The 109,910-nt window shown below is 70.6% G+C and carries 105 protein-coding genes, 2 tRNA genes and 2 pseudogenes (2 of these 109 running past the window's edge); 61 read left to right on the plus strand and 48 right to left on the minus strand.

Annotated features, from left to right (window positions below; translation table 11 throughout):
- Together ACFKCF_RS31000 and ACFKCF_RS31005 are read left to right on the plus strand one after the other, a co-directional pair.
- Positions 1 to 1,205: the 3' portion of a CynX/NimT family MFS transporter gene (locus tag ACFKCF_RS31000; RefSeq protein WP_394498797.1), read on the plus strand. Its footprint begins 25 nt before the window's first position; 1,205 of the gene's 1,230 nt are visible here — the last part of the coding sequence; the start codon falls outside the window, past its left edge; its stop codon occupies positions 1,203 to 1,205.
- Positions 1,202 to 2,032 carry a metal-dependent hydrolase gene (locus ACFKCF_RS31005; RefSeq protein ID WP_394498798.1) on the plus strand — a complete coding sequence of 277 codons (831 nt, stop codon included), beginning with the start codon at positions 1,202 to 1,204 and terminating at the stop codon, positions 2,030 to 2,032. Before ACFKCF_RS31000 ends, ACFKCF_RS31005 begins: the two co-directional genes overlap by 4 nt.
- 4 nt (positions 2,033 to 2,036) lie before the next feature.
- Here ACFKCF_RS31005 and ACFKCF_RS31010 read toward each other — a convergent pair whose 3' ends face one another.
- Positions 2,037 to 2,195: a hypothetical protein gene (locus ACFKCF_RS31010; RefSeq protein ID WP_394498799.1), complete on the minus strand. Its 159-nt coding sequence runs from the start codon at positions 2,193 to 2,195 to the stop codon at positions 2,037 to 2,039.
- A 95-nt stretch (positions 2,196 to 2,290) separates the two neighbouring features.
- On the opposite strand from ACFKCF_RS31010, the gene ACFKCF_RS31015 reads away from it, so the two are divergent.
- Positions 2,291 to 2,506 (plus strand): helix-turn-helix domain-containing protein, encoded by a 216-nt coding sequence (locus tag ACFKCF_RS31015; RefSeq protein WP_192786846.1) that lies wholly within the window; start codon positions 2,291 to 2,293, stop codon positions 2,504 to 2,506.
- A gap of 4 nt (positions 2,507 to 2,510) precedes the next feature.
- Entirely contained in the window at positions 2,511 to 3,041 is a 531-nt protein-coding gene (locus tag ACFKCF_RS31020; RefSeq protein WP_394498800.1) for a Clp protease N-terminal domain-containing protein, read from the plus strand.
- Between the two features lie 11 nt (positions 3,042 to 3,052).
- On the opposite strand, the gene sigJ is transcribed toward ACFKCF_RS31020, so the two are convergent.
- Entirely contained in the window at positions 3,053 to 3,943 is an 891-nt protein-coding gene (gene sigJ / locus ACFKCF_RS31025) for an RNA polymerase sigma factor SigJ (RefSeq protein ID WP_394498801.1), read from the minus strand.
- Positions 3,944 to 4,018: 75 nt separating this feature from the next.
- Between sigJ and ACFKCF_RS31030 the strand changes: the two genes are divergently transcribed.
- Positions 4,019 to 4,091 (plus strand) — tRNA-Ala (locus ACFKCF_RS31030).
- Between the two features lie 74 nt (positions 4,092 to 4,165).
- On the opposite strand, the gene ACFKCF_RS31035 is transcribed toward ACFKCF_RS31030, so the two are convergent.
- The gene (locus ACFKCF_RS31035; protein ID WP_394498802.1) at positions 4,166 to 5,239 is read right to left on the minus strand and encodes a pentapeptide repeat-containing protein; all 1,074 of its coding nucleotides are present in this window, start codon (positions 5,237 to 5,239) and stop codon (positions 4,166 to 4,168) included.
- 123 nt (positions 5,240 to 5,362) lie between these two features.
- A complete protein-coding gene (locus tag ACFKCF_RS31040) occupies positions 5,363 to 6,295 on the minus strand; it encodes a hypothetical protein (protein ID WP_394498803.1) in 933 nt (310 codons plus the stop codon).
- A gap of 130 nt (positions 6,296 to 6,425) precedes the next feature.
- Here ACFKCF_RS31040 and ACFKCF_RS31045 point away from each other — a divergent pair, with 130 nt between their 5' ends.
- Both ACFKCF_RS31045 and ACFKCF_RS31050 read left to right on the plus strand, forming a co-directional pair.
- Positions 6,426 to 6,938, plus strand: a complete 513-nt coding sequence (locus ACFKCF_RS31045; protein WP_394498804.1) for a SigE family RNA polymerase sigma factor — start codon at positions 6,426 to 6,428, stop codon at positions 6,936 to 6,938.
- Entirely contained in the window at positions 6,925 to 7,647 is a 723-nt protein-coding gene (locus ACFKCF_RS31050; RefSeq protein WP_394498805.1) for a hypothetical protein, read from the plus strand. The genes ACFKCF_RS31045 and ACFKCF_RS31050 overlap by 14 nt, the downstream gene beginning before the upstream one ends.
- 9 nt (positions 7,648 to 7,656) lie before the next feature.
- On the opposite strand, the gene ACFKCF_RS31055 is transcribed toward ACFKCF_RS31050, so the two are convergent.
- Positions 7,657 to 8,757 (minus strand): SGNH/GDSL hydrolase family protein, encoded by a 1,101-nt coding sequence (locus tag ACFKCF_RS31055; protein WP_394498806.1) that lies wholly within the window; start codon positions 8,755 to 8,757, stop codon positions 7,657 to 7,659.
- 172 nt (positions 8,758 to 8,929) lie between these two features.
- On the opposite strand from ACFKCF_RS31055, the gene ACFKCF_RS31060 reads away from it, so the two are divergent.
- Positions 8,930 to 9,361, plus strand: a complete 432-nt coding sequence (locus ACFKCF_RS31060; RefSeq protein WP_394498807.1) for a GNAT family N-acetyltransferase — start codon at positions 8,930 to 8,932, stop codon at positions 9,359 to 9,361.
- A 16-nt stretch (positions 9,362 to 9,377) separates the two neighbouring features.
- Here the strand turns inward: ACFKCF_RS31060 and ACFKCF_RS31065 are convergent, their stop codons facing one another.
- Complete coding sequence (locus ACFKCF_RS31065) at positions 9,378 to 9,767, minus strand: VOC family protein (protein WP_394498808.1); 390 nt, start codon at positions 9,765 to 9,767, stop codon at positions 9,378 to 9,380.
- A gap of 90 nt (positions 9,768 to 9,857) precedes the next feature.
- On the opposite strand from ACFKCF_RS31065, the gene ACFKCF_RS31070 reads away from it, so the two are divergent.
- Positions 9,858 to 10,802 (plus strand): helix-turn-helix transcriptional regulator, encoded by a 945-nt coding sequence (locus ACFKCF_RS31070; RefSeq protein ID WP_394498809.1) that lies wholly within the window; start codon positions 9,858 to 9,860, stop codon positions 10,800 to 10,802.
- Positions 10,803 to 10,877: 75 nt separating this feature from the next.
- Here ACFKCF_RS31070 and ACFKCF_RS31075 read toward each other — a convergent pair.
- From ACFKCF_RS31075 to ACFKCF_RS31085, 3 genes and pseudogenes are all read right to left on the minus strand, one after another.
- Positions 10,878 to 11,066, minus strand: a pseudogene (locus ACFKCF_RS31075) (pyridoxal-dependent decarboxylase); the annotation flags it as partial.
- A gap of 91 nt (positions 11,067 to 11,157) precedes the next feature.
- Positions 11,158 to 11,361 (minus strand): DUF4236 domain-containing protein, encoded by a 204-nt coding sequence (locus tag ACFKCF_RS31080; protein ID WP_394498810.1) that lies wholly within the window; start codon positions 11,359 to 11,361, stop codon positions 11,158 to 11,160.
- A gap of 51 nt (positions 11,362 to 11,412) precedes the next feature.
- Positions 11,413 to 12,870 (minus strand): PLP-dependent aminotransferase family protein, encoded by a 1,458-nt coding sequence (locus ACFKCF_RS31085; protein WP_394498811.1) that lies wholly within the window; start codon positions 12,868 to 12,870, stop codon positions 11,413 to 11,415.
- A 78-nt stretch (positions 12,871 to 12,948) separates the two neighbouring features.
- Between ACFKCF_RS31085 and ACFKCF_RS31090 the strand changes: the two genes are divergently transcribed.
- Positions 12,949 to 13,698 carry a metallophosphoesterase gene (locus tag ACFKCF_RS31090; RefSeq protein WP_394498812.1) on the plus strand — a complete coding sequence of 250 codons (750 nt, stop codon included), beginning with the start codon at positions 12,949 to 12,951 and terminating at the stop codon, positions 13,696 to 13,698.
- A gap of 34 nt (positions 13,699 to 13,732) precedes the next feature.
- Here the strand turns inward: ACFKCF_RS31090 and ACFKCF_RS31095 are convergent, their stop codons facing one another.
- Positions 13,733 to 17,140, minus strand: a complete 3,408-nt coding sequence (locus tag ACFKCF_RS31095; protein WP_394498813.1) for an alpha-L-arabinofuranosidase C-terminal domain-containing protein — start codon at positions 17,138 to 17,140, stop codon at positions 13,733 to 13,735.
- Between the two features lie 344 nt (positions 17,141 to 17,484).
- On the opposite strand from ACFKCF_RS31095, the gene ACFKCF_RS31100 reads away from it, so the two are divergent.
- From ACFKCF_RS31100 to araA, 11 genes are all read left to right on the plus strand, one after another.
- On the plus strand, positions 17,485 to 18,459 hold the full coding sequence (locus tag ACFKCF_RS31100) for an ABC transporter substrate-binding protein (RefSeq protein ID WP_394498814.1): 975 nt from the start codon (positions 17,485 to 17,487) through the stop codon (positions 18,457 to 18,459).
- A gap of 319 nt (positions 18,460 to 18,778) precedes the next feature.
- Positions 18,779 to 20,290, plus strand: coding sequence for a sugar ABC transporter ATP-binding protein (locus ACFKCF_RS31105; protein WP_394498815.1), 1,512 nt, complete (start codon positions 18,779 to 18,781; stop codon positions 20,288 to 20,290).
- Positions 20,287 to 21,300: an ABC transporter permease gene (locus ACFKCF_RS31110; protein ID WP_394498816.1), complete on the plus strand. Its 1,014-nt coding sequence runs from the start codon at positions 20,287 to 20,289 to the stop codon at positions 21,298 to 21,300. Before ACFKCF_RS31105 ends, ACFKCF_RS31110 begins: the two co-directional genes overlap by 4 nt.
- Positions 21,297 to 22,280, plus strand: a complete 984-nt coding sequence (gene yjfF / locus ACFKCF_RS31115) for a galactofuranose ABC transporter, permease protein YjfF (protein ID WP_394498817.1) — start codon at positions 21,297 to 21,299, stop codon at positions 22,278 to 22,280. Before ACFKCF_RS31110 ends, yjfF begins: the two co-directional genes overlap by 4 nt.
- Positions 22,281 to 22,473: 193 nt before the next feature.
- Complete coding sequence (chvE, locus tag ACFKCF_RS31120; RefSeq protein ID WP_394498818.1) at positions 22,474 to 23,589, plus strand: multiple monosaccharide ABC transporter substrate-binding protein; 1,116 nt, start codon at positions 22,474 to 22,476, stop codon at positions 23,587 to 23,589.
- Positions 23,590 to 23,648: 59 nt separating this feature from the next.
- A complete protein-coding gene (mmsA, locus tag ACFKCF_RS31125) occupies positions 23,649 to 25,181 on the plus strand; it encodes a multiple monosaccharide ABC transporter ATP-binding protein (protein ID WP_394498819.1) in 1,533 nt (510 codons plus the stop codon).
- The gene (gene mmsB, locus ACFKCF_RS31130; protein WP_394498820.1) at positions 25,178 to 26,437 is read left to right on the plus strand and encodes a multiple monosaccharide ABC transporter permease; all 1,260 of its coding nucleotides are present in this window, start codon (positions 25,178 to 25,180) and stop codon (positions 26,435 to 26,437) included. Before mmsA ends, mmsB begins: the two co-directional genes overlap by 4 nt.
- A gap of 128 nt (positions 26,438 to 26,565) precedes the next feature.
- Positions 26,566 to 27,582 (plus strand): LacI family DNA-binding transcriptional regulator, encoded by a 1,017-nt coding sequence (locus ACFKCF_RS31135; RefSeq protein ID WP_378526857.1) that lies wholly within the window; start codon positions 26,566 to 26,568, stop codon positions 27,580 to 27,582.
- Between the two features lie 58 nt (positions 27,583 to 27,640).
- Positions 27,641 to 29,263, plus strand: a complete 1,623-nt coding sequence (gene araB, locus ACFKCF_RS31140; protein WP_394498926.1) for a ribulokinase — start codon at positions 27,641 to 27,643, stop codon at positions 29,261 to 29,263.
- A gap of 2 nt (positions 29,264 to 29,265) precedes the next feature.
- Entirely contained in the window at positions 29,266 to 29,913 is a 648-nt protein-coding gene (locus ACFKCF_RS31145; RefSeq protein ID WP_394498927.1) for an L-ribulose-5-phosphate 4-epimerase, read from the plus strand.
- Positions 29,910 to 31,364 (plus strand): L-arabinose isomerase, encoded by a 1,455-nt coding sequence (araA, locus tag ACFKCF_RS31150; RefSeq protein ID WP_394498821.1) that lies wholly within the window; start codon positions 29,910 to 29,912, stop codon positions 31,362 to 31,364. The genes ACFKCF_RS31145 and araA overlap by 4 nt, the downstream gene beginning before the upstream one ends.
- Here the strand turns inward: araA and ACFKCF_RS31155 are convergent.
- Complete coding sequence (locus ACFKCF_RS31155) at positions 31,361 to 31,705, minus strand: PLD nuclease N-terminal domain-containing protein (protein ID WP_394498822.1); 345 nt, start codon at positions 31,703 to 31,705, stop codon at positions 31,361 to 31,363. The two genes, araA and ACFKCF_RS31155, sit on opposite strands and share 4 nt — an antisense overlap.
- 79 nt (positions 31,706 to 31,784) lie before the next feature.
- Between ACFKCF_RS31155 and ACFKCF_RS31160 the strand changes: the two genes are divergently transcribed.
- From ACFKCF_RS31160 to ACFKCF_RS31170, 3 genes are all read left to right on the plus strand, one after another.
- Positions 31,785 to 32,993 carry an FAD-binding protein gene (locus ACFKCF_RS31160; protein ID WP_394498823.1) on the plus strand — a complete coding sequence of 403 codons (1,209 nt, stop codon included), beginning with the start codon at positions 31,785 to 31,787 and terminating at the stop codon, positions 32,991 to 32,993.
- Between the two features lie 91 nt (positions 32,994 to 33,084).
- On the plus strand, positions 33,085 to 33,861 hold the full coding sequence (locus ACFKCF_RS31165) for an LLM class flavin-dependent oxidoreductase (RefSeq protein ID WP_394498824.1): 777 nt from the start codon (positions 33,085 to 33,087) through the stop codon (positions 33,859 to 33,861).
- 35 nt (positions 33,862 to 33,896) lie between these two features.
- Positions 33,897 to 34,289 (plus strand): DUF3224 domain-containing protein, encoded by a 393-nt coding sequence (locus ACFKCF_RS31170; protein ID WP_394498825.1) that lies wholly within the window; start codon positions 33,897 to 33,899, stop codon positions 34,287 to 34,289.
- Here the strand turns inward: ACFKCF_RS31170 and ACFKCF_RS31175 are convergent.
- Together ACFKCF_RS31175 and ACFKCF_RS31180 are read right to left on the minus strand one after the other, a co-directional pair.
- Positions 34,265 to 35,215, minus strand: a complete 951-nt coding sequence (locus ACFKCF_RS31175) for a hypothetical protein (protein WP_394498826.1) — start codon at positions 35,213 to 35,215, stop codon at positions 34,265 to 34,267. The genes ACFKCF_RS31170 and ACFKCF_RS31175 overlap by 25 nt on opposite strands.
- Before the next feature lie 70 nt (positions 35,216 to 35,285).
- Positions 35,286 to 35,756, minus strand: a complete 471-nt coding sequence (locus ACFKCF_RS31180) for a MarR family winged helix-turn-helix transcriptional regulator (RefSeq protein WP_394498827.1) — start codon at positions 35,754 to 35,756, stop codon at positions 35,286 to 35,288.
- Positions 35,757 to 35,807: 51 nt separating this feature from the next.
- Between ACFKCF_RS31180 and ACFKCF_RS31185 the strand changes: the two genes are divergently transcribed.
- Together ACFKCF_RS31185 and ACFKCF_RS31190 are read left to right on the plus strand one after the other, a co-directional pair.
- Positions 35,808 to 37,946, plus strand: a complete 2,139-nt coding sequence (locus tag ACFKCF_RS31185; protein ID WP_394498828.1) for an LLM class flavin-dependent oxidoreductase — start codon at positions 35,808 to 35,810, stop codon at positions 37,944 to 37,946.
- Positions 37,947 to 38,837: pseudogene (locus ACFKCF_RS31190) on the plus strand (LLM class flavin-dependent oxidoreductase); the annotation flags it as partial.
- A 20-nt stretch (positions 38,838 to 38,857) separates the two neighbouring features.
- Here the strand turns inward: ACFKCF_RS31190 and ACFKCF_RS31195 are convergent.
- Together ACFKCF_RS31195 and ACFKCF_RS31200 are read right to left on the minus strand one after the other, a co-directional pair.
- A complete protein-coding gene (locus ACFKCF_RS31195) occupies positions 38,858 to 39,019 on the minus strand; it encodes a hypothetical protein (RefSeq protein WP_394498829.1) in 162 nt (53 codons plus the stop codon).
- A gap of 36 nt (positions 39,020 to 39,055) precedes the next feature.
- Positions 39,056 to 39,484, minus strand: a complete 429-nt coding sequence (locus ACFKCF_RS31200) for a hemerythrin domain-containing protein (RefSeq protein WP_394498830.1) — start codon at positions 39,482 to 39,484, stop codon at positions 39,056 to 39,058.
- A gap of 22 nt (positions 39,485 to 39,506) precedes the next feature.
- On the opposite strand from ACFKCF_RS31200, the gene ACFKCF_RS31205 reads away from it, so the two are divergent.
- Complete coding sequence (locus ACFKCF_RS31205; protein ID WP_394498831.1) at positions 39,507 to 40,145, plus strand: TetR/AcrR family transcriptional regulator; 639 nt, start codon at positions 39,507 to 39,509, stop codon at positions 40,143 to 40,145.
- A 44-nt stretch (positions 40,146 to 40,189) separates the two neighbouring features.
- On the plus strand, positions 40,190 to 41,278 hold the full coding sequence (locus ACFKCF_RS31210; RefSeq protein WP_394498832.1) for a methyltransferase: 1,089 nt from the start codon (positions 40,190 to 40,192) through the stop codon (positions 41,276 to 41,278).
- A 19-nt stretch (positions 41,279 to 41,297) separates the two neighbouring features.
- Here ACFKCF_RS31210 and ACFKCF_RS31215 read toward each other — a convergent pair whose 3' ends face one another.
- Positions 41,298 to 42,269 (minus strand): helix-turn-helix domain-containing protein, encoded by a 972-nt coding sequence (locus ACFKCF_RS31215; protein ID WP_394498833.1) that lies wholly within the window; start codon positions 42,267 to 42,269, stop codon positions 41,298 to 41,300.
- Positions 42,270 to 42,276: 7 nt separating this feature from the next.
- Here ACFKCF_RS31215 and ACFKCF_RS31220 point away from each other — a divergent pair, with 7 nt between their 5' ends.
- The 3 genes from ACFKCF_RS31220 to ACFKCF_RS31230 all read left to right on the plus strand — a co-directional run bounded on the left by ACFKCF_RS31220 (position 42,277) and on the right by ACFKCF_RS31230 (position 45,462).
- Complete coding sequence (locus tag ACFKCF_RS31220) at positions 42,277 to 43,332, plus strand: type III polyketide synthase (RefSeq protein ID WP_394498928.1); 1,056 nt, start codon at positions 42,277 to 42,279, stop codon at positions 43,330 to 43,332.
- Positions 43,329 to 43,832 (plus strand): isoprenylcysteine carboxyl methyltransferase family protein, encoded by a 504-nt coding sequence (locus ACFKCF_RS31225; protein WP_394498834.1) that lies wholly within the window; start codon positions 43,329 to 43,331, stop codon positions 43,830 to 43,832. Before ACFKCF_RS31220 ends, ACFKCF_RS31225 begins: the two co-directional genes overlap by 4 nt.
- A 154-nt stretch (positions 43,833 to 43,986) precedes the next feature.
- Entirely contained in the window at positions 43,987 to 45,462 is a 1,476-nt protein-coding gene (locus ACFKCF_RS31230) for a von Willebrand factor type A domain-containing protein (RefSeq protein ID WP_394498835.1), read from the plus strand.
- Between the two features lie 5 nt (positions 45,463 to 45,467).
- Here ACFKCF_RS31230 and ACFKCF_RS31235 read toward each other — a convergent pair whose 3' ends face one another.
- On the minus strand, positions 45,468 to 45,941 hold the full coding sequence (locus ACFKCF_RS31235; RefSeq protein WP_394498836.1) for an EF-hand domain-containing protein: 474 nt from the start codon (positions 45,939 to 45,941) through the stop codon (positions 45,468 to 45,470).
- Between the two features lie 75 nt (positions 45,942 to 46,016).
- Positions 46,017 to 46,727: a tRNA-dependent cyclodipeptide synthase gene (locus ACFKCF_RS31240; protein ID WP_394498837.1), complete on the minus strand. Its 711-nt coding sequence runs from the start codon at positions 46,725 to 46,727 to the stop codon at positions 46,017 to 46,019.
- A gap of 78 nt (positions 46,728 to 46,805) precedes the next feature.
- Here ACFKCF_RS31240 and ACFKCF_RS31245 point away from each other — a divergent pair.
- A tRNA-Ala gene (locus tag ACFKCF_RS31245) sits at positions 46,806 to 46,878 on the plus strand.
- A gap of 21 nt (positions 46,879 to 46,899) precedes the next feature.
- Here the strand turns inward: ACFKCF_RS31245 and ACFKCF_RS31250 are convergent.
- Positions 46,900 to 47,403 carry a DUF6653 family protein gene (locus ACFKCF_RS31250; RefSeq protein WP_394498839.1) on the minus strand — a complete coding sequence of 168 codons (504 nt, stop codon included), beginning with the start codon at positions 47,401 to 47,403 and terminating at the stop codon, positions 46,900 to 46,902.
- The gene (locus ACFKCF_RS31255) at positions 47,400 to 47,996 is read right to left on the minus strand and encodes a TetR/AcrR family transcriptional regulator (RefSeq protein WP_394498840.1); all 597 of its coding nucleotides are present in this window, start codon (positions 47,994 to 47,996) and stop codon (positions 47,400 to 47,402) included. The genes ACFKCF_RS31250 and ACFKCF_RS31255 overlap by 4 nt, the downstream gene beginning before the upstream one ends.
- Positions 47,997 to 48,080: 84 nt before the next feature.
- Here ACFKCF_RS31255 and ACFKCF_RS31260 point away from each other — a divergent pair, with 84 nt between their 5' ends.
- Positions 48,081 to 48,314: a hypothetical protein gene (locus ACFKCF_RS31260; protein ID WP_364840653.1), complete on the plus strand. Its 234-nt coding sequence runs from the start codon at positions 48,081 to 48,083 to the stop codon at positions 48,312 to 48,314.
- A 38-nt stretch (positions 48,315 to 48,352) separates the two neighbouring features.
- Positions 48,353 to 49,252 (plus strand): GNAT family N-acetyltransferase, encoded by a 900-nt coding sequence (locus ACFKCF_RS31265; RefSeq protein WP_394498842.1) that lies wholly within the window; start codon positions 48,353 to 48,355, stop codon positions 49,250 to 49,252.
- On the opposite strand, the gene ACFKCF_RS31270 is transcribed toward ACFKCF_RS31265, so the two are convergent.
- The 3 genes from ACFKCF_RS31270 to ACFKCF_RS31280 all read right to left on the minus strand — a co-directional run bounded on the left by ACFKCF_RS31270 (position 49,191) and on the right by ACFKCF_RS31280 (position 51,176).
- Positions 49,191 to 50,093: a pyridoxamine 5'-phosphate oxidase family protein gene (locus tag ACFKCF_RS31270; RefSeq protein ID WP_394498844.1), complete on the minus strand. Its 903-nt coding sequence runs from the start codon at positions 50,091 to 50,093 to the stop codon at positions 49,191 to 49,193. The two genes, ACFKCF_RS31265 and ACFKCF_RS31270, sit on opposite strands and share 62 nt — an antisense overlap.
- The gene (locus tag ACFKCF_RS31275; protein WP_394498845.1) at positions 50,093 to 50,536 is read right to left on the minus strand and encodes a VOC family protein; all 444 of its coding nucleotides are present in this window, start codon (positions 50,534 to 50,536) and stop codon (positions 50,093 to 50,095) included. The genes ACFKCF_RS31270 and ACFKCF_RS31275 overlap by 1 nt, the downstream gene beginning before the upstream one ends.
- Before the next feature lie 76 nt (positions 50,537 to 50,612).
- Complete coding sequence (locus ACFKCF_RS31280; RefSeq protein WP_394498846.1) at positions 50,613 to 51,176, minus strand: CGNR zinc finger domain-containing protein; 564 nt, start codon at positions 51,174 to 51,176, stop codon at positions 50,613 to 50,615.
- Between the two features lie 98 nt (positions 51,177 to 51,274).
- Here ACFKCF_RS31280 and ACFKCF_RS31285 point away from each other — a divergent pair, with 98 nt between their 5' ends.
- Together ACFKCF_RS31285 and ACFKCF_RS31290 are read left to right on the plus strand one after the other, a co-directional pair.
- A complete protein-coding gene (locus ACFKCF_RS31285) occupies positions 51,275 to 51,880 on the plus strand; it encodes a TetR family transcriptional regulator (protein WP_394498847.1) in 606 nt (201 codons plus the stop codon).
- Positions 51,881 to 51,889: 9 nt separating this feature from the next.
- Positions 51,890 to 53,341 carry an FAD-dependent monooxygenase gene (locus tag ACFKCF_RS31290; RefSeq protein ID WP_394498848.1) on the plus strand — a complete coding sequence of 484 codons (1,452 nt, stop codon included), beginning with the start codon at positions 51,890 to 51,892 and terminating at the stop codon, positions 53,339 to 53,341.
- Here ACFKCF_RS31290 and ACFKCF_RS31295 read toward each other — a convergent pair.
- Together ACFKCF_RS31295 and ACFKCF_RS31300 are read right to left on the minus strand one after the other, a co-directional pair.
- A complete protein-coding gene (locus tag ACFKCF_RS31295) occupies positions 53,338 to 54,168 on the minus strand; it encodes an SAM-dependent methyltransferase (RefSeq protein WP_394498849.1) in 831 nt (276 codons plus the stop codon). The two genes, ACFKCF_RS31290 and ACFKCF_RS31295, sit on opposite strands and share 4 nt — an antisense overlap.
- 71 nt (positions 54,169 to 54,239) lie before the next feature.
- Complete coding sequence (locus ACFKCF_RS31300) at positions 54,240 to 55,187, minus strand: GlxA family transcriptional regulator (RefSeq protein ID WP_394498850.1); 948 nt, start codon at positions 55,185 to 55,187, stop codon at positions 54,240 to 54,242.
- 71 nt (positions 55,188 to 55,258) lie between these two features.
- On the opposite strand from ACFKCF_RS31300, the gene ACFKCF_RS31305 reads away from it, so the two are divergent.
- Both ACFKCF_RS31305 and ACFKCF_RS31310 read left to right on the plus strand, forming a co-directional pair.
- Positions 55,259 to 56,524 (plus strand): MFS transporter, encoded by a 1,266-nt coding sequence (locus ACFKCF_RS31305; RefSeq protein ID WP_394498851.1) that lies wholly within the window; start codon positions 55,259 to 55,261, stop codon positions 56,522 to 56,524.
- Complete coding sequence (locus tag ACFKCF_RS31310) at positions 56,521 to 57,180, plus strand: peptidyl-tRNA hydrolase (RefSeq protein ID WP_394498852.1); 660 nt, start codon at positions 56,521 to 56,523, stop codon at positions 57,178 to 57,180. Before ACFKCF_RS31305 ends, ACFKCF_RS31310 begins: the two co-directional genes overlap by 4 nt.
- A 109-nt stretch (positions 57,181 to 57,289) precedes the next feature.
- Here the strand turns inward: ACFKCF_RS31310 and ACFKCF_RS31315 are convergent, their stop codons facing one another.
- Positions 57,290 to 58,258 (minus strand): DUF3616 domain-containing protein, encoded by a 969-nt coding sequence (locus ACFKCF_RS31315; protein WP_394498853.1) that lies wholly within the window; start codon positions 58,256 to 58,258, stop codon positions 57,290 to 57,292.
- A 162-nt stretch (positions 58,259 to 58,420) separates the two neighbouring features.
- On the opposite strand from ACFKCF_RS31315, the gene ACFKCF_RS31320 reads away from it, so the two are divergent.
- From ACFKCF_RS31320 to ACFKCF_RS31345, 6 genes are all read left to right on the plus strand, one after another.
- Positions 58,421 to 59,227, plus strand: a complete 807-nt coding sequence (locus tag ACFKCF_RS31320; protein ID WP_394498854.1) for a hypothetical protein — start codon at positions 58,421 to 58,423, stop codon at positions 59,225 to 59,227.
- 36 nt (positions 59,228 to 59,263) lie between these two features.
- Positions 59,264 to 61,195 (plus strand): ATP-dependent zinc metalloprotease FtsH, encoded by a 1,932-nt coding sequence (gene ftsH / locus ACFKCF_RS31325; RefSeq protein ID WP_394498855.1) that lies wholly within the window; start codon positions 59,264 to 59,266, stop codon positions 61,193 to 61,195.
- 67 nt (positions 61,196 to 61,262) lie between these two features.
- Positions 61,263 to 62,138, plus strand: a complete 876-nt coding sequence (locus ACFKCF_RS31330) for a DUF937 domain-containing protein (protein ID WP_394498856.1) — start codon at positions 61,263 to 61,265, stop codon at positions 62,136 to 62,138.
- Between the two features lie 34 nt (positions 62,139 to 62,172).
- Positions 62,173 to 62,754, plus strand: coding sequence for a Maf family protein (locus tag ACFKCF_RS31335; protein ID WP_394498857.1), 582 nt, complete (start codon positions 62,173 to 62,175; stop codon positions 62,752 to 62,754).
- Between the two features lie 10 nt (positions 62,755 to 62,764).
- A complete protein-coding gene (locus tag ACFKCF_RS31340; RefSeq protein WP_394498858.1) occupies positions 62,765 to 63,499 on the plus strand; it encodes an EI24 domain-containing protein in 735 nt (244 codons plus the stop codon).
- A gap of 624 nt (positions 63,500 to 64,123) precedes the next feature.
- A complete protein-coding gene (locus ACFKCF_RS31345; RefSeq protein ID WP_394498859.1) occupies positions 64,124 to 65,329 on the plus strand; it encodes a DUF4192 domain-containing protein in 1,206 nt (401 codons plus the stop codon).
- Between the two features lie 785 nt (positions 65,330 to 66,114).
- Here ACFKCF_RS31345 and ACFKCF_RS31350 read toward each other — a convergent pair.
- Entirely contained in the window at positions 66,115 to 66,462 is a 348-nt protein-coding gene (locus ACFKCF_RS31350) for a hypothetical protein (protein WP_394498860.1), read from the minus strand.
- 135 nt (positions 66,463 to 66,597) lie between these two features.
- Here ACFKCF_RS31350 and ACFKCF_RS31355 point away from each other — a divergent pair, with 135 nt between their 5' ends.
- On the plus strand, positions 66,598 to 67,191 hold the full coding sequence (locus ACFKCF_RS31355) for a DUF1707 and DUF4870 domain-containing protein (protein ID WP_394498861.1): 594 nt from the start codon (positions 66,598 to 66,600) through the stop codon (positions 67,189 to 67,191).
- A gap of 806 nt (positions 67,192 to 67,997) precedes the next feature.
- Here ACFKCF_RS31355 and ACFKCF_RS31360 read toward each other — a convergent pair.
- The 3 genes from ACFKCF_RS31360 to ACFKCF_RS31370 all read right to left on the minus strand — a co-directional run bounded on the left by ACFKCF_RS31360 (position 67,998) and on the right by ACFKCF_RS31370 (position 71,186).
- Positions 67,998 to 68,720, minus strand: coding sequence for a septal ring lytic transglycosylase RlpA family protein (locus tag ACFKCF_RS31360; RefSeq protein WP_394498862.1), 723 nt, complete (start codon positions 68,718 to 68,720; stop codon positions 67,998 to 68,000).
- A gap of 375 nt (positions 68,721 to 69,095) precedes the next feature.
- Positions 69,096 to 70,619, minus strand: coding sequence for an ATP-dependent DNA ligase (locus ACFKCF_RS31365; RefSeq protein ID WP_394498863.1), 1,524 nt, complete (start codon positions 70,617 to 70,619; stop codon positions 69,096 to 69,098).
- Between the two features lie 192 nt (positions 70,620 to 70,811).
- The gene (locus ACFKCF_RS31370; protein WP_394498864.1) at positions 70,812 to 71,186 is read right to left on the minus strand and encodes an FKBP-type peptidyl-prolyl cis-trans isomerase; all 375 of its coding nucleotides are present in this window, start codon (positions 71,184 to 71,186) and stop codon (positions 70,812 to 70,814) included.
- Between the two features lie 72 nt (positions 71,187 to 71,258).
- On the opposite strand from ACFKCF_RS31370, the gene ACFKCF_RS31375 reads away from it, so the two are divergent.
- Positions 71,259 to 72,014 carry an SDR family NAD(P)-dependent oxidoreductase gene (locus ACFKCF_RS31375; protein WP_394498865.1) on the plus strand — a complete coding sequence of 252 codons (756 nt, stop codon included), beginning with the start codon at positions 71,259 to 71,261 and terminating at the stop codon, positions 72,012 to 72,014.
- A 10-nt stretch (positions 72,015 to 72,024) separates the two neighbouring features.
- On the opposite strand, the gene ACFKCF_RS31380 is transcribed toward ACFKCF_RS31375, so the two are convergent.
- Complete coding sequence (locus ACFKCF_RS31380; protein ID WP_394498866.1) at positions 72,025 to 73,464, minus strand: GuaB1 family IMP dehydrogenase-related protein; 1,440 nt, start codon at positions 73,462 to 73,464, stop codon at positions 72,025 to 72,027.
- 97 nt (positions 73,465 to 73,561) lie between these two features.
- Here ACFKCF_RS31380 and ACFKCF_RS31385 point away from each other — a divergent pair, with 97 nt between their 5' ends.
- Positions 73,562 to 74,014, plus strand: a complete 453-nt coding sequence (locus ACFKCF_RS31385; RefSeq protein WP_394498867.1) for a GyrI-like domain-containing protein — start codon at positions 73,562 to 73,564, stop codon at positions 74,012 to 74,014.
- On the opposite strand, the gene ACFKCF_RS31390 is transcribed toward ACFKCF_RS31385, so the two are convergent.
- Positions 74,011 to 74,529, minus strand: coding sequence for a TetR/AcrR family transcriptional regulator (locus tag ACFKCF_RS31390; RefSeq protein WP_394498868.1), 519 nt, complete (start codon positions 74,527 to 74,529; stop codon positions 74,011 to 74,013). The genes ACFKCF_RS31385 and ACFKCF_RS31390 overlap by 4 nt on opposite strands.
- Positions 74,530 to 74,607: 78 nt before the next feature.
- On the opposite strand from ACFKCF_RS31390, the gene ACFKCF_RS31395 reads away from it, so the two are divergent.
- On the plus strand, positions 74,608 to 75,837 hold the full coding sequence (locus tag ACFKCF_RS31395; protein WP_394498869.1) for an FAD-dependent monooxygenase: 1,230 nt from the start codon (positions 74,608 to 74,610) through the stop codon (positions 75,835 to 75,837).
- Here the strand turns inward: ACFKCF_RS31395 and ACFKCF_RS31400 are convergent.
- Positions 75,792 to 76,913 carry a CaiB/BaiF CoA transferase family protein gene (locus tag ACFKCF_RS31400; RefSeq protein WP_394498870.1) on the minus strand — a complete coding sequence of 374 codons (1,122 nt, stop codon included), beginning with the start codon at positions 76,911 to 76,913 and terminating at the stop codon, positions 75,792 to 75,794. The two genes, ACFKCF_RS31395 and ACFKCF_RS31400, sit on opposite strands and share 46 nt — an antisense overlap.
- A gap of 119 nt (positions 76,914 to 77,032) precedes the next feature.
- Here ACFKCF_RS31400 and ACFKCF_RS31405 point away from each other — a divergent pair, with 119 nt between their 5' ends.
- The 5 genes from ACFKCF_RS31405 to ACFKCF_RS31425 all read left to right on the plus strand — a co-directional run bounded on the left by ACFKCF_RS31405 (position 77,033) and on the right by ACFKCF_RS31425 (position 82,900).
- Positions 77,033 to 78,571: a serine/threonine-protein kinase gene (locus tag ACFKCF_RS31405; protein WP_394498871.1), complete on the plus strand. Its 1,539-nt coding sequence runs from the start codon at positions 77,033 to 77,035 to the stop codon at positions 78,569 to 78,571.
- Positions 78,568 to 79,551 (plus strand): NAD(P)-dependent oxidoreductase, encoded by a 984-nt coding sequence (locus ACFKCF_RS31410; RefSeq protein WP_394498872.1) that lies wholly within the window; start codon positions 78,568 to 78,570, stop codon positions 79,549 to 79,551. The genes ACFKCF_RS31405 and ACFKCF_RS31410 overlap by 4 nt, the downstream gene beginning before the upstream one ends.
- A 131-nt stretch (positions 79,552 to 79,682) precedes the next feature.
- Positions 79,683 to 81,032, plus strand: coding sequence for an FAD-binding oxidoreductase (locus ACFKCF_RS31415; protein WP_394498929.1), 1,350 nt, complete (start codon positions 79,683 to 79,685; stop codon positions 81,030 to 81,032).
- A 3-nt stretch (positions 81,033 to 81,035) separates the two neighbouring features.
- The gene (locus ACFKCF_RS31420) at positions 81,036 to 82,295 is read left to right on the plus strand and encodes a class I SAM-dependent methyltransferase (RefSeq protein WP_394498873.1); all 1,260 of its coding nucleotides are present in this window, start codon (positions 81,036 to 81,038) and stop codon (positions 82,293 to 82,295) included.
- 128 nt (positions 82,296 to 82,423) lie between these two features.
- Positions 82,424 to 82,900: a cyclase gene (locus ACFKCF_RS31425; protein ID WP_394498874.1), complete on the plus strand. Its 477-nt coding sequence runs from the start codon at positions 82,424 to 82,426 to the stop codon at positions 82,898 to 82,900.
- Between the two features lie 54 nt (positions 82,901 to 82,954).
- Here the strand turns inward: ACFKCF_RS31425 and ACFKCF_RS31430 are convergent, their stop codons facing one another.
- Positions 82,955 to 84,178 (minus strand): SGNH/GDSL hydrolase family protein, encoded by a 1,224-nt coding sequence (locus ACFKCF_RS31430; RefSeq protein ID WP_394498875.1) that lies wholly within the window; start codon positions 84,176 to 84,178, stop codon positions 82,955 to 82,957.
- A 39-nt stretch (positions 84,179 to 84,217) separates the two neighbouring features.
- The gene (locus tag ACFKCF_RS31435; protein ID WP_394498876.1) at positions 84,218 to 84,763 is read right to left on the minus strand and encodes a YceI family protein; all 546 of its coding nucleotides are present in this window, start codon (positions 84,761 to 84,763) and stop codon (positions 84,218 to 84,220) included.
- Between the two features lie 179 nt (positions 84,764 to 84,942).
- Here ACFKCF_RS31435 and ACFKCF_RS31440 point away from each other — a divergent pair, with 179 nt between their 5' ends.
- Positions 84,943 to 85,704 carry an alpha/beta fold hydrolase gene (locus ACFKCF_RS31440; RefSeq protein WP_394498877.1) on the plus strand — a complete coding sequence of 254 codons (762 nt, stop codon included), beginning with the start codon at positions 84,943 to 84,945 and terminating at the stop codon, positions 85,702 to 85,704.
- 15 nt (positions 85,705 to 85,719) lie between these two features.
- Here the strand turns inward: ACFKCF_RS31440 and ACFKCF_RS31445 are convergent, their stop codons facing one another.
- The 5 genes from ACFKCF_RS31445 to ACFKCF_RS31465 all read right to left on the minus strand — a co-directional run bounded on the left by ACFKCF_RS31445 (position 85,720) and on the right by ACFKCF_RS31465 (position 88,799).
- The gene (locus ACFKCF_RS31445) at positions 85,720 to 85,857 is read right to left on the minus strand and encodes a hypothetical protein (protein WP_394498878.1); all 138 of its coding nucleotides are present in this window, start codon (positions 85,855 to 85,857) and stop codon (positions 85,720 to 85,722) included.
- Positions 85,854 to 86,450 carry a MarR family transcriptional regulator gene (locus ACFKCF_RS31450; RefSeq protein ID WP_394498879.1) on the minus strand — a complete coding sequence of 199 codons (597 nt, stop codon included), beginning with the start codon at positions 86,448 to 86,450 and terminating at the stop codon, positions 85,854 to 85,856. The genes ACFKCF_RS31445 and ACFKCF_RS31450 overlap by 4 nt, the downstream gene beginning before the upstream one ends.
- 299 nt (positions 86,451 to 86,749) lie before the next feature.
- The gene (locus ACFKCF_RS31455; RefSeq protein WP_394498880.1) at positions 86,750 to 87,682 is read right to left on the minus strand and encodes a phosphotransferase; all 933 of its coding nucleotides are present in this window, start codon (positions 87,680 to 87,682) and stop codon (positions 86,750 to 86,752) included.
- A gap of 26 nt (positions 87,683 to 87,708) precedes the next feature.
- Positions 87,709 to 88,356 (minus strand): HAD family hydrolase, encoded by a 648-nt coding sequence (locus ACFKCF_RS31460; protein WP_394498881.1) that lies wholly within the window; start codon positions 88,354 to 88,356, stop codon positions 87,709 to 87,711.
- A complete protein-coding gene (locus ACFKCF_RS31465) occupies positions 88,353 to 88,799 on the minus strand; it encodes a MarR family winged helix-turn-helix transcriptional regulator (protein ID WP_394498882.1) in 447 nt (148 codons plus the stop codon). The genes ACFKCF_RS31460 and ACFKCF_RS31465 overlap by 4 nt, the downstream gene beginning before the upstream one ends.
- 80 nt (positions 88,800 to 88,879) lie before the next feature.
- Between ACFKCF_RS31465 and ACFKCF_RS31470 the strand changes: the two genes are divergently transcribed.
- Positions 88,880 to 89,308 (plus strand): SgcJ/EcaC family oxidoreductase, encoded by a 429-nt coding sequence (locus ACFKCF_RS31470; protein WP_394498883.1) that lies wholly within the window; start codon positions 88,880 to 88,882, stop codon positions 89,306 to 89,308.
- Here the strand turns inward: ACFKCF_RS31470 and ACFKCF_RS31475 are convergent.
- Together ACFKCF_RS31475 and ACFKCF_RS31480 are read right to left on the minus strand one after the other, a co-directional pair.
- Positions 89,274 to 89,825 carry an AAA family ATPase gene (locus tag ACFKCF_RS31475; RefSeq protein WP_394498884.1) on the minus strand — a complete coding sequence of 184 codons (552 nt, stop codon included), beginning with the start codon at positions 89,823 to 89,825 and terminating at the stop codon, positions 89,274 to 89,276. The genes ACFKCF_RS31470 and ACFKCF_RS31475 overlap by 35 nt on opposite strands.
- 63 nt (positions 89,826 to 89,888) lie before the next feature.
- A complete protein-coding gene (locus tag ACFKCF_RS31480) occupies positions 89,889 to 91,424 on the minus strand; it encodes a long-chain fatty acid--CoA ligase (protein ID WP_394498885.1) in 1,536 nt (511 codons plus the stop codon).
- A 141-nt stretch (positions 91,425 to 91,565) separates the two neighbouring features.
- On the opposite strand from ACFKCF_RS31480, the gene ACFKCF_RS31485 reads away from it, so the two are divergent.
- Entirely contained in the window at positions 91,566 to 93,110 is a 1,545-nt protein-coding gene (locus ACFKCF_RS31485) for a GMC family oxidoreductase (protein ID WP_394498886.1), read from the plus strand.
- A gap of 44 nt (positions 93,111 to 93,154) precedes the next feature.
- Positions 93,155 to 94,408, plus strand: a complete 1,254-nt coding sequence (locus ACFKCF_RS31490; protein ID WP_394498887.1) for a cytochrome P450 — start codon at positions 93,155 to 93,157, stop codon at positions 94,406 to 94,408.
- Here ACFKCF_RS31490 and ACFKCF_RS31495 read toward each other — a convergent pair.
- Positions 94,396 to 95,688, minus strand: a complete 1,293-nt coding sequence (locus tag ACFKCF_RS31495; protein WP_394498888.1) for an MFS transporter — start codon at positions 95,686 to 95,688, stop codon at positions 94,396 to 94,398. The two genes, ACFKCF_RS31490 and ACFKCF_RS31495, sit on opposite strands and share 13 nt — an antisense overlap.
- Before the next feature lie 75 nt (positions 95,689 to 95,763).
- Between ACFKCF_RS31495 and ACFKCF_RS31500 the strand changes: the two genes are divergently transcribed.
- Complete coding sequence (locus tag ACFKCF_RS31500) at positions 95,764 to 96,645, plus strand: alpha/beta fold hydrolase (protein ID WP_394498889.1); 882 nt, start codon at positions 95,764 to 95,766, stop codon at positions 96,643 to 96,645.
- Here the strand turns inward: ACFKCF_RS31500 and ACFKCF_RS31505 are convergent.
- Positions 96,635 to 97,675 (minus strand): methyltransferase domain-containing protein, encoded by a 1,041-nt coding sequence (locus ACFKCF_RS31505; protein ID WP_394498890.1) that lies wholly within the window; start codon positions 97,673 to 97,675, stop codon positions 96,635 to 96,637. The genes ACFKCF_RS31500 and ACFKCF_RS31505 overlap by 11 nt on opposite strands.
- Before the next feature lie 205 nt (positions 97,676 to 97,880).
- On the opposite strand from ACFKCF_RS31505, the gene ACFKCF_RS31510 reads away from it, so the two are divergent.
- A complete protein-coding gene (locus tag ACFKCF_RS31510) occupies positions 97,881 to 99,122 on the plus strand; it encodes a cytochrome P450 (RefSeq protein ID WP_394498891.1) in 1,242 nt (413 codons plus the stop codon).
- Here ACFKCF_RS31510 and ACFKCF_RS31515 read toward each other — a convergent pair whose 3' ends face one another.
- Positions 99,123 to 101,084 (minus strand): hypothetical protein, encoded by a 1,962-nt coding sequence (locus ACFKCF_RS31515; RefSeq protein ID WP_394498892.1) that lies wholly within the window; start codon positions 101,082 to 101,084, stop codon positions 99,123 to 99,125.
- 562 nt (positions 101,085 to 101,646) lie between these two features.
- Here ACFKCF_RS31515 and leuS point away from each other — a divergent pair.
- Positions 101,647 to 104,097, plus strand: coding sequence for a leucine--tRNA ligase (gene leuS / locus ACFKCF_RS31520; protein WP_394498893.1), 2,451 nt, complete (start codon positions 101,647 to 101,649; stop codon positions 104,095 to 104,097).
- Positions 104,098 to 104,103: 6 nt separating this feature from the next.
- Here leuS and ACFKCF_RS31525 read toward each other — a convergent pair whose 3' ends face one another.
- Positions 104,104 to 105,072, minus strand: a complete 969-nt coding sequence (locus ACFKCF_RS31525; RefSeq protein ID WP_394498894.1) for a TIGR03557 family F420-dependent LLM class oxidoreductase — start codon at positions 105,070 to 105,072, stop codon at positions 104,104 to 104,106.
- A gap of 29 nt (positions 105,073 to 105,101) precedes the next feature.
- The gene (locus ACFKCF_RS31530) at positions 105,102 to 105,524 is read right to left on the minus strand and encodes a hypothetical protein (protein WP_394498895.1); all 423 of its coding nucleotides are present in this window, start codon (positions 105,522 to 105,524) and stop codon (positions 105,102 to 105,104) included.
- Positions 105,525 to 105,689: 165 nt separating this feature from the next.
- On the opposite strand from ACFKCF_RS31530, the gene ACFKCF_RS31535 reads away from it, so the two are divergent.
- Entirely contained in the window at positions 105,690 to 108,791 is a 3,102-nt protein-coding gene (locus ACFKCF_RS31535; protein WP_394498896.1) for a PDZ domain-containing protein, read from the plus strand.
- 455 nt (positions 108,792 to 109,246) lie between these two features.
- Here ACFKCF_RS31535 and ACFKCF_RS31540 read toward each other — a convergent pair whose 3' ends face one another.
- On the minus strand, positions 109,247 to 109,910 hold the 3' portion of the coding sequence (locus ACFKCF_RS31540; protein ID WP_394498897.1) for a MalY/PatB family protein. Its footprint extends 446 nt past the window's final position; 664 of the gene's 1,110 nt are visible here — the last part of the coding sequence; the start codon falls outside the window, past its right edge; the stop codon is at positions 109,247 to 109,249.

A 109,910-nucleotide genomic window follows, 5' to 3' on the forward strand; every position in this document is an offset into this window, starting at 1 on the left:
GAGGCCGTACCACCGGACCCCTCGCCTGGCTCCTCGTGCTGGGAATCGTCCTCGCCGCCCTCAACCTCCGCACCGCCGTCACCAGCGTCGGCCCCCTCCTCGACCACCTGACCGGCGCGCTGGGCATGTCGAGCGTCGGCACCGGCCTGCTCACCACCCTCCCCGTGCTCGCCTTCGCCAGCGTGGGCGCGATCACGCCCACCCTGGCCAGGCGCGTCGGCGAGCACCGCCTGCTCCTGCTCGCCCTCGTCACGCTGGGCGTCGGCATGCTGGTCAGGTCGCTCGTCGGCTCGGCGCCGGTGTTCCTGCTGAGCAGCGCCGTGGCGCTCTCCGGTGGCGCGGTCGGCAACGTGCTCATCCCCACGCTGATCAAGCGCCACTTCCCGGCCCGCACCGGGATCATGACCACCGTCTACACCACGGCGCTGGCGGTCGGCACCATGCTGGCCGCCGCCGCGACCGTGCCGATCGAGCGCGCGTCAGGTGACTGGCACATCGCGCTCGGCGTGTGGGCGGCCCTGGCCGCCGTCGCCGCCATTCCGTGGCTTGCGCTCCTGCGCAGTGAGCCGGAGCGGGACGCGGGCAGCCGGGACGCGGGCATCCGCCGCCTCCTCGGGAGCAAGCTGGCGTGGATGATCGCGATCTACTTCGGCACCCAGTCGATGATCGCGTACATGATGTTCGGCTGGCTCGCCACCATCCTCACCGACAGCGGTTTCACCACGTCGGAGGCCGGGGTGATCCTCGGCGTGTTCACCGCGCTGAACATCCCGGTCTCGATCGTCGTCCCCATCGTCGCCTCCCGCTTCCGTGACCAGCGTCCCGCCGTGGTCGGGCTCGTCGCGTTCTACGCGGCCGGGTTCCTGGGGCTGTGGGCCGGGCCGGCCGACCTGGCGCTGCTCTGGGTGACGCTGGTGGCGGTGGGCATGGGGTCGTTCCCGCTGGCGCTGATGATGCTGGCCCTGCGCACCCGTACGCCGGAGACCACGGCCGCGCTGTCGGCGTTCGGGCAGAGCGCGGGATATCTCATCGCCGGCGCCGGCCCGCTGCTGGTCGGCGTGCTGCGCGAGGTGACCGGCGGGTGGACGCTGCCGTACATGCTGATCTTCGTGGTGCTCGTCGCGCAGCTGATCACCGGCCTGTACGCGGGCCGCAACCGCTACCTGGAGGACGAGCAGGCGGCCCCTGCGAGAATGACCGGATGAGATCCACCGTCGTCACCTTTCCCGACGGCCGGACCAGCGGCCGTTCCGAGATCGTCGGGGCCGTGCCGGTGGGGGACCGGCACGGTCTCGTCGCGGCCGAGACGCCGTTCCACCCCCTTGACCACACCTGGCCCGACCAGCCCGCAGACCGGGGCACGATCGGGGGCCTGCCGGTCGTCGACTGCGTGACAGGGGCCCAGTCGAACACCGGCGAGGTCTTCGTCGGCGACGCCGTCCCGGTACGGCGCGGCACGGAGGGCTGGGAATGGCTGGTCGTCCACGTCACCGAGACGCCGCTGCCCGTCGGGGCGGAGGTCGAGCTCGAGGTGGACGCCGGTTTCCGGGCGGCGCTCTCGGCCGGCCACACCGCCTGCCACCTGGCCGCGCTCGCCGTGAACGCGACCCTGGCCGGCCACTGGCGCAAGGAGGCCGCGACCGACCCGCTCGGGCACCCCGACTTCGACCAGGCGGCGATCGTCTCGTCGCGGATCGAGCCGTACGGCAGCGTGGACGTCTACCGCCTGGGCAAGTCGTTGCGCAAGAAGGGGTTCTCCGCCGAGGGCCTGGACTTCGGGAAGGTCGCCCAGCAGGCGAACGAGCGGCTCGCGGCCTGGGTGGCGGCCGGCGCCCCGGTCCGGCTGGACGTCCCCGGGCCGGGGCTGACCGCCCGCCGTACGTGGCACTGCTCGCTGCCGGAGGGCGAGGCGTCCATCCCGTGCGGCGGCACCCACGTGGGGAGCACGGCCGACCTGGGACGGGTCGAGGTCGCGTTCGAGCTGGAAGAGGCCGCCCTGACCATGCGCACCACCTGCGGCGACCCGAGCTAGGCGGTCAGCGGCCGGCCAGGAAGGCGAGCACCCGCTTCCAGGCGTCCTCGCAGGCGGCGGCGTGCTCGGCCGGGATCCCCAGACGTGCGCCATGATCGGGAACGACTCGCCCCAGGTCGTCGTCGGAGCGGGCCTCGTACGCGGCGTCGTCGGCGTAACACATGGTGCCGTGAAAGTACCGAAGCCGCACACCTCAGCTCAGATCATGCGTGTCAGCAAGTGTTGACAAGCGGGTGCTTGTCAGCACATGCTGACACCATGGAAGTCACCGAGCTGGCCGAGGCGGCCGGCGATCGCGATCCCGGAGTGGGGCTGGCGGCCGTGGCCGCGCTCAGGGCCCTGCTGGAGGAGCTGGAGGCGACGCACGTGTCGAACGCCCGCGCCCAGGGCTGGTCGTGGGAGCAGATCGCCGACGCGCTGGGGGTTCGGCGGCAGTCGGCTCATCGCAAGCATGCTCGCAGGACGGGGAGGTAGCCGCGTGTTCGCCAGGTTCACCGAGGGGGCCCGCAGGGCCGTGGTCAAGGCCGGGATACTCGCGCTCGACGCGGGCCGGCCCGCGCTCGACGCCGATGTGCTGCTGCTGGGGGTGGCCGAGGTCCGGCCGTTCTCGCTGGCGGCGTTCACCGCCTCCGAGGCCGACGTGCGGGCGCGGGTGGACGTGGGCGACGCGCGGTCGCTGCTGGCCACGTTGGGGATCGACCTCGACGCCGTGCACCGGCGCACCAGGGCGGGCCTGGACGCGCCCGGGCTGTGGAGCCTGCGGCGGTCCCGGGTGAGGCCGCTGCGGGTGACCCTGTACGGGCCGCTGGGGGAGATCCCGCTGGCCATGCACGCCAGGAAGGCGATCGAGGTGGCCATGTGGCGTCCCGGGCCGGTCGCGGGCGAGGACCTGCTGTGGGGCCTGCTCGCCGACCACGCCAACGGCACCGCCGCGATCCTCCGGGACGCCGGGGTGGACCTGACCGCGCTGATCCGCGAGGCCCGGGTCCCCACCCGGCGCACGGCCTGACCGCGGGAGCGTCAGACGGGCTCCAGGTGAGCGATCTTCTCGGGATTCGCGATGAGGTAGATCGTTTCGATCTTGCCGTCCGAGATCAGCAGCGAGGCGACCGTGATCACCCGTCCACCCGCGGAGATGACCATCGCGGGGGCGTTGTTCATGGTCGCCAGCCCGAAGGACAGGTCGGAGATGCCCGCCATGCCGATCGAGGTCATGAAGGCCGCGATGTTGGCGGGGGTATTGATCGACATCAGCCAGCGGCTGACGTTGTCGGCGCCGGTGATGACCCGCAGCGCGGCCCTGGCCTTGCCGCCGCCATCGCTGACCATCGTGACCCCGCTCGCGAACAGCTCGATCAGCCCGTCGAGATCGCCCTCGGCGGAGGCGTTGATGAACCGCTCGGTGATCCGCCGCCGCTCCTCCCTGTCCACGTCGAACCGGGGGCGCCGCTCCTGCACGTGGTCCCGAGCCCGCCGCGCGAGCTGCCTGGTCGCCGGCTCCGCCCGCCCGATGATCTCCGCGATCTCGGAGAACGGCAGGTCGAACGCCTCCCGCAGCACGAACACGGCCCGTTCGAGCGGCGACAGCGTCTCCAGCACCAGCAGCAGCGCCAGCTCCACCGACTCGGCCAGTTCGGCGTGCTCGGCGACGTCGGGCGCCGTGCTGATCGGCTCGGGCAGCCACGGTCCCACGTACGACTCCCGCCGCGACTTCGCCCACCGCAGCCGATCGATGGCCAGCCGCGAGGTCACCGTGACCAGGTACGCCTTGGGGTCGCCGACATCCGCCTCGTCCACCCCCGACCAGCGCAACCACGCCTCCTGCACGACGTCCTCGGCGTCGGCGGCACTGCCCAGGATCCGGTACGCGACCCCGGTCAGCAGGCTTCGGTGGTCTTCAAAAGTCGGCATGAATCCATAGACGTATCACAGGGCCCTCGGTGTGACACAGGGGCTTCCGATCTCCGATACACTTGGTGATCGCAAGGGGCTATGGCGCAGTTGGTAGCGCGCCTCCATGGCATGGAGGAGGTCTGGGGTTCGAATCCCCATAGCTCCACCCGATCAGACCGCCTCTGACCCGCCGAAACGGCTCAAGGTCAGGGGCGGTTCCGCGTCTGCGGACAATGCCGGTCAGAGCCGGGTCTTGTCGTCCATCAGCGCGATCTTCTTCAGGACGTCGTGCGACGGGACGCCCTTGGCGCCGCTGAGGTCGGCGCCGCGCAGGTCGATCTTCCCCTGGTCACTGCGCCATCTCGCACCGGTGAGGTCGGCCCCGCGGAAGTCGGTGCCCGTGAAATCGACGCCGGCCAGGTCGACGCCGGTGAGGTCGGCACCGTCCAGGTTCGCGTACCGGATCTTCGTGTTGACGATGTTCGCGCCGGAAAGCCGTGCCCCGCTGAGGTCGATGTTCGTCAGGTCGGATCCGCCGAAGCTCGCCCCGGTGAGGTTCGCCCCGGACAGCGACACCCGGATCCAGGTCGAATCGCCTATGTCCGCGTAGGAGAGGTTCGCGTGGTCGAGGAAACTGCGAACCCACCTGATGGAGCCGTCCGCCTGCTCGATGTATTCGCGGTTGCCGAAGTCGGTGCCGGTGAGGTCCGCGCCGGACAGGTCGGCGTTGACCAGCGTCAGGCCCGTGGCGCGGATGCCCGACAAGTTCACCCAGTGCTGCGCGGACCACGGCGGACCTGTCGGCGGCGGCGTGCCGGCGGGCTTGTTCCTGGCGATCACCGCCAGCGCCGCTTGGATGTCCGCCGGGGTGCGCTGGTCCTTTCCCTTGGCCTTCTTCTGGGAGCGTTCGCGTACGTACGTGGCGAGCACGTCCACGACGGTCCGCTGATCGCGCGCCGAGTCGCGGGAGATCCTCTCCAGGGCGTAAATCGCGCCGACCCTCCCCTCCAGCGTGTTCGAGCCGATCTGCTCGATGGCCCGCGTGTAACGCTCGGTGATCTGGCCTTCCTGCGTGGCGTCGAGCGAGCGCGCGGTGTAGAACAGCCCCGCCGCCGTGAACAGCAGCCCAAGCAGCACCCCGGACGTGGAGAGTAACTGCATCCTGTTCTGCGTGGCGAGCGCCCTGACCTCGATGCGCTCCTTCACGGGCAGCGCGTCGAACTCCGCGCGGGAAACCCCCTTGATCGACGGGTATCGGCCGTCGGGGAAGGCATGCTCAAGACCTGCGACGAGCCGGCTCGCGAGTGTGCGCATGCGCTGCATGAAGCAAGTAAAGCCGACAAAGGCCCGCACGGGGATGGACCGGCGAAAGCGCGTTCCGCTCGGAGGCGAGGCCCGTCCGGAGTCGCCCGGACGGGCCTCGCGCTGTCGTCCGCCCTACGGCAGGGCGGGCACGGCCGGTTCGGCCTGGGTCCAGCCGGCCTGGAGCACGGTCTGGGTCATGGTCTTGTTCGGGAACACCTTGTCGTTCATCAAGGTCGTCTGGCTCTCGGACAGCAGGAGCATCGTGCCGGTGTCCACGACCAGGTCGGTCGTGACCTTTATCGTCTCCTCCTTCTGGCTGGCCGGCTGATACTCGATCGAGAGGGCCGCGCCGGTTCTGCCGGTGCGGTCCACGGCCTTTCCGCGAGAGCTGACGCCGGGCATCGTCAGCAGGGCCTGGTAGGCCGCGGCGCGGACCTCCTTCGGTGCCGGGAGCTGGTGGAGCAGCGTGGGCAGCGCCCCGGTGACGTACCTGTCCACGCCCTTCTCCGGAACCCTTGAGACCCGCGCGGCCTGCCCGAGCCAGGACTTCAACGCGTTCGGGTCCGCGGGCAGCCGCTGCACCTCGTCGTACGTCAGCCGCTGCCCGGCCAGGAAGAACGTGTTCTCACCCCGTACGGGGGTGACGTGGCCCTTCGCGGGCTTGGTGGACAGCGAGACGGTCTGGCCGTCGGCCGTGCGGGTCCACTTGGTGGGGGAGCCGTCGCGGCGCCAGGCCTCGCGGTCCGCCCCGCTCTTCGGGTACGTGCCCAGCTCCCGGGACCCGACCCAGCGGCTGCCGTCGGGCGCGGTCCATTCCTCGGTGAGCGACTGCTGGACCACCCAGTAGCGGTTCGCGCCGCTGCCGACCTGCCGGGGATTGGTGCGCTGCAACAGCACTCTCGTATGCCAGTACTTGCCCTCCGGCGGAGCGGACGCGGCGGCCGTGAGCCGTGCCTCCGGTGCCTTCGCGAGGCTCGGCAGGCCCAGCAGCGCAGCGGTGCCAAGGGCGGCCAGGCCGGCCCCGAGGGCGATCAGCGGCCGGGCCGGTGCGGTCGCGCGCTTCATGTGCTTCCTCCAGAAATCCGATTTGATGTCCACCAATACGCCTGGGCGCCGGGCAAGGTTGCCCGCGGTGCCTGGCAACTGTTTGGCGCGGCCGAGGCGTATTAGGGGGCGTGAAACTGGACAGACAGCCGTGAGCGGCGCGGACCATGACTTCAGCGCGTTCGTGGCCGCAAGGGCCACGACCCTGTTGCGGGTCGCCTACCTCGCCTGCGGAGACGAGGCGGAGGCGGAGGACCTGCTGCAGACGGCGCTGGAGCGTACGTACAGAAACTGGGACCGGGTGCGGCGCGACACCGTCGAGGCTTATGTGCGCCGCGTCATCATCAACACCGCCATCAGCCGGGCCCGGCGCCGGGCGATCCTGAGCATCATCCCGATGCGCGTGCCGCCGGAGAGAGCGGCGCGCGCGACCGACGTCGACCTGCGTCACGTGCTCATGGACGCGCTGCGCAGCCTGCCTCCCCGGCAGCGCGCGGTGGTCGTCCTGCGGTACTGGGAGGACCTCAGCGAGACGCAGACCGCGCAGGTGCTCGGCTGCACGCTCGGCACGGTGAAGAGCCAGGCGTCGAAGGCGATGGCCAAGCTGCGTACGGCACTCGGCGAGGAAGCCATGGAAGGAGTGATCGGGAATGCCCATGCTTGAGGACCAGCTCCGCCAGATCATGGCGGAGGAGACCGCGCGGCTGCACGCCGCGCCCGACCTTGTGGACCGGGTCGTCCGGTCCTCGCGGCGGAAGAGGATCCGCGGCCGGATCGCGACGGTGGCCACGTCGCTGGCCGTGGCCGCGGCGGCCCCCCTCTACCTGGTGGCGGCCCCGGGCGCCGTGCAGACGCCCGTCGTCTCCGAGACGCCGGAGCCGCCCGCCATCGACGACACCCCGCCTGCGCGGTCCGAGCCGCCGAGCCTCGGGGACCTGGGTGACGGAAAGGCGTTCAAGCACGTCAAGGTGGGTTACCTGCCCGACGGCCTGCGGTGGTCCCACTGGTCGCTGGACTTCGGCGAGAGCTACACGACCTCGTGGAACTACGACGGCGACAAGAACGGCTTCTACTGCGTCCAGATCTACGTGTACGAGGGTCAGAGCGTCCGGCGAATCGACGACAGCGTGCAGGCGCACCGCGACGAGGGGGAGGGCGAGGAGGTGACCATCGGCGACCGGACCGGGTACCTGATCGTCGAAGGGGTCGGCGAGGACGGCATGAAGGGCACCCCCACGCTCTTCCTGAACATGGGCGAGCAGCGGAGGGCCATGATCATGTTCAGCCCGGTGTACGCGAAGAAGTTCCGCGACGCCAAGGCCGTCGACCGCGAGCTGATCAAGATCGCCGAAGGGCTCACCGCCGACGACTAGAGGATCCGGCTACCAGCGCAGCGGGAGGGCGGCGATGAACTCGCCGAGCCGGTCGGCGATGATCCGGTGGTCGTGGACGGACGGGTGCCAGTGGCAGCCGAGGTAGTCCAGGCCGGATTCGCTGTAGTACCAGTAACGGATGCGATCGTCACCCCTGCTGTTGCGCTCCTGGACGATCTGCCGCGCCGTCTCGGCGAACACGGTGGTGTTGGACATGTAGGTGGCGCTGACCACGATGGTGGTGCGGGGGCCGTACCGGGCTCGGAGCTTGTCGAGGAAGCCCTGGTAAGCGGTGCGATAGGCGGCCACCAGCGTCTCCGGCGTCCATGGCTCGCCCGGGTTGATGGCGGTGGAGAAGTCGTTGATGCCCAGGCCGATCACGACCAGCTGGGGACGCCAGGTGCCCGGGTTCTGCCAGACGTCGCCGTCGACGTTCAGCAGGGCCCGGTCGTAGTAGGTGCGGTAGTCGGTCCCGGGGGCGCTGCCGTTGTAGTTGCGCACCATGCCGCGACCGGAGAAGGCGTTGATCTGGTAGTCGGCGTTCAGACGGCGTGCGGTGAGGGCGCCGAAGCTGAGGTTCGCGTCGGTGGTGCGGGCGACTTTGTCGGTGGTGCAGTCGCGGCTGTCGGAGCGGTTGCCGTAGCCGACGGTGTAGGAGTCGCCGATGAACTCGATCTGCCGGTGCCGCGCGGCGGGCCTGCCGAGGATCGCGCCGCCGGGGGCGGCGACGAAGCCGCCGAAGGCGCTGGTGGCCCACGGGCTCTCGGTGCGTTTGACCAGCCGTACGCGGTGCACGCCGCGGGTCAGGCCGTTGACCCAGTACGTGGTCCGGCCCGGCGTCACCAGGGTGGCGACGGTCGCGCCGTCGACCTCGACGTCGTAGTCGTTGTCGGAGTCGTCGAGGACGATCCCGACGCCGGTGCCGCGGAAGCGGCCCTCGAAGTAGACGCCGGGCCAGCTGTACTGCAAGGAGTCCCCGCCGGCCTTGACGCGGCCGGCGGTGTGCACTTTGGAGAGAGCGCCGGACAAGGGGGTCGCGCTAGCGACGCCGGGCAGCACCAGGGCGCCCGTCAACGCGGCCAGTACCACGGTCACACGCACAGTTCGCACAGCTTCTCCTTCGCGGCTGGGCGATTGTAACGAGCGCCTGCCCGGACGCCGCAAGATCTGATTCCGCTCTTACGCGCCGACCTGGGCTTTCACCGTCGGCTCGATGAACGGAGCCTGAAACTAAGCTGGAAACCGTCTACTTCACGCAGAAATATCGGGAGTCCCATAAGTGGTGAGCATCGCTCAGGAGACGTCGTTCGACGAGGCCGAGATCTTCGCCCTGTACGACTCGGTGGGCTGGCAGCCCTGGACCCGCGACATCGCCAAGGTGTGCCGCAGCCTGGCGAACTCGCACCTCGTCCTCGTCGCCAGGGGCGCGGACGGCCGGCTGCTCGGCCTGGCCCGGACGGTCTCCGACGACGAGATGGTCTGCTACGTGCAGGAGATTCTCGTCGACAAGAGGTTCCACGGCCGGGGGATCGGACGGCAGTTGCTGGAGCGCCTGAAGGAGCGCTATGCGCACTGTCGCTACTTCGTGCTGACCACCGACCACGAGTCGACCCCCGAAGGGGTCGCCAACCACGCCTTCTACCGGCGGATGGGTCTGATCGAGCACCACGAGCAGGGGCTGTCAGCCTTCGGGCTGAGGGTCGGCCACTCCTGAGCGACCCGCCGGCCCGTCACCTGGCCAGCACGTCCAGGTAGTGCTGGTTGTACATGACGCCGAGGACGTTGCCGAACGGGTCGACCACCGACGCGGTGACGAACCCCTCGCCGTGCTGCCTGATCGGCTGGTGCTCCTTGGCCCCCAGGGCGAGGAGCCGGTCGAGGGCAGCCTCCAGGTCGTCCACGTGCCAGTACGTGATCGAGCCGGCGGGCCCGTCGGTCGCGCCCGCCGGGGCGAAGCGGGCGTCGATGATGCCCAGCTCGTGCTGGTAGTCGCCGACGCGGAACTCGATGTAGCCCGGCACCTGGTAGTAGGGCTCGAGACCGAGCAGTTCGGTGTACCAGGTCTTGGCCGCGTCGAGGTCGGCTGCGTAGAAGCTCATGGTGGCGAATCCGCGGAGCATCTGAGTGGTCCTTCCTTCCGGGTGATGTCTACGATTCTTCCGGCTAAAGTGCTCATCCACTGAGCACTTTGCCGAGGAGAATTTCCTGCCATGCGAGCCGATCGACTGGTGGCCGTCCTGCTGCTCATGCAGTCGCGCGGCCGGGTGACCGCAGCCGAGCTGGCCGCGGAGCTGGAAGTGTCCGTGGCCACCGCGCGCCGGGACCTCGAAGCGCTGTCCGCGGCGGGCGTGCCGGTCTATCCGCAGGCCGGACGCGGAGGCGGCTGGTCCCTGCTGGGCGGCGCCAGGACCGACCTCAGCGGCCTGACCGCCAACGAGGCCGAGGCGCTGTTCCTGCTGGCCGGTCCGGCCGCGGCCGCCACGCCCGAGGTCAAGTCCGCGCTGCGCAAGCTGGTGCGGGCCCTGCCCCGGACGTTCAGGGACGACGCCGAGGCCGCCGCCGACGCCGTGGTGATCGACCCCACCGGCTGGGGCGAGCGCGACCCCGACCGTCCCGAGCTGGTGCGGGTCCTGCAGAGCGCCACCGTACGGCGCCACAAGGTCAGGCTCGGGTACGAGGGCCGCTCCGGCGAACGTACGCACCGGCTCGTCGACCCCTGGGGCCTGGTGGACAAGGACGACCTCTGGTATCTGATCGCCGGCACCGAGGCCGGGCAGCGCACGTTCCGGGTGGACCGGATCGCCGAGGCCGAGGTGACGGAGCTGACCTTCGAGCGGCCGGAGGGGTTCGTGCTGTCGGAGGCGTGGGGCAAGGTCGTGGACGAGATGGAGCGGCGGCGCTCGCTGCTGTCCGCGACCGTGCTCATCGCCGAGCGGTTCCTGCCGGTGCTGCGCCACCAGTTCGGGCGCCACTGCGAGGTCGAACGCGTCGAGGAGGACGGGCGGGTCAGGGCCCGCGTGGCGGCGCCGATGGCGCTGTCGATCGCCGAGCAGCTGGCCGGATGGGGGGCGAGGGTGGAGGTCGTGGAGCCGGAGGCGGTCAGGGCCCAGCTGGCCAGGATCGGGTCGGAGCTCGTGGAGCGCTACCGCGCCTGACGGCGTTGAGCAGCTCCAGCGTGGCGCGGTCCGCCTCGTCCGCCGCCAGCCCTGCCACGCGGGGCGGAAGCACACGAGCCCGAGCGGATGCGGCTTGTGCACCTCGAAGCCGGGGTCCGCGGAGATCCACAACGCCAGCTCCTGCGCCAGCGCCACGCCCTTGCGAATGTGCGCGCGCAGTCCTTCGACCCCGTACCAGCGGATCACCGACCACAGCTTCAACGCCCTGAACCGCCTGCCCAGCGGCACCTGCCAGTCCCGGTAGTCGACGACGGAGCCGGTCGCGGTGGCGGACGGGCCGGAGGCTTTCCGCCTCCGGCCCGTCTATGTCGAGCGGTCGAGCGACCGCCTTGGGTCAGTAATGTCTGTGGTGGCGCCGGCCGCCGAACGACTTGCCGATGTGAAAGCCGCCGGGCAGGTGCACGGAGACGTGGCGGCGGCCGTCGGGAGTGGTCGTGACGTGGAAGCGGCGGTTGCCGTAGCTGTGACCGACGCCGTGACGTGACAGGTTGATCCGGAACGGGCCCACCTTGATGGTCTTCCGGTAGTGCCAGCCCATGTCCCTCCTTAGCCGTTCGTGCGCTCACCTTGACAACGGACGGGGCCGCTGTCAGGTTCCGGCGAGTGCTCGGGCCAGGGCTTCGAGGGCGTGCGGGTAGGCGCGTTCGGACGGGGCGGCGTACCCGATGAGCAGGCCGCCGGGGCCGTCGCCGCGCCAGAGCGGGGAGGCGGCGCGCAGCGCGATGCCCCTGCGCTCGCACTCGGCCAGCAGCTCCCCTTCCGTGGGGCCCGCCTCCGGGAGCAGGAGGAGCGCGCGCAGCCCCGCGGCCACCCCGGGCAGGGCGACGCCGGGCAGCGGCTGGCCGGGGCCGGGGCCGAGCCGGGCGAGCAGCAGGTCGCGGCGGCGGCGGTAGCGCAGGCGGGCGGCGCGGATGTGGCGGTCGTAGTCGTGGGTCTCGATCAGCCTGGCGAGCACGAGCTGGCCGAGCACCTCGGTGTGGGCGTCGGCGTGCAGCTTGGCCTCGGCCACGGGGCCGATCAGGGAAGGCGGCACCGCCATCCAGCCCAGGCGCAGGGCCGGGGCGAGGGACTCGGAGGTGGTGCCGACGTACACGACCCGGTCGGGCGCGGTCCCCTGGAATGCGCCGACCGGCTGCCGGTCGTAGCGGAACTCCCCGTCGTAGTCGTCCTCCACGACGAGCCCGCCCCACTCGCGCAGCGCGCAGCGGCGGGCGGGGTGCAGGGGCACGCCCATGGGGTACTGGTGCGCGGGCGTGACGACGGCCGCCGCGACTGCGCCGGTGAGCGCGTCCACCTGGGCGCCCAGCCCGTCCACGGGCAGCGGCACGCTCTCGCGCCCGGCACGGCGCAGCACCTCGCGGTAGAAGTCGTGGCCCGGCTCCTCCGTGGCGATGGGGCCCTCGATCACCTGGACGAGCAGGTTGAGCATCTGGACGAACCCCGTCGTGACCACGATCAGGTCCGGTGTGGTGATCACCCCGCGCGTCCTGCCGAGGTAGTCGGCCAGCGCCGTCCGCAGCTCGATCCGGCCGCGCGGGTCGCATGGGCCGAAGATCTCGGCAGGCGCGGTGGAGAGCACGTGCCGGGTGGCCCGCAACCAGGCCCGCGCAGGGAACGCCGACACGTCGGGCTGCCCGGGCCGCAGGTCATGGAGCGGCGCCCCAGAAGGGCCGGACGGCGGCCGCAGGTCGTGGCCCGGGGTCGGGAAGGGCCCGGACGGCAGCCTCAGGTCGTCGCTCAGCGCCGGGGAGGGCCGGGACGGCGGGGGCGGCGTGGTGGGGGACACGTCCGCCACCTCGGTGGCGGAGCCCGGCCGGGTGGCCAGGTAGCCCTCGGCGACGAGCTGGTCGTAGGCCGCGATCACCGTGCCGCGCGACAGCCCCAGCTCCGCCGCCAGCGACCGCGTCGACGGCAGCCGCGTGCCGCGCGGCAGCCGCCCGTCCCTGACCGCCTGCCGCAGCGCCTCCTCCAGCCCGCGCCGCCGCCCGCCGCCGGTGGGGATCTCCAGATGCAGGTCCACCCCGAAACCGGCCCAATCTTTCCGCACGGAACCGGATCTTACGTGTGGTCCGGTACCTGGGCCTACGGTAGGTGAGCAGGCAGAACCCGGAAGGACGACCTGACCATGATCGTGATCGCTCACCTGAGCGACATCCACATCGGCGCGACGCCCCAGAGCGTCGACCGCGCCGCCGCCGTCATGCGCTACCTCGACGCGCTCCCCGCCGACCTCGACGCCGTGCTCGTCACCGGCGACATCGCCGACCACGGACTCCCCGAGGAGTACGAGGAGGCGCGCAAGCTGCTCTCCTCGCGCCACCCCGTGCTGGTCGGCCCGGGCAACCACGACGTGCGGGAGCAGTTCAGGCGCGTCCTGCTGGGCGACCCGAGCGGTGGCGCGGGCCCGGTCAACCAGGTCCTGCGCACGGAGGGAGCCGTCTACGCCATGTGCGACTCCTCCATCCCCGGCGAAGACGCGGGCCACCTGGACGACGAGACGCTGGCCTGGCTGGACGACGTGCTGGCGGGCGCGGACCGGCCGGTGTTCGTGGCCTTCCACCACCCGCCGGCCCTGCTGCACAGCCCGGTGGTCGACGGCATCAGGCTGCACCGGCCCGAACCCCTGGAGGAGCTGCTCGGGCGCCACCCGGACGTGCCCGCCGTGCTGGTCGGCCACGCCCACACGGGCGCCGCCACCACCTTCGCCGGCCGCCCGCTGCTGGCCGCCCCCGGCGTCGTGTCCACGCTGAAGCTGCCATGGGAGGGCGGCACGACGTTCGCCAACTGCGCCGACTACGACCTCCCGCCGGCGATCGCGTTCCACGTGCTCGACGACACGGGCCGGATGACCACGCACTACCGGGTCGTCGCGTGAAGGCGGGCCTCCAGGTGGAGGCCCGCCCGCGCCGTCACCGCTCGGTCAGCCGTACGAACGTCACCGAGTGCGCGGGGAAGTCGTAGGTGAAGGCCGAGGAGAAGCCGTGCACCTGCCGCTCCACCGGCGCCACCCGCTCCGGCTCGGAGAGCGAGTTCGTGTCGGACGGCGAGCCCGTCAGCGTGGTCACCGTGGCGACCGGCCGGAACCGCGCCGGGCCGAGGTCCACGCTGCCGCGCACGGACGTGTCCTGCACGTTGACGACCTTGAGCGTCACTGACTTCCCGTCCCTGGACACCACCTGGTAGAGCGGCTCCACGACGGCGTTGTCCACGAAGTCGTTGATCTTCTGCCCGTCCAGCCAGGTCGTGATCCGCCGCCCGCTCACCTGGATCTTGATCCGGTAGTCGCGGCCGGTCTCGATCGTGGTGGCGGAGGTGGCGATCGAGGACTTGGCGCCGTTGACGGCCTTCTCGACGGCGGACTGGGTGTTGCCCCAGCCACCGAGGTTCCACCAGTAGAAGTCGCCGGTGTCCTTGACCCCGAACATGATCAGGAAGCCCTCGGCGCCGGCGGTCTTCCTGGCGGTGACCTCCATCGTGTAGTTCGACCAGCCGGCCGAGCCCGCCGTGGACCTGGCGTCCGTCACCTGGGCGGTCTGCGCGTAGGCGCCGTCCTGCACGGCCCAGGTCCCCAGGCCGGGGGTCCACTTGCCGGCTCCGGCCGAGAAGTCGTCCGCCAGCAGCGTGGTCCCGTCGGCGGCAGTGACCTTCACGTCGTCGTAGCGGACGGCGGTGCTCCACGCGCCGAGCCCTACCGCGCCGCCGATGTCCTCGACCGGCCTGCCCTCGCCTGCGAAGGTGCTGGGCAGCACCCGGTCGCCGACGTTGGTGGCGAACAGCCGCTGTACGTAGTAGTTCGGCGAGCCGTAGACCTGGTCGTTGTCGAACCAGATGAGGTCCGGCGTCCAGTCCACGTAGTCCACGTTGGCCAGCAGCGGCGCGTACGAGGCCAGCCGCACGACGTCGGAGTTGCGCTCCAGGCCCGTCATGTACGACGCCTCCGCCAGCGCGTTGTGGAACGCGTTGCCGCGCGAGGCGTACTCGCCCACGAACACCTTCGGCCCGGTGCGGTCATAGGTGTCGTAACGGTGGTTGTTGGTCAGGAACCACTCCGGGCTGTTGTAGTAGTGCTCGTCGACGAGGTCGGCCTTCTGGTCGCGCGCGAACTGCCACATCCGGTCGAACCAGGCGCCCTGCGACGTCTGCCCCGAGTTGCTGATGATCTTGATGTTCGGATATTTGGCCCTGATGGCGTCCGCGAACTTCGGGTAGTTCGCGAAGAACTCGGGATAGATCTCCTCGTTCCCGAGCCCGATGTACTCCAGCCCGAACGGCCTCGGATGCCCGAGCTGGGCCCGCTTCCTGCCCCACTCCGAGGTGACCGGCCCGTTGGCGAACTCGATCAGGTCGAGCGTGTCCTGCACCCACCGGGCCAGCTTGGCCTCGTCGGTCAGCGGCCGGTTCTCGTCGCACCCGTTCACGCCCACGGACAGCACCGGCAGCGCCCGCGCCCCGATGTCCTCGGCGAACTGGAAGTACTCGTAGTAGCCGAGGCCGTAGGACTGGTTGTAGCCCCAGAAGTTGAAGTTGGTCGGCCGCTCCTCGACCGGGCCGATCGTCTCCTTCCACTGGTAGATGCGCCGCCGGTCCTGGTTGTCCGAGTACGGGTCGTACGTGCCGACGTTCGTCACACATCCGCCGGGGAAGCGCAGGAACCTGGGCTTCAGTTCGGCGATCATCCTGGCCAGGTCCGTCCGCATGCCGTGCCCCTTGAACGTGTCACGCGGGAACAGCGACACCATGTCCAGGTCGGTCCGGCCGCCCGGCGCCAGCACCACCAGCCGGCCCGCGTCCGTCGTCCCTGAGGCCGTGAACGACGCGGTGTACTTCGCCCAGCCGCCGGCCTTCACCCGCAGCGTGGCCGTGCCGAGGACGGTGGAGCCGTTCTCCACCGAGACCGTCAGCGGCCCCGCAGAGTCACGCCTGGCCCAGAGCGACACGTCGTACCGCTTGCCCTGCCTCACCGGGATGCCGCGGTTGAATCCGGCGTTGCCCGCGCCCGCGGTGCCGTCGCCGGTCACGTCGAGCCGCAGGTAGTTGCGGTTGTTGGCGTTCAGCGGCTGGTCGGTGCCGATGGCGAGCGTGGCGGTGGCGCCGCGTTCGGCCTTGGACCACGCGGTCAGGCCCGTGTAGGAGCGCTCGTCCACGCTGTTGAACTCGAACGAGCGGTTCTGCACCAGCTCGGCGTAGAGCCCGCCGTCGGCGGCGTGGTTGATGTCCTCGTAGAAGACCCCGTAGAGGTCGGGGCTGACCTTGGTGCCCTTGGCCCTGGTGTCCACGGTCAGCTTGCCCGAGCTGTAGCCCTCGACCCGGAACTTCGTGACCGCCGTCCCCGTGACCAGGGTGCCGTCGGCGACGGAGACGTTCTGTCCGCCCGAGGAGAGCACCACCTTGCCGCCACCCGCGTCCTTGAGCCGGAAGACCGACGCGGTCCCGCCCAGCCGCACCTTCCCGGCGGCGACCCGCAGGTGTTCGCCGCTCGCCACGTCCTTGAGCGTCACGCCGTCGCCGGCGGCCGTGGCCGTGAGGGCCAGGCTGGTCATCCCCGCCTTCGCCGACGCCCGCACCACCCCCGACGGGCCGGCCGACAGGTACGGCAGCGAGCCGGAGCGCAGCGTGAACGCCCCGGACGGAACTACCGGCCTGCCCTCGCTCGCCTTGATCGCGATGTAGTCGAACGCCGCCGTCATCGAGGTGCCGTTCTGCGCCGACAGCGCGAACAGGCCGAGCTGCCTGACGTCCAGCTTCGCGGTCACCTTGGCCGCCTGCACCCAGGCCGAGCCGTCCCAGTACGACGAGACGAACTCGTCCCCGGTCCTGGCCAGCTTGACGATCTCGCCGGTCGAGCCGGGCCGGGCCGCGAAGCTCGCGTTGAACGACGCCCCGACCTCGGTGTCCGTCTCGATCACCGGCCCGCCCGCGGACCCGACGTGGGCGAGCCCGGCGCGTACGTAGTTGTCCCAGTCCTGCCAGGCCAGCAGGCCCGCGCTCTGGAAGTCCAGCGCGACCGGGGCGCTCAGCTTGGTGACCACCTCGAAATCGCCGGCGGGGACGTCCACGAGGAAGAGGTTCCTGGCGGTGTTGGTGCCCTGGTAGGTGTCGCCGGTCAGGCTCTCCACGCGCAGCGCGCCGTCCGACAGCGACCAGCGGGAGCTGTCCGGCGACAGGACCGTCCAGTCCTCACCGAGCGTGGTGCCGTCGAACTGGTCGACCACGGCGCCGTCCGGAACGGGCTCGGCCGGCGATGCCGCCGCGGTGGTCGGCGGTGGCGCCACCAGCGAGGCAACCAGGAGCAGGGCGGATAAGGCGATTCGCGGCATGAGTGGGGCTCCTCAAGGTTGTTAGCGTTAACAAATCAAGTGAGCGTTAACAACGGCGATTCGCGACAAGTTAAGGACTGGCCCCGGCCCTCGTCAAGGCCAAGCCCGTGTGATCCGACCGTAATCACGCGGCCCCTTGACGAGACCGGTTGTTAGCGTTCACAGTCGGGGCGAGCTCACAAGCACTTCAAGACGCTCGTCAGCATCCTCGGCCCATCGAAAAGGTGGGCTCGGCGACGCCCTCGGGGACCAGCGCGGCTGGTGCGTATGCCGTAGCGCAAGGCAGGAAGGCGCCGACGTCCCGCTCTGGGGTGTTAGCGCGAACATCAGAAGGGAAACCCCACGTGTTTAAGAGGATCTCGGCGCTAGTCCTCGCCGGTCTGACCGCGATGTCGATGACCGCGTGCGGCAGCGGTGGCGGCGGCGCTGGTGGCGGCGGCGACTCGATCACCATGGGCTTCTCCCAGGTGGGCGCGGAGAGCGGGTGGCGCACCGCGAACACCAAGTCCGTGCAGGACTCGGCCAAGACCGCGGGCATCACGCTCAAGTTCTCCGACGCCCAGCAGAAGCAGGAGAACCAGATCAAGGCCCTCCGCTCCTACATCCAGCAGAAGGTGGACGTCATCGCCTTCTCGCCGGTGGTGGAGTCGGGTTGGGACACGGTGCTCAAGGAGGCCAAGGACGCGAAGATCCCGGTCATCCTGACCGACCGCGCCGTGGACTCCAAGGACACCTCCCTCTACAAGACCTTCCTCGGCTCGGACTTCGTCGAAGAGGGCAAGAAGGCCGGCCAGTGGCTGGTGAACGAGTACAAGGACAACAAGGACCCGGTGAACATCGTCGAGCTGCAGGGCACGACGGGCTCTGCGCCGGCCAACGACCGCAAGTCCGGCTTCCAGGAGGTCATCGGGGCCGACCCCAAGTTCAAGATCATCGCCTCCCAGACCGGCGACTTCACCAGAGCCAAGGGCAAGGAGGTCATGGAGGCCTTCCTGAAGTCGAACCCGGACATCGACGTGCTGTACGCCCACAACGACGACATGGGCCTGGGCGCGATCGAGGCCATCGAGGGCGCGGGCAAGGTGCCCGGCAAGGACATCAAGATCATCACCGTGGACGCCGTCAAGGACGGCATGCAGGCGCTCGCCGACGGGAAGATCAACTACATCGTCGAGTGCTCGCCGCTGCTCGGCCCGCAGCTCATGGACCTGGCCAAGAAGGTCGTCAAGGGTGAGCAGGTGCCCGCCCGCGTGGTGACCGAGGAGACCACGTTCACGCAGGAGCAGGCCAAGCAGGTCCTGTCCTCCCGCCAGTACTGACCCGCCTTGCGGCCGCGCGCCTCCGCACTCCGGCTGAGGTCCCTGGGATGACGAAGGGGCGCAGGCGCCTCCGCACTCCGGCCGAGGCCGGGGCGCGGGGGCGCGGGGGCGCGGCCGTCCTTCTGAACGCCCCAGGGCCCTGGACCGGGGCGCCAGGGAGGCGTAGTGACGAGGCAAGGCGGTGGTTCCGCGAGGGAGCGCCGCCGTCCGGACTGAGGAGCGGAGGGAGCGCAGCGACCGGAGCGACGAGGGAAGACGGCGGCCGACCAGCGACCGAGCCGCCTCCACGGAGTGGAGGCCATAAGCACAGAGGAGAGACATGGTCACACCCGCGCCGGTCCTGACGATGAGCGGGATCGGCAAGCAGTTCCCTGGCGTGAAGGCCCTGGACGGCGTCGACCTGCGGCTGCTAGCGGGCGAGGTGCACGCGCTCATGGGAGAGAACGGCGCGGGCAAGTCCACCCTGATCAAGGTGCTCACCGGCGTCCATCCCGCCGACGCGGGCACCATCGAGCTGGGCGGCGCGCCCGTCGCGTTCGGCAGCCCCCTGGAGGCGCAGCAGGCCGGCATCAGCACGGTCTACCAGGAGGTCAACCTCTGCACGAACCTCTCGGTGGCCGAGAACATCTTCATCGGCCGCGAGCCCCGGAAAAGGGGTCGCATCGACTGGAAACGGATGCGTACCAGGGCCGCCGAGCTGCTGTCCCGGCTGGAGCTGAGCGTGGACGTGTCGGCGCCGCTGTCGACGTACTCGCTGGCCATCCAGCAGATGGTGGCCATCGCGCGGGCGATCGACATCGAGGCGAGGGTGCTCATCCTGGACGAGCCCACCTCCAGCCTCGACGCCGACGAGGTCGAGCAGCTCTTTAGGGTGATGAGGAGGTTGAAGGAGGAGGGCATCGCCATCCTCTTCGTCTCCCACTTCCTCGACCAGATCTACGAGATCTCGGACCGCATGACGATCCTGCGCAACGGCAGGCTCGTGGGTGAGTACCTCACCTCCCAGCTCCCGCAGGTGGAGCTGGTCGCCAAGATGATCGGCCAGGAGCTGGCCGCGCTGGAGCGGCTGCACGGCGAGGCCAAGGTCTTCGACCGGCCGCTGGTCGAGGCGCGCGAGCTGGGCCGGCCGGGGGCGATCGAGCCGTTCACGCTCACGATCCACGAGGGCGAGGTGGTGGGCCTGGCCGGGCTGCTCGGCTCCGGCCGTACGGAGATCGCGCGGCTGCTGTTCGGCGCCGACCACGCGGGCACGGGCGAGATCGCGATCGGCGGGAGCCCGGCGTCGTTGCGCACGCCCCGCGCGGCCATGAACCACAAGATCGCGTTCTGCTCCGAGAACCGCAAGGCCGACGGCCTCATCCCCGACCTCACCGTACGCGAGAACATCATCCTCGCCCTGCAGGCCACCAGGGGCTGGACCAGGCCGGTGCCGCGCGAGCAGCAGGACGAGCTGGTCGGCAGGTACATCAAGGCCCTCAAGATCAGCCCGCCCAACCCCGAGCACCTCGTACGCAACCTCAGCGGCGGCAACCAGCAGAAGGTCGTGCTGGCCAGATGGCTCATCCTCGAGCCGCGCCTGCTCATCCTGGACGAGCCCACCCGGGGCATCGACGTCGGGGCGAAGACCGAGATCCAGCGCCTGGTGGCCGAGCTGTCCGACGGCGGCATGGCGGTGCTGTTCATCTCGGCCGAGCTGGAGGAGGTGCTGCGGCTCAGCCACAAGGTGGGGGTGCTGCGCGACCGGCGGCTGGTGGCCGAACTGCCCAACGACGACGAGCTCACGACGGACGTGCTCATGGAAACGATCGCGAGCGGAGGCCGGACCTCATGAGGCGGCTGCTCTGGCCGGTGGTGGTCCTCGTACTGCTGCTGGCGCTGAACGTGCTCTTCACACCCAGCTTCTTCTCGATCCAGGTCAGGGAAGGCCACCTGTACGGGAGCCTGATCGACATCCTGCGCTTCGGCGCCCCCCTGATCCTGGTCTCGCTCGGGATGACGCTGGTCATCGCCACCGGCGGCATCGACCTGTCGGTGGGCTCGGTGGTGGCGATCTCGGGGGCGCTGGCCTGCCTGCAGATCAGCGAGGACGCGAGCGTGTTCACCGCCGTGGCGGCGGCGCTCGGGCTCTGCCTGGTGCTGGGGGCCTGGAACGGGTTCCTGGTCGCGACCGTCGGCATCCAGCCGATCATCGCCACGCTCATCCTCATGGTGGCCGGGCGCGGCCTGGCCCAGCTCATCACCGACGGGCAGATCATCACCGTCAACAGCCCGGCCTACAAGCTGATCGGCGGCGGCTACTGGCTGACCGTGCCGTTCGGCATCATCATCGTGATCGGCGTGCTGGCGATCACGGCGTTCCTCACCCGGCGGCTGGCGCTGGGCATGCTGATCGAGTCCGTCGGCGGCAACGCCGAGGCCAGCAGGCTCGCGGGCATCAGGGCGCGCGGGATCATCATCATGGTGTACGCCTTCGCCGCCCTGTGCGCGGGCGTGGCCGGGCTGATGATCAGCTCGAACGTCTCCAGCGCCGACGGCAACAACGCGGGCCTGTGGATCGAGCTGGACGCCATCCTGGCCGTCGTGATCGGCGGCACGTCGCTGTCCGGGGGCCGGTTCTCGCTCGGCGGCACCGTGCTGGGCGCGCTGATCATCCAGACCCTGACCACGACGATCTACTCGATCGGCGTGCCGCCGGAGACCACGCTGCTGTTCAAGGCGCTGGTCGTGACGGCGGTCTGCCTCATCCAGTCCCCGTCCTTCCGGGAGAAGGTGTTCCGCAGACGCGGCCGGACCGCGCCGCCCAGCCCGGCGGCCGAGGAGAAAGTGCGGGTGACAGCGTGACGACGTTGACGGTGGGGCGGGCCAGTGTGCCCGCCAAGTACCTGCCGGTCCTCGTGACCGGGTGCCTGTTCCTGGCCATGTTCCTGGTCGGCGGGATCCGCTACGAGGGGTTCGCCAGCGGGCAGGTGATACTCAACGTCTTCATCGACAACGCCTTCCTGCTGGTGGTGGCCGTCGGGATGACGTTCGTGATCCTGACCGGGGGCATCGACCTGTCGGTGGGCTCGGTGGTGGCGCTGTCCACGATGATCTCGGCCAGCCTCATGGCGGGGCCCGGGTGGCCGCCGTACCTGGTGATCCCGCTGGTGCTGGTCATCGGGTCGGGGCTGGGGCTGGTGATGGGGTACATCGTGCACGCCTTCGACATCCAGCCGTTCATCGTGACGCTGGCGGGCATGTTCCTGGCGCGGGGACTGTGTTACACGATCGGCACGGACTCCATCCCGATCAACGATCCCACCTTCACGGCGTTCGCGCAGGCGAGGATCGACCTGTTCGCCGACATGTGGATATCGCCCAGTGTGATCGTCGCCGTGGTGGTCGTGGTGGTGGCGGCGTACGTGCTGCACTACACGCGCCTCGGGCGCGCGGTGTACGCGACCGGCGGCAGCGAGCAGTCCGCGCTGCTGATGGGACTGCCCGTGGGCCGGACGAAGATCGCGGTCTACACGATCAGCGGGTTCTGCTCGGCGCTGGGCGGCGTGCTGCTGTCGTTCTACATGCTCTCCGGCTACGGGCTGCACGCCGTGGGCATGGAGCTGGACGCGATCGCGGCGGTCGTCATCGGCGGCACGCTGCTGACCGGCGGCAGCGGCTTCCTGCTGGGCACCGTCCTCGGGGTGCTCGTGCTGGGCCTGATCCAGACGATCATCAGTTTCGAGGGCACACTGTCCTCTTGGTGGACCAAGATCTTCATCGGAATGTTGCTCTTCGTCTTCATCTTGCTGCAGCGCCTGTTTTCGGCCCGGTCGAGGCGCTGACCTGCGGCGAAAGTTACCTGAAAGTTTCCGGTAGGTTATGCGCGCCCGTTGACACGAGCGTTGTTAGCGATAACAATCGGCGGAAGCGAACGAGAATTATGTTCTGATTCGTTACTTTCTGTAATCGAATCCCTCGCTCTACCGGCAGCCGCCGCGTCCAGCGCTGCCGCGACCCCCATCGCAAGGAGATGACATGAGGTTGGGACGAATCGGGGGAGTGGTGTCCGTCATCGCCCTCGCCGCGACGATGACGGCCTGCGGATCGAGCACGAAGACCGTCGACGCCCAGGCCTCCGCCTCGGCCTCGGCCGGTAACGGGGGCGCCCTGATCGGCGTCACCATGCCCACGAAGTCGTCGGAGCGCTGGATCCACGACGGCGACAACGTCAAGCAGCAGCTGGAGAAGCTGGGCTACAAGGTCGACCTCCAGTACGCGGAGAACGACATCCCGACGCAGGCCAACCAGATCGAGAACCAGATCACCAAGGGCGCCAAGCTCCTGATCATCGCCTCGATCGACGGCACCGCCATCACCTCCCAGCTCCAGCAGGCCGCCGACAACAAGATCCCGGTCATCGCCTATGACCGCCTGATCCGCAACAGCCCGAACGTCGACTACTACGCCACGTTCGACAACTTCAAGGTCGGCGTGCAGCAGGCGACCTCGCTGCTCAAGGGCCTCGGCGTCGAGGACGGCAAGAAGGGCCCGTTCAACGTCGAGCTGTTCGGCGGCTCGCCCGACGACAACAACGCCACGTTCTTCTGGAACGGCGCCATGTCGGTGCTCAAGCCGAAGATCGACGACGGCACCCTGAAGGTCCCGAGTGGCCAGACCGACTTCAAGCAGGCCGCCATCCTGCGGTGGGACCCCGCCACGGCGCAGAAGCGCATGGAGGACATCCTCACCAAGACCTACGGCGGCAAGAAGGTGGACGGCGTGCTGTCGCCGTACGACGGTCTGTCGATCGGCATCCTGTCGGCGCTCAAGAGCTCCGGCTACGGCACCAGCGGCCAGCCCTACCCGATCGTGACCGGCCAGGACGCCGAGCTCGCGTCGGTGAAGTCGATCATCGCCGGTGAGCAGTACTCCACGATCTTCAAGGACACCCGCAAGCTCGCCGAGCAGACCGTGAAGATGGCCGACTCCGTGCTCAAGGGTCAGAAGCCCGAGGTCAACAACGAGAAGGACTACGACAACGGCAACAAGGTCGTCCCGTCGTACCTGCTCGACCCGGTGATCGTCGACAAGAGCAACTACAAGGAAGTCATCATCGGCGGCAACTACTACACCGAGGACCAGCTCAAGTAAGGGCCAGAGCCCCGGGGACCCCAGGAGTCCCCGGGGCTTCCTCTCTGAGCGAGGGATATATGACCGAGCACATCTTGCGGATGAGCGGGATCACCAAGACGTTCCCCGGCGTCAAGGCGCTGCAGAACGTCAACCTGTCCGTCCGGCGGGGCGAGATCCACGCCATCTGCGGCGAGAACGGCGCCGGCAAGTCGACCCTGATGAAGGTGCTTTCCGGGGTCTACCCGCACGGCGAGTACGAGGGCGAGATCACCTTCGAGGGCAGGACGGTCGAGTTCGGCGGCATCCGCGACAGCGAGCACGCCGGCATCGTCATCATCCACCAGGAGCTGGCGCTCAGCCCGCAGCTGTCGATCGCCGAGAACATCTTCCTCGGCAACGAGCGCGCCAAGCGCGGCTTCATCGACTGGAACCGCACCAACTACGAGGCCGGCGAGCTGATGAAGCGGGTCGGCCTGCGTGAGAACCCGACGACGCCGATCTCCGACATCGGCGTGGGCAAGCAGCAGCTCGTCGAGATCGCCAAGGCGCTCTCGAAAGAGGTGAAGCTGCTCATCCTCGACGAGCCGACCGCCGCCCTCAACGACGACGACTCGGCCCACCTGCTCGACCTGCTGCGCGGCCTGCGGGACGAGGGCATCACCTGCGTGATCATCTCCCACAAGCTGAACGAGGTCACCGCCATCGCCGACTCCGTCACGATCATCCGCGACGGGCAGACGATCGAGACCCTGGACATGGCCACCGACCACGTCACCGAGGACCGCATCATCTCCGGCATGGTCGGCCGCGCGCTCGACAACCGCTTCCCGCCGCACGAGCCGACCATCGGCGACGAGGTGCTGCGCATCGAGGACTGGACGGTCTACAGCCCCAGCCAGCCCGGCCGGAAGGTGGTCGACGGCGCCGCCCTCACGCTGCGCCGGGGGGAGATCGTCGGCCTCGCGGGGCTGATGGGCGCCGGGCGCACCGAGCTGGCGATGAGCGTGTTCGGGCGCGCGTACGGGGTGCACATCTCCGGCAAGATCTTCAAGGACGGCAAGCCGATCGAGATCCGCAACGTGCAGGACGCGATCAAGCACGGCATCGCCTACGCCACCGAGGACCGCAAGAGGTACGGCCTCAACCTCATCGAGGACATCAAGCGCAACATCTCGGCGGCCGGGCTGACCGGGCTGTCCAAGCGCGGCTGGGTCAACGAGAACGAGGAGTACAAGGTCGCCGAGCAGTTCCACAAGAGCATGAACATCAAGGCGCCCAGCGTCAACAGCGTCGTCGGCAAGCTGAGCGGCGGCAACCAGCAGAAGGTCGTGCTCTCCAAGTGGATCCTGACCGAGCCTGACGTGCTCATCCTCGACGAGCCCACCAGAGGCATCGACGTCGGTGCCAAGTACGAGATCTACACGATCATCAACCGGCTGGCCGACCAGGGCAAGGCCGTGCTCGTGATCTCCTCCGAGCTGCCCGAGCTGCTCGGTCTGTGCGACCGCATCTACACCCTCTCCGAGGGCCGCATCACCGGCGAGGTGCCGCGCCAGGAGGCCACCCAGGAACACCTCATGTACCTGATGACCAAGGGACAGGAAAAATGAGTAGCATCACGCCCACCGACGTGGAGGTCGGCGCCAAGGGCGACGGGGGAGCTCCACGGCAGCCGGGCAGGGTGTCGCTCGGCGGAGTGTCGCTCAACCTGCGATCCAGCGGTATCTACATCGCCTTCGCGCTGATCGTCGTGCTGTTCTCGGTGCTGACCGACGGCGCGATGCTCACGCCGCAGAACATCTCCAACATCATCGTCCAGAACTCCTACGTCCTGATCCTCGCGATCGGCATGATCCTGATCATCATCGCCGGGCACATCGACCTGTCGGTCGGCTCGGTGGTGGCGGTCACGGGAGCGCTGGCGGCCGTGCTCATGGTGAACATGGGCTGGCCCTGGCCGCTCGCCCTGCTGGTCACGCTGGTGGCCGGGGCGCTCATCGGGGCCTGGCAGGGCTACTGGATCGCGTACTTCGGCATCCCCGCGTTCATCGTGACGCTGGCCGGCATGCTGCTGTTCAGGGCGCTGACGCTGACGGTGCTGGGCAACCAGGGCATCGGCCCGTTCCCCGACCAGGTCCGCACGCTGGCCAACGGCTTCACCAACGGCTACCTCGGCAACATCGGCCTCGGCCCCCTCGGCGGCGCCGACCTGTTCAGCCTCCTGATCGGCATCGTGGCCATCGCCGGCATGGCGGCCTCCCAGTGGCGCACCCGCAACGCGCGCCGCGGCTACGGGCAGGCCGTGGAGCCGATGGCGCTGTTCGTGCTGAAGCTGGCGGCCGGGGCCGCGCTGATCCTCTTCCTGGTCGTGCAGCTCGCCCGCTTCAAGAACCTCCCGTGGGTGCTGGTGCTGCTGGCGGTGCTCGTGCTCGGCTACTCGCTGATGGCCAACCGCACGGTCTTCGGCCGGCAGATCTACGCCATCGGCGGCAACCTCCAGGCGGCCGTCATGTCCGGCGTGAAGGTCAAGTCGGTGGTCTTCTGGATCTTCGTCAACATGGGCGTGCTGTCGGCCATCGCCGGCATCATCTTCGCCGGCCGGCTCAACCAGGCGGGCCCCACCGCCGGTAACAGCTTCGAGCTGGACGCCATCGCCGCGGCCTTCATCGGCGGCGCGGCCGTCCAGGGCGGTGTCGGCAAGGTGGTCGGCGCCATCACCGGTGGTCTGATCATGGCGGTCATCAACAACGGCATGTCCCTGATCGGCTCGCCCAGCGAGCGGGTCATGCTCGTCAAGGGCGCGGTCCTCCTGGCCGCCGTCGCGTTCGACGTGTGGACCAAGCGCCGGGCGGGTGCCTCGCGTTAGTTCTAACTAATAGGAAATCTGCGCCCCATCGCCGCTCCGGGCGTCGTCAGGCGCGGACAGTAGGGCGGCGATCTGGAGAGCAGGTTTCCTATTAGTAAGATCCCCTGAGCCCAGCGAAAGGAGAGACCGTGACGACCCCCAAGCGCCGCCTGCCGGTCATGGCCGATGTGGCCAAGGAGGCGGGCGTGTCGCACCAGACGGTCTCCCGGGTGCTCAACGACCACCCGAACGTCCGGGCGGACACTCGCGCCCGGGTGGAGGAGGCGATCACCCGGCTGGGCTACCGGCGCAACCTGGTCGCCCGCGCCCTGGTCACCAAGCGGTCGAGGACGCTCGGCGTGGTGAGCTTCGACACCACGCTGTACGGCCCGGCCAGCACGATCTACGGCATCGAGCAGGCGGCCAGGACCGCGGGCTACTTCGTGAGCATCGTCAGCCTGAAGTCGATCGACGCGGCCAGCGTGCGCGACGCCATCGACTACCTCGCCGAGCAGGGCGTGGACGGGGTCGTGGTGGTCGCGCCGCAGCGCTCGGCCGGGCGCGCCCTGGAGAACCTGCCGACCGGCATGCCGGCGGTCGCCGTCGAGGGCACCCACAGCGCCGACGTGTCGGTGGTCTGCATCGACCAGGTGCAAGGCGCCAGGCTCGCCACCCGCCACCTCCTGGAGCTGGGCCACGAGACCGTCTGGCACGTCAGCGGCGCTCCCGACTGGCTGGAGACCGAGGGCCGGATCGAGGGCTGGCGCGCGGCCCTGGAGGAGGCGGGGCGGCCGGTGCCCGAGCCGCTGGCCGGCGACTGGAGCCCGCGCGCCGGCTACGAGGCCGGCAAGAGCCTGGCGGCGATGGAAGGCGTCACGGCCGTGTTCGCCGGCAACGACCAGATGGCGCTCGGCGTGCTGCGCGCGCTCAGCGAGGCCGGCGTGCGGGTGCCCGACCAGATCAGCGTGGTGGGCTTCGACGACATCCCCGAGTCGGAGTTCTTCTCGCCGCCGCTCACCACGGTCAGGCAGGACTTCGACGTGGTGGGCAGGCACTGCATCGAGGTGCTGCTGCGCCAGATCGACGCCGGGCCCACCGCGTACGAGCGCCTGGTCGTCCCTCCCAGCTTCGTCGTGAGGTCGAGCACCTCGGCTCGGCGGCGGTAGATGATGTGCAGGCCACAGAAAGAATCCCCTGGAGTGCAATGTGAACGCTAACAGTTACGTGGTCGGAGTCGACTTCGGCACGCTCTCGGGGCGTGCCGTCGTCGTCCGCGTGAGCGACGGCGCCGAGCTGGGCAGCGCTGTCCACGAGTACGCCCACCGCGTCATCGAGCACAGCCTGCCGGGATCCGACGAGAAGCTGGGCCCGGACTGGGCGCTGCAGTCGCCGCAGGACTGGATCGACGTGCTGAAGATCGCCGTACCCCAGGCGATCGCCGCCGCGGGCGTCGCGCCCGAGCAGATCATCGGCATCGGCACCGACTTCACCGCCTGCACCGTGCTGCCCACGACGGCGGACGGCACGCCGCTGTGCTTCGAGACCCCCTTCGAGCCGCACGCGTGGCCGAAGCTGTGGAAGCACCACGCCGCACAGTCGCACGCCGACCGGATCAACGAGCTGGCCGCGCGCCGGGGGGAGAGCTGGCTGCCGCGCTACGGGGGCAAGATCTCCTCGGAGTGGGAGTTCGCCAAGGGTCTGCAGGTCCTGGAGGAGGCCCCCGAGGTGTACGCCAGGGCCGAGCGCTGGATCGAGGCCGCCGACTGGATCATCTGGCAGCTCACCGGCGTCGAGAGCCGCAACATCTGCACTGTGGGTTACAAGGGGATCTTCCAGGACGGCTCCTACCCGTCCGAGGAGTTCCTCGCCGAGCTCAACCCCGGCTTCGCCGGTTTCGTGAGCAAGCTCGCCACCGGTCAGGTCGGCGACCAGGTCGGCGGCACCACGCTGGCCCCGCTCGGCGGCCTCGCCGGGCGCCTGACCGCGCAGGCCGCGGAGTGGACCGGCCTGCCCGAGGGCGCGGCCGTGGCCGTGGGCAACGTGGACGCGCACGTCACCTCGGCCGCCGCGGACGCCGTCGGGCCCGGCCAGATGGTGGCCATCATGGGCACCTCCACCTGCCACATCATGCCCAGCGACCAGCTCGCCGAGGTGCCCGGCATGTGCGGCGTCGTACGCGACGGCATCGTGCCCGGCCTCTGGGGCTACGAGGCCGGCCAGTCCGCGGTCGGCGACATCTTCGCCTGGTTCGTGGACAACTTCGGGGGCGACCTCGACCACGAGAGCCTGACCGCGCTGGCGGAGAAGCAGGCGGTCGGCGAGCACGGCCTGGTCGCGCTCGACTGGTTCGGCGGCAACCGCTCGGTGCTCGTGGACCACAACCTCTCCGGAGTGATCATCGGCCAGACCCTGGCCACCAAGCCCGAGGACGTCTACCGCGCGCTCATCGAGTCCACCGCGTTCGGCGCCCGGATGATCGTGGAGACGTTCGAGAAGTCGGGCGTGCCGGTTGAGGAGTTCGTGGTCGCCGGCGGCCTGCTGAAGAACCGCTTCCTCATGCAGGTCTACGCCGACGTGCTGCGCCGCCCGCTGTCGGTCATCGGCTCCGACCAGGGCCCCGCGCTCGGCTCGGCCATCCACGCGGCCGTCGCCGCCGGCGCCTACCCGGGCATCCAGGAGGCCGCCGCGGCCATGGGCAAGCGCACCGAGGCCGCGTACGTGCCCGACGAGGCCAGCGCCGACGCCTACGACCGGCTCTACGCCGAGTACCGCAGGCTCCACGACTTCTTCGGAGACGGAAAGACGCTGCACACCCTCCGCGCGATCAGGAACGAGGCCCAGGCATGAGCATGAGGAAGATCGTCGCCGACCTCCATTCGGAGCTGGTCCGGTACAACCTGGTCGTCTGGACCGCGGGCAACGTCTCGGGCCGGATCCCGGGCGAGGACCTGTTCGTCATCAAGCCGTCCGGGGTCTCGTACGACGAGCTGACGCCGGAGAACATGGTCGTGTGCGACCTCGACGGCAACCTCGTGGAGGGCGAGCACTCGCCGTCCAGCGACACCGCCGCGCACGCGTACGTCTACCGCAACATGCCCGACGTCGGCGGTGTCGTGCACACGCACTCCACCTACGCCTCCGCCTGGGCGGCGCGCGGCGAGGCCATCCCCTGCGTGCTGACCGCGATGGCCGACGAGTTCGGCGGCGAGATCCCCCTCGGCCCGTTCGCTCTGATCGGCGACGACTCGATCGGCCAGGGCATCGTCGAGACGCTCAAGGGCCACCGCTCCAAGGCCGTCCTCATGCAGAACCACGGCGTGTTCAGCATCGGCAAGGACCCGAAGGCGGCCGTGAAGGCCGCCGTCATGTGCGAGGACGTGGCCCGCACCGTCCACGTGGCCCGGCAGCTCGGCGAGCCGCTGCCGATCCCGCAGGACGACATCGACCGCCTGTACGACCGCTATCAGAACGTCTACGGACAGAGGAGCCCGCGTTGAAGATCTGGTTTCTGACCGGCAGCCAGGGGCTGTACGGCGAGGACACGCTGCGCCAGGTGGCCGAGCAGTCTCAGCGGATCGCCGAGCAGCTGCCCATGCCCGTCGAGTGGAAGCCCGTGCTCACCGACGCGGCGGCGATCAGGCGCGTGATGCTGGAGGCCAACGCCGACGACTCGTGCGCCGGCGTGATCGCGTGGATGCACACGTTCTCCCCGGCCAAGATGTGGATCTCGGGGCTCGACGCGCTGCGCAAGCCGCTGCTGCACCTGCACACGCAGGCCAACGTGGAGCTCCCGTGGAGCACCATCGACATGGACTTCATGAACCTCAACCAGGCCGCGCACGGCGACCGCGAGTTCGGGTTCGTGCAGACGCGGCTGGGCGTGCCGCGCAAGACCGTGGCCGGGCACGTCAGCGACCCGGCCGTGGGCGAGCGCATCCTGACCTGGGTGCGGGCCGCCAAGGGCCTGGCCGAGGTGCGCACGCTGAAGCTGGCCCGCTTCGGCGACAACATGCGCGACGTGGCGGTCACCGAGGGCGACAAGGTCGAGGCGCAGCTCCGTTTCGGCGTCTCGGTCAACACCTATGGCGTGAACGACCTGGTGGAGGCCGTGGACGCGGCCTCGGACGCGGACGTGACGGCGCTGGTCAAGGAGTACGCCGAGCAGTACAAGGTCGCCCCCGAGCTGCTCGGCGAGCGCAACGAGTCGCTGCGGTACGCGGCCAGGATCGAGCTGGGCCTGCGCGGCTTCCTGGAGTCGGGCGGCTTCAAGGCGTTCACCACGAACTTCGAGGACCTCGGCGGCCTGCGCCAGCTCCCCGGACTGGCCGTGCAGCGGCTCATGGCCGACGGGTACGGCTTCGGCGGCGAGGGCGACTGGAAGACCTCGGTCCTGCTGCGCACGCTGAAGTCCATGGCGCCCGGCGGCACCTCGTTCATGGAGGACTACACCTACGACCTGTCGCCCGGCCAGGAGCTCATCCTGGGCGCGCACATGCTGGAGGTCTGCCCCTCGATCGCCTCCGGCACGCCGTCGTGCGAGATCCACCCGCTGGGCATCGGCAACCGGGAGGACCCGGTCCGGCTCGTGTTCGACGCCGAGCCCGGCCCCGGCATCGTGGTGGGCCTGGCCGACATGGGTGACCGGTTCCGGCTGGTGGCCAACGAGATCGACCTCGTGGCCCCGCCCCAGCCGCTGCCCAAGCTGCCCGTCGCCCGCGCGGTCTGGACCCCCCGCCCCAACCTGCGTACGTCCACGGAGTCGTGGCTCACGGCGGGCGCGCCGCACCACACGGTGCTCTCCACGGCGATCGGCCGCGCGGAGCTGACCGACCTGGCCGACATGCTCGGTGTGGAGCTGCTGATCATCGACGCCGACACGACGACCGAGCGGTTCACCAAGGAGATCCGCTGGAACCAGGCGTACTACCGCCTGGCCCAGGGCTTCTAGTCCTCGGACGGTTTCTCGGGGGCGTTCCTGCGCTGCTCCTCGGCGCGTTCGCGGCAGCGGCGCAGGAACTCCTCGTCGTCGTCGGGGTTGACGGCGGCGAAGCGGCCCGGGCGGTCGTACTCGGGGAACGCGTTCGGGCGCGTGACCGCCTGCGACCGGTCCGGGCGGCCGGCCACCAGCCAGGCGACGGAGCCGATCAGCGGGAACAGCAGCACGATGACCACCCAGAGGATCTTCGGCAGGTTTCTGCAGAGGACGTCGGGCGTGGTGATCGCGTCGAAGAGGCAGTAGAGCCAGAGCACAAGCGTGACCAGGCCAATGGCCTCGGACAAATAGAGCACGGCACACCTCCGTCAGCGGCTCATGAAGCTAGCGGCACCCGGGCCGGGCTGACAAGGTGGTTTGTGGGAAGGTAATGCCGTGACGCTGACCAATTGGGCGGGAAACACCGCATTTCGGGCGCAAGATGTCCATCACCCGACCTCGCTCGACGAGCTCCAGCGGCTCGTCTCGGCCGGCTCCCGCGTGCGGGCGCTGGGGAGCGGCCACTCGTTCAACGACGTCGCGGACACCGACGGCGACCTCGTCGTGCTCGACCGGATGCCGGACGCGGTGGAGATCGACAGCGCGGCGGCCACGGTGCGGGTGCCCGCGCGCATGACGTACGCGCGGCTCGCGCCGCAGGTGCACCGGGCCGGGTTCGCGCTGGCGAACATGGCCTCGCTGCCGCACATCTCCGTGGCCGGCTCGGTCGCGACCGGCACGCACGGCTCCGGCGACGCCGTCCCCGGCCTGGCCTCGGCCGTGTCCTCGCTCGACCTCGTCACTGCCGACGGCTCCGTGCTCACGCTCTCCCGCGGCGACGCCGACTTCCCCGGCGCGGTGGTGGCCCTCGGCGCGCTCGGCATCGTCACCTCGCTGACCCTCGACCTGGTGCCGGCCTTCGAGGTGCGCCAGTACGTACGCGAGGGCCTGACCGCGGCCGCCCTCGCCGACTTCGACCAGATCATGTCCGGCGCCTACAGCGTCAGCCTCTTCACCGACTGGCGCGACACCCGCGTCTGGCTGAAGAGCACCGAGGAGCTGACCGACGCCGACTGGTACGGCACCACCCCGGCCGACGGCCCCCGCCACCCCCTCCCCGCGATGTCGGCGGAGAACTGCACGATCCAGCTCGGCGTGCCCGGCCCGTGGTACGAGCGGCTGCCGCACTTCCGGCCGGACGCCGAGCCGAGCGGCGCGGGCAACGAGCTGCAGTCGGAGCTCATCCTGCCCAGGGAGCACGCGGTCAAGGCGCTGCGCGAGCTGTTCGCGATCGGCGACCGGATCCGGCCCGTCCTGCAGATCTCCGAGGTGCGCTCGATCGCGTCCGACGACCTGTGGCTGAGCCCCTTCCGCGGCCGTGAAAGCGTCGGCATCCACTTCACCTGGATCAGGGACGTGGCCGCGGTGCTGCCGGTGCTGGAGCTGGTGGAGGAGACGCTGGCGCCGTTCGCGCCGAGGCCGCACTGGGGCAAGCTGTTCACCCGCCGGCCCGCGTGCCCCGACGAGTTCCGCTCGCTGGCGCGGCGGCTCGACCCCGAGGGCAAGTTCGCCAACGACTTCACGCGGATACTGCTGCAGGAGTAGCACTCTCGCGCGGGCATGCTCCCCCGGATGTAGGAGACCACCGCCCCCGGGGACGATGTCGCGGGGGCGTGGATCCGCGATCGTTGGTGGCATGACCGATCACCTGTTCAGGTTCGGCGCGGTCGCCGGACATGCCACCGACGCCGGCGCGTGGACCGGCCTGGCCCGCAGGGCGGAGGGCCTCGGCTACTCGACGCTGCTGGTGCCCGACACGCTCGGCACGCTGTCGCCCTTCGTCGCAGCCGCCGTGGCCGCGACGGCCACGACGACCCTGCGCGTCGGCACGTTCGTGCTGAGCGCCGCCAACCGGACTCCCGAGGCCGTGGCATGGGAGAGCGCCACCCTGCACACGCTCACCGACGGGCGCTTCGAGCTGGGCCTGGGCGCCGGCCGCCCGGACGCGGAGCGGGACGCCGCGGCCCTCGGCGTCGGGTACGGCACGCCCGGTCAGCGCATCGAGCGCGTCGCCCAGACCATCGACGCGGTCAAGGACGTACGGGTCCTGGTCGCCGCGTCCGGGACCAGGCTCCTCAAGCTCGCCGCCGAGAAGGCCGACACCGTGGCGCTCGGCCTGCCGCCGCACTACACGGAGGATCAGGTGGCGGCCAAGCTGGACGAGCTGTACGAGCTGGCCGGCGACCGCTTCCACGACCTGGAGCTCAGCATGAACCTCGCGGCCGCCGGGGCCGAGCCGCCCTCCTGGCTGAGCGTCCCGGCCGGCGGCACCGGAGTCCTGCTGGGCACCCCGGACGAGATGGCGGAGACGCTGCGCAGGCGCCGCGACCGGCTCGGCGTCTCGTACGTGTCGGTCAACGCCCAGTATCTGGACGAGTTCGCGCCGGTCGTGGAGCGCCTCGCCGGTACCTGACGGGATCTGACAGGTATGACCGGCACGATGGAGCCATGACCGCCAAGGGAACCTTCGACACCGCAGGCTGGGACGCCAAGGCGCCGTTCGTGGAGCGTGACGGCGTCTCGATCGGGCTCGTGACCATGTCCAAGACCTTCCACGGGGACCTGACGGCCACCAGCGTCGTCCACCTGCTGACGGCCTCGACGCAGGTCGAGGAGTCGAGGTCGTACGTGGCGCTGGAGCGCATCGAGGGCACCCTCGACGGTCGCGCGGGGGCCTTCGTCGTGCAGCACAACGCGGTCAGCGACCGCGGCGAGCGGTCGCTGAGAATCTCGGTCGTCCCCGACTCGGCAACGGGGGAGCTGCGGGGGCTCAGGGGCGAGATGGACATCATCATCGCCCCTGACGGCTCGCACTCCTACACATTCGACTTCACCCTCTGAAGCGCCACGACCAGCAGCGCCACGGCGCCCAGCCCGAACACCAGGTGGCTGGCGAGGTCGAGCCCGGGTGACGACGGCACCAGCGGCCGGGAGAAGAACGCGTGCCAGGCGTAGGTCAGCAGCGCCCCGCCGCCCAGCGCCATCCGGTGCCTGCCGTCCCATCCCTCGCGTGCCGACCAGGTGAGGACCGGCCAGGCGATGCCCGCCTCGGCCGCGACGAGCGCGGCGATGGTCAGCCAGACGGGCAGCCCCTGGATCACCGTCTGCAGCTCGAACACCAGCCCGGCGGCCAGCGCCGCCCCGAACACCAGCCACGGCGACGGGGCCCGCCCCGCGGACCGGCCCGGCCGCGGCAGCCGGAAGGCCGCCACCACCAGCAGGACCACGATCACCACGATGGACACCAGCTGCGGCACGGACGCGAGGAAGTGCCCGTTCTGGTAGGAGAACAGCGTGGTCGACGCGGCTCCCAGCACGGCCAGCGCCGCCGCCACGCCCAGGCCGGCCCTGCCCAGCCACGGGGTGGTCCGCCGCTCGCCGGCCAGCTCCTCCATGACCGCGATGGGCACGCTCACGCTCCACACCGTGTGCAGGGCCAGCACGAACAGCGTCCAGGGGACCCCGATCCCGAGCGCGGACACGTAGCCGGGGTCGAGCAGCCGCTGCCCGGCATAGTTGGGGTTGAAGAGCGACATCGTCATGATGCCCTCCTCGAAGACGCCGTAGGCGAGGGCCATGAGCACGATGCCCGGCCACCCGAGCCCCTTCCTGCGGGCCACCTCCCGGATCACGACCGCGGCGCCGCCGTAGGTGGGGGCGAGCAGGAGCAGGAAGGACAGGTACGTCAGGGGGAAGTCGCCGAGCAGGAACTCCGCGACGAGCGGGGAGAGCAGGGCCAGCCCCAGGGCCAGGAGGATTCTTCTCATGTCTCGATGTTCCGGCGATTTCGCGGCGTTGACCGGTGTCATCGATCCTGACCTTGGTATGACAATCGTCCTATCCCGTCGCGGAGTGGTGCTCCTCGTCCAGGAGCCCGCCCAGCACGGTCTCGGCGATGTCGCCCAGCGCCTCCAGCTGGCTCGGGGTCAGCACGTCGACGACGTAGCGCCGTACGGCCCGCTCGTGGTGGAGCCTGGCCTCGGCGGCGAGCCGGCGGCCCTCCTCGGTGGCCCGGATGACCGACCCCCGGTTGTCCTCCTCGCACTCCGCTCGCGTGACCAGCCCTCGTTGCTCCATGCGCCGCAGCTGATGGGACAGGCGGCTCTTCTCCCATGCCAGCCCGCACCGCAGCGCCAGCGCCCGCATCGACTCGTCGGGCGACTCGGTGAGATGGGCGAGGATCTCGTAGTCGGCCTCCGACAGGCCGGTGGAGCCGGCGAGCTCCCGGTTGATCCGCCCGGTGAGCTGCACGCGCATGCGCTGATAGCTGGCCCAGTGGGCCGCCTGGCGGGTGGAGAGCGAGGACATGACGACAGTCTAGTATGGTTGATGCATCAACCTTTTCTGGAGAGGGCTCGGATGAACTACGGCCATCCACTGACGTTCGGCACGTTCCTCACCCCCGGAGCCGACGCCGTGTCGCTGGCGGTCCGGAGTGAGGAACTGGGGTACGACCTGGTCACCTTTCCGGATCATCCGGATACGTTCGACACGTGGACGCTTCTGTCGTGGGTGGCCGGACGGACCTCGCGGGTGGGCCTGTCGGCCAACGTCCTGAACCTCGCGCTGCGCCCGCCCACGGTGCTCGCCCGCGCGGCGGCCAGCCTCGACCTGCTGTCCGGCGGCCGGTTGTCGCTCGCGCTGGGCGCCGGCACAGGGCCCTCTGAGGGGCCCGCTGAGCGGGCCGGTGAGGCGCTCGAGGTGATCCGCGGCATGTGGGACGCGGACGGCGGGCCGCTGCGGTTCGACGGCGAGCACTACCGGACCGGTGGCGCGCAGCCGGGGCCGCCCGCCGCGCACGACGTGCCGATCTGGCTGGGCGCGGACGACGCGCGGGCGCTGCGGCTGGTGGGGGAGCAGGCGGACGGCTGGCTGGTCACCCTCGACGAGCGCGCGCCGGACCGGATCAGGACCGGGAACAAGCTCATCGACGAGGCCGCCGCGGCCGCCGGGCGCGATCCCCGGGAGATCCGCCGGCTGGTCAACGTCCCGGCGCGGTCCGGGCTGGAGGAGCTGCTCCCGCTGGCCGTCGAGGACGGGATCGGGACGTTCATCCTCATGTCGGACGACCCGGAGGAGATCGAGCGGTTCGCGCTGGAGGTGGTGCCCGCTCTGCGCGAGGCCGTGGGACCGACCGGCCGCCAGCTGCGCCGCGCCTCCGTGCGCGCCCTGCGGCGAGCCGGGATCGACTACGACCGGGTGCCCGCGGGCCTGCCGGTGATCGAGCCGGGCGATCCTGGGTATTCGCGGGTCAGGTCGACGTACGCGCGGGGCGGCGCGCCGGGGCTGGTCATCCGGCCGGGCGACGCCGGCCAGGTGGCCGAGGCTCTGGCGTTCGCGCGGGCCCACCCGCACCTGCCGCTGGGGGTGCGCAGCGGCGGCCACGGGATCAGCGGCCGCTCCACCAACGACGGCGGCATCGTCGTCGACGTGTCCGGGCTCGACTCCATCGAGGTGCTCGACCGGGAGAGCCGCCTGGTCAGGATCGGGCCGGGAGCGCGCTGGGCGGACGTCGCCGCGGCCCTGGAGCCGTACGGGTGGGCGCTCAGCTCCGGCGACTACGGCGGGGTCGGCGTCGGCGGCCTGGCCACCGCCGGCGGCCTCGGGTTCCTGGCCCGCGACCACGGCCTGACCATCGACCACCTGCGCGCCGTCGAGATGGTGCTCGCCGACGGCTCGGTGGTGCGGGCGAGCGAGACGGAGAACGCGGACCTGTTCTGGGCGGTACGCGGCGCGGGCGCGAACTTCGGCGTCGTCACGGCGTTCGAGTTCCAGGTGGACGAGGTCGGCGACGTCGGGTGGGCGCAGCTCGTCATGGACGCCCGGGACACGGCCACGTTCCTCGAGAGGTGGGGCGCGGTCCAGGAGTCGGCCCCCCGCGACCTCACGAGCTTCCTCATCGTGAGCCCGCCGCGCGCGGGACGTCCGGCGACCGGGCACGTGCTGGCCATGGTCAACGCGGGCGTGCCGGAGACCGTCATCGACCGGCTCCAGCCGCTGGCGGACATCGCCCCGCTGCTCGACCAGCAGGTCGTGATCACTTCGTACGCCGCCGTCATGGCCAACGCGGCCGGCGACGGCCACAACGGCCAGGGGGAGCCGGTCACCCGCTCCGGGCTGGTCGAGCACATCACCCCGGAGTTCGCCGCCGCCGCGGCGCGGCTGATCCACAGCGGCGCGGTGTACTTCTTCCAGATCCGCTCGGTCGGCGGCGCGGTGGCCGACGTCCCTCCGGACGCCACCGCCTACGCCCACCGCTCCGCCAATTTCTCGGTCATCGGCTTCGGCGCTAACCGGCAGCGGGTGGACAGGGAGTGGGCCCGGCTGGAGCCGTACGTCAACGGCCTCTACCTCAGCTTCGAGACCGACGGGCGCCCCGAGCGGCTGGGCGACGCGTTCCCGCCGAGCACCCTGCGGCGGTTGCGCGAGCTCAAGGCACGGTACGACCCGGACAACGTCTTCCGCGACAACTTCAACATCCGACCTGAGGAGTCATAGATGACCGACTACGGGCACGACCTGCTGTTCGGCGCGTTCGTCACCCCCACGGCGCAGCCCGCCGCGCACGCGGTGGAGCTGGCCGTGGCGGCCGACCGCGCCGGCCTGGACCTGGTGACCTTCCAGGACCACCCGTACCAGCCGAAATTCCTCGACACCTGGACCCTGCTGTCCTACGTCGCCGCCCGCACCGAGCGCGTCCGGCTCAGCGGCAACGTGCTCAACCTGCCGCTGCGGCACCCCGCCGTGCTGGCCCGCAGCGCCGCCAGCCTGGACCTGCTCAGCGGCGGCCGCTTCGAGCTGGGCATCGGCGCGGGCGGGTTCTGGGACGCCATCGAGGCCATGGGCGGCCGGCGGCTGTCTCCCGGCCAGGCCGTGGACGCGCTGGAGGAGGCGATCCGGATCTTCCGCGAGATCTGGGCGGCCGGCGAGCCGGGCGGCGTCCGGGTGGAAGGTGAGTACTACCAGGTCAAAGGCGTCAAACGCGGCCCCGCTCCGGCCCATGACATCGGGATCTGGCTCGGCGCCTACAAGCCGAAGATGCTCAAGCTGACCGGCCGCGCCGCCGACGGCTGGCTGCCGTCGCTGTCCTACCTGCAGGGCGGCCCCGCCGACCTCACGGAGGGCAACAAGCACATCGACGAGGCCGCGCTGTCCGCCGGCCGCTCGCCCGCCGACGTACGCCGGTTGCTGAACCTGTCGGGCCGCTTCGCGAGCTCCAGCCGCGGCCTGCTCGACGGGCCGCCGGACCAGTGGGCCGAAGAGCTCGCCGGCCTCGCCCTGGACCACGGCGTCAGCACGTTCATCCTGATGGCGGACGAGCCGTCGGTGGTGGAGCTGTTCGCGGCCGAGGTCGCTCCGGCCACCCGCGAGCTCGTCACGGCCGAGCGCGGGAACTGACCGCGGGGCGGTCAGAGGGCGCTGATCGCCGCTTTGACGGTGGCCAGGTCGCCGAGGACGACCTCGTGGAGGTCACGGGCCGTGTGGAGGCGCCAGTGGGTCTCGGCCACGGCTTCGGGGGAGGCCGGTGCGACGGCGGAGGCCGATCCCGAGCGGTGGCGTCGCCACTTCACGCTGAGCCTCGACGCCCTGCGCGCCAGATAGCCCGGTCAGACCTCGTCCGGGAGGGTGTCCATCGTGTTCAGGATGGGCACCAGCTGCTCCTCCTCGTAGTCCAGATGCGCCTCCAGCTCGCGGGCCAGGCGGTCGAGCTCGGCCGCCACCCCGTCGCCGTCGCCGTCATCGTCCGTGTCCAGCAGGAGGCGAATGCGCTCCATGAGCCGCGCCACCACCACGTGCTCCGCCCGCAGCCGTTCCAGCGCCTGCGCCAGCTCCGGGTGCTCGCCCGCGAGATGGGGGAAGAGCGCGCCGTCCTCTCCCTCGTGGTGGGCGTGGAGGGCGTCGCAGAAGGCCAGGCAGTGCGTACGCAGGTCCGTCCCGCGCGACGAACGCAGGTTCGCCAGGTCGCGCCGGAAACCGTCGTGCAGCTTGATCAGCTCGTCACCCCAGGCGACGAGCCTCGCCGAGTTTTCATACATGTATAGAAAGTAGCATGACAGGATGCCCGCACGTACAGGAAGGCCGCCCAGGATCTCCCGGGCGGAGATCGTGGCCGCCGCTCACCACGTCATCGAGGCGGACGGAGTCGGCGGCCTGACCATGCGCAGGCTTGCGAAGGAGGTGGGCAGCACGGCGATGGCGCTGTACCACCACGTACGCGACAAGGAGGAGCTGCTCCTGCTCCTCCTTGACGACTACGCCGCCGGGATGCCCAGGCCCGAGCTGCCGGACGACCCGCGCGAGTGCGTGGTGGCCGTGGCCACGGCCATGCGCGAGGGGCTGTCCGGCTGCCCGTGGATCGTGGACGTGCTCAGGGCCGACGACCTGCTCTCGGTCGGCGCCCTCTGGTACCCGGAGAAGATCATCGACGCCGCCGTACGCGCCGGGCTGACGATCGAGCGGGCCGTGGACGCGTACCGGATCATCTGGCACTACACGGCGGGGGAGATCGGCTCCAGGGCGGCGGCCGGGAGGAGGCGGGCGGAAGGGGGCCCGACGTATCGGGAGCGGGTGTTCGCCGGGCTGGATCCCGAGGAGTTCCCGCTGATCAGCGCGGTGGGCGTACGGTGGGAGGAGTTGACCGCGCAGGACACCTACGCCCGGGGGCTGCGCGCCCTGGTGGACGGTCTGCTGCCGTAAATGGGTGGCCGCGCGGGCGTGACGTGTGAAACGGTCGGGTTCTGATGATCCACTGGACCGAGGCAGGGCAGGAACGGTCGGCGATCTGGCGGTCGGCGCTGGGCGCGTCGCCACCCAGGCGGGTGGTCACGGCCGACGACCGGATGACGGCCGACACCGCTTACCGGCTGGCCTGCGAGGGCACCGCGCTGCTCTGGCAGGGCGACTTCCAGAACGCCCGCCAGCTGCTGACAGCCATGGGGCGCCGGTGCAAGCCCGCCGCGCCCGGCTCCGGGTTCCACCGCTACCGCCAGGCCCGGTCCCAGCGCGCCCGCACGCTGGGCATGCTGCTCATCCCGTTCGCGCAGGACCACGTGGTGGCGCTGCGCAGGGCGCCGGACGTGCGCGAGGCGTGCGCCGAGGTGTACGGCGCCGAGGCCCCGCCGGCGGTGGGCCAGCTGCGCGAGCTGCTCGGTCTGATCGGAGCCCACGAGTGGCGGCGCAAGGGCGTCCACGTCCCCGCGCTCGGGGCCCGCATCCACCCGCACCACGGCGTCTTCTCGCCGATCAGGGGCGAGTACGTCGACCTGGTCGCGCGGGCGCCGCTGCCGGAGGACCGCCGGCTGGCCTTCGACATCGGCACCGGCACGGGCGTGCTGGCCGCCGTGCTGGCCGAGCGGGGCGTGCACGAGGTCGTGGCCACCGACCTCGACCAGCGCTCCGTCGAGTGCGCCGAGGACAACCTGGCCCGTCTCGGGCTGGACGACCGGGTGGAGGTCGTGCGTGCCGACCTCTTCCCGCCCGGCAGGGCGCCGCTGGTCGTGTGCAACCCGCCGTGGTTGCCCGCCAAGCCGGTCTCGCCCCTCGACCAGGCCGTCTACGATCCCGGCGGGCGGATGCTGAACGGGTTCCTCGACGGTCTCGCCGGGCACCTGGAGCCGGGCGGCGAGGGCTGGCTCATCCTCTCCGACCTGGCCGAGCACCTCGGCCTGCGCACCCGGGCCGACCTGCTGGCCGCGTTCGAGGGGGCCGGGCTGCGCGTGGCCGGGCGCCTGGACGTCCCGCCTCGGCACCACCGGCCGAAGGACGAGCAGGACGCGCTGCACGAGGCCCGCGCCGCCGAGATCACCTCCCTGTGGAGGCTCACGGCCTGAGACCGGTACGCGCGCAGGCTCACGCCCCGAAGGCCCGCCGGTACGCCGACGGCGACGTCCGCATGGCCCGCGTGAAGTGGTGCCGGAACGTCACCGCGCTCTCGAACCCGACCGCCGCCCCGATCTCCTCCACCGGCGCCCCGGTGGACTCCAGCATCGGCAGGCTGGCCGCCACCCGCTGCGAGATCACCCACCGCAGCGGGCTGGTGCCGGTCTGCCGCCTGAAGTGCCTGATGAACGAGCGCTCCGACATGTGCGCCACCCTGGCCAGGTCCGCCACGGCGATCGGCCCGGCCAGGTGCTCCAGGGCCCACGACATCGCCCTGGCCACCCCGTCGTCGTCCGTCACGGGTGTCACGGCGGCCTGGATGAACTGCGCCTGGCCGCCCTCCCGGTGCGGCGGTATGACCAGGCGGCGGGCCACGGCGTTGGCCACGGTCGGCCCGTGGTCGCTGCGTACCAGGTGGACCAGCAGGTCGAGGCCCGCCGCGCTGCCTGCGCTGGTCAGCACGTCGCCGCCGTCCACGTACAGGACCGAGGGGTTGACCCGGACGAGCGGGAAACGCTCCTGGAGCAGCTCGGCGTACTTCCAGTGCGTGGTGGCCTCGCGCCCGTCTAGCAGCCCGGCCGCCGCCAGCGCGAACGCGCCCGAGCAGATCGACACCAGGCGCGCGCCACGCGAGTGGGCGAGCCGCAGCGCGGACACGAGCGCGCCGGAGACCTCTCCGCGCACGTCCGCCACCCCGGGCACGATCACCGTGTCGGCCTCGGCCAGCACGTCCAGCCCGTGCGCCGCCTGCATGGTGAACCCGCCCACCACCCGCAGCGGCGCTGGCGTCTCGGCGCAGACCGCGAGCGAGTACCACGGGACGTCCAGCTCGGGCCGGGGCAGCCCGAAGAACTCCACGACGCAGCCGAGCTCGAACGGCGCCATGCCGTCGAACGCCAGCGCGGCCACCCGATGCGGCCTGGAGGGAAGCGGCAGAAGCATGCCTCGCATGTTAGCCGCGGCCTTTCAGCGGCAAGAGAGGTATATGCATATATCGGCTGTGCAGACCGTTTTGCCGGATCATCACTACGCCCAGGCGGAGATCACCGAGGCGTTCTCCCGGCTGACCGACTGCGACGAGGAGCTGCTGCGCCGATTCCATGCGGCGGCCGGCGTGGAAGGCCGCAATCTCGCGCTCCCGCTGGCCGACTACACCAAGCTCGACTCCTTCGCCCGCGCGAACGACACCTACGTCGAAACGGCCCTCGACCTGACCGAGCAGGCCGTCAAAGGCGCCCTGAACAAGGCCGGCGTGCGCCCGGAGCGCGTCGATCACCTGCTGCTCTGCTCGACCACCGGCATCGCCACGCCCTCGCTCGACGCCAGGCTGGCCCAGCGGGTGGGGCTGCGGCCGGACGTCAAGCGGGTGCCCGTGTTCGGCCTCGGGTGCGCGGCGGGCGCGTCGGGGCTGTCGCGCCTGCACGACTACCTGCGCGGCTGGCCCGACCACGTCGCGATGCTGGTGTGCGTGGAGCTGTGCTCGCTGACGATCCAGCGGGACGACACCTCGCTCGCGAACCTGGTGGCCAGCGCCCTGTTCGGGGACGGCGCGGCGGCCGTCGTGGCGACCGGGCGCGGCGAGGGCCCCGAGGTCGTGGCCACCCGCAGCCGGCTCTATCCGGACACCGAGCACCTCATGGGCTGGGAGGTCGGGCCGCACGGGTTCCGGATCGTGCTGGACCCGGAACTGACCGCGTTCGTGGAGCAGGTGCTGGCCGGTGACATCAAGGCGTTCCTGGCGGACTACGGCCTGACCCCCGAGCAGGTCGCCACCTGGGTCTGCCACCCCGGCGGCCCCAAGGTCATCGAGGCGATCACGCGGACCCTCGGCCTGCCTCCCAAAGCGCTGGACGTGACCTGGCGGTCGCTGCGCGAGCACGGCAACCTGTCCTCGGTCTCGGTGCTCCACGTGCTCCAGGAGACGCGGGGCCGGCCGGGCGCTCCCGCCGTGCTCCTCGCGCTGGGGCCGGGGTTCTCCGCCGAGCTGTTGCTGCTGCACTGGTGAGCGCGTACCTCGTCCTGATCGGGCTGGTCGCCCTGGAGCGGCTGGCCGAGTTGGCGGTGGCCCGCCGCAACCTGGCCTGGGCCAGGTCCAGGGGCGGCGTCGAGTACGGCCGGCGGCACTACCCCTGGATCGTCCTGGCCCACGCGGCGCTCCTCGGGGCGGCGCCCGCCGAGGTGTGGCTGCTCGGCCGCCCCTTCGTCCCGTTGCTGGGCTGGCCGATGCTGGCGGTCGTCGTCCTGGCCCAGGGGCTGCGCTGGTGGTGCGTCGGGACGCTGGGCAGGCAGTGGAACACCCGCGTGGTCGTGGTGCCGGGAATGCCGCTGGTGGACCGGGGGCCGTACCGCTGGCTGCGGCACCCCAACTACGTGGCCGTGGTCGCCGAAGGGCTCGCGCTGCCGCTGGTGCACTCGGCCTGGCTCACCGCGCTGGCCTTCGCCGCCGCCAACGCGGTGCTGCTCACCGTACGGGTGCGGGTGGAGGACGCGGCGTTGTCACGGTAGGGCCACATCCCGATGGTCCGGACGGCACCCGCGGTCACCCCAACTGTCGCATTCGTCACAACTGATCACGCGCCGATCGCGGTTTGTGCTCGCTTACGTCACCGGCCCGGCCGATGCAGATCAAGTTCCGTCGTAGGGCATGGAGGTGGTTGCAATGAAATTTCGCCCTTTAGTGGCGGGGATTGGGATTGTTGCGCTGCTCGCCCTCTCTGCGTGCGGAGGTGGCTCCGGAAACAAGTCCAGCGGTGAACGCGCGGCCGACGCTCCGGCGAACGCGGAACCGGCCCCGGCCCGCCCGTCCGCGTCACCCGCCAAGACGAACGGCGAGGAGGACACGACCACGGCCCAGATCTCCACGTTCGCCCTGGACGTGGACACGGCCTCGTACGGTTACGCCCGGCAGACCCTCCAGGGAGGCCGCTGGCCCGCGCCCGGCGAGATCCGCCCGGAGGAGTGGATCAACGCGTTCCGGCAGGACTACGCGCCGCCGTCGGACGACGGCTTCGCCGTGCACGTGGACGGCGCGAAGCTGCCGGAGCGCGACCAGGCGATCCTGCGCGTGGGCCTGCAGACGCGCGGTTCCGACGCGGCGGCGCGGCGGCCCGCCAACCTCACGTTCGTCGTCGACGTGTCCGGCTCGATGGCCGAGACCGGGCGGCTGGACCTGGTCAAGTCGGCCCTGCTCAAACTGCTTGAGCAGCTCGCGCCCGGCGACCAGGTGTCGATCGTGTCCTTCAGCGACGAGGCCGACGTGCTGGCGTCGATGACCCCGCTGACCGCGAGGCAGGAGCTGCGCGACGCGGTGAACGAGCTGACCGTCTCGGGCGGCACCAACCTCTCGGCCGGGCTCGTCGCCGGCTACCAGGAGGCGTCCAAGGCGTTCCGCCCCGCCGCCACGAACCGGGTCATCCTGCTCTCCGACGGCCTGGCCAACCAGGGCCCCACCGAGTGGCGTAGCATCCTCGGCCAGGTCAAGGAGTATGCGGGCAAGCAGGTCACGCTGCTCACCGTCGGCGTCGGCCGCGACTACGGCGACGAGCTGATGGAGCAGCTCGCCGACAACGGCGACGGCATGGCCGTGTACGTCAGCACACAGGAGGAGGCCGACAAGGTCTTCACCACGCAGCTGCCCGCGAACATCGAGCTGCGGGCGCGCGACGCCAAGGCCCAGGTGGTCTTCAACCCGTCGGTGGTGGAGCGCTACCAGCTCATCGGGTACGAGAACCGCGCGCTGAACACGGAGGACTTCCGCGACGACACCCGCGACGGCGGCGAGATCGGCCCCGGCCACTCGGTCACCGCGCTCTACTCGCTGCGTCTCAAGCCGGGCGCCGAGGGGCAGCTCGCCCAGGCCACCGTACGCTGGCAGGACCCCGACACCCGGGCCGCCTCCGAGGCGAGCAAGTCGCTGCGGGCCGACGAGCTGGCCGCGTCGCTGGACAAGGCGCCGGTCAGGTTCCAGGTGGACGTGGTGGTGGGCGCGTTCGCGGTCTACCTGCGGGACAGGAAGGCGTTCGGCATGGACCTGCCCGAGCTCAAGGAGCAGGCCGCCCGGCTGGCGCCGGCCACCGAGGACCCGATGGTGACGGAGCTGGTCCAGCTCATCGACCAGGCCCGTTCGGTGGGGTGAGGGCTTCAGCCGAGTATGGGGGCGGCGGTGCCGGAGCTGTAGTAGAAGTCGTACATCGCCCGGGCGAACCCGTCCTTCGACACGTGCGCCACCTTGTTGCCGCGCAGCCGGTCGAACGACGCCCGTGACGCCGCCCCCGCCACGTCGTACGCCGACCACAGGCGCAGGAACTCGGCCCGGTCGAGCCGCTCGTCGCCGTCGGCGTCGAGCGCGTCCCAGAGGGCGTCGGTGATCGGCCTGACCACGTTGGCCACGAACGCGCCGCGGTCGAGCCCGGGGGCCAGCGCGTAGTGGATGTAGGACTCCCTGCTGATGCGGCCCTCGGGGTCGGTGCCGATGTTGCGGACGGCGTACTGCCAGACCCGCTCGTACGCGTCCGTGACCCGCTGCGCGTGCTGCCCGGACAGCCCGAGCCGGGCGCACAGCGCGGCGGCGACCACGATCATGTCGCGGTGGTCGAGGTAGCCGTTGTGATCCATGTCGCTCGTGTCAAACGCCTGTCCAGCATTTCGGGCGTCTGCATCCATAGCTGGCCACCTCTGGTGACGATGTATTTACCTGGCGTTACTGAGATGGTGGGCGGGCCGGGCGGCCTGTGTCAATGCGGTGGAGACGAATCCCTGCATGGGGGCCGGGCGCACGGGCAGCAGGCCGGCGTAGAGCAGGTCCACCATCGGCATCGGCCGGGGGTAGCAGAACACCGACGAGCCCGTGCGGAGGATCGACGGGGTGTCGATCACGAAGGGCAGCTCGGCCAGGAGGAAGGGCAGGGCGTGCTCGGCCTGCTCGCGGGACAGCTCCGGCACGGCGACGATCGGCCGTACCGCGTCCATGCAGTGCTCCCTGAAGGCCGGATCGGTGGCGAACAGCCGCTCCAGCCGCGTCCTCGCCCCGTCGTAGGCCGGGTCGGCGGCCAGCTCGTTCCAGTCGAACACGGTGGCGTCGGGCGGGTCGAGGGAGTCGAGCGCGCGGATCACCCGGTTGCGCGTGTTGTTGGCCGCCGCTCTCGCCTTGGCCCCGGCCTTGGCCGCCGGGCAGCCCCTGGCGACCAGCGTCCCGGTCAGCTCGACGCCGGGCACGAGGACGTGGACCCGCGTGAACGTCCGGGTCGCCCAGTCGAGGAGGCGTCTGATGGTGCTGGGGGTGAAGTATCCGTTGAGCGCGCTGACGCCGATCACGGCATGCTCGCGCTCGTCGAGGATCTGGGCGCATCGCGGGGTCAGGGGTAGTGGTTGCACGCTGAACACGGCAACGGACAGTAGCAAGCTTTTACTCTGCGTATGCTTACTTTTTAACGTGTGCTTGAGGGGTCCGTAAGTCGGCTACACTCGTACACGCAGCAAGGGGCTATGGCGCAGTTGGTAGCGCGCCTCCATGGCATGGAGGAGGTCTGGGGTTCGAATCCCCATAGCTCCACCCCGACCCGACCGCCTCTCCTCACCTCAGTGGGCAGGGGCGGTTTTCTGTTGTATCCTGTTGGGCCAGGTAGAGCTGGCCGAGCCGGTCGATGCGCCAGAGCTGGCCGAGCGTGACCAGCGTGGCGCCGAACACCGTCGGCCAGAGGTCGAGCGCGATCAGCCCCCAGGTGAGCAGGGCGAACCCCGCCGAGCCGACCCCGATGAGCAGCCGCTGCACGTTCCGGTGGTCGCCGCTGATCAGCGACCGATCGCGCAGCCACAGCTTCTCGCCGTAGATCCCCCGGGCCGACCAGCTGCCGGGCCGCTCGATCGCCGGGAAGACGTGCGGGTTGACGGCCAGCCAGACGACGACCAGGCCCACCGGGACGAGGGCCCACCAGCCGATCCACTGCCTGCTCCAGATGGCCGCGATCATCAGCGGGATGGCCGCGAACCTGGTCCAGACGCTCCACGGGTTGGCGTGCCGCTTCCACGCCTCGTCCGTCATGCCCGCGGCCTGCGCGTACTTCTTCAGCACGTTCATGCGATGAGCCCCCTGGCCAGCGCGTTGATGGTGGCCTCGACCACCTGGGGGTGGTCGGGGCCGAACCTGTCGCGGTCGAGCACCAGCAGGCCGGCCGTGCGCAGCACGCAGACCAGCACCTCGGGTGGGGCGTCCGCGACGATGACGCCGTCGGCCTGCCCCCGGGCGAGGTAGTCGATCAGCGGCGTCAGCAGGTGAGGCGTGACGCGGGCGACCTCCTCGGCCCCGACCCTGCGCGCCACCGCCTCCAGCTCCTCGGGCCGGGTGAGCAGGCGCCAGTAGAACGGGTCGGTGGTGAGCACGTCGATCAGCTCGCGCATGATGTGGGCGAGCGCCTCGACACCGGGCGGCCGGTCGAGGGCGGCGGCCAGCCGCTTGCCGAGCACGGGCGCCCGGCGGATCATCACCTCCTTGTACAGCTCCTCCTTGGACTCGAAGAACGCGTAGAAGCTGCCCTTGGCGATGCCCGAGGCCGCGACCAGCTCGTCGAGCGAGGTCTTCTTCAGGCCCTGGGTGGCGAAGAGCTCTTCGGCGGTGTCGAGCAGCGACGCGGTGATGCGCGCCCGGTCCTCGGGCGTGAATGCCACAGCCATGTGTGTCCCTATGACTGGATCGAATATTCAGTCATAGCCTAGCACTCCTGGAGTTGTCGAATGCGTGTTCGTATAATGAACGGTATGGATATCGACACGCAGGACCTGCCCGAGCTCTGGCGCCCGCCCGTCGTGGAGCACGCCACGGCGGCGCGCTACCTGCTGGCCTGGGGCGACGACGCCGAAGGGGTGCGATGGGGATTCCTGCTCTGGCCGCCGCAGGCGAGCGAGGGCGCGCGATGGGTGCACTGGGAGGAGATCCGCCCGGTCACGGGAGAGGACTACAGCGCGGTGCCGATCGCGGGTCCGTGGATGTGACCTCGCGGAAGGGAGAACCTCTGACTAAAGTCAGAGGTATGGACGGTGTGGCGATCGGCCAGGTGCGCAGGTTCCAGCGGACCGTGACGCAGCGGATCGGGGCGCTCAACGACAGGTTCCTGGCCCGGGATCGGGCGCTCGGGCAGTCGCGGGTGCTCTGGGAGATCGGGGCGGAGGGCAGCGAGGTGCGAGCCCTGCGGACGCGGCTCGACCTCGACTCCGGCTACCTGAGCAGGCTGCTGCGGTCGCTGGAGGCCGACGGGCTGGTGGCCGTCGACGACGGCGGCTCCGACGGCCGGGTGCGCACGGCCCGGCTCACGCCTGCGGGGATCGCCGAGCGGGAGGAGCTGGATCGCAGGTCCGAGGAGGCGGCGGCGGCCATCCTCGAGCCGCTCACCGACGCCCAGCGCGACCGGCTCGTGGCCGCCATGTCCGAGGTCGAGCGCCTGCTGCTCGCCTCCATGATCGGGATCGACGTGCTCGACCCGCGCCATCCCGGCGCCCGCCACTGCCTCCAGGCCTACGCCGGCGAGCTGGCCCGCCGGTTCGAGGGCGGTTTCGATCCGGCCCGCAGCATCTCCGCGACCGACGCCGAGCTGCGGCCCCCGGCCGGGATGCTGCTGGTCGCCCTGCTGCACGCCGAGCCGGTCGGCTGCGTGGCCCTCAAGCTCCACCGCGAGGCCGGGTCCGCCGAGATCAAGCGGATGTGGGTGGACCCGGCCGTGCGCGGGATGGGGCTGGGGCGGCGGCTGCTCGCCGAGGCGGAGGGGAAGGCGGCCGCCCAGGGCGTCCGCACGCTGCGGCTGGAGACCAACCGGGTGCTCACGGAGGCCGTCGCCCTCTACCGGGCCAGCGGCTACCGGGAGGTGGCGGCGTTCAGCGACGAGCCGTACGCGCATCACTGGTTCGAGAAGCGCCTGCCTCGACCGGGGGGTTGAAGCGGTGATACCCGGGGGCGGTCCAGCCGGCCGACACGGTCCCGCCCAGGTGCGCATACTCCTCCAGCTCGAAGCGCACCATCCGCTGCTCCCCCCATTCCACCCGGGCCCGGCCCGTGAGCTGCAGCGTCTCCCCACGCTCCCAGTCGACGAACAGCAGCCCGGCCGCCGGGTCCAGCTCCAGGTTGCCCAGCGTCATGTACATCGAGTTGCCCTGGTAGTCCGGGAACTCCAGCGATCGCGCTCCCGTCACCCGGACGAAGCCGGGGTTGCCGCCTCGGTGTGACACGTCCGTCCCGAGCCCTTCGGCCCGCGTGGCGATGAAGAACGTGTCCGCCTCGGCGATCCACCTACGGTGCCGGTCCGGCAGCGCGATCCCGCGCCCCAGCCCCGCGGGCTCGCCGGGAGCGGAGGTGGGGGAGCGGGTCTGGATGTACTTGGGGCAGTTCGAGTAGACCTGCTCCGTCCACACCACCAGGGCGTCGCCGGCCCGCACGGCGGTGCCGTTCACGCGCATCCGGCGCCGCGTGTGCGGCTCGATGGCGATCAGGCCGATGTCCCGTTCCCGCTCGAACAGCCCGTGCAGCGGGTCGTCGGCGCCCGGCAGGGCGTGCAGCACGATCGTGCGGTCGTCCGTCGCGGAGGCGAACCCCGCCGGGCCCGTGAGCACGCCCGCCCACACGTGCCCGCCGTCGTCGGCCGCCCCCACGACGATCATGTGCTGGTCCCGCAGGAACTCGGCCGCCGGCTCCGGGATCTCGGGGCGCGTCCGTGAACTCCCGTGGTCCTCCAGCCGCACCCCCGCCCGGCGCTGCACGGCCACCTCGCCCGGATGCCTCATTAGAAGAACCCGCAGGTCGGCGCGTCGGAGCTGGGCGCGGGCCGGTCACCCGCGCCGTCCGGGGCGAAGATCTCCAGCCGGATGCCGTCGGGGTCGGCGAAGAACACGCCGCCCGACGAGGCGCCCTCGCGGTGCGGCACGACGCCGTCGTGGTAGAGGGTCGCGCCGATCTCCCTGATCACCGTCTCCGCCCGGCGTACCGCGTCGAGGTCGGCCACCTGGAACGACAGGTGGTGCAGCCCCGGACGGGCGGCCTCGAAGCGGCCGGCGCTCTGCTGCCAGAGCGTCAGCACCAGCGTGCCGTCCTGGGCCAGGAACGCGTACCGGCGGCCGTCCTCCTGCGACTCGCCCGCCACCGTGAAGCCGAAGACCCGCGTGTAGAACTCTTTGGACTTGTCGAGATCGGTGACGTTGAGCCCGATGTGCCCGGTCTGGAAGGACATGCCACTCTCCTCTAACGCCTGCACGGCCGAGTTGCCGTTAGAAAGAGACTATAACGGCAACTCGGGCTTGCAAACGTTAGATTTTCTTGTGCTCCCTGTAGTGCCTGGCCGCGCGGGCGCGGTTGCCGCAGCCCGTCGAGCACCACTCCTGGCGCGGGTGCTCCTTGACGAAATAGAGCACGCAGCGCGGCGCCTGGCAGGTGCGGACCAGGGCGCGGTCCGGCCCCGCGAGGAACTCGACGGCGGCCGTGGCGAGCCGGGCGAGCAGCCGGGCGCCGGGGTCGGCCCGCGTCGCGGGCACGGTGGCGAGGGACGGCTCGCCGTTCCAGTGCAGCTGGGGTGCGGTGGGGGCGGCCAGGGCGGTGGCGTTGACCAGGGCCAGCGACTCCTCGAACCCGGGCAGGGTCGCCGCGTCCGCCCGGCTCGGCGGCTCCGGCGCCACGGCCTTGGCGAGCAGCGCGCGTACGGCCTGGCGCAGGCGCACCGTCTCCTGGCGCAGCTCCTCCGTGACGGTGAGGTCGCCGAGGTCGGGCGCGTGCGTCCGCACCCAGGCCGTCATGCCGTCCAGGTCGGACAGCCTGTCGGTCAATCCGGAGCGCTCGGCCCTGATGGTGCTGACGAATTCGAGGGTCAGGGACATCCTCCCAATCTAACGCCTATTCAGTCGGTCACCCGTTAGGCAAAACATGCGTGGTCAGAAAAATTGCGGAGTCCGCACTTTTGTCGTACGGTCAGCGCATGAGCGGACTCAGAGAGCGGAAGAAGCAGGCCACGCGCGAGGCGCTGATGGCGGCCGCCCTCCGGCTGGCTCACGAGCGCGGGCTGGAGCGCGTACGCGTCGAGGACATCGCCGCCGAGGTCGGCGTCTCGCCCCGCACGTTCAACAACTACTTCTCCAGCAAGTACGAGGCGATCACCGCCCGCCACACCGACCGCATCAGCCGTTCGGTGGCGGCGCTGCGGGCGCGGCCGCCGCAGGAGCCGCTGTGGCAGGCGCTGACCGAGGCCATGGTCGAGCCCTGGGCGCTGGCCCGCACGGACGTGGCGCCCGACCCCGAGTTGCTGGCGAGCATCAGGATGCTGGCGGATGAGCCCGCGCTGCGGGCCGAGTCGCTGCAGGCGGTGTTCGCCGGCAACAACGAGCTGGCCGCGGCGGTGGCCGAGCGCACCGGCACCGACGCCGCCCGCGACCTCTACCCCCACCTCGTCGCCGTCGCCGTGGGCTCCGCCGTGCAGACGGCCGTCGCCCACTGGCTGCGATCCGACCCGCCGGTCCCGCTCGTGCCCCTGTTGCGCGAGGCCCTGCGCGCGCTTGCCGCGGGGCTGCCCGATCCTTCCCTCTGAGGAGACCACATGGACATCGTCATCGTCGGCGGCGGCCCCAACGGGCTGATGCTGGCCTGCGAGCTCGCCCTGGCCGGGGTGCGCCCGACCGTCGTCGAGCGCCTGCCCCGGCGCAGCGACCAGCCCAAGGCCAACGGGATCATCGGCCAGGTCGTCAGGCTGCTCCACCAGCGCGGCCTGGCCGTGGAGGACGCGCCGATGCCGGCCTTCGTGTTCGGCGCGCTGCCGCTGAACCTGGCCGGGCTGGCGGACAACCCGCTGTACGGGGTGGGGATCAAGCAGCCCGCCCTGGAGGAGCTGATCGAGCGGCGGGCCGTCGAGCTGGGCGTGGAGATCAGGCGCGGGCACGAGCTGCTCGGCTTCACCCAGGCCCCCCACGGCGTCTCGGTGGAGCTGCGGGGGCCCGAAGGCGCGTACGAGCTGCGCACCCGCTACCTGGTCGGCTGCGACGGCGCGCACAGCACGGTCAGGAAGCTCGCGGGCATCGGCTTCCCCGGCGTCACCTCGACCGACGTCGTGAGCCGCAGCGCCCACGTCACCGTGCCGGGCGCGACGATCCGGCCCGGCACCGTCGAGCTCGAGGTGCCGGGGGTGGGCACGTACGTGCTCTACACCTGGCACAGGACCGAGCGCGGCGCGTACGCGATCCTCCCCGCGGGCCCCGGGACGCTGCTGGTCAGCTCCATGGAGTGGGACGCCTCGGCGCCCGACGACGACGTGCCGGTGACCGTCGGCGAGGTGCGCGCCAGCCTGGCCCGCGTGCTCGGCGCCGACCTGCCGCTCGCCGAGCCCACCGGCGAGGGCCCGCACCTGCTCAGGAGGCTCAAGGGCCGCAACACCCGCGTCGCCGACCGCTACCGGGAGGGCAGGGTCTTCGTGGTGGGCGACGCCGCCCACGTCCACTCGGCCATGGGCGCGCCCGGCCTCAACCTCGGCCTGCAGGACGCCGCCAACCTGGCCTGGAAGCTGGCCGCCGAGGTGCGCGGCTGGGCGCCGCCCGGGCTGCTCGACACCTACGACGCCGAGCGCCGTCCGGCCGCCCTGCGGGTCGCCACGCACACGCAGGCGCAGCTCGCGCTGGCCGCGCCGGGGCCCGAGATCACGGCGCTGCGTGAGGTGTTCGGTGAGCTGCTGGGCGACGACGACGCCCGCCGCCGGATCGCCGCCATGATGGCCGGAGCGGACCTGGCCTACCCGGTGCCCGCGCCGGCGCACCCCCTGGCGGGGCGGTTCCTGGCCGACCTGCCGGCCGAGCCGGCCGCCCGCGCGTGGCCCGTGCTGCTCGACGGGACGGGCGGCCTGCGCGTGCGGCACGGGCGCGTGCACGTGGTGCCCTTCGAGGGCGACGGCGCGGTGCTGGTGCGCCCCGACGGCTACGTGGCCTGGGCGGGTAACCCCGACGAGACGCTCGACGAGGCCCTGAGGACCTGGTTCGGCGAAGGCCTGGAGGTGGCGGCCTAGACCGGGCGGCGGCCCACCCCGGCCAGGATGCCGCCCTTGGAGAGGTCGTACGAGCCGCCGGGGGAGCCGTCGGCCGTCCAGTCGGCCACCGGCACGACGCCCGGGCCGAGCAGTTCCAGGCCGTCGAAGTAGGAGGCGATCTCGTCGTAGCCGCGCCGCGCGAGGCCGCCCGAGGTCGTGCCGGAGTAGACCTGCTGGCCGGCCGTCGCGACGTCGTCCATGTCGTGGCCCGCGTACAGGAGGTGCGACAGCACCAGATGGCCGCCGGGCCGCAGGCGTTCGCGGATGCGCGCGGCGATCCGGTCGGCCTCGGCGTTGTCGTGGATGAAGTGCAGCACCGCGACCAGCAGGACGGCGTACGGCTGGGAGAGGTCGAGGTGCTCCGCGACGCGCGGGTCGTCCAGGATGGCGTCGGGGTCCTTGAGGTCGCCCTCGATCGCCAGCACGTCCGGGTCCCTGGCCAGCAGCGCGCGGGCGTGGACCAGCACGATGGGGTCGTTGTCGACGTAGACGACGCGCGAGCCGGGGGCGTGCCGCTGGGCCACCTGGTGCACGTTGTCCTGGGTGGGCAGGCCCGCGCCGATGTCGACGAACTGGCGCACTCCGGCCTCGGCGAGCATGCGTACGGCATGACCGATGAAGGCGCGGTTGGCCAGGGCGATCTCGCGGGCGTCGTTGCCCATCCGCCGGCCGATCTCCATCATCTTCTCGGCCGCCTCGCGGTCGGCGGCGAAGTTGTCCCGGCCGCCGAGGTAGTAGTCGTACATGCGGGCGACGCTGGGCACGTTCGGGTTGATCCCGGCGGGTACGCGGTCCGCCTCGGCCATGTGACGACCCTTTCTAGTCGATCTTCCTGGGGCCGATTGTAGGGCCGAAATGTGGCTTTTGTCGGAGGAACTCAGAGTCGCCGGAACGTGTGCCGGTACGCCAGCGGCGAAACCCCGACGGCCGCGTGCAGATGCTGCCGGAGCGAGACCGCCGTCCCGAACCCCGCCTTCCTGGCCACCTCCTCCACGCCCAGGTCGGTCGTCTCCAGCAGGTGCCTGGCGTGCTGGACCCGCTGGCCGTTCAGCCACCTGGCCGGGCTCACGCCGGTCTCGTCGCGGAAGCGCCTGGTGAACGTGCGCACGCTCATCCTGGCGTGCTCGGCCAGCGCCGTCAGGTCGAGCGGGTGGTCCAGGTGGGCCAGCATCCAGTCGCGGGTGGCCGCCGTGCCGCCGCCCGCCTCCGGCAGGTGGCGGTCGATGTACTGGGCCTGGCCGCCGTCCCGCCAGGGCGGCATGACGCAGCGGCGGGCCGCGCGGTTGGCGACCTCGCTGCCGTGGTCGTTCCTGATCACGTGGAAGCACAGGTCGAGCCCGGCCGCCACGCCCGCCGAGGTCAGCACGTCGCCGTCGTCCACGTACAGCACGTCGGGGTCCAGCTTCACCCGCGGGAAGAGCTGCGCGAAAAGGTCGGCGTTGCGCCAGTGGGTGGTGGCCGGGCGCCCGTCGAGCAGGCCCGCCGCCGCCAGCACGAACGCCCCCGTGCAGATCGACATGATCCTGGGCCGTCCCTGGAGCGCCGCGGCCAGCGTCTCCGAGATCGTGCCGTCCAGCAGCGCCCGGCCCGCGTGGACGCCGGGCACCACGACCGTGTCGGCGGTGTCGAGCACGTCGAGGTCGTAGTCGGGCAGCACGCTGTAGCCCGCCGAACAGCGGACCGGCATCCGCCCCTCCGAACAGGTCACCACCTCGTACAGCTTCTCGCCGTCCGCCGTCTCGGCCGTCCCGAACACCTGGCCGGGCACACCGAGGTCGATCGTGGCGAAGTGGTTGAGCACGACGACTGCCACGCGATGTGTCATGGCCGGATTCTTTCACATATTGACCATCCGGCCACTCGTGACCTTGTAAGTGGATAAAGCAGGATTGGCGCATGACGTTGAGCACCACCGCCCCCACGCGCCGCCTGCACCGGGCCTGGTTCGTGGCGGCCGTCGCCTTCGTGGCGATCCTGGGCGCGGCCGGGTTCCGTGCCACCCCCGGCGTACTGATCACCCCCTTGCAGGAGGAGTTCGGCTGGTCGGCCGGCACGATCTCGCTGGCCGTCTCCGTCAACCTGGTGCTCTACGGCCTGACCGCCCCCTTCGCCGCCGCCCTGATGGACCGCTTCGGCATGCGCCGCGTGGTCTCCCTCGCGCTGCTGCTGATCGCCGCGGGCAGCGGCGCGACCGTGCTGATGACGGCGAGCTGGCAGCTCCTGCTGTTCTGGGGCGTGCTCGTCGGGCTCGGGACGGGCTCGATGGCGCTGGTGTTCGCCGCCACGGTGGTGGACCGCTGGTTCGTCCGGCACCGCGGGCTGGTCACGGGCGTGCTCACCGCGGCCGGCGCCACCGGGCAGCTGATCTTCCTGCCCGTGCTGGCCCAGCTCGCCGAGGGGCCGGGGTGGCGCTTCGCCTCGCTGACCGTGGCCGGTGCGGCGCTGGCGGTGGTGCCGTTCGTCTGGTGGCTGCTGCGCGACCACCCTGCCGACGTGGGCACGACGGCGCTCGGCGAGGAGCCGGGCGCGGTCCGCACCGCGCCGCCGGGCAAGGTGAACGCGGCGGTCAGGGCCGTCACCGTGCTCGCCTCGGCGGCCAGGACCCGGCCGTTCTGGCTGCTCGCCGGCGGTTTCGCGATCTGCGGCGCCAGCACGAACGGCCTGGTCGGCACCCACTTCATCCCCGCCGCGCACGACCACGGCATGGCCGAGCCCATGGCGGCCGGCCTGCTGGCGGTCATCGGGATCTTCGACATCGCGGGCACGATCGCGTCCGGCTGGCTCAGCGACCGGATCGACCCCAAGGTGCTGCTCGGCGTCTACTACGCGCTGCGCGGGCTCTCCCTGATGGTGCTGCCGAGCCTGTTCGCGGCCACGACCGAGCCCAGCATGCTGATCTTCATCGTGTTCTACGGGCTGGACTGGGTGGCGACCGTGCCGCCCACGGTGGCGCTGTGCCGGCGGATCTACGGGGCCGACGGCGCCGTGGTGTTCGGGTGGGTGTTCGGCTCGCACCAGGTGGGCGCCGCGTTCGCCGCGGTCGCCGCCGGGCTCACCCGTGACCACCTGGGCGCTTACGACCTCGCCTGGTACGGCGCCGGCGCCCTGTGCCTCCTCGCTGCGGGCATGTCCGTGGCGATCAGGCATGCTAGGGAACGATGAATTCTGAGCTTTATGTCCTGCCGCTGGTCGTCAGGATCGAGAGGGCCACTCCTCCCGAACGCACCGACGCGCTGGAAGCGGCCGCCATGGCCGTGCTGAGCCTGCTGGACGACCCCGGCGAGTGGGCCGCCGAGCTGCACTCCTGGCAGTCCACCGGCAAGATCCGCAAGGTGGTCCGCCGGGCCAGGGGCGCCGAGTGGCGCAGGGCGGTCGCGCTGCCGGGGCGCACCGTCGAGCACCGCACGGCCGAGGTGCGCGTACATCCGCCCGTGCCGCTCGACGGCTGGCCACGGGACCTCGCGCGGCTGCAGGTGGGCGGCACCGAGCTGAGTGACAGCGCCGATCCGCCGACCGCGGAGCCGCCGGTCCTGTGGGCCAACCCGGGCCTGGACATGTCCGCGGGCAAGGCCATGGCGCAGGCCGGCCACGCCGCCCAGCTCGCCTGGTGGGCCAGCGACGCGGCCGAGCGGGAGGCCTGGCGCGCCCGCGGCTTCGCGGTGTCCGTGCGCACCGCGGCCTCCCAGGGCGACTTCGACGCCATGGCCGCCGCGGGGCTGCCCGTGGTGCGCGACGCCGGGTTCACGGAGATCGAGCCGGGCTCGTGCACGTTCGTGGCCGAGGCGCCCTGGCTCTACGGACGCGTCGCCAGATCGTGAAGGGGCGTCCTGGCTGTGCGGATGCGTCGCCAGATCGTGAAGGGGCGTCCTGGCTGTGCGGATGCGTCGCCAGATCGTGAAGGGGCGTCCTGGCTGTGCGGACGCGTCGCTAGATCGTGAAGACGTCCGCCAGCACGCCGCCCGCCGGGGTGATCCGCGCGGGTGACGGGCTGTCGTACACGACCATGAGCCTGCCGTCGTCCAGCAGTGCCAGCCCTTCGGGGTGGTCGCACTTCACGCCGTAGGGCAGCTCGATCACCGTCTCCAGCTCGCCCTCGGGGACGACGCCCTGCCTGGTGCCGGGCCGCCAGCGCACGATCCGTACGGGACCGTCGAGATCCATGGTCGGGCCGGCGAGGATCAGCAGCGAGTCCCCGTCCGGGCAGAGGTCCCGCACGCCCAGCCCGCCCAGGTCCAGGAAGTGCTTGCGGTACGGCTCCCGCAGCCGCAGCCGTGACCTGCCCGCCTCCTCCAGCCGCAGCTCCAGCAGCACCGCCCACCCGCGCAGCACGGGGCCGCGCAGCCCGAGGTAGATCCGCTCGGACACGACGGCGATGCCCTCGACGTCGAGCCCGTTGTCCTTGCCGGGCAGCTCCAGGAACGGCGCCAGATGCCGGTCGCCGCGCAGGTGCGTGGTCAGGTTGTCCTTGCCTGAGAGGATCGTTCCCGGACCGGGCGTCTCGCCGTGGAGCGGCAGCCGGGTCAGGATGAACCGGTTCTCCTCCCTGACCACCGTGGCCAGCCGGTCGGCGGCCTTCTCCGGGTCCTTCGACTTGACCTTCCTGCGCTTGAGGCTGTGCGAGCCGACCAGCCAGAGGTAGCCGTTCGCGCGGGCCAGGCCCTCGATGTCGGCCTCGTCCTCGGGGCCCGCCGGCAGGTCCACGTAGTCGGCCAGCGGGAACGTGCGCTGCGCGCCGAAATGGTCGCCCGTCCACGTCAGGTGCTCGAAGGTCGCGGTCTCGTCGCCGGCCACCCAGAGACCGGCGGAGCCCTGCCGGATCGCTGAGAGATTCGTGTGCGTTTGGGACGCTCGCGAGGCGTGGTCGAATCGCAGCTCAACCTGTTCCACGTCGCCCATGATTGCACTTCGGTAGCTTCCAAGGCGCAATGGCCGGATATGTCGTACGCTCCGCTCGTGCTCGATGGGGAAGAAGAGATCAAGGGTTCCCAAGTGAGGACCGCGGCGAGGCCCGGAACCCCTGCTTCTCCGCCCAAACGCTCCCGTATCGGAGATCTCCGGATGCGGGTGGTGTACCGGGGGCTCGCCGCGATCGGCCTGGTCGTGGCCGCGGCCGCGACGCTGGTCGCGGTGCTCCCGTCAGGGCCGGACGAGGTCGCGGCGGGGCCGGTAACCGCGCCGCCGGCCGCACCGTCCTCGTCCGGCCCCGCACCTTCCACCGTGGAGCCTTCCTCCCCGCCTGCGACGGCTTCCTCTCCGCCCCCCACGGCGGAGACTTCCTCCCCGCCTCCCACGGTGGAGGCGACGCCCTCGCCCGGCTCGTCGCTCGCGCCCGGTTACACGGCCATGGAGGCCCTGTACGCCGACCCGCGCGTCCCCAAGCTGACGCGCCGGATCAAGCGGATGTCCCTGGCCTCCCCGACCAGGAAGCTCGTCAAGGACAAGCGCATCGGGCTGGCCGTGCCGAACCTCTCCGAGCCGTGGAAGTCGTACGGCGCGGCGCCGTTCACCACCAAGCAGGTGCTCCCCAAGACGCGCGCCGGCCTGCGTGGGATGTTCGTCACATGTCCGCTCCCGATCATGCGGCAGAAGTCCCCGCGCGACACGGCGCTGCTCGCGGCCCGCTGGACCCTCAACCACCACCCGGAGGGCGCCAAGATCTCCTGGCTGGCTTCGCAGCCGGTCAAGCGCGGCTGGATGCTCGTATATCGCGTCAAATACGGAAGGCATCAGTCGCGGGCGGCCGTCGTCGTGATGGACGGGGGAATGAGTAAGCCGGGACTGGCGTTCGTCTCAGTGCCTGACTCGCAGCGCAAGCAGTGGCGAGACATCGGCCGCGTGGTCGCCGGGGTGCGTGTTCTAGGCTAAAAGGATCATGTATGCGGCGATGTGGGGAGTGACGCCGTGGAACGCTCGGGACCGCCGCAGGCATCCAAGAACGGCAAGGGCAAACCGCCCTGGCGTTCGGAGGGCCTGCCCGGCACGCCCGGAGGCCGGCCCAAGATCAACTGGTGGCGATTCGTCGTCACCTTGCTCGTGGTGTACGCGGGCTTCTTCGTCGTGTCGTCGTTCGTCGACAGCGGGTCCGTCGAGACGATCTCGTACACGGAGTTCACCAAGCAGGTGAACGCCAAGAACGTCAAGGACATCTACGCCCAGGGCCTGTCCGTCGAGGGTGACCTGCGCTCGGCGGCGAAGAACCCCGAGAGCAGCGAGTCCTACACGAAGTTCGCGACCGAGATCCCGGCCTTCGCCAACACCGACCAGCTCGACCAGCAGCTGGCAACCGGCCAGGTCGAGATCACCTCCAAGCCGATCACCCGTGGCTTCTTCTCCAACCTGCTGCTCTCGCTGCTGCCCGTGCTGCTGCTGGCCGGGCTGTGGATCTGGGTCATGCGCCGCGGCGCCAGCCTGATGGGCGGCGGCCTCGGCGGCATCGGCAAGTCCAAGGCCGCCAAGCCGGTCGAGGCCGGGCAGGTGCGGGTCACGTTCGACGACGTCGCGGGCATCGACGAGGTCGAGAACGAGCTCGTCGAGATCGTCGACTACCTCAAGGACCCCGGCAAATACCGCCGGCTCGGCGCGAAGCTGCCCAAGGGCGTGCTGCTCGCCGGCCCTCCCGGCACCGGCAAGACCTTGCTGGCCAGGGCGGTCGCGGGCGAGGCGAAGGTGCCGTTCTTCTCGGCCAGCGCCTCCGAGTTCATCGAGATGATCGTGGGCGTGGGCGCCTCGCGGGTGCGCGACCTGTTCGAGGAGGCGCGGAAGGTGGCGCCGTCGATCGTGTTCATCGACGAGATCGACGCCATCGGCCGGGCCCGCGGCGGGGCCGGCGGCCTCGGCGGACACGACGAGCGCGAGCAGACGCTGAACCAGATCCTCACCGAGATGGACGGCTTCTCCGGCGCCGAGGGCGTGATCGTCATCGGGGCCACGAACCGTCCCGAGGTGCTCGACCCGGCACTCCTGCGTCCCGGGCGCTTCGACCGTACCGTCCAGGTGGGGCTGCCGGACGCCGCCGGCCGTACCGCCATCCTGGAGGTGCACACGCGGGGCGTGCCGCTGGACGGCGAGGTCAGCCCCGACCAGATCGCCAAGACCACCCCCGGCATGACCGGCGCCGACCTTGCCAACCTGGTCAACGAGGCCGCCCTGCTCGCCGCCAAGCGCGGTAAGGAGAAGGTCACGACGTCCGACTTCGCCGACGCGCTGGAGAAGCTGCAGCTCGGCGCGGCCCGCAGCATCGTGATGCCGGAGGAGGAGCGCACCAGGACCGCCTTCCACGAGGCCGGTCACGCGCTGCTCGGCATGCTCCAGCCGGGCGCCGACCCGGTCAGGAAGATCTCGATCATCCCGCGTGGGCGGGCGCTCGGGGTCACGCTCTCCACGCCCGACACCGACCGGTACGCCTACGACGAGCAGTATCTGCGCGGGCGCATCACCGGCGCGCTCGGCGGCATGGCGGCCGAGCAGGTCGTGTACGGCGTCATCACCACGGGCGCCGAGAACGACCTCGAACAGGTCACCATGATCGCCCGGGGCATGGTCGGACGCTGGGGCATGTCGGAGAAGGTCGGCCCGCTGACCATCCTTCCCAACGACGGACAGCAGCCGCAGGCCTCGCCCGCGACGCTCGCCACCGTCGATGAGGAGGCGCGGCGGATCGTGGACGAGTGCTACGAGCGGGCGATCCAGATCCTCACCGACAACCGCGGCAAGCTCGACGCCATCGTCAAGGCCCTGCTCGAACACGAGACCCTCGACGAGGCCGGCGCGTACGCGGCGGCGGGCCTGATGTCCTCGGCCGCCCCCACCCCCGCGGGCTTTTCCGAGAATTAGCGCAAATCGGGCATTGCTCCGGCCCCGGTCAGGGCAGCTCTCCCGGAACAACGATCGGGGGACTGTCGTGACACTGACTGACGAGCTCCTCGCCGAGCTCGGAGACTCAGGGCTGGAGCAGATCGCCGGGATGCTCGGCACGGACACGACCACGGCCCGCGACGTGGTCGAGGCCGTGTCGGGCGTCATCGTCGGGGGCATGGCCCGCAACGCCCGCCACCCGGACGGCGCCGACGCCCTGCGCGCGGCCCTGGACGATCACGTGGACACCGACCCGTTCACCGGCGACGTGGCCTCGCTCACCCGCGACGGGCACAGCATCCTCGGCCACGTCCTGGGCGGTCAGGGAACGGAGCAGGCCGCGGACGGGCTGGCGCGGTTCGCCGGGGTCGATGCGAGGCTCATCATGAGGCTGCTGCCCCTCGTCGCGCCCATGATCATGTCCCTGCTGGCCAACCGGGCCGCGAGCCGCGACATGAACGCGGGCGCCATGGCCGACGACCTGGACCGCGAGCAGCCGGGCCGCGCGGGGGAGCTGGGCGAGCTGCTTCAGGGCCTGCTCGACGCGGTCTTCGGGGGTGGGGTGCCCGCGCAGGGCGGTCCGTACGAGTCCCGCTCGCCCTTCGACACCGCCACCGGCACCGCCACCACCACCGCCCCTGGCACCGCCACCGCCCCTGGCACCGCCACCGCCCCTGGCACCGCCACCGCCCCTGGCACCGGCACCGCCCCTGGCACCGCGGGCCGCCGGGGCGCCCCGGACGGCCACGAGGACGGGGACGGTCGCGTCGGCTCTGAGGAGGAGAACGGACGCGTCGGCGGCTTTGCGGACGAGGACGGTCGCATCGGCGGCCTTGAGGACGAGGACGGTTGCGTCGGCGGCTTGGCGGACGGGGACCCGCACCACGAGGTGGCGCCTGGCACCTCGAACCCCGACTGGTGAGTGACGCACCGCAGGTCAACGGTAGGCTTATGCGGTGATCGTTCTGGCCTCAGCCTCCCCCGCCCGCCTCGCCCTTCTCCGCAGCGCCGGCCTCGACCCCAAGGTGATCGTCAGCGGCGTCGACGAGGACTCGTTCTCCGCGCACACCCCGGCGGCGCTCAGCCTCGTGCTCGCCAAGGCCAAGGCGGAGGCCGTCGCGAACGAGCTCGACGAGGGCCTGGTCATCGGCTGCGACTCGATCCTGGAGCTGGACGGCCGACCCTACGGCAAGCCCGCCACGGCGGAGGAGGCCACCGAGCGGTGGCGGCTCATGCGCGGGCGCACGGGGCGCCTCGTGACGGGCCACTGCGTGATCGACGTGGCCGCGGGCAGGCAGGCGGCGGAGGTCGCCACCACCGTGGTCCGCTTCGGCCAGCCGTCCGACGAGGAGATCGCCGCGTACATCGCCACGGGTGAGCCGCTCAGCGTGGCGGGGGCCTTCAGCATCGACGGGCGCGGCGGGTGGTTCATCGAGGGCATCGAAGGCGACCACGGCAACGTGATCGGCATCTCGCTGCCGCTGCTGCGTGACCTGTTCGCGGAGCTGGGCTACGCGGTGACGTCGTTCTGGCGCTAGCCTGCCGGGCATGCGATCACTGCGCGACTTCACGTCCGGCGTCGGCTTCTTCTTCCAGGGGTTGGGGTGGGTCGCCAGGCACGGGCGGTGGTGGCTGTTCGGGCTGATCCCGGCGCTGATCGCGTTCGCGGTGTACGTCACGGCGCTGGTCCTGCTGGGCACGCACGCCACCGACCTGGCCACCTTCCTGACGCCGTTCGCGGAGTCGTGGAGCTGGCGTGACCTGTTCCGGACGCTGGTGGGGATCCTGCTGTTCCTCGGTGGGCTGGCGCTGGCCGTGCTGACCTTCACCGCGATCACCCTGGCGATCGGGGAGCCGTTCTACGAGCGGCTGTCGGCGGAGGTGGACCCGCTCCCGGACGCCGACGAGCAGCCGTGGTGGCGCACCCTGCCCCGCTCGATCAGGGACAGCCTGATCACGCTGTTCTACGTGCTCCTTTTCACGATCCCGCTCTTCATCCTGGGCTTCGTCCCGGTGATCGGCCAGACGGTGGTGCCGGTGCTCGGGGCGCTCGTCTCGGGCTTCTTCCTGACGGTGGAGCTCACCACCCTGGCGCTGGAACGGCGGGGGCTGGCGCGCAAGCAGCGCTTCGCGCTGTTGCGCGCTAACAAGGCCAGTGCGCTCGGGTTCGGGGTGGTGGGATTCCTGCTGTTCCTGGTGCCGTTCGTCGCCGTCATCGCCATGCCCGCCGCCGTAGCCGGCGCCGCCCTCCTCGTCCGCACCCGCCTAACCCCCACCCCCTAACCCCCCCAGCCCGTCGCCTTTGGTCCGTCGCCTTTGGTCCGTCGCCTTCGGTCCGTCACCTTCGGCCCCTCGCCCCCAGCCCGGCGGTGGACGGTTGGTCGCCCAGCCCGACTGTTCCGAGCTCGGATCGCTACGGTGGTTCGGCCCTGTCTCGAACCGGTGGACGGTCGGTGCGCCCAGTCCGCCGCTCCCCGCCGGCCACGAGACGGCAGGCAAGGCCCAGACCAGTCCCGCGCTTCACTGCGATTCGCTCGACGAAGGGGGAGCCCGATTTTTGCTCAGCGGCATCGCCATGAGCACGCCGCAGTCCTTCCTCATGGCCTCCTGCACGCCACCGGCAAGCTCCTGCACCACCTCGGATCAGGTTGCCCCCAGCTCCACCGCCTTCCTATGACAGAGCCGACGGCGAAGGCCTTTCACCTCCACTCGAAACACGCGCACTCTCAATCCGTGCAGCCCTCATGCCATCCACGCCTCAAGCAGCAGAACCAGCACCACCACCGAGGAGCCCAACCCAAAACCCATCCGCAGTTATCCACAGCCCAGCCTTGGGCGCCCCTCACCATCCCCAGAACCGAATTCGGCCCCGATTCCGGAGCCGCCGCCCAGGCACCCTAAGGACCCATGACGACCAACCACTCCACCCCTACTCCCAACCCCACCCCTGCTTCCGCCTCTGAGGACTCCCGCCCCACCACCGCCGCTCCCTCGCCGTCGCCTTCAACCCCCTCCTCGTCACCGCCCTCCTCCTCATCCAGCTTCACCTCCCTGGAGCCCTGTCTCACCCTCACCAGCCCCACCGACATCCTGGCCGCCGTGCCATACCTCGTCGGCTTCCACCCGAAGACCAGCCTCATCGTGATCGGCCTCGATCGTCGCCAGGCCAAGCTGGTGGCCAGATGGAGTCTGCCGTTCCCCCCGGGCACTCTCGCCTCCTTGGAGCCCGTCTTCGACCGGGAGGGCGTGACGGAGATCGTCGTCGTCGGCTACGGCCCGGGGGAGCTGGTGACACCGGCAGTCGACGAGGCCAGACTCCTCGCCACCACCACCGAGCTTCATGTCGGGGAAGCACTACGAGCACACGAGGGTCGTTACTGGTCCTACATCTGCGACCTCGCGACGTGCTGCCCGGCCGAAGGCACTCCGTACGACCTGACCACCAGCCAGATCGCCGCCGAGGCGACCGTACGCGGCCTGGTGGCCCTCCCCGATCGCGAATCCCTGGAACGTACCATCGCCCCCATCGCAGGTCCCGTACGCATGGCCATGCGACGAGCCACAGCCGACGCGACCGCAGGATTCCGGGCCGACCTGACAGCCGCCACAAACCTCGACACCTTCGCGACGCAGTTCATCGCCGAAAGCCTGAACAGAGTCCGATCAGCCCTCCAGACCCACGAGGAAGGCGGCCGTCTGGACGACGCGGAGGCGGCGAAGCTGGGCCTGGCCCTGTCGATCACCAGGGCCCGTGACGAGGCCTGGACCCTCATGCAAGATTCCCACGCCCTTCTCTGGAAAGACCTGACCCGCAGGCTGGAGCCCCGCTTCATCCCACCGGCCGCGTCCCTCCTGGCGATGGCTTCCTGGCGCGCGGGCAACAACGTCCAGGCCACCATCGCCCTGGAACGCGCCCTGACCATCGACCCCAGCTACTCGATGGCCAACCTCCTCATGCACGCCCTCCAAAACCTCCTGTCTCCCACGATCCTCCGAAACCGCCTTCCCACCCCGGCCGAGCTCGACGCCGCCATGGGCCCACCCCACCCCTCCTGGCTCCTCCCCCTCGTGAACCTCCTGGACGAAGACGACCCTCCTTCCCCGCCCGAATGAACACCCGCCCACCGCCAATCGGAACCACCGAGCAACGACGCAGTGCGGGCGGCCTGACCCGTACTGGGGGACGGATCGAAGGGGCTTCTCAGCTTGCGTGGTCTTAAGGATCGGATCGAAGACAAGGGATTCGACGCGCCCCGCGAGCACGTGCGACGAGGATGGCCTGTAGTCCGACCGCGCCGAGACGGCGAGAGAAGTGCTCCACTCCGTGATGCGGCGAGAGCCAGGTCACTGCAGTGGGAAGCGGATCGGCACCGAGGACACTCGCGTGGTGGAAGGCATGCGGCATGTCGTCGTAGATGTCGAGGCTGACCGTTCCTGCGACATCGGACACGACTTCCGCGAACCGCCGCGCGTCATCGAGGAGAACCTCTTTCGAAGCCGGCTACGACCAGCAGCGGTGGCAGCCCGCGAAGATTGCCGTGGAGAGGGAATTGGGGTCTCTGATCCGGCCGGGCATCGGGCGGTGACTGCGTACGGACGTGGTCGAGCACAGTCCGGTTGACGACGTCCGGGCCGTCGTTGGCGTCGATCGAAGGGCTGGACGGCGTGAGGTCGGTATGGGGATTGGCGTACTCGAATCCGCCTCCGTGGACGTAAACCGTAACCCGTGCGCAGACACGTCACCGGCAGCCGACTCCTGCGTAGCGGCGACCCATGTGCCAGGAATGCCACTGTGGGCTGCTGGTTGTGAGTTGTCTTTCGGCGGTGTCAGCCGGCACTGCACCGATCGCCAGTCAGCGTCCGCCAACGGGGTGAGCCGCTGGCGGACGGCGGTGGGGTCAGCTGCCGGTGCCTTCTTCACGGCGGCGGCGCTCGTTGTAAGCGCGCATGCGTGGCGGATATCCGGTGAGTTGAACATCGTAAACCGGGAGGGCAAGATCGCGGGCAACCTTGTGGATCACGGCGGGGGAGCCGACCCTGCGCCTGGTCCATTCGCCGTCGTCGGCGACCGCCATGGCGGTCGTGTCGGTGGCGAAAGTCTCTGGCTCGACGTAAAACTCGACGCCACGCCGCGAGCGGGCAAAAGCGATAAGCGCTTCGATGTCGGCGTCAGTCGCCTCACGGTCGAACTTCGCGACCTTCGGGCCGCGCAGTCGACGAATGCCGTAGCGGTCTCGCCATCTCATGAATCCTTTTTATACCGTCTGGAGCCTCTGTGCGTCGGGGACGATCTAGGGGTCACATCCGGGATTCTCCCGATAGCACCGAGGGTTCGAGAGCCGCAGTATGAGAGGTGACTGCCCGATTCTCAAAGGAGAGGCATGGCGATTATGGCTGGGGTACCGCAAACCCCTGGGCCGGGACAGGTGCCGCCAGCTCATCTGCGCGTCACCCACCAGGACCGAGAGCACGTGGTCGAGCACGTCAAGGCCGCCTACGCGGAGGGCCGCTTCGACAAGCTCGAGTTCGACGACCGGCTGGAGCGCGCGATGACGGCGCGCACGCACGGTGACCTGATGCCCATCATGACCGAGCTGTACGGCGCCCAAGCCGTGCCCCGGCTCGCCCCGATTCCGTCCCCGGTCCGCCCCGAGCGGGCGCCGGAGAGCAACGAACGTCTCGCCGCCGCGGTCGGCCACCTGCTGATGGTCGTCGGCATCCCGATCGCCGGCCCGCTGATCCTGCTGCTCACCGGCGCCAAGACGTCGCCCTACATCCGCAGGCAGGCGCTCGAGGCACTCAACTTCCAGATCACGGTGGTGGGGGCCACGGTGCTCCTGCCGTTCACGATCATCGGTGTCGTGCTGCTCCCGTTCATCTGGGTCGCCGCCGTCGTCCTCTCCATCGTCGGCGGCGTCACGTCCCTGACGGAGGGCAACTTCCGCTACCCGATGACGCTGCGGATGGTGAAGTGACTCCACCCGCCACTACTGCTCGGGACCCACACGAGCCTGGCCTGATCTAGCTGAGCCCAGGCCACGGACCGCACCTAGTTGAGCCTCGTTGGAGTGGCGCCCGAGTTGGGGCCTGATACGGGGCGAGTGGTGGTTCGGTGTGGTGACCGTGCCTCGCCTGGTGCGGGTGGGGGGAGTGGATCGAGCATGGGGGAAGGGGCGTGGAGCTGCGGCCAGGGGCAGAGGGGCGGTGGGCCGAGGTCACCGTTGAGCCGGGTGCCCGCGCTGACGACACGCTGAGCAGCCGCATGGTTCAGGCGCAGCGAGGGGAGGGCAGCGGGGAAGGCATCGGGCAGAGTTCCGGGAAAGGCGCTGGGTGGGGTCCGGCCAAGGTGCCAGGGGATCCCGGGCAGGGGTCCGGGGAGGCGCCGGACAGGGTTCCAGGAAAGGCACCGGGCGGGGTTCCGGGGGGTGCCGGGCTGGGTGCCAGGAAAGGCGCTGGGTTGGGGTCCAGCCAGGGTGCCGGGGGGATAGCGGGCAGGGTTCCAGGAAAGGCACCGGGCGGGGTTCCGGGGGTGCCGGGCTGGGTGCCAGGAAAGGCACCGGGCTGGGTGCCAGGAAAGGTGCTGGGTGGCGGTTCGGGCAGCGTTCCGGGCGGGGGTCCGGGGAGGCACCGGGCGGGGTGCCAGGAAAGGCGCTGGACAAGGGGTCGGGCGGGATTCCGGGGAGGGCACCGGGCCGGTTCCGGGAGGGCACCGGGCCGGTTCTGGGAGGGCGCTGGGTGGGGTTTCCGGGAGGGTGCCGGGGAGGCGCCGGGCAGGGCGCGGTTAGCGGGAGAGGACCTCGTACTTGACGCGCATGACGCCGGCGCTGGTGTTGCCGATGGCGGCGAAGGCGGCTTCGGAGAGGTCGAGGCAGCGGCCGCCCACGTACGGGCCGCGGTCGTTGATGCGGACCGTGACAGATTCGCCGGTGCCCGGGTTGGTGACGCGGACCTTGCTGCCCAGGGGGAGGGTCTTGTGGGCGGCGGTCATGGCCGAGGGATCGAAGCGTTCGCCGCTGGCCGTCATCTGGGGGTCGCCGTAGTAGGAGGCGCCGCAGGTGCCGGATGAGAGTACGCGGGTCTTCGGCTTGTGGACCGGGGACTTGGTGGCCTTGGTAGGCGTGGACGACGCGGTCCCGGGGGTTGAGCGCTTGGTCGCCACGGGCTTGGCGGTCGGTCGGGAGGAAGCCGCGGTCGGGGAGCCGGTGGTGTTCGGCTGGGCGGCCGCTGGGGATTTGGTGGGCTTCGGGCGGGCCGCCGGGGGCTTGGGGAGCGGTGCGGGCGACTGGGGGGTCGCCTGGCGCGCGGCCTCGTTCAGGGGTTTGGCCTGGAGCGGCGTGGGCGCGGCCGAGGGGTGGTTGGGGGAGCCGGTGGTGTCCATGGCGGCCCAGGCGGCGGTGGAGGCGGCGGCCACGACGGCGGCGCCGGCCGCGATGGTGGTCCAGCGGCGCTTGCCTGTGATCAGTTTGCGGTACGAAGGGGTCGGCTTGAGGGAATGCTGGCCCAAGGTAAACCACAGTCCTAGTTAGGGGATAGGGCAGGGAAAGGCCAGGCCGGAGGGGGTGGAGGGCGTACGGCGGCCGATCCGGAGGCGGGGAGGGGGATCCCGCGCAGTGAGGACGAACATATGCGACAAAGCCCGAGTAAAGGCAACTTAATGCGACAGTCAGTGACATATCTCACTTAAGCCGCAAGATTGCTAAGAACGCCCAGCGTACGCCGTGGATCTTTGGGGTTCTGGGAAACGCGAGAAAGCGGGCTTGATCGGCAAATGGTGCAGCTCGGGTGGGGTGGTACGCCGAGTGTCCGGGTGATCAAGCCGTCGGGCCTGCGTGGATTTGTTCTTCGATGGTGTGCGGCTTCCTGATTTCAGGAAGACCGGCTACAGCATCAAAGAGCGCACGGTGTCGACCGTGTCGGCGTCCTCGACGCGCTTGTCCGGGCGGTAGCGCAGGACCCGGGCGAAACGGAGGGCCATGCCGCCGGGATAGCGAGGGGAACGCTGGACCCCGTCGAAGGCGATCTCCACCACCAGCTCCGGCCGTAGCGTGACCGTCCAGTCGTCGGTGGGCCCCTCGGCCAGCTCCAGGAAGCGCTCGGTCTGCCAGGCCAGCAGTTCGTCCGTCAGGCCCTTGAACGTCTTGCCGAGCATCACGAACCCGCCCGAAGGGTCACGCGCGCCGAGGTGGAGGTTGGAGAGCTTGCCCTCGCGCCGCCCATGACCCCATTCGGCGGCCAGGACCACCAGGTCGAGGGTGTGGCGCGGCTTGACCTTGATCCATCCGGCGCCCCGGCGACCGGCGGCGTAAGGGGAGGCCAGGGACTTGACCACCAGGCCCTCGTGGCCCGCCTTGACCACATCGGTGAAGAACTTCTCCGCCTCGGCCAGATCCCCCGTCACCAGCCGAGGCGTCAGCAGCCCCTGGGGGACCGCGCGGGCGAGGGCCTCCTGGCGTTGCGAATAGGGCAGGTCGAGCAGGTCGGCGCCGTCCACCCGCAGGGCATCGAAGAAGAACACGCTCAACGGCGTCTGCTCGCGCAGCTGGGCGACGTTGGTCTTGCTGGTGGCGCGGCTCGCCGTCACCTGGAACGGGTGCGGCCGCCCGTCGGGACGCAGCGCGATCACCTCGCCGTCCAGCACGAGATCGTCGTACGGCATGTCGAGCACGGCCTCGACCAGCTCGGGAACCTGGGGTGTGATGTCGTCGAGCGTACGCGTGAAGACCTTGACCTCCGAGCCCGAACGGTGGGCCTGCACCCGCATGCCGTCGAGCTTCCACTCCAGCGCCGCTGGCGCGCCGGCCTTCTCCAGCGCGGCGGCCACGTTGGGCGCGCTGCCCGCCAGCATGGGCGAGACCGCCTGCCCCACCTGCAACCGGAACGCGCGCAGCGCCTCGACCCCGCCGCTCAATGCGGCCGCCCCGACGGCGGGAAGCCAGCCGCGCAGCGTGAGCGCGCGGCGCACGTCGGCCGACGGCGCGCCGGACGCCTTGGCCACCGCCTCGACCATGACGCCGTCGAGCGCGCCCTGCCGCAGCTCGCCGAACAGCAGCCGGCGCATGAACTGCTGCTCCTGGCTCGTCAGCCCCGCGAACAGCTCGGCCACCAGCGCCTTGCGCGCAGCCTGCGAGCCTGCCCCGGAAACCGCCTTGATCCTGCTCAGCAGCTCGTCGACCGCGGTCAGCGTGGCGGTGGCGGCCAGCTTGGGCTGGGGGATGTCCTCCAACGTGCGCCAGCCCACGCCCACCTGCCGCTGGGGCAACTCGCCCGAGAGGTACGAGATCGCGATCTCCGCCTCGTCTGGGCCGACCCGGCCCAGCAGCTCCGCCAGATGGCCCACCTTGCCGAGCCGAGCGGACGTGCGCGCCACCGCCTCGGAAACCCGGACCACGTCGATCAGAAGCACACGCCTATGTTGCCTCACGATGCCGACATTTCCCCACCCGATATCGACCAAGTGTCTGCCTTGTTCCCGGCACGGCCCCTCGTGCGGTTGCTCCCCTTTGGGATCGTCGCGCGGACTTCGCAGGTGGGCTCGGGGTTGGGAGGGGTGGGGCGGGCCGGTTTGGAGGGGTGGCCCGCCCCGGTGGAGCGGGTGTTAGCTGACGCCGAGCAGGTCGACGACGAAGATGAGCGTCTCGTTCGGCTTGATGCGCGCGCCGGCCCCCCGGCTGCCGTAACCGAGGTGCGGCGGGATGACGAGCTTGCGGCGCCCGCCGACCTTCATGCCCGCGACCCCCTGGTCCCAGCCCGCGATGACGCGGCCCCCGCCGAGCGGGAACTCGAACGCGTCGCCGCGGTTCCACGACGCGTCGAACTCCTCACCGGTCGAGAAGGCCACGCCCACGTAGTGGACGCGTACGTTGTGGCCGGGCTTGGCCTCCGGGCCGTCGCCCACGGTCAGGTCGACGATCTCCAGGTCGGCGGGCGGGTTGCCCTCGGGAAAGTCGATCTCGGGCTTTTCGAGTGCCACGAAGTGCTCCTGTTGATGATTGCTGACAATGAGACCCGACGACTCTATGCGGTCGGGATATCGTCATCGTTCATGACCGCCCTTTCTCCGGATGGGATCCTGCTCACCGGGCGCGTCGCCGTGGTCACCGGGGCGGCCAGGGGCATCGGGCTGGCGATCGCCGAGACGTTCGCCGCGTTCGGCGCTCACGTCGCGGTGTGCGACCGTGACAAGCCGCGGGCCGAGCTGGCGATGAAGCTCGACGTACGCGACCACGTGGCGGTGGAGATCTTCGCCCAGGCCGTCCGTGAGCGGTGGGGCCGCGTGGACGTCCTGGTCAACAACGCGGGCGGCACCTTCCACGCGGCGTTCGCCGACACCTCGCCGCGCGGCGAGCAGATCCTCGTCGAGGAGAACTTCACGCAGGTCACCGGCATGATCAGACGGCTGCTGCCGATGATGTCGCCGGGCGCGTCGATCATCAACGTGACCTCGAGCGAGGCCCATCAGGCGGCCCCGGGGTTCGCGGTGTACGCGGCGATGAAGGCCGGTCTGGAGAGCCTGACGAAGACGCTCGCCCTGGAGCTGGCCCCCAGGGGCATCCGGGTGAACGCGATCGCGCCCGACGCCCTGCGGACCGAGGGCGAGTCGGGCGTGCGCGAGCGCATGCTGGCCCGCCCCCTGCCCTACGACCCGGTACGCGTACCGCCGCTCGGCCGGCTGGGCGGCCCCGAGGAGGCCGCCGGCGCGGCCGTGTTCCTGGCCAGCGACCTGGCCAGGTTCGTCACGGGGGCGACGCTGCACGTGGACGGCGGCATCCACGCCGCCGGCGGCTGGCGCCGAACCTGAGAGCCCGAGGTCACCAGCTCTGGTGCAGCGGCATCCCCTCGGCGTAGCCGGACGAGCTCTGGATCCCGACCACCGCCTGCGCGTGGAACTCCTCCAGGGTCGAGGCCCCCGCGTACGTGCAAGCCGAGCGCAGCCCCGCCACGATGCCGTCGATCTGGTCCTCCACGCTCGGCCGCTTCGGGTCCAGATACATGCGGGAGGTCGAGATGCCCTCCTCGAACAGCGCCTTCCTGGCCCGCTCGAACGCCGAGTCGTCGGCCGTCCGCAGCCGCACGGCCCGGGCGGAGGCCATGCCGAAGTTCTCCTTGTACTTGCGCCCGTTCGCATCGGTGTGGGTGTCGCCGGGCGACTCGTACGTCCCCGCGAACCAGGAGCCGATCATCACGTTGGACGCCCCCGCGGCCAGCGCCAGCGCCACGTCGCGCGGATGGCGCACCCCGCCGTCCGCCCAAACGTGCCGGCCCAGCCGGCGGGCCTCGGCCGAGCACTCCAGGACGGCGGAGAACTGCGGCCGGCCCACCCCGGTCATCATCCGCGTGGTGCACATCGCGCCGGGCCCGACCCCGACCTTGAGGATGTCGGCCCCGGCGTTCACCAGGTCGCGCACGCCCTCGGCCGTCACCACGTTGCCCGCCACGACGGGCACGGCGGGGTCGAGGGCCTTGACGGCGCGCAGGGCCGAGATCATCTTCTCCTGGTGGCCGTGCGCGGTGTCCACGACCAGGCAGTCGATCCCGGCGTCGAGCAGCTCCTTGGCCTTGGCGGCCACGTCGCCGTTCACGCCGACCGCGGCCGCGATGCGCAGCTGCTCCTGCGCGTCGACCGCGGGCTGGTAGAGGGTGGCGCGCAGCGCGCCCAGGCGGGTGAGGATGCCGACCAGCCGCCCGCCGGGATCGACGACGGGGGCCAGGCGGTGGCGGCCGCCGTGCAGCCGTTCGAAGGCCGCGCGCGGGTCCAGCCCGGCGGGCAGCGTCAGCAGCTCGCTCGACATGACCTGCGAGAGCTGGGTGTACATGTCGACGCCCTGGCAGTCGGCGTCGGTCACGACCCCGACCGGCCGGTTGTCCCAGTCGACCACGATGATCGCGTCGTGCGCCCGCTTGGGGAGCAGTTGCAGCGCCTCGCCGACGGTGTCGTGCGGGGTGAGCGTGAGCGGCGTGTCGTGGACGAGGTCGCGTTTCTTGACCCAGTCGACGACGTCGGTCACGACGTCCAGCGGAATGTCCTGCGGGATTACGGCGATGCCGCCCCGCCGTGCCACGGTCTCGGCCATGCGACGGCCGGCGACCGCGGTCATGTTCGCCACGACGACGGGAATGGTGGTGCCGGTGCCGTCATTCGTCGAAAGGTCGACTGCGAGCCGCGAACCGACCGCGGATCGCGACGGAACCATGAACACGTCGCTATAGGTCAGGTCGTAATGAGGCTCGAGGTCGTTGAGAAACTTCACGTTCATTCATCTTATGCGGTGACCGCACATTGAGGGGTTTCCCCCGTTGGATGGGGCTTATGATCGGCCGGGACACTTTTGGGGGAGGGAGGGCCCTGTGGACGTCACCGAACGGGGCGAATTGATCGTGGTCGGCTTCGCCGTACGCACCACCAATGCCGATGAGATGGACCCGTCGCGGGCGAAGCTGCCCGTGCTCTGGCAGCGGGCCGGCGCTCCGGGGGCTTTCGCGCACGTGCCGGGACGGGTCGACGAAAACCTGTACGCGGTGCTGACCGACTACGAGAGCGACCATCACGGCGCCTACACGCAGATCGTCGGCACCGGCGTGCGCACCGTGCCGCGGTTGCCGGAGGGCATGGTGGCCGTGCGCGTGCCGGCGGGCCCGTCGCTGCGGCTCGAGGTCCGCGGCCCGATGCCGCAGGCCCTTGTCGACATGTGGCAGCAGGTGTGGAAGCACACCGAGTCAGGGGGTACGCCGTCCCGCGCGTTCACCACTGACCTCGAGGTCCACCACCCGGAGGGCGTGGACCTCTACCTGGCCGTCTAGAGACCGAGCGCGGCGGCCGCCGCCTCGACGGCCGCCGGCTTGACCTCCTCGACCGGCAGGTGCGCATATTCCACCGAACAGTCGGACATGCCGCCCAGCGCCACCGTCGCCCGGATGTGCTGCGCCTGGGTGAGCTCCGGGCCGAGCAGCAGCGCGATGATCTGCCGCCGCCAGTCGAACATGCGGGTGCCGAGGTCGAGGAAGCCCAGCACGGACAGCTCCCGCACCATCATCGTGGTCACCTCGCGGTGCCGCCAGATCAGCTCGAAGTAGTCGTCGAGCAACTGCCGGGCGTCGCCGGGCCGCCGTGTCGCGACGAACCGCTCGATGTCCTCCACCATCGGCTGGACGATGCTGCGTACGAGGTCGTCGCGCGAGGCGAAGTGGTAGTAGAGCGCGGGCTTGGTGATGCCCAGCCGGTCTGAGATCTGGCGCAGGCTCGTGTTCTGAACGCCCTGCGAGACGAACAGCTCGCGGGCCACCTCCTGGATGCGCGTCCGCGTGTCACTGGGCATGGCTGAAGAATACCCCTTACCTATCGTTAAGTAAGCTGCTAGCCTGGGACTTACCAACCGTTAAGTAAGGAGGAGGTCATGCGGGTTCTCATCTCCGGAGCGAGCGTCGCGGGTCCGGCCCTCGCGTACTGGCTCACCAGGTACGGCTTCGCCGTCACCGTCGTCGAACGGGCCCCGGCGCTCAGGAAGACCGGCGGCCACGCCGTCGACCTGTTCAGGCCGGCGATGGACATCGTCGAGAAGATGGGCCTGCTGGAGCGGGTCACGGCCAGGAAGACCGGCATCGAGCGGCTCACGCTGTACCGGGAGGGCGAGTCGCGGCCCATCGAGCTGGAGCTGCGCCGCGTGATGAGCGCCGTCTCCGACCGGCACGTCGAGATCATGCGCGACGACCTGAGCGAGATCTTCTACGACGCCACCCGGAACGACGTCGACTACGTCTTCGGCGACTCCATCGCCTCGATCTCCGACAACGGCGAGGTCTCCTTCGACAGTGGCAGGACGGGCACGTTCGACCTGGTCGTCGGCGCCGACGGCCTGCACTCGAACGTCCGCCGCCTGGTCTTCGGCCCCGAGTCGGACTTCACCACGTGGATCGGCGCCTATCTCGCCGTCGTCTCGGTGCCCGACCGCCTCGGGCTCCACGGCCGGACGGAGGTCATCGCGGGGGCGGGCCGGATGGTCGGGATCGGTTCCGTGCACGAGGACGACGCGCGGGCGGTGTTCCTGTTCAGGACGCCGCGGCAGCTCGACTACCACCACCGCGACGTCGCCCGGCAGAAGGAGCTGCTGCGCGAGCACTTCGACGGGATGGGCCGGGAGGTGCCGCGGCTGATGGCGGAGCTGGACCGCACGCCCGCCTTCTACTTCGACTCGATCACGCAGCTGCGCATGGACACCTGGTCACGCGGCCGGGTGACGCTCGTGGGCGACGCCGGCTACTGCCCCGGTCCCGCCGTCGGCGGGAGCACGAGCCTGGCGGTCGTCGGGGCGTACATCCTGGCGGGCGAGCTCGCGACCTGCGGCGGCGACCACACGCGGGCCTTCCCCGCCTACGAGGCCGAGATAGGCGATTACGTGCGCCGCAGCCGTACGTTCGCCATGAACGCGGCCAAGAAGATCGTCCCCGGCAGCCGGTTCGACCTGTGGGCGATGGCCGCGATGGTGCGGCTGATCAACCACCTGCCGGTCGCGCTCACCACGGCGGCCGCCAAGATCAGCAGCAAGGGCGTGCGGCTGCACGACTCGATCGTGCTGAAGGACTACGCGAGCACCCCCTGGTCGCGGAGTTTGTCCGCCTCCTCCTGAGACAGCCCCCACCCCGAAAGGTCGGTGAGGCGGGTGGCGGGGGAGAGGTCCGGCGGGGGCGCGCCGAGCAGGCGGGGCGCGGGCACCGGCTGGGTGACGCCGCCGATCTCGACGAAGGAGCCCCTGGCGGTGTTGTGCGGGTGGTGGGGGGCCTCGGCCATGGACAGGACGGGCGAGACGCACGCGTCCGAGCCCTCGAACAGCGCCTCCCACTCGGCCCGCGTACGCTTCCCGAACTCCTCGGCCAGGCGGGCCTTCAGCGCGGGCCACTGCGTCCTGTCGTTCCTGTCGGGCAGGTCGGTCAGCCCCATCAGGCTCACCATCGCGTCCCAGAACTGCGGCTCCAGCGAGCCCACGGCCACGAACTCGCCGTCGGCCGTCTCGTACGTGTCGTACTGCGGGGCGCCGGTGTCGAGCAGGTTGGTGCCGCGGGGCCCCCAGTAGCCGCTCTGCGCCGCCTGGTAGAACATCGAGAACAGGATCGCCGCCCCGTCCACCATGGCCGCGTCGATCACCCGCCCCTTGCCGGTGCGCTCCCGCTCGAACAGGGCGAGCAGCACCCCGTACGCCAGCATCAGCCCGCCGCCGGCGAAGTCGCCGAGGATGTTGATCGGCGGGGTCGGCGGGCCGCCCTCGCGCCCCAGCATCGACAGGACGCCGGAGATCGCGACGTAGTCGATGTCGTGGCCGGCCGTGGACGCGAGCGGCCCGTCCTGGCCCCAGCCGGTCATCCGGCCGTAGACCAGCCGCTCGTTCACCGCGTGGAGGTCGCCGGGGCCGATGCCGAGCCGCTCGGCCACCCCCGGGCGGAACACCTCGATCACGACGTCGGCGTGCCGCGCGAGCTCCTTGAACGCGGCCACGCCCTCGGGGGACTTCAGGTCCAGCCCGATCGTGCGCTTGCCGCGGTCCATGACATCGCCGCGCGGCCGGTCGGAGACCGCCTTGACCCGGTCCACGCGCAGCACCTCGGCGCCGTGGTCGGCCAGCATCATCCCGGCGAACGGCCCAGGTGCGAGCCCTGCGAGCTCCAGTACGCGTACCCCGGCGAGCGGGCCGCTGTGAACTTCAGGCATCTCCCCAGTAGAACAACCTTCGGTGATCTATCGCAAGCGGCCTTCGCGACCTTCCGGCGAAGAGGTGGGAGGTATGGGAAACTTGCCCACTGTGTTCGGGTGGTCAACAGGGGTAGGACATGGTTTCGGATAGCAACCGGCTCATCGCGGGACGCTACCAGTTAGTACGCGAACTGGGCCGCGGGGGCATGGGCGTCGTCTGGGAGGGGCAGGACACCCTGCTCAACCGGCAGGTCGCCATAAAGGAGGTGCTGCTGCCCGACGGGCTGTCGCCGGGCGAGCAGGAGCGCCAGCTTTTAAGGACCGCCCGTGAGGCCCGCACCGCGGCCAAGCTGAGCCATCCGTCCGTCGTCGCGATCTACGACGTCGTCGAGGAGGGCGGCCGGCCGTGGATCGTGATGGAGCTGCTGCGCCATCCCACGGTCGAGGAGGTCGTGCTCACCTCCGGCGCGCTCCCGGTGCGGGAGGCGGCCGAGCTGGGCCGGCAGGTGCTGTCCGCGCTGCGCTCTGCCCACGAGGCGGGCATCCTGCACCGCGACGTCAAGCCGAGCAACATCCTGATGGCCGAGGACGGCCGGGTCGTGCTCATGGACTTCGGCATCGCCACCGCCGAGGGCGACCCGTCGCTCACCAAGACCGGCATGGTCACGGGCTCGCCGAGCTTCCTCGCTCCCGAGCGGGTCCGCGCCGAGCACGCGGGACCGCCTTCCGACCTGTGGTCGCTCGGCGCCACCCTGTACGCGTGCATGGTGGGCCGCTCGCCGTTCGAGCGGGGCGACCCCATGTCGACGCTCAACGCGCTGCTCAGCGAGGAGCCCGACTACCGCAGGATCCCGCCGATCATGCATCCGATCCTGCGCGGGCTGCTGCGGAAGGAGCCGGAGCAGCGGGTCGACGCCGCGGAGGCCGACCGGCTGCTGCAGGCCATCCTCACGGCCAAGCCCGCGAGCGCCGACCGGGACGTGCCGGAGCGGAAACCGGGCGGCGGCCGGGGCCGGGCCGTGCTCGCGGCGGCCGCGGCGGCGGTCCTGGTGATCGCCGGCGGCTCGGTGGCGTACTTCAAGCTCGCGTCCCCGGCGGAGGGCGCCCCGCGGCAGACCGCTCAGCCGGCCGCCGCGACCCGCCCGCTCACGCCGACGGCCACGGACACGTCGGAGCCGAGCACGACACCCACCCCGACGCCCAGCGTGACCAGGGCCGTCCCGATCGTGCGGGCGTGGAAGTCGCGGGACGGCTGGTCCATCATGCGGCCCACCGGCTGGCGCGGCGCCCTCAAGGAGGCCTACACCGAGTGGACGCGCCGGGACCGGAACGCGCATCTCGGGGTGGAGGCCGTCTACTCCTCCGTCGACCCGCACCAGCTCATGCGCGACGCGCAGGAGACCGTCGCCCAGAACGCCCAGGACGTGGTCAACCGCGGCCGCAGGGTGGTCGTGCACCAGGGCACGAAGGCCGTGGAGTGGGAGTTCTCCTGGACCGCGGGCACCGGGGGCGACGCCCCGTGGGCCACGCCGGGCACCCGGTACCACGAGGTGCGGCGGGCCGTCGCGGTCGGCAACACGGCGTACGTCCTGTCCTGGACGGTCAACGAGGCCCAGTGGATGCGTAACAGGGGACTGATGCGGCAGGTGATCAGCAGCTTTACTGTGGGGGCATGAGCCCCTGGAACCTGCTCGCGCTGCCCCCGCTCCCCGAAGAGCTCATGCGCCACCTGCTCGCCCCGCTGGGCGACCAGGTGACCGTACGCGTGCCCGCGACCCGCGACAGGGACGCGCTCCTGGCCGCGCTGCCGGAGGCGGAGATCGTGCTCGGCGACTGGACGGGCACGCTCGCGATGGACGCCGAGGCGGTCAAGGCCGCGCCCCTGCTGGCATTCGTGCAGCAGCCGTCCGTGGGCGTGGACGGCCACGACCTCGACGCCCTGGCGGCGGCCGGGGTGCCGCTGGCCAACACGCCGGGCGTCAGCGCGGTGGCGGTCTCGGAGTGGTGCCTGGCCGCCACGTTCTCGCTGTCGCGCAAGCTGGGCGCCGCCGACGCCGCCGTACGCGCGGGGGAGTGGCCGCAGCAGGGCCTGCAGCCCTACGAGCTACGAGGTCGCCGCGTCGGCATCGTCGGGTACGGCCCCATCGGCGCCACGTGCGCGGAGATGTTCCGCGCCCTCGGCTGCCACGTCTCCTACTGGACCCGCACGCCGCGCGCGGACCCCGGCTTCACGGACCTGCCGGAGCTGGTCTCCTCCAGTGACGTGCTCGTCGTGGTGATCGCGCTGTCCGACGAGACCCGGAGCCTCGTCGACCCCGGCCGCATGAAGCAGGGCGCCCTGCTCGTGAACGCCGCGCGGGGCGGCGTGGTGGACCAAGCGGCCCTCGTCACGGCCCTGCGCGAGGGCCACCTGGGCGGCGCGGCGCTCGACGTCTTCGACGTGGAGCCGCTGCCGGCGGACGACCCGCTGAGGGACCTCCCGAACGTCTTGCTGTCGCCGCATGTCGCGGGCGTCACGCCGGAGGCCACGGGCCGTCTGCTCACGGCCACTCTGGACAATCTCGCCGCCGCCGTCGAGGGCCGCGAGGTGCATAACGTGCTCAATGCCGCAAGCTCCACGATCCGCAGAAAGTTTACGCAATCGCCTACCACGTAGGCATTTCACCTGTCACTATGAACAGTTTTCGTGTCTTTAACGACCCCGGTCTATTCGAGGTCGCTCACGGGAGATACCTTCTTACGGACGATCTCTACCAGCTCAAGGGGGTGCTTGCCGTGCCGACGAAGATGTCGACACACCAACGGGCAGTAGAGCAGATCCGGCAGTCGTACGCCGAGATCCCGGGCGGTGCCGCCCCTCGCCTGGCCAAGTCCACGTCCAACCTGTTCAGGTTCCGCGACGGGGGTAGGACGGCCAAGCTCTCGGCGAGGGATCTCGACGAGGTCATCAGCGTCGACCCTGAGACCATGACGGCCGAGGTCCAGGGCATGACGACGTACGAGCACCTGGTGGACGCCACGTTGCCGTACGGGCTCATGCCGTACGTGGTGCCGCAGCTCAAGACGATCACGCTGGGCGGCGCCGTGACCGGGCTCGGCATCGAGTCCACGAGCTTCCGGGACGGTCTGCCGCACGAGTCGGTCGAGGAGCTCGAGATCCTCACCGGTGACGGGCGCGTCGTCGTGGCTCGCGACGACAACGAGCACCGGGAGCTCTTCCGCGCGTTCCCCAACTCCTACGGCACGCTGGGCTACGCGCTGCGCATCCGGATCAAGCTCCGCAAGGTCCAGCCGTACGTGCATCTCACGCACGTCAAGTTCACGGACGCGGCCAAGTGCATGCTGGCCCTGCAGGAGATCTGCGACAGCATGGTGCACGACGGGGAGAATGTCGACTTTGTCGACGGCGTCTACTTCAACCCGGGGGAGATGTACATCACGGTCGGCCGGTTCGCCGAGCGCGCCCCCTATGTCTCCGACTACACGGGGATGCGCATCTACTACCAGTCCATCACGCAGCGCAACCGCGACTGGCTGACCGTGCGCGACTACCTGTGGCGCTGGGACACCGACTGGTTCTGGTGCTCGCGGGCGTTCGGCGTGCAGCAGCCCGTCGTACGCTCCCTCATGCCACGCCGCTGGATGCGCTCCGACGTCTACCGTCGCCTGGTGGCGCTGGACAGGAAGTACGGCGTGACCGCCCGCATCGACAGGTGGCGCGACCAGCCCGTGCAGGAGTCCGTGATCCAGGACGTCGAGGCTCCGGTCGAGCGGGGGGCGGAGTTCCTGGAGTTCTTCCACGACAAGGTGGGCATGACACCGGTGTGGATGTGCCCGCTGCGTGCGAGCTCGCGCTGGCCGCTCTACCCTCTGGAGCCGGGCAGGCTCTACGTCAACTTCGGATTCTGGGGCATGGTGCCGTTGCCGCGGGGGCAGTTCGACGGCTACTACAACCGGCTGATCGAGCACGAGGTACACCAGCTCGACGGTCACAAGTCGCTCTACTCGACCTCGTTCTACGCTCGCGAGCAGTTCTGGCAGCTGTACAACGGCGACGCCTACTGGCCTGTCAAGCGGGAATACGACCCGAACGGTCGCCTGCTTGACCTCTACGAAAAATGTGTAGCGGGAAGGTGAGCTGTGGCGCTGGCAACCATCTTTGAGAAAATCGTCGGCACGGGAGCGAACGTCGCGTTCCAGGCGTACGACGGCAGCAAGGCAGGGCCGGACGGGGCGGACCTGGCCATCGAGGTCAAGTCGCCGATCGCGGTCGCGTACATGGCACAGGCGCCCGGCGAGCTGGGCCTGGCCAGGGCGTACATCTCCGGCCACATCGACGTGCACGGCGACATGTACACCCTGCTCGACCGCATGTGGAACATCACCACCAACGACCTGACCACCCAGGAGAAGATCGCCGCCGTGCGTGCCCTGGGCGTCAAACCGCTCCTCATGCGGGTGCCGCCGCCCCCGCAGGAGATGCGTCAGAGTGCCCTGGCCAAACTGGGCTCCCGCCACGCCAAGCAGCGCGACGCCGAGGCCATCCACCACCACTACGACGTCTCCAACCGCTTCTACGAGTGGGTCCTGGGGCCGTCCATGGCCTACACGTGCGCCGTCTTCCCCTCGGAGGAGGCGACGCTCGAGGAGGCCCAGTACGCCAAGTTCGACCTGGTGGCCCGCAAGCTCGACCTCAAGCCGGGCATGCGCCTGCTGGACGTCGGCTGCGGCTGGGGCGGGATGGTCATGCACGCCGCCAAGCACTACGGCGTCAAGGCCCTCGGCGTGACGCTGAGCCGCCAGCAGGCCGAATGGGCCCAGAAGGCCATCGCGGACGCGGGCCTGCAGGACCTGGCGGAGGTCCGCTTCATGGACTACCGCGACGTCAAGGAGTCGAACTTCGACGCGGTCAGCTCGATCGGCCTCACCGAGCACATTGGCAAGGCCAACGTCCCGTCGTACTTCGAGTTCCTGTACGGCAAGCTCAAGCCGGGCGGCCGGATCCTCAACCACTGCATCACGCGGCCGACCGGCAAGGAGAAGACGTTCAACAAGGGCGGCTTCATCAACCGGTACGTCTTCCCCGACGGCGAGCTGGAGTCGGTCGGCTGGCTGGTCAGGCAGATGGAGGACACCGGCTTCGAGATCCGCCACGAGGAGAACCTGCGCGAGCACTACGCCAAGACGCTGCGCCACTGGTGCGACAACCTCGACGCCAACTGGTCGGACGCGGTCGAGGAGGTCGGCATGGGCACGGCCCGGGTGTGGGCCCTGTACATGGCGGGCTGCATCGTGGGCTTCGAGCGCAACAAGGTCCAGCTCCACCAGGTGCTGGGCGTCAAGCTCGACAAGAACGGCCGCTCCAGCGTCCCCCTCCGTCCGTCCCTCAACTGGCCCTGAGGCACGGCCTTCGCCTTGGGAGGCGCTGCAGCGCTCAGCCAGCGCCTCCCAAGGCCCCGGCCCGAATCGATCCCCAGAGCGTCGCACCCGCACGGTGACGTCTTCCGCCTGATGGCTAAGATCCGCGCATGTCCCGTTTCGAGGTGGCCACCCTGGTCCTCGCGCCACCGCCGGTCGTCTTCGATGCGTCCTTGTCGGTCGAGCTGCACGCCTCCTCCATGCGCGCCTCGCGCGAGCAAGCAGTCGCAGGGGTCACTTCCGGACAGCTGTCCCTGGGCGATCAAGTCACGTGGCGAGCGCGGCACTTCGGCCTCACCTGGCACCTGACCTCGACGATCAGCGCCTACATCCGCCCCTCGTACTTCGTCGACGAACAAGTAAGCGGCCCGTTTCGGTATTGGCGCCACGCGCACACCTTCGAACCGACACCCGACGGTGACAGCGGCGTCGAGGCGACCCTCATGAAAGACGTCGTCGATTTCGCCGCGCCCGCTGGTCCGTTGGGCACTCTCGCCGAGGCTCTCGTCCTGCGGCGTTACCTGACCACGCTGATCCTGCTGCGTAACGCGCACATCAAGGAGATGACCGAAACCGCCATGCAGTGACAACCCCGTCGGCTCCAGGGGCGGCGGCCTCCCGGCCACCTCGTGCGGAAGGCATCACAAGGTGGCGAGGTCGACGGCTTGCGCGATGGCGCGGTAGCCGGCGTCGTTGAGGTGGATGCCGTCGCCCGAGTCGTACTGCGGCCGTACGGAGTCGGGGTCGTCGGGGTGCCGGACCACGGCGTCGAAGTCGACGATGTGGTCATAGGCGCCGCCGGTGCGGATCCAGTGGTTGACCTCGTCGCGTACGGCCTCCGCCGCCGGGCTGTAGGCGAGGGCGGCGCCCTTCATGGGCATCAGAGTGGCGCCGATGACCGTGACGCCTCTGGCGCGGGCGGCCTGGATGAGCTGCTTGTGGCCGTCGATGATCTGGGCGGCGGTCGCCTGATGGGGTTTGTTCCATTCGGCGAGGTCGTTGACGCCCTGCATGACGATGACCGTGCGGACACCGGACCGGTCGAGGACGTCGCGCTGGAAGCGGGCGAGTCCGTTCTGTCCGTACTCGGGGGAGTCGGTCAGCAAGCGGTTGCCCCCGATGCCGGCGTTGACCACGCCGAGGGATCGGCCGTCAGCGGCCAGGCGCTCGGCGAGGCGATCGGGGTAGCGGTTGTCGGCCCCGATAGTGGAGCCGACGCCGTCGGTGAGGGAGTCGCCGAAGGTGACCGCGGAGCCGGTGCGGCGCGGGGCGGCGACGTCGATGCCGGTCAGGTAGTACCAGGAGTTGCTGGTGTCGGCGAACGCGCTGCCTGCGGTGTCGGCGAGGTGGTCGCCGGTGGCCCGGTAGGAGGTGGCCTGGGCGAAGTGATGGAAGGTGGCCGGCCCGGTGGGCCGGGTGAAGCGCAGGGTCACGGCGAGCTTGTCCAGCGGGCGGACCGGGAGGGGCACGGGATCGCTGAGGCGTTCGCGGCCCGGCGGGATGACGGCGCCCGGGCGGCCGGCGAAGGTCAAGGAACGCGGACGGCCCGTGGCGGCTCCCTGGAGGGCCCCGGCGATCGCGGCTCCGTCGACGGTCAGTGGAGCGGTGCCGTAGACGTTGGAGAGCTTGACGCGTACGGAGGTTCCGCCGGTGCTGACGCGGACGACTTGACGCAGGGTCTCGGGGGTCTGGCGGGCGAAGCCCTCCTGGGACCAGTTGGTGCCGTACCAGGGCGTGCTGGCGGTGGCTGGTTGGGCGGCGCTTCCCCAGGCTGCGGCCCACCGCTGGTCCGCGGCTTGGGCGGGGGTGACGGCCATGGTCAGGGCGAGGGCGGCGGCCAGGGCGGGGACGGTGAGGTTACGCATGACGCTGTCGCTTTCACATGTGCTTTCAGGAGAAGGTGGTCAGGCTGTCTTGACGGCGGACAGGTCGAACTCGAGCGTGATCTTCTCGGAGATCATCACGCCGCCGGTCTCCAGTACCGCGTTGTAGGTGATGCCGAAGTCTTTGCGGTTGATCACGGTGCTGCCCTCGAAGCCGACCCGGGTCAGGCCCTGGGCGTCGATGGCGGTGCCGGTGTAGTCGAGGGGGACGGTGACCTGGCGGGTCACGCCACGGATGGCCAGCTCGCCGGTGACCTCGAAGCTGTCGCCGCCGATGTGCTTGACGTCGGTGGCGTCGAAGGTGATGTACGGGTGCGCGGCGGCGTCCAGGAAGTCGCCGGTGCGCAGGTGGTCGTCACGGAGCTGGTTGCCGGTCTGGATGCCGGCCACGTCGAGGACCACGTGAACGGCGGAGGCGGCCGGGTTGCCCGCGTCCAGGGAAGCGGTGGCCTCCTTGACGGGGATGCTGCCCCGAACCTTGGTGACCATCGCGTGGCGGGCCATGAAGCCGAACCGGCTGTGCGCGGGATCGATGGTGTAGGTGCCGGTGAGTTCGCTGGGGTACATGACGGCGCTCCGTTCGAAAGTAGTTCAGTGCTGGACGATTTAACGAGAGACTACTTCGAACTTGTTTCAGCGCGCAACTGTCCAGCTCTAAAGGGTGAGTCTATGAACGAATGACCAATTCGTTCATAGGCAGCTAGAGTAGGAGTCGCCTGATCGACGCCGTCACAGAAGGGCTCACCATGCTGAACGACCTGCCGTACCTGTCGGCCGGTGACGGACCACCCCTGGTCGTCCTGCTCCACACCCCGCAGGCGGCCAACCCGACCGGCCTGGCGCGCTGGTCCACCATGCGGCTGGTGCGACCGTTCACCAGAGATTTCACCGTCTACGTCGTCAATCGCCCACCCGGGCTGCCGCCGGCCACGACGATGGCCGACCTCGCCGCCGTCTACGCGCGAGCGATCGCCGCCACCTTCGAAGGCCCGGTGCGCATGCTGGCCATCTCCACCGGCGGCTCCATCGCCCTGCAGCTCGCCGCCGACCAGCCCCACCTGATCGACCGCCTGGTCCTGGCCGGCACGGCCTGCACCCTGGGCCCCGCCGGCCGGCGAGCCCAGCGCGGCTACATCGAACGCGCACGTCAGGGCAGGCGGCCCAGCCCCGCCCTGGCCGAGATCGTCACCGAGTCGACGATCGGCCGCGCACTGCTCAAAGGCGTGCTGTGGCTGGCGGACGGCGGCCACGGAGACCACGCCGACGCCGTCACCGTGCTCAACGCCGAGGACGGCTTCGACCTGCGCGGGCGGCTGCACGACATCAAGGCGGCCACGCTGCTGATCCACGGCGAAAAGGATCTCGTTTACCCGCTGGACCTGGCCCGGCAGACGGTCGAAGGCATTCCCGAGGCCCGGCTCGTCGTCTACCCGGGTCGAAGCCACAACGCCACATTCACCGACAAGCGCTTCGCCCCTGACGCGCTGGCCTTCCTCCTGGGCGGTTGACCAGCGAGCCCCCTGTCAGAAAGGTTGCATCGCGACGTGCTTACCGGCCTGGTCGAGCAGCTCCTCGGCCTGCGAACGACTCGCTGCGACCTTCTCGAGCTCGCCGCGGGCCAGCATGCCCTCGATCGCGGCACGCCCTTGTTCCCATCTCATCGAACCTCACCCTTGCCGATCGTGAGGCGTACGAGCGGCCGGGCCTTGACCGTCTCCAGAAAAGGATCCCTCTCCGAGGAGTCCCACTCCTCGCGGCTCAGCCGGCGGATGTTCACCTCGCGGCCGAGCTGCCGCTCCGCGGCCCTGGCGGCGTCGTAAAGCTCGTCCTCGTCCGCGGTGCCGATGACCAGGACATCCACGTCGTTCGGCACCCTGCCCGGCTCGCCGGAGTAGCGTGCGGCCCAGGAGCCGTAAATGCAGGCCTCCTCGATGCCGGCGATGCCGGCCAGCTGCTCACCGAGCACGGCCACCGGGCCATAGGTCAATGCCAGCAATTCGGTCAGCGGGCGGGCCACGACCACGTTCGTATCGGCGCTGACCATCCGCATGTTGCCTGCCTTCCGAGTGACCACCAGACCCGCCGCGGCCAGCCGATCGATCTCCCGAGTCACGGTCGAGGGCGAGACCTTGAACCTCGTGGCCAGCTCGACCTGTGAATACTCCTCGCCCGGGTGCAGGAACAGCCAGGCCAGCAGCTCGCCCTGGAAGGGGGAGCGCAGCAACGGGAGCAGGACGGGTGGCGGTCGTTTCATAAACTGCAAGTTAGCTTGCAGGTTACGCAAGTTCAATGGCGCACCGTCCCCTGGCGGGGAGCGGTGCGTCTACTGTGACGGCTGCCGGTCTTTGGCGTGTTTCCCACGGCTGGCGTGGATCTCGTCCTCTGTGGAGTCCTCTTGGGGCTCTGGTGGCTCGTCCTTGGGACTATGGGGCTTGGCGTGCCTGCCCACGTGATCTCCTTTGGCGAACGCAGTTGCTAAGAGTGACCTTATGGCTACAGTGCGCATGGAAGCAAGAGTAAGATTCACGAATCCAGCAGGGCGAGGCCGTCGCGCTAGGACGCCAGGGATTCGAGGGTGCCGGTGAGGGCGTCCCAGCTCTCTTCGGCGTCCGGCGTGCGCCCGTGCGGCGAGCGGAACCACTGCACGAACTCGGCCACGTCGTCGAGGGCCCACCGCAGCCGATAGAGCTCCAGCGCCGCCGGGTCGGGGGTGCGGCCGGTGGTGTCGGCGTAGCGGGCCAGGTCGTCGGCGTCCCTGGCGACCAGCCACAGGTCGCGTTCGGGTGCCGCAAGTCCTACCGTGTCCCAGTCGACCAGCAGCCACCGCCCGCCCGAACGCAGCAGGTTGCCCGGGTGCGGCTCGCCGTGCGTCACGACGGGCTCGCCGGTGCCGGCCGCCGTCCGGTCGAACTCCGCGAGCCTGTGGCGCAGCACGCCGGCGTGGTCGGCGATCACCTCCCTGGCGGGCTCCGCGTACGGGCCGCCCAGCCAGGGCAGGCGCGTGTCCTGGAGCGCCTGCTCCAGCCCGGCCCGGCCCGGGAGCTCCAGGGGGCGCGGGGGAGTGGACAGGGGCGGCGGCGTGGCGTGGAGGGCGGCGAGCAGGTCGATGATCGCGGCGCGGTCTCCAGCCGGCTGCTCCTGGCCGAACTCACCGGCGAGGCCGTCGGTGTAGGGGAAGACGCTCATCGCCCACCGGTGGCGGTCGAGCCGCAGGAGTGTCGCGCCGTCGGCGGTGCGCAGCGGTGCCACCACGAAGTCGAGCCCCGCCTCCGCCCGCAGCGCCGCGGCCGTGTCCATGGCCGGCCGGAGCCCGTCGAAGCCGCGCCGCCGTACGTCCGCGACCGTGATGAACCAGCGCCCGTCCGCGACCCAGTGGTAGTCGCCGAAGCCGACCGGCGCGTAGTCCAGCGTGCGCGCCCCGATGCCCCACGCGCCGAGCGCGGGCAGCAGCAGCCCCTCGTCGAACGAATCCGGCCTGTCCCGCATCCGGCCACGCTATCGATCCGGGCGGCTCAATTCACCCGCATTAGCAGCTCGATGGCGGAGAGCGCGTCGGTCACCGTGTGATCGGCCACAACCTCGCCGGTGACTCCCCGGTCGATCCAGATCGTGCGCAGCCCCGCCCGGCGGCCACCCGCGATGTCCTTCTCCGGGTCGTCGCCGATGACCCAGCCGCCCGGCTCCAGCGACGCGCCGCACCTGCGGGCCGCGATCTCGAACAGCCGTACGTCGGGCTTCCGCACGCCCTCGGCCCCGGAGATCGCCCAGCCGTCCACGCGGGTCGCGAGCCCCGTGCGCTCGATCTTGCCGGTCTGGTTGTCGGCCATCCCGTTCGTCGCGATGCCCACGGCCCAGCCGGCCGCCCGCAGCCGATCGAGCCCGTCGAGCACCTCGCCGGGGCAGTGGACCAGGTGCGGCAGCCGGGCCCGGTACGACGCCCACAGCTCATCGGCCGGCTCGGCCAGCCCGAACCGCTCGCGTACCAGCCCGAAAAAGGCGCCCATCGGCACGGACCCGTCCGCGTCCGCCTCCACCAGCCACGCCGCCGCCCCCTCGCCGAGCCCTCGCGTGGCGGCGAATTCGGCGGCCCACAGCTTGAAGGCGCCCAGCCGGTCGATCAGCGTGTTGTCCAGGTCGAAGAGGGCCAGGCGCCGGGTCATGCGTCCCTCGCCGCGACGAGCTCGTCGGTGGCCGACAGGTACGCCGTCGCGGCCCGCTCGAAAAAGTCGAACAGCGTGGCCCGCTCCGCCTCCGGATATCCCCGCAGCAGCTCGGCCAGCCGCGTCCTGGTCCCCGCCAGCACCTCGTCGAGCCGTTCCGGCCGGCCGGCCGACTCGACCATCACCTTGCGCCGGTCCGCGGGGTCCGGCGCGCGGCGTACGTACCCGCCCTGCTCCAGGCGGTCGATGAGCCGCGTCGTGGCGCCGGTGGTCAGCCCCGTCTGGGCGGCCAGCTCGCCGGAGGTGAGCGGCCCGGTGAGGTCGAGCAGGTTGAGCGCGTAGTAGTCGGTGGCGTTGAGCCCGGCGGCCTCGGCGGCGGCCAGGCTGTTGAGCACGATCGCGCTCAGGTAGCGCCGGAAGACGGCGCTCGGGTCGGTTGACAAGCCCCACTCCTCTTCTTTAAGTTGATATCTGCATGAGAGCAGAGACTTAACTAGCGCAAATAATATCAGAGGGAGCGGAAATGATCAGCAGCGAGATCCAGAACCTGTTCGCCGAGCTGGAGAGCGCCTGGAACAGCGGCGACGGCGTCGCGTACGGGGCGTGCTTCACGGAGGACGCCGGCTACACGACCTTCGTCGGCACCGTCTACCACGGCCGCCACGACGTGGCCGCCGGTCACCAGGCCCTCTTCGACACGGTGCTCAAGGGCACGAAGATGTTCAACGAGATCGCGGAGGTGCGCTTCTACGGCCCCGGCACCGCCGTGGTCACCGGCAGGGGAGACGTGGCCAAGAAGCGCCCCGCCAAGCTGACCAAGGTGCAGACGTACACGCTGGTCCGCGAGGCCGACGGCAGGTGGCGCATCGCGTCCTTCCACAACACCCGGCGCCGGCCGCTGATGGAGGCGGTGTCGTTCAAGTACGTGCCGGCCAGCCGGCCGCGCGGATGAGGAACGCGGCCCGCTCCTCGACCGGCGCCCGGGGCAGCGTGACCACCGAATAGCCGTAGTCCGTGTAGGCCCGGACGACCGCCTCGTACGTCCGCTCGGCCTCTCCGAGGCTCTGCCTCCGCTCGCTGTCGTGCTCGTAGATCTCCGGCCACGGCGGCGCGGCGAACACGCGCCGGTGGTAGCGGTACGTCCGCGCCGCGTTGTGCAGGTGCCCCGGCACCGTACGCCCCAGCACGCGCAGGTATCCGATCGTGTCGACCAGCCCCCGATCGAAGACCACGGGCCCCGCCTCCGGGACGGCGGCGTGGTAGGACCGCAGGTCCCACGACAACATCAGCTCGGCGAACAGCCCCGGATCCAGCCACGGCAGCGCCGGCCCCGAGATCGCCACCTGGTCCCGGATGATCGCCCGCCCGGCCTCCGGCTGCGCCCGGAACCCCAGCGACGCGACGTGCTCGACCAGGGTGCTCTTCCCGGCACCCGGCCCTCCGGTGATGACGACGTATCCGTCCGCCACAAGACCTCCGATGAAGAAAGGCGCGGGCAGAGTGCCCGCGCCTGAGGGAAAGGAGTCGACCGGTTACCGCAGCTCGCGCTTGAGGATCTTGCCCGTGGCCGTCATCGGCAGGGAGTCGCGGAACTCGACGATCCGGGGGTATTTGTAGGCCGCCATGTTGTCCTTGGCCCAGGCGATCAGCTCGTCCTCGGTGATCGCCGAGCCGGGCGCGGGGATGACGTACGCCTTGATCTCCTCGCCGTGGGACTCGTGCGCGACCCCCACCACGGCGGCCAGCGACACGGCCTCATGGGTCATCAGGACCTCTTCGAGCTCCCGCGGATAGACGTTGAAGCCACCACGGATGATCATGTCCTTGGCCCGGTCGATGATGGAATAATAGCCGTCCGCGTCACGGGTCGCGATGTCGCCCGTGCGGAACCAGCCGTCGTTCATCACCTCGGCCGTCGCCTCCGGGCGGCCGTAGTAGCCCTTCATGACGTTGTGGCCGCGGATGGCGATCTCGCCGGGGCCCTCGCCCTCGACGGTCTTCCAGTCGCCGTCGACCAGCTTCATCTCCACGCCCCAGATCGGGGTGCCGATGGTGCCGGGCTTGGTGGGGCGGCCGAGCTGGTTGAAGCTGGCCACCGGCGACGTCTCCGACAGGCCGTACCCCTCCAGGATGCCGATGCCGAAGGTGCGCTCGAAGTCCTTGAGCACCTCCACCGGCGAGGACGCGCCGCCCGCGACGGCGACGCGCAGGGAGCGGGGGACTTCCGCGCCGTCCGCGTGGATCTTGGTGAGCATGCCCCAGTACATCGTCGGCACCCCGGCGAAGAACGTGACGCCCTCCTTGGCCATGAGCGCCAGCGCGTCGCCCGGGTCGAAGCGCGGCAGCAGCACGACGGTGGCGCCGCGCAGGAAACCGGTGTTCATGACCACGGTCTGGCCGAAGGAGTGGAACAGCGGCAGGACCGCAAGATACGTGTCGCCCTCGTCGGAGCGGGGGAACATCTTGTCGGAGACCATGGCGTTCAGCAGCATGTTCTGGTGGCTGAGCTCGGCGCCCTTGGGCTGGCCCGTGGTGCCCGAGGTGTAGAGGATCACCGCGGTGTCGTCCGGTGCCGTCTGCACGGTCTCGAACTCGCCCGCCATGCCGCCCAGCGCCGCCCAGATCGACTCGCCGTACTCGGACTCGGTCGCGAGCGGGGTCGCGGGCAGCACGAAGAAGTGCTCGCAGCCCTCCGCGGCCTCGAAGCCCGCCTTGCCGCGCTCGCCCAGCGGCAGCTCGGGGGTGCCCTCGAAGCAGAAGAAGGCCTTGGCGTCGCTGTCGCCGAGATGGTAGGTGATCTCCCGCGACTGCAGCAGCACGTTGAGCGGCACCACCGTGGCGCCGACCTTGAGGATGCCGAAGTAGACGAACGGGAAGTACGGCAGGTTGGGGCACGCCAGCGCGACCTTGTCTCCCTTGCCGACGCCACGGGCGACCAGGAGGTTCGCGACCTGGTTGGCAACGGTGTCGATCATGGAGTACGGCAGCCGCATGTCGCCGAAGACGATGGCGGTTCCGTCAGGGGTGTTCCTGGCGCTGTCCTCCAGGACGGTCGACAGGTTGAGCATGACGCCTTCCTCCTCAAAACCGGGGCTTGGCCGCCATCCTCGCAGCACCCCATACCGACTGGTAGGTAACCCAGGTCACAACTCCATATGGACGTGCAGCCCCGCCTGGAGTAAGCAAGTACCAAGTTACTTGGAGGAGCCATGGAGTACGACTACGTGATCGTCGGGGCGGGTTCCGCCGGGTGCGTGCTGGCCAACAGGCTCTCGGCCGATCCCGGCGTGACGGTCGCGCTGGTCGAGGCGGGCGGCCAGGACGACAAGCTCGAGATCCGCATGCCCGCGGGCTTCGCCAAGCTGTTCAAGACCGACTACGACTGGAACTACACCACGGCCAAACAGAGCGAGATGTCGGGCCGCGAGCTCTACTGGCCCAGGGGCCGCGTGATCGGCGGCTCGTCCTCGCTCAACGCCCAGATGTGGGTGCGCGGCTGCCGCGACGACTACGACCAGTGGGGCATCCCCGGCTGGTCCTACAGCGAGGTCCTGCACTACTTCACCAGGGCCGAGCACCGCGTCGGGAGCAACGAGGGCGGCGTCTACGGCACCTCCGGGCCTCTCTACATCTCCGAGCTGCGCAGCCCCAACGTCACCACCGCCGCCTTCCTCAAGGCGTGCGAGGAGCTCGGGCTCACCCGGCTCAAGGAGCTGAACGGCCCCTCCAACGAGGGCTACTGCCCCACCCCCGTCACCCAGAACCGGGGCCGCAGGTGGAGCTCGGCCGACGCCTACCTGCGCCCGGCCAAGGGCCGGCCCAACCTCCACGTGATCACCGGGGCCACCGTGGACCGGGTGGTGTTCGACGGCAGGCGCGCGATCGGCATCGAGCACAGCGGCGGCGCCCAGGTCAGGGCCAAGGGCGAGGTCATCCTGTCCGCGGGCGCGATCGGCTCCCCGCACCTGCTGATGCGCTCCGGCGTGGGCGCGCCCGACGAGCTGCGCGACGCCGGGGTCACGGTCGTGCACGAGCTGCCCGAGGTCGGCAAGAACCTCCAGGACCACCTCTCGAGCGGCGTGTTCGTCGAGTGCAAGCAGCCGGTGACGCTGACCAAGGCCGAGTCGATCAGCAACCTGCTGCGTTACATCGTGCTGCGCTCCGGCATGCTCACCTCGAACGTGGGCGAGGCGGTCGCCTTCATCAGGACCTCGGCGGAGGAGCCCGCCCCCGACATCGAGCTGATCTTCGCGCCCGTGCCGTTCGTCGACCACGGCCTCGCCCCGCCGACCGGCCACGGGCTCACCGTCGGGGTCGTGCTGCTGCAGCCGGAGAGCCGCGGCAGGGTCGGGCTCAACGGCAGGGACGTGGTCATCGACCCCGCCTACCTGAGCGCCGAGGCCGACGTCAAACGCCTGGTCGCGGGGCTGAAGACGGCCAAGCAGATCTTCGCCACGACCGCGATGAAGCCGTGGGCGGGCGGGCCGATGGCGCCGTACTGGGCGCCGGAGAGCGACGAGGAGCTCGCGCGGTGGGTGCGCGAGCACGGCAAGACGCTCTACCACCCGGTCGGCACCTGCCGCATGGGGACGGACGACGCCTCCGTGGTCGACCCCTCCCTGCGCGTACGCGGAGTCGAAGGACTCAGGGTCGTCGACGTGTCGGTGATGCCGACGTTGAACCGCGGCCACACCCATGCCCCGGCTATCATGATCGGCGAAAAGGCAGCCGATCTGATCGGGAAGCACCGGTAAGTGCCCCTTGACGTAAGTGGACACTTGCAGAAGGCTTGTGTGATATGACACTGTCCGCTGACCTGGACCTGTCGCAGATCCCGTTCTGGGGACTGCCCCAGTCCGAGCGCAATGAGGCCTTCCGCAGGCTGAGACAGATGGACCGGCCGGTCTTCATGCGGGAGCAGATCGTGCCGTTCATCGGCGGCGGTCCCGGCTTCTACGCCCTCGTACGCCATGCCGACGTGACCGAGGCCAGCAGGAACGCGGCCGTGTTCAGCAGCGAGCCCTGCTCCAACAGCATCCCCGACATGCCGCGCTGGCTGAGCGTCTACTTCGGCTCCATGATCAACATGGACGACCCCAAGCACGCGCAGTTACGGCGGATCGTCTCCAGGGCCTTCACGCCGCGCATCCTGGCCAAGATGGAGGAGGACCTGGCCAGGGCCGCCGCCGAGATCGTGGACGAGGCGATCGAGCAGGGGCCGGACGACTTCGTCGCGCAGGTGGCCGCCAAGCTCCCCGTACGGGTCATCTGCGACATGATGGGGATCCCGGTCGAGTTCCATGACATGGTGCTGCAGCAGACCAACGTCATCCTGGGCAACGCCGACCCCGAGTACACCGGCGTCGGCACCGAGCTCACCCGCCGCAACGTCGCCAAGGGCCTGGCCAAGCTGCTGCGCGCCGGCTACTCCCTCAACCGGCTGGCCGCCCGCCTGGGCGACGAGCGGCGCAAGCGCCCCACGGGCGACCTGGTCAGCCTGCTGGTCAACGGCGAGGAGCGGCTGAGCCCGCAGCAGCTCGGGTCGTTCTTCATCCTGCTCGTGGTGGCGGGCAGCGAGACCACCCGCAACGCCATCGCGCACGGCCTCAAGCTCTTCACCGAGCACCCCCACCAGCGCGCGATCCTGCTGAACAACTTCGACGGCCACATCGTCACCGCCTGCGATGAGATCATCCGCTATGCCACGCCGGTGATCCAGTTCCGCCGCACGCTGACGCGGGACCACGAGATGAACGGCATGCGGTACAGGAAGGGCGACAAGGTGCTGCTCTTCTACAACTCCGCCAACCGCGACGAGGCCGTCTTCGCCGACCCCGACACCTTCGACATCACCCGCGACCCCAACCCGCACGTCGGCTTCGGCGGGCCCGGGCCGCACTACTGCCTGGGCGCGCACCTGGCGCGCCGGGAGATGACCGTGATGTTCCGCGAGCTGTTCACCCGCCTGCCGCACATCAAGGCCGTGGGCGAGCCCGACCACCTGCTGTCCAACTTCATCAACGGCATCAAGCACATGAGCTACACCTTCTGACCGGCGCGCCGGAGCAGCGCGACCGGCAGCAGCGCGCCGGCCAGCGCCAGCCCGGCCGCCACCAGCAGCATCGAGGCGACCCCAGCCCGGTACGGCGCCGCCAGCACGGCCACGCCCACCGCCGTGCCGACCTGCTTGACCGTGTTCACGACGCCGGTGGCCATGCCGACCCGGTCCATCGGCGCGGTCAGGCCCACCTGGTTGGCGACGACGTTCCCGGCGCCCAGTCCCAGGCCGCCCAGGAACAGCCCGAACATGATCGGCGTCCACGGGTCGGCCGCGGGGACGCTCATGACCAGCAGCGCCACCGCGATCAGCGCTGGGCCGGCGGCGATGAGCACACCCATCGGCCACCGGTGCAGCACCCGGCCGATCGCGACGGGCCCGATGACGGCCGCCGCGCTGAAGGCCAGGAAACGCGTGCCCGCCTCGACGGGGCTGGTGTGCAGCTCGCCCTGCACGTACAGGGTGAGGTAGGTGAACGCGCCCAGCAGCGCGGCCAGCATGAGCAGCGTCGTCGCCGAGCCGACCGCGAACACCCCGTTCCTGAAGAGCCCGAAGTCGATCATCGGCTCGGCCGAGCGCCGCTCCACGACCACGAACGCCGCCAGCAGCGCCAGCCCCGCCACCAGCAGCCACGGGAGGTCGTGGATGAGCGCCGGGATGATCGCGAACAGCGCCGCCGCGACCAGCACGATCCCCGCCGGGTCGAGGTGGCCCCTGCCGCGCGACTCCGCCACCCGCTGCCGCAGCGCCACCAGCACGAACACGCCGATCGGCAGGTTGATCAGGAAGATGGCCCGCCAGCCGAACGCCCCCGTCAGGGCCCCGCCCACGACCGGGCCCAGCGTCATGGCCAGGCCGGAGACCGCACTGAAGATCCCGAGCGCCTTGCCCCGCTCCGGACCCTCGGGGTAGACGGAGGCGATCAACGGCGTCGTGGTCCCGTACAGCGCCGACGCGCCCAGGCCCTGCACGCCCCTGGCCAGGTCGAGCAGGGGCGCCGTCGGAGCCAGGGCGCAGGCCAGCGAGGCCAGCGTGAAGACCGAGACCCCGACGGCCAGCAGCCGGCGCCTGCCGTAGCGGTCGGCCAGGACCCCGGCGGGTAACAGGACCGCGGCCAGCGTGAGCGCGTACGCGTCCACCACCCACTGCACCTCGGGCAGGCTCGCCCCGAGGCCGGCGCGGATGTCGGGCAACGCGATCGTCACGGCGGTCAGGTCCACCACGACGAGCACGATGGTCAATGACGCGAGCGCGAGCACCCATCCCCGCCGCATGAGTTCTCCTCTGTGAGACAGGCCCCTTCGAGTAGTGGTACTCCTGAGGCGGGCCGAATGCTAGGTTTCGCAGTCATGGAGATCAGGACTATCCACGCCAACGGAGTGGAGTTCGCGTATCTGTCGTTGGGTGAGGGGCCGCTGGCGCTGTGCCTGCACGGCTTCCCCGACTCCGCGCACACCTGGCGGCACCTGATGCCCGCGCTGGCCCAGCGGGGCTACCGCGCGGTCGCGCCGTTCATGCGGGGCTACGCGCCCACCGAGGTGCCCGCCGACGGCGCGTACGAGGACGCCGCGCTGGTCGCCGACATCCGCGCGCTGCACGAGGAGCTCGGGGGCGACGAGGACGCGGTCGTCATCGGGCACGACTGGGGCGCGTTCCCCGTGTACCACCTGGCAGGACGTTTCCGGCGCGCCGTCACGCTCGCGGTGCCGCCGCCCGGCTCGCTCGGCGCCGGGTTCCTGGAGTACGAGCAGCTCAAGCGGTCCTTCTACGTCTTCCTCTTCCAGACGGCCGTGGGCGAGGCGGCCGCCGCGAGCCCCGGCTTCCTCGAGAACCTCTGGCGCGACTGGTCGCCCGGCTACGACGCGCGCGAGGACCTCGAGTTCGTACGGCGCAGCATCGGCGAGCCCGCCAACCTGAGCGCGGCCCTCGGCTACTACCGCGCCATGCTCGGCACCACGCCTCCCTCCGGCCGCTACCCCGCCCTGGAGGGCGGGCTCACCGCTCCCGTCCTTTACCTGCACGGCGCCCAGGACGGATGCCTGAGCGCCGAGCTGGCCAAGAACGCGATGAGCTACCTGCCCCCGGGCTCGCGGGCCGAGCTGGTGGCGGGCGCCGGGCACTTCCTTCACCTGGAGCGCCCGGCCGAGGTCAACCGGCTGGTTCTCGACTGGCTCGGCTCGCCGTCCACGGCCGAGATGACCCAGGTCCGCCCGCGGGGGTTCACCTCCTGAGGCGGCCCGCCTCCTTCCTGAGGACCGCGATCACCGGATGCTGCCCCGAGAGGCTCACCCGGACCGCCTCCTCCACCGCGAACCCGCGCGGGATCCCGTCGTGCACCAGCGCCACGGCGAGCCCGTCGCCGGCCAGCACCCGCCGGACCTCCCGCCACAACGGGCCGAGGTCCCGAGCGAGCAGCCCGCGGGGCGGCACCTGACGCCCCCAGGGCGGGTTCACCAGCACCCGGTCCACGCTCGCGTCCGCGACCGGGATCCGCCCGCCGTCCGCCAGGCCCCACCCGAACGGCGCCCCGTCTCCGACCCCGGCCCGCGCGTTGGCGGCCGCCGCGCGGAGGGCGCCCGGGTCGTGGTCGAAGCCCAGGAGACGCGCCCCTGGCGCCAGCGCGTGGGCCTCGATGAGCGTCGTGCCCGCGCCGCAGCACGGGTCGAGCACCGTCCCCGCCTCCCCGAGGCGGGCCAGCGCCGCCATGGCGGCGGCCACCGGCGGGTGCAGCGTGCCCCGGATCGAGTCCGTCTTGTACGCCCGCCGGTGCAGCGGCCGGTCCGCCAGCCGCAGCGCGATGAGCGCCCGGTCGCCCTCGATCGTGACCCGCCACGACATCGCGTCCCGCGGCGGCCGCGCCCCGTCCCTCCTGGAGTGGTACGGCAGCCGCAGCGGCCGCGCCAGCTCGGCCCCGACCGCGTCCTCGATCTCGAACCGGGTGTAGTTGCGCCGCCCGACGAACGACGCCGACACCTCCACCCCGCTGCCCGGGCACCCCAGCCCTCCCGCGTTCAGGGAACGGGCCGCGAGGGCCAGCCGGCGCAGCGCGGAGCGGCCGTGGCCGATCCCGTCCACCACGGCGGCGGCCAGCAGCACGTCGTCCGCGGTCCGCAGGGCCAGCAGGTCGGCCCCCGGCGCGGCCTCGAACCACACCTCGCGATGGCGCACCCCGCGCACCACGCCCAGCCGGGAACGTCTGATCTCCGTGGCCACCAGGGGCTCGATGCCATGCACCGCCCTGGCCACGGCAAAGGTATGCACGTGTCCTTCTCCCACGTCGCGACCCGGGACGGCGCTCGCTCAGCCGTCCCGCATCGCCGGCGGTGGGATCGTCCGCGACCCGCCGGCGGATCGCTACCGGAGGTGGAAGAAGAACTTCATGCGCGCCACCCTAGAGCCGGCCCGCCGCCGGGAGCCACTGGTTTTCCAATTGACGTAAGTGCTTGCTTTCACAAAAGATGGGCTTATGAGCGTTCTTGGCTTCGATCTGTCGGATCGCGACTTCTGGGCCAGGCCCATGAGCGAGCGCGAGGAGGCGTTCGAGCGGCTGCGCGCGCTGGAGACCCCTGCCTTCTTCCAGGAGATGGAGATCGACTTCGCGCCCAGGGGCCCCGGCTACCACGCCCTGGTCAAGCACGCCGACATCCTCGAGGCCAGCCGCAACCCCGAGGTCTTCTGCTCCGGAGACGGCGGCGCGACGAACATCCCGGACATGCCCGCCGAGTTCGCCGAGTACTTCGGCTCGATGATCAACATGGACGACCCGCGCCACGCCAGACTGCGCCGGATCGTCTCCCGCGCGTTCACGCCCAAGATGATCAAGCAGTTCGAGTCGGACGTGGAGGCGGCGGCCGTCGGCATCGTGGACGACCTGCTGGAGAAGGGGCCGGGCTGCGACTTCGTCACCGAGGTCGCGGCGCGCCTCCCCCTGAAGATCATCTGCGACATGATGGGCATCCCCGAGCGGGACTACCAGTTCGTCTTCGAACGCTCGAACGTCATCCTCGGCGGCTTCGACCCCGAATACGGCGGCGCCGACCTCGACCAGCTCGCCGAGCGCCTGCTCGCCGCCGGTATGGAGCTGCAGCAGCTCGTGCAGGATCTCGCCGCCCATCGAGCCGAAAACCCCACGGACGACCTGACGTCGTCCCTGGTCAACGCCAACATCGACGGCGAGCGGCTGACGCTGCAGGAGCTGGGGTCGTTCTTCATCTTGCTGGTGGTGGCGGGCAACGAGACCACCAGGAACGCCATCTCGTACGGCCTGCGCCTGCTCACCAACAACCCCGACCAGCGCGCGCTCTGGCTGGAGGACGTCGACGGGCACGCGCCCGGAGCCGTGGAGGAGATCGTCCGGCTGGCCTCACCGGTCAACTTCATGCGCCGCAAGGTCACCAGGGACCACGAGATGAACGGGCACCTCTACCGCAAGGGCGAGAAGGCGGTCCTGTTCTACTGGTCGGCGAACAGGGACGAGAGCGTGTTCGCCGACCCGCACCGCTTCGACATCACCCGGCAGCCCAACCCGCACGTCGGCTTCGGCGGGCCCGGGCCCCACTTCTGCCTGGGCGCGCACCTGGCCAGGCGGGAGATCACGGTGATGTTCCGCGAGTTGCTGCGCCGCGTGCCGCGCATCGAGGGCGGCCGCCCCGACCGGCTGCACTCCATGTTCATCAACGGGATCAAGCACATGGAGTGCGACTTCTGATCAGCCCTGGGCGCCGATCCTCAGCTGGTTCATGACCGTGCGGATGTCGGGCATGAGCTGCTTGCTCTCCGCCGGGATCGACATGTAGACGATGGCCGGGAGGTTGCCGCCGGTGTTGACGGCCATCGTCACGATCGTGGCCCTCTCGGTCTCCGACGTCAGCGAGTACGCGATCAGCCGTCCCGTGTTGTCGCCCACCTTGATCGGCTGCTGGGCGATCTTGCGGACCTTGTTGCCGGTGGGGAAGAAGCGCTTGCGCGCGTCCAGCACCACCTGCTTGATGACCGGCTCCAGGTTGTCCTTCTCGTAGTACGAGGCCAGATTCTGCGGCAGCGGACCCGACATGAGCTGGGCGCTCTTGTCCTGCGTGATCGGGACGAACTGGCGGGTGTCGTAGTTGTACGTCGCCTTGACGGTGGTGCGCGTGTCCAGCCGCCACGTGCCGCCCAGGCGCGGGAGGGAGATCCCGGCGGCGGCGTCGGGCACCCTGCCGAGGACCGGGGCGGCCTTGCCCGGGTATCTCGGCAGCGCGCCGATCGAGGTCGAGGACCGCGTGGCGCTCGGCTTCTGCGAGGTCGTGGGCTTCTCGGCCACGGCGTTGGAGGCCGCCGGGTCGTCGCTGGCCAGCGGGCCGGCGAGGAACGCCCACAGCAGCGCCGCGACCAGCGCGATCGCCACGGAGCCGCCCAGCGCGTAGATCCAGATGGGCTTGCCCTGGCTCTCCTCCTCCAGAGGGTCCTGGTCGCCCATGGCCTGGTAGTTGTCGCCGAAGACGGTGTTCCAGAGCTCCTGCTGGCGCTCCGGCGGCGGCGTGCGGGAGCCGCTGATCTGGCCTGCGGTCACGAACGGGCGGTCGGGGTCCGAGGGGTCGCGGCTCAGGTTCGAGCCGGGGCGCGGGGCGTCGGTGTCCTCGGCGGGGGGCGTGGCGCTGATGTTCGATGAGTCCATGTCGGGAGTGGAAGGGGCGGCGCGGTCGTTGAGCAGGTTCTCCGTGTGCTGGGCGTACGTCATCGTCCGCTCTTCGGAGGGGTGCGACTGCCGGGGCGGCGCGTGCGCGCCCTGCGGAAGGTCGTCGACCTGGTACATCGCCGTCGCCTGCTCCGGGGCACCGGCCTTGTCCCGCTCCGCGGGGGGCCAGGGGGCGGGGGAGGAGAGGTTCGACCAGGAGTCGGCGGACGGGGGCGGGGGCTGCTCCCACGCCGGGATCGGGTCCGGCACCGGGCGGTCCTCGCCCCGCGAGCCGAACTCCGAGTCGAACTCCACGCCGCCCCGGGCCGGCGCCTCGGACCAGGAGGACGGTCCGGCGCTGCCCTGCCGAGGCCCGTCCTGCCACGAGGGCGGCGGCCCGCCAGGGAGCGGGAGGTCGGGCGAGGTGCCCCGCCCGCCCTGCGGTGCGGCATCCGGCCAGGACGACGGCCCGCCCTGCGGCGCGGCACCCGGCCACGACGACGGGCCGTTCTGCGGGGAGTCGGACCAGGAGGAGGGGCCGTTCTGCGGTGGCGAGTCGGACCAGGAGGAGGAGCCGTTCTGCGGTGGCGAGTCGGACCAGGAGGAGGGGCCGTTCTGTGGCGGGGAGTCGGGCCAGGAAGACGGCACGTTCTGAGAGGACGCCTCCGGCCAGGACGACGGCCCGGCGTTCTGCGGGGATGAGTCGGGCCAGGAGGACGGGCCCGCCGCGCTCGGGGGCGGCACGTCCGGCCAGGAGGAAGGGCCGGCGGCGCCCTGCGGGGAGGGCTCGGGCCACGAGGGGCCGGTGGCGTCGCGGCCCGGCGGGGCCGGCCAGGAGGGACCGGTGGCGCCCTGGGGCGGCAGGTCCGGCCACGACTGCGGTCCCGAAGCATCGGCACGGGCGGGCTCGGGGCGGGACCGGCGCGGCGGCTCCGGCCAGGAGTCGTCCTTGCGCGGCGGCTCGGGCCACGCCGGATCCTGCTGAGCGGACCTCGGGGCCTCGGGCCAGGACATGGGGACCTCCGTTGCGGGGGAGCCGGGCGCGTCGCGGCGCGGTGCGTCTGGCCAGGACGGTGGCAGGTGTGGTCCGGAATTCTCCGTTGCCATTGCTGCCGGCCCTCCAGAAGATCTGTCCGGATAGCCCGTTATATCCGGATTTGACGTACCAGGCATGATCTCATGGGATTTTCCAGGAGATACAGGTGGTTCCGCAGCGAAACGAGCGAAGCCATGCGGATCCGTCGGCGGGTCCTGCATCGGCAGGCCGACCTCTGGTCGCTCGGGCTCAGCTGGGTACACCACGGTGACAAGGGTATTCATAGGGGACGAATGAGGTCACAACGGATACATCACCATCAGGTCTCGCTGGACCTGAAGGGTCCATTGTGCCTGCGGACCTCGATCGAGTATCTGCATTCAGCCGAAGACGTGCGCTAGGCTTGACACATGCGTTCCGCGACCCTGCTTCTTAGCGGGCCGCGACGGCCCTGAAGATTCTCGCCGTCGCGGCTACCCCTCGTTGTGTGCACGGGGGGTTTTCTTATGGGGTCCGAATCAATCCAGAAGGACAGTAGCCGTGAGTGAGTACGATCCGCAGGCGCTGCAGGCCAAGTGGCAGCAGCGATGGGAGGAGCAGGAACCCTACCGGGCGAGCGAAGACCCCGCCGACCCGCGCGAGCGCCGCTACATGCTCGACATGTTCCCCTACCCGTCCGGCGACCTGCACATGGGCCACGCCGAAGCCTTCGGGCTGGGCGACGTGGTCGCTCGTTACTGGAACCAGAAGGGTTACAACGTCCTGCACCCGATCGGGTGGGACTCCTTCGGCCTGCCGGCGGAGAACGCCGCGATCAAGCGGAACGCCCACCCGGCCGAGTGGACCTACGCCAACATCGAGACGCAGGTCACCTCGTTCAAGCGCTACGCGCTGTCCTTCGACTGGTCGCGCCGCCTGCACACCAGCGACCCCGACTACTACCGGTGGAACCAGTGGCTGTTCAACCGGTTCTTCGAGCGCGGCCTGGCCTACCGCAAGGGCGGCCTGGTCAACTGGTGCCCCAACGACCAGACCGTGCTGGCCAACGAGCAGGTCGTGGCCGGCAAGTGCGAGCGCTGCGGCGCTGACGTCGTACGCCGCGAGCTGACGCAGTGGTACTTCAAGATCACTGACTACGCGCAGCGCCTGCTGGACGACATGGACCAGCTGCAGGAGGGCTGGTCCGAGCGGCTGCTGACCATGCAGCGCAACTGGATCGGCCGCTCCGAGGGTGCCGACGTGCTGTTCGAGATCGAGGGCCGCGAGGAGCCGGTCCACGTCTACACCACGCGGCCCGACACGCTGTTCGGCGCCACCTTCTTCGTGGTCGCCGTGGACGCCAAGCTGGCCGACGAGATCGTCACCGACGAGCACCGCGCCGAGTTCGAGGCCTACCGCGCCGAGGTCGCCAAGCTGAGCGACATCGAGCGGCTGTCCACCGACAAGGAGAAGACCGGCGTCTTCCTGGGCCGCTACGCGGTCAACCCGGTCAACGGCGAGCGCATCCCGGTCTGGGCGGCCGACTACGTGCTGTCCGACTACGGCCACGGCGCCATCATGGCCGTGCCCGCCCACGACCAGCGCGACCTGGACTTCGCGCTGAAGTTCGGGCTGCCGGTGAAGGTCGTCGTGCACACCGGCCTGGCCGACCCGGGCGAGACCGGCGAGGCCACGCCGGGCGAGGGCACCCTGGTCAACTCCGGGCCGCTGGACGGCCTGACCAAGGTCGAGGCCATCTCCAAGATCATCGAGATTCTGGAGCGCGAGGGCAGGGGCACGGGCGCGGTCAACTACCGGCTGCGCGACTGGCTGCTGTCCCGCCAGCGGTTCTGGGGCACGCCGATCCCGATCATCCACTGCGGCGACTGCGGCGAGGTGCCCGTCCCCGACGAGCAGCTGCCGGTCACGCTGCCCGACATGCGCGGCGAGGCGCTGGCCCCCAAGGGCGTCTCCCCGCTGGCCAGCGCCACCGAGTGGGTCAACGTCGAGTGCCCCAAGTGCGGCGGCGCGGCCAAGCGCGACACCGACACGATGGACACGTTCGTCGACTCGTCGTGGTATTACCTGCGTTACTGCTCGCCCGGCTACACCGACGGCCCGTTCGACGTCGAGCAGGTGCGCAAGTGGGGCCCGATCGACCAGTACGTCGGCGGCATCGAGCACGCGGTCCTGCACCTGCTGTACTCGCGGTTCTTCACCAAGGTCCTGCACGACATGGGCATGGTCGACTTCACCGAGCCGTTCCGGCGCATGCTCAACCAGGGCCAGGTGATCAACGGCGGCAAGGCCATGTCGAAGTCGCTGGGCAACGGCGTGGACCTGGGCCAGCAGATCGACGACTACGGCGTCGACGCCGTGCGCCTGACCATGGTCTTCGCCGGGCCGCCCGAGGACGACATCGACTGGGCCGACCTCTCGCCGGCCGCGTCGCAGAAGTTCCTGGCCCGCGCCCTGCGCGTCATGTCGGAGGTGGACAGCGCCCCCGGCGTGGCCTTCGAGGGCGGCGACGTGGAGCTGCGCAAGGTCACCCACCGCACGATCGACGAGGTCACCAAGCTGATCGAGTCCTACCGCTTCAACGTCGCGGTGGCGCGCATGATGGAGCTGACCTCGGCCACCCGCAAGGCCATCGACGCCGGCCCCGGCGCCGGTGACCCGGCGGTGCGCGAGGCCGCGGAGACGCTGGCGATCATGCTGTCGCTGGTGGCCCCGTACACCTCCGAGGAGGGCTGGGAGCGGCTGGGCCGCACCGGCGCCGTCGCCTTCGCCGGGTGGCCGGTGGCCGAGCCCGAGCTGCTGGTGCAGGAATCGGTCACCTGCGTGGTGCAGGTGGCGGGCAAGGTGCGCGACCGGCTGGAGGTCTCGCCGGACATCACCGAGGACGAGCTGCGTCGGCTGGCGCTGGCCTCGGAGAAGGTCGCCGCTCACCTGACCAACTCGCCCCGCAAGGTGATCGTCCGGGCTCCCAAGCTGGTCAACATCGTCCCGTAACCGCGGTCACAGGTCGCGCAGGGCCGGCAGCAGCTCCTTCTCCGCCCAGTCGAAGAACGGCTGCTGCTGGTCGTGCCCGATCTGGACGAGCGCGACGTGCGTGTACCCGGCGTCGGCGAACTGCCTGACGCCCTGCACGACCGCGTCCACGTCGTTCCCGCACGGCACGCTCTGGGCCACGTCCTCGGGCCGTACGGTGCCGGCCGCGGCGGCGAAGTTCACCGGACCGGGCAGCTCGGACATGACCTTCCAGCCGCCGGCGGCCGCCCAGCGCCACAGGTGGTGTGCCCGCTGCTTGGCGGCCTCCGGATCGGTGTCGTACGCGATGGGCAGCTGCCCGTACACGGGCCTGCCCTGCCCGCCCGCGGCGTTGAACTGCCTGACCACGTCCGGCAGGGGCTCGTTGACCACCAGCACGTCGCCGTAATCGGCCGCGATCTCCGCGGACTGGCCGCCGGAGGCGGCGATGGCGAGCGGGACCGGCCGCTCCGGCAGGTCGTAGAGCTTGGCCGAGTCGACGTCGTAGAACTCGCCCTGGTACGTGACGTAGTCGCCGCCGAACAGCAGCTTGATGATCTGGATCGCCTCGGCGAACATCCGGTGCCGGGTGTCGACGGGGGGCCAGCCCTCGCCGATGACGTGCTCGTTCAGGTTCTCGCCCGACCCGAGGCCCAGTGTGAACCTGCCCTCGCTCAGCACGCCCATGGTGGCCGCCTTCTGCGCCACCACGGCCGGGTGGTAGCGCATGATGGGGCAGGTCACGTACGTCATGAGCGGCAGGCGCCGGGTGACCTGGGCCGCCGCGCCGAGCACCGACCAGCAGTACGGCGAGTGCCCCATCTCCTCGATCCACGGGAAGTAGTGATCGGAGATGACCGCGTAGTCGAAGCCGATCCGCTCGGCCACCGCGGCGTAATCGACCAGCTCCCGGGCGGGGGTCTGTTCGGACATCAAGGTGTAGCCGATTTGTACCATATGGTGCCGCGTACCCGGGTTTGTCGGTCTTAGTCGGCAGGCTGGAGTTCATCGAGCACCAGCCCTATGCCGATGCCGAGCAGCCAGATGTCCTTGACCAGCCCGATGCCCTGCTCGGACGGGCGCAGGCTGCCCTCCTGCCGCATCCCCGGCGTCCTGAGATACAGGCCGAACAGCCCCGCCGCGAACCCGGTCAGAGCGGCCCCCGCCAGCAGCGAGGGCACGAACGGGACGAGCAGCGCCGTTCCGAGCGCGATCTCGCTCCTGGAGAGCAGCTTGGTGAAGGCCACCGGGTCCATGTCACGCAGGAACGGGTACGTGTTCGAGGCCATGCCGTGCAGGCCCGCGGCGGTCTGCTCGTCGGCGCGGACCTTGCTGAGCCCGGAGTTGAGGATGACGGCCGCGGCGGCCAGGCGGGGCGGGAGCTGGTGTGGGCGCACGCAAAACTTCATAGGTCCCCCTCTTCCCGGCATTTCACGCACATCCCCTACTTGACAGTTCGCGGGACGTGCTGGACCCGTTCGAGGGAGAATTCTTGGGCTGACCTTGGCATCTGGCATTAATGTGCACGTGTGACAAATGGCGCATACCTCAGATACCCGCATCTCCACGGTGACATGGTCACCTTCGTCGCTGACGACGATGTCTGGCTGGCTCCTCTGTCCGGGGGCCGGGCGTGGCGGTTCACCGCCGACCGCGTGTCGGCGTCGCACCCGAGATTCTCGCCCGACGGCACGCGCATCGCGTGGACGAGCGGCAAGGAGGGCGCGCCGGAGGTGTTCGCGGCCGGGATCGACGGCCCCGAGGGTGAGCGGCTGACCTACTGGGGCAGCGCCACGACCGGCGCGCGCGGCTGGACGGCCGACGGCGACGTGGTGGCGATCACCGCGGCCGGGCAGAGCGAGCGGGGCCGGAACTGGGCGTACGCGGTGCCGCTCGACGGGAGCCCCGCCACGCGCCTGCCGTACGGGTGGGTCAGCGACGTGGCCGTCAGCGGCGCGCAGGTGGCCACCGTGTCGGCGATGTGGCGCGAGCCGTCGCAGTGGAAGCGGTACCGGGGCGGCACGGCCGGCAAGATCTGGGTCGACGCCCAGGGCGACGGGGAGTTCGTCCGCCTGTTCGCCGACAGCACCGCGCAGTACTGGGCGGTCAACTGGGTGGGGGACCGGCTCGTCTTCCTGGCCGACATCGACGGCGTCGGCAACCTCTACTCCGCCCTGCCCGACGGGTCCGACCTGCGCCGGCACAGCGATCACCAGGAGTTCTACGCCCGCCACGCCGCCGGCGACGGGGAACGGGTCATCTACAGCCACGCCGGGGACCTGTGGCTGCTGGAGAGCCTGGACGCGCAGCCGTACCGGCTGGACGTGACGCTGGGCGGGCCGCGGCCCGGGCGGGCCAAGCGCCCCGCGCCGCTGCGGGTCGGCGCGTTCTCGCCGGACGCGGGCGGGCGGGCCAGCGCCGTGGAGATCCGCGGCACCGCCCACTGGGTGACCCACCGCGACGGGCCGGCGGGCGTGCTGCGGGCGCAGGCGGGCGTCCGGGTACGGCTGCCGCAGGTGCTCGACGCGGACGGGCGGGCCGTCTGGGTGTCGGACGCCGGCGGCGAGGACGGGCTGGAGATCGGCACGCCGGGCGGCGAGATCAGGACGCTGGCCACCGGGGAGCTCGGGCGGGTGCTCGAACTGACGGCCTCGCCCGACGGCAAGCACGTGGCGGTCGCCACGCATGACGGTCGGCTGCTGGTCGTCGACATCGAGTCCGGAAATATCCGGCAGCTCGACCGGACCACGCAGGGGGACGTCAGCGGGCTCACGTTCTCGCCCGACTCCGGGTGGCTGGCCTGGGTGCACCCGCACCACGAGCCGCTGTCGCAGATCAAGATGGGGCGGGTCGACGGCACGTCGGTGCTCGACGTGACGTCGATGCGGTTCTCCGACTTCGATCCGGTGTTCACCAAGGACGGGAAGCATCTGGCGTTCCTGTCGGTGCGGACCTTCGACCCGGTGTACGACGCGCACGTCTTCGACATGTCATTCCATGGCGGGTGCAAGCCGTACATCGTGCCCCTGCAGGCCACCACGCCGTCGCCGTTCGACCCCTCCCTGCAGGGGCGTGGGTTCAACGGCGAGGACGACAAGCCCGCCAAGGACGACAAGAAGGACGACGACGCGCCGCGTACCGAGGTCGATCCCGACGGGCTCTCCTCGCGCGTGGTGCCGGTGCCGGTGCCCGCCGGCCGTTACGGCAACCTGCGTACCGCCAAGGACGCGCTGCTCTGGCTGCGCCACCCCCTCGCGGGGCAGCTCGGCGACGGCACCGAGTCGGTCACCGAGGTCGTGCTCGAACGCTACGACCTCAAGAAGCGCGCCAAGGCCGAGCTGGGCAAGGAGGTACGGTCGTTCGAGGTCAGCGGCGACGGCGGCAGGCTCGTCACCAACGGCAAGAACGGCCTGCAGACCCGCGCCGCCACCGAGGGCGACGAGGTGGTCTCCATCGACCTCGACCGGATCGCCGTGGAGATCGACCCGATCGCCGAGTGGCGGCAGGGCTTCCGCGAGGCCGGCCGTCTCATGCGCGACCACTTCTGGCGCGAGGACATGAACGGCGTCGACTGGCAGGGCGTGCTCGACCGCTACGAGCCCCTGGTGGAGCGCATCGGCGCCCACTCCGAGCTGATCGACCTGCTCTGGGAGACGCAGGGCGAGCTGGGCACCTCCCACGCGTACGCGAACGCCAACGGCGGCGGCGTCGACCCGCGCCGCCGCCAGGGACTCCTGGGCGCGGACCTCGCCAGGGACGACGACGGCGCGTGGCGGGTCGTACGCATCCTGCCCGGCGAGTCCTCCGACCACGACGCGCGCTCCCCGCTGCTCGCGCCCGGGGTGGCCGTCCGTCCCGGCGACGCGATCGTCGCGGTGGGCGGGCGTCCCGTGGATCCGGTACGCGGCCCGCTGCCCCTTCTGGCGGGCACCGCCGGCCGGCCCACCGAGCTCACCGTACGGCCCGCCGCCGGAGGGGACACCCGTCGCGTCGTGGTCAGCCCGATCGCGGACGACACCCGGCTGCGCTACCACGACTGGGTGGAGAGCCGCCGCGCCCACGTCCGGGAGGCCTCTGGCGGCCGGCTCGGATACCTGCACGTGCCCGACATGGTGGCGACGGGGTGGGCGCAGTTCCACCGCGACCTGCGCACCGAGATGGCCTTCGACGGGCTGGTCGTGGACGTGCGCGAGAACGGCGGGGGGCACCTGTCGGAGCTCGTGCTCGAGAAGCTGTCCCGCAAGGTCACCGGGTGGGCGCGGGCCCGCGGCTACGAGCCGATGCGCTACCCGGAGGACTCGCCCCGGGGGCCGATCGTGGCGATCACCGACGAGTTCGCGGGCTCGGACGGTGACATCGTCAGCGCCGGGATCAAGATCCGCGGCATCGGCCCGCTGGTGGGGACGCGGACGTGGGGCGGGGTGATCGGCATCGACTCCCGGTACTCGCTGGTCGACGGGACGCGGGTCACGCAGCCCCGGTACTCGTTCTGGCTCGAAGGACACGGCTGGGGCGTGGAGAACTACGGGGTCGAGCCGGACATCGAGGTGGTGATCACGCCCCAGGACCGGGTGGCGGGGCGGGACCCGCAGCTCGAGAAGGCGATCGAGCTGGCGCTGGCGGCCCTCGAAGAACACCCACCCGCCACGCCGCCGGACCTCCCGCCCCTGCAGTAACCTCCCCACCCACCGCCCCGACCGGCCCCTGGCCGCCCGCCCGCCGCCGTCGGGGCCCTTGCCCACTCACCTCCCAATGCGCCGCCCCGACCGGCTCTTGGCCGCCCGCCGCCGCCGTCGGGGCCACCCCCTGCGCCTCATGCCCATGCCGACTTGAGGTGCCCACGTCGCCGCCCTGCCCGCCCCGGTGCCGGGCCGCACGCGACGCCCTCCGCACTCATGACACCCCGCAGCTGCCCCGTGCCGGTTGCCTCCGCGCCGCCACCCCACCCCGCCCCGCCGCCGCCCCGCCGCGCCCCCGCGCCGTGCCGCCGTCCCGTCCCGCCGCTGGGTCGCCCACGCCTGGGTGCCGGCCGTTGTCCGGTGTGGTGGGTGCGTGTCCTGTGGCGCGGCTCCATCACCACCCAGCTGGGCGGCGTGGCGGGAGTGCAGTGTGATCCCGCCACGCCACCGGGTCAGGACACCTGGGCCAGGCGGTCGAGGATCTCGGCCAGGATCGCCTCCGTGGTGGCGAAGTTCAGGCGGACGTAGTGCTCGCCGCCAGGTCCGAAGACCGCGCCGTCGACCAGGCGCACCCTGGCCTCCCGTTCGTACACCTCCGCCATGCCCGGCCGCCCCACGTTCAGCCACGCCAGGTACGTGGCCTCCGGAACCCGATAACCGACGGATGCCGGCAGCCGGGAGGCGATCGTGCGGCGGTTGCGGTCCAGCAGGGCGCGGGTCGAGTCCAGCCAGGCGTCCCCGTGCCGCCACGCCGCCACCGTGGCCTCCACGCCGAAGAGGTTCGCCGAGCCGTACACGAAGGGCGGCTGCGCCTCCAGCGCCTTGCGGACGCCCGCGTGTCCCAGGTGGGCCACCGAGCAGCGGATGCCGCCCAGGTTGAACGCCTTCGTGGCGGAGGTGAGCGTGACGGTGCGTTCGGGCAGGATCGTGGCGAACGGGATGTGCCGGTGCGGCTCGAAGGTGAGGTCCGCGTGGATCTCGTCCGCGATGACCAGCAGGTCGTGGCGTTCGACGTGTTCGGCCAGCTCCGTCAGCTCCTCGCGGGTGAACGAGCGGCCGGTCGGGTTGTGCGGGTTGACGAGCAGGAGCACCCGGCAGCCCGACAGGTCGGGCACC

Origin of the sequence: Nonomuraea sp. JJY05 (genome assembly GCF_043496855.1) — a bacterium.
Lineage (GTDB): Bacteria > Actinomycetota > Actinomycetes > Streptosporangiales > Streptosporangiaceae > Nonomuraea.

Excerpts from the sequence above, each read along its gene's own strand:
- ACFKCF_RS31005 (WP_394498798.1), top strand. The coding sequence starts at position 1,202 with ATGAGATCCACCGTCGTCACCTTTCCCGACGGCCGGACCAGCGGCCGT.
- ACFKCF_RS31010 (WP_394498799.1), bottom strand. The coding sequence starts at position 2,195 with ATGTGTTACGCCGACGACGCCGCGTACGAGGCCCGCTCCGACGACGAC.
- ACFKCF_RS31015 (WP_192786846.1), top strand. The coding sequence starts at position 2,291 with ATGGAAGTCACCGAGCTGGCCGAGGCGGCCGGCGATCGCGATCCCGGA.
- sigJ (WP_394498801.1), bottom strand. The coding sequence starts at position 3,943 with ATGCCGACTTTTGAAGACCACCGAAGCCTGCTGACCGGGGTCGCGTAC.
- ACFKCF_RS31035 (WP_394498802.1), bottom strand. The coding sequence starts at position 5,239 with ATGCGCACACTCGCGAGCCGGCTCGTCGCAGGTCTTGAGCATGCCTTC.
- ACFKCF_RS31040 (WP_394498803.1), bottom strand. The coding sequence starts at position 6,295 with ATGAAGCGCGCGACCGCACCGGCCCGGCCGCTGATCGCCCTCGGGGCC.
- ACFKCF_RS31050 (WP_394498805.1), top strand. The coding sequence starts at position 6,925 with ATGCCCATGCTTGAGGACCAGCTCCGCCAGATCATGGCGGAGGAGACC.
- ACFKCF_RS31065 (WP_394498808.1), bottom strand. The coding sequence starts at position 9,767 with ATGCTCCGCGGATTCGCCACCATGAGCTTCTACGCAGCCGACCTCGAC.
- ACFKCF_RS31070 (WP_394498809.1), top strand. The coding sequence starts at position 9,858 with ATGCGAGCCGATCGACTGGTGGCCGTCCTGCTGCTCATGCAGTCGCGC.
- ACFKCF_RS31080 (WP_394498810.1), bottom strand. The coding sequence starts at position 11,361 with ATGGGCTGGCACTACCGGAAGACCATCAAGGTGGGCCCGTTCCGGATC.
- ACFKCF_RS31090 (WP_394498812.1), top strand. The coding sequence starts at position 12,949 with ATGATCGTGATCGCTCACCTGAGCGACATCCACATCGGCGCGACGCCC.
- ACFKCF_RS31095 (WP_394498813.1), bottom strand. The coding sequence starts at position 17,140 with ATGCCGCGAATCGCCTTATCCGCCCTGCTCCTGGTTGCCTCGCTGGTG.
- ACFKCF_RS31105 (WP_394498815.1), top strand. The coding sequence starts at position 18,779 with ATGGTCACACCCGCGCCGGTCCTGACGATGAGCGGGATCGGCAAGCAG.
- ACFKCF_RS31110 (WP_394498816.1), top strand. The coding sequence starts at position 20,287 with ATGAGGCGGCTGCTCTGGCCGGTGGTGGTCCTCGTACTGCTGCTGGCG.
- chvE (WP_394498818.1), top strand. The coding sequence starts at position 22,474 with ATGAGGTTGGGACGAATCGGGGGAGTGGTGTCCGTCATCGCCCTCGCC.
- mmsA (WP_394498819.1), top strand. The coding sequence starts at position 23,649 with ATGACCGAGCACATCTTGCGGATGAGCGGGATCACCAAGACGTTCCCC.
- mmsB (WP_394498820.1), top strand. The coding sequence starts at position 25,178 with ATGAGTAGCATCACGCCCACCGACGTGGAGGTCGGCGCCAAGGGCGAC.
- ACFKCF_RS31145 (WP_394498927.1), top strand. The coding sequence starts at position 29,266 with ATGAGGAAGATCGTCGCCGACCTCCATTCGGAGCTGGTCCGGTACAAC.
- ACFKCF_RS31165 (WP_394498824.1), top strand. The coding sequence starts at position 33,085 with ATGACCGATCACCTGTTCAGGTTCGGCGCGGTCGCCGGACATGCCACC.
- ACFKCF_RS31170 (WP_394498825.1), top strand. The coding sequence starts at position 33,897 with ATGACCGCCAAGGGAACCTTCGACACCGCAGGCTGGGACGCCAAGGCG.
- ACFKCF_RS31175 (WP_394498826.1), bottom strand. The coding sequence starts at position 35,215 with ATGAGAAGAATCCTCCTGGCCCTGGGGCTGGCCCTGCTCTCCCCGCTC.
- ACFKCF_RS31180 (WP_394498827.1), bottom strand. The coding sequence starts at position 35,756 with ATGTCCTCGCTCTCCACCCGCCAGGCGGCCCACTGGGCCAGCTATCAG.
- ACFKCF_RS31185 (WP_394498828.1), top strand. The coding sequence starts at position 35,808 with ATGAACTACGGCCATCCACTGACGTTCGGCACGTTCCTCACCCCCGGA.
- ACFKCF_RS31200 (WP_394498830.1), bottom strand. The coding sequence starts at position 39,484 with ATGTATGAAAACTCGGCGAGGCTCGTCGCCTGGGGTGACGAGCTGATC.
- ACFKCF_RS31205 (WP_394498831.1), top strand. The coding sequence starts at position 39,507 with ATGCCCGCACGTACAGGAAGGCCGCCCAGGATCTCCCGGGCGGAGATC.
- ACFKCF_RS31210 (WP_394498832.1), top strand. The coding sequence starts at position 40,190 with ATGATCCACTGGACCGAGGCAGGGCAGGAACGGTCGGCGATCTGGCGG.
- ACFKCF_RS31215 (WP_394498833.1), bottom strand. The coding sequence starts at position 42,269 with ATGCTTCTGCCGCTTCCCTCCAGGCCGCATCGGGTGGCCGCGCTGGCG.
- ACFKCF_RS31220 (WP_394498928.1), top strand. The coding sequence starts at position 42,277 with ATGTTAGCCGCGGCCTTTCAGCGGCAAGAGAGGTATATGCATATATCG.
- ACFKCF_RS31230 (WP_394498835.1), top strand. The coding sequence starts at position 43,987 with ATGAAATTTCGCCCTTTAGTGGCGGGGATTGGGATTGTTGCGCTGCTC.
- ACFKCF_RS31235 (WP_394498836.1), bottom strand. The coding sequence starts at position 45,941 with ATGGATCACAACGGCTACCTCGACCACCGCGACATGATCGTGGTCGCC.
- ACFKCF_RS31250 (WP_394498839.1), bottom strand. The coding sequence starts at position 47,403 with ATGAACGTGCTGAAGAAGTACGCGCAGGCCGCGGGCATGACGGACGAG.
- ACFKCF_RS31255 (WP_394498840.1), bottom strand. The coding sequence starts at position 47,996 with ATGGCTGTGGCATTCACGCCCGAGGACCGGGCGCGCATCACCGCGTCG.
- ACFKCF_RS31260 (WP_364840653.1), top strand. The coding sequence starts at position 48,081 with ATGGATATCGACACGCAGGACCTGCCCGAGCTCTGGCGCCCGCCCGTC.
- ACFKCF_RS31265 (WP_394498842.1), top strand. The coding sequence starts at position 48,353 with ATGGACGGTGTGGCGATCGGCCAGGTGCGCAGGTTCCAGCGGACCGTG.
- ACFKCF_RS31270 (WP_394498844.1), bottom strand. The coding sequence starts at position 50,093 with ATGAGGCATCCGGGCGAGGTGGCCGTGCAGCGCCGGGCGGGGGTGCGG.
- ACFKCF_RS31275 (WP_394498845.1), bottom strand. The coding sequence starts at position 50,536 with ATGTCCTTCCAGACCGGGCACATCGGGCTCAACGTCACCGATCTCGAC.
- ACFKCF_RS31280 (WP_394498846.1), bottom strand. The coding sequence starts at position 51,176 with ATGTCCCTGACCCTCGAATTCGTCAGCACCATCAGGGCCGAGCGCTCC.
- ACFKCF_RS31285 (WP_394498847.1), top strand. The coding sequence starts at position 51,275 with ATGAGCGGACTCAGAGAGCGGAAGAAGCAGGCCACGCGCGAGGCGCTG.
- ACFKCF_RS31290 (WP_394498848.1), top strand. The coding sequence starts at position 51,890 with ATGGACATCGTCATCGTCGGCGGCGGCCCCAACGGGCTGATGCTGGCC.
- ACFKCF_RS31295 (WP_394498849.1), bottom strand. The coding sequence starts at position 54,168 with ATGGCCGAGGCGGACCGCGTACCCGCCGGGATCAACCCGAACGTGCCC.
- ACFKCF_RS31300 (WP_394498850.1), bottom strand. The coding sequence starts at position 55,187 with ATGACACATCGCGTGGCAGTCGTCGTGCTCAACCACTTCGCCACGATC.
- ACFKCF_RS31305 (WP_394498851.1), top strand. The coding sequence starts at position 55,259 with ATGACGTTGAGCACCACCGCCCCCACGCGCCGCCTGCACCGGGCCTGG.
- ACFKCF_RS31310 (WP_394498852.1), top strand. The coding sequence starts at position 56,521 with ATGAATTCTGAGCTTTATGTCCTGCCGCTGGTCGTCAGGATCGAGAGG.
- ACFKCF_RS31315 (WP_394498853.1), bottom strand. The coding sequence starts at position 58,258 with ATGGGCGACGTGGAACAGGTTGAGCTGCGATTCGACCACGCCTCGCGA.
- ACFKCF_RS31320 (WP_394498854.1), top strand. The coding sequence starts at position 58,421 with ATGCGGGTGGTGTACCGGGGGCTCGCCGCGATCGGCCTGGTCGTGGCC.
- ACFKCF_RS31340 (WP_394498858.1), top strand. The coding sequence starts at position 62,765 with ATGCGATCACTGCGCGACTTCACGTCCGGCGTCGGCTTCTTCTTCCAG.
- ACFKCF_RS31345 (WP_394498859.1), top strand. The coding sequence starts at position 64,124 with ATGACGACCAACCACTCCACCCCTACTCCCAACCCCACCCCTGCTTCC.
- ACFKCF_RS31350 (WP_394498860.1), bottom strand. The coding sequence starts at position 66,462 with ATGAGATGGCGAGACCGCTACGGCATTCGTCGACTGCGCGGCCCGAAG.
- ACFKCF_RS31355 (WP_394498861.1), top strand. The coding sequence starts at position 66,598 with ATGGCGATTATGGCTGGGGTACCGCAAACCCCTGGGCCGGGACAGGTG.
- ACFKCF_RS31375 (WP_394498865.1), top strand. The coding sequence starts at position 71,259 with ATGACCGCCCTTTCTCCGGATGGGATCCTGCTCACCGGGCGCGTCGCC.
- ACFKCF_RS31390 (WP_394498868.1), bottom strand. The coding sequence starts at position 74,529 with ATGCCCAGTGACACGCGGACGCGCATCCAGGAGGTGGCCCGCGAGCTG.
- ACFKCF_RS31395 (WP_394498869.1), top strand. The coding sequence starts at position 74,608 with ATGCGGGTTCTCATCTCCGGAGCGAGCGTCGCGGGTCCGGCCCTCGCG.
- ACFKCF_RS31400 (WP_394498870.1), bottom strand. The coding sequence starts at position 76,913 with ATGCCTGAAGTTCACAGCGGCCCGCTCGCCGGGGTACGCGTACTGGAG.
- ACFKCF_RS31405 (WP_394498871.1), top strand. The coding sequence starts at position 77,033 with ATGGTTTCGGATAGCAACCGGCTCATCGCGGGACGCTACCAGTTAGTA.
- ACFKCF_RS31410 (WP_394498872.1), top strand. The coding sequence starts at position 78,568 with ATGAGCCCCTGGAACCTGCTCGCGCTGCCCCCGCTCCCCGAAGAGCTC.
- ACFKCF_RS31415 (WP_394498929.1), top strand. The coding sequence starts at position 79,683 with ATGTCGACACACCAACGGGCAGTAGAGCAGATCCGGCAGTCGTACGCC.
- ACFKCF_RS31425 (WP_394498874.1), top strand. The coding sequence starts at position 82,424 with ATGTCCCGTTTCGAGGTGGCCACCCTGGTCCTCGCGCCACCGCCGGTC.
- ACFKCF_RS31430 (WP_394498875.1), bottom strand. The coding sequence starts at position 84,178 with ATGCGTAACCTCACCGTCCCCGCCCTGGCCGCCGCCCTCGCCCTGACC.
- ACFKCF_RS31435 (WP_394498876.1), bottom strand. The coding sequence starts at position 84,763 with ATGTACCCCAGCGAACTCACCGGCACCTACACCATCGATCCCGCGCAC.
- ACFKCF_RS31440 (WP_394498877.1), top strand. The coding sequence starts at position 84,943 with ATGCTGAACGACCTGCCGTACCTGTCGGCCGGTGACGGACCACCCCTG.
- ACFKCF_RS31445 (WP_394498878.1), bottom strand. The coding sequence starts at position 85,857 with ATGAGATGGGAACAAGGGCGTGCCGCGATCGAGGGCATGCTGGCCCGC.
- ACFKCF_RS31450 (WP_394498879.1), bottom strand. The coding sequence starts at position 86,450 with ATGAAACGACCGCCACCCGTCCTGCTCCCGTTGCTGCGCTCCCCCTTC.
- ACFKCF_RS31455 (WP_394498880.1), bottom strand. The coding sequence starts at position 87,682 with ATGCGGGACAGGCCGGATTCGTTCGACGAGGGGCTGCTGCTGCCCGCG.
- ACFKCF_RS31460 (WP_394498881.1), bottom strand. The coding sequence starts at position 88,356 with ATGACCCGGCGCCTGGCCCTCTTCGACCTGGACAACACGCTGATCGAC.
- ACFKCF_RS31470 (WP_394498883.1), top strand. The coding sequence starts at position 88,880 with ATGATCAGCAGCGAGATCCAGAACCTGTTCGCCGAGCTGGAGAGCGCC.
- ACFKCF_RS31480 (WP_394498885.1), bottom strand. The coding sequence starts at position 91,424 with ATGCTCAACCTGTCGACCGTCCTGGAGGACAGCGCCAGGAACACCCCT.
- ACFKCF_RS31485 (WP_394498886.1), top strand. The coding sequence starts at position 91,566 with ATGGAGTACGACTACGTGATCGTCGGGGCGGGTTCCGCCGGGTGCGTG.
- ACFKCF_RS31490 (WP_394498887.1), top strand. The coding sequence starts at position 93,155 with ATGACACTGTCCGCTGACCTGGACCTGTCGCAGATCCCGTTCTGGGGA.
- ACFKCF_RS31495 (WP_394498888.1), bottom strand. The coding sequence starts at position 95,688 with ATGCGGCGGGGATGGGTGCTCGCGCTCGCGTCATTGACCATCGTGCTC.
- ACFKCF_RS31500 (WP_394498889.1), top strand. The coding sequence starts at position 95,764 with ATGGAGATCAGGACTATCCACGCCAACGGAGTGGAGTTCGCGTATCTG.
- ACFKCF_RS31510 (WP_394498891.1), top strand. The coding sequence starts at position 97,881 with ATGAGCGTTCTTGGCTTCGATCTGTCGGATCGCGACTTCTGGGCCAGG.
- ACFKCF_RS31515 (WP_394498892.1), bottom strand. The coding sequence starts at position 101,084 with ATGTCCTGGCCCGAGGCCCCGAGGTCCGCTCAGCAGGATCCGGCGTGG.
- ACFKCF_RS31525 (WP_394498894.1), bottom strand. The coding sequence starts at position 105,072 with ATGGTACAAATCGGCTACACCTTGATGTCCGAACAGACCCCCGCCCGG.
- ACFKCF_RS31530 (WP_394498895.1), bottom strand. The coding sequence starts at position 105,524 with ATGAAGTTTTGCGTGCGCCCACACCAGCTCCCGCCCCGCCTGGCCGCC.
- ACFKCF_RS31535 (WP_394498896.1), top strand. The coding sequence starts at position 105,690 with ATGGTCACCTTCGTCGCTGACGACGATGTCTGGCTGGCTCCTCTGTCC.